Annotated in this window: 115 protein-coding genes and 1 tRNA gene (2 of these 116 cut by a window edge); 50 read left to right on the top strand and 66 right to left on the bottom strand. The window is 68.6% G+C overall.

The genetic code is table 11. The features are described from left to right. Nucleotides 1-7, top strand: a tRNA-Arg gene (locus tag ACGGCP_RS22650); it begins 69 nt to the left of the window's first position. 57 nt (nucleotides 8-64) lie between these two features. On the opposite strand, the gene ACGGCP_RS22645 is transcribed toward ACGGCP_RS22650, so the two are convergent. Then, entirely contained in the window at nucleotides 65-352 is a 288-nt protein-coding gene (locus ACGGCP_RS22645; RefSeq protein WP_392969463.1) for a hypothetical protein, read from the bottom strand. Between the two features lie 148 nt (nucleotides 353-500). Between ACGGCP_RS22645 and ACGGCP_RS22640 the strand changes: the two genes are divergently transcribed. Next, nucleotides 501-2,600: an AIPR family protein gene (locus tag ACGGCP_RS22640; RefSeq protein WP_392969460.1), complete on the top strand. Its 2,100-nt coding sequence runs from the start codon at nucleotides 501-503 to the stop codon at nucleotides 2,598-2,600. 8 nt (nucleotides 2,601-2,608) lie between these two features. Here the strand turns inward: ACGGCP_RS22640 and ACGGCP_RS22635 are convergent, their stop codons facing one another. The 5 genes from ACGGCP_RS22635 to ACGGCP_RS22615 form a co-directional block, all read right to left on the bottom strand. Beyond that, entirely contained in the window at nucleotides 2,609-2,926 is a 318-nt protein-coding gene (locus ACGGCP_RS22635) for a hypothetical protein (RefSeq protein ID WP_392969457.1), read from the bottom strand. A 44-nt stretch (nucleotides 2,927-2,970) separates the two neighbouring features. Beyond that, nucleotides 2,971-3,624, bottom strand: a complete 654-nt coding sequence (locus tag ACGGCP_RS22630) for a hypothetical protein (protein WP_392969454.1) — start codon at nucleotides 3,622-3,624, stop codon at nucleotides 2,971-2,973. A 251-nt stretch (nucleotides 3,625-3,875) separates the two neighbouring features. Next, on the bottom strand, nucleotides 3,876-4,133 hold the full coding sequence (locus tag ACGGCP_RS22625) for a DUF397 domain-containing protein (protein WP_392969451.1): 258 nt from the start codon (nucleotides 4,131-4,133) through the stop codon (nucleotides 3,876-3,878). A gap of 138 nt (nucleotides 4,134-4,271) precedes the next feature. Then, nucleotides 4,272-4,463 carry a DUF397 domain-containing protein gene (locus ACGGCP_RS22620; protein ID WP_392969448.1) on the bottom strand — a complete coding sequence of 64 codons (192 nt, stop codon included), beginning with the start codon at nucleotides 4,461-4,463 and terminating at the stop codon, nucleotides 4,272-4,274. Next, nucleotides 4,460-5,266: a Scr1 family TA system antitoxin-like transcriptional regulator gene (locus ACGGCP_RS22615; RefSeq protein WP_392969445.1), complete on the bottom strand. Its 807-nt coding sequence runs from the start codon at nucleotides 5,264-5,266 to the stop codon at nucleotides 4,460-4,462. The genes ACGGCP_RS22620 and ACGGCP_RS22615 overlap by 4 nt, the downstream gene beginning before the upstream one ends. Nucleotides 5,267-5,513: 247 nt before the next feature. Here ACGGCP_RS22615 and ACGGCP_RS22610 point away from each other — a divergent pair, with 247 nt between their 5' ends. The 4 genes from ACGGCP_RS22610 (at nucleotide 5,514) to ACGGCP_RS22595 (ending at nucleotide 13,132) form a co-directional block, all read left to right on the top strand. Next, nucleotides 5,514-7,037, top strand: a complete 1,524-nt coding sequence (locus tag ACGGCP_RS22610; protein WP_392969442.1) for an N-6 DNA methylase — start codon at nucleotides 5,514-5,516, stop codon at nucleotides 7,035-7,037. Then, nucleotides 7,034-8,257: a restriction endonuclease subunit S gene (locus tag ACGGCP_RS22605; protein ID WP_392969439.1), complete on the top strand. Its 1,224-nt coding sequence runs from the start codon at nucleotides 7,034-7,036 to the stop codon at nucleotides 8,255-8,257. The genes ACGGCP_RS22610 and ACGGCP_RS22605 overlap by 4 nt, the downstream gene beginning before the upstream one ends. A gap of 26 nt (nucleotides 8,258-8,283) precedes the next feature. Beyond that, complete coding sequence (locus tag ACGGCP_RS22600; protein ID WP_392969437.1) at nucleotides 8,284-11,727, top strand: DEAD/DEAH box helicase family protein; 3,444 nt, start codon at nucleotides 8,284-8,286, stop codon at nucleotides 11,725-11,727. A 232-nt stretch (nucleotides 11,728-11,959) separates the two neighbouring features. After that, nucleotides 11,960-13,132, top strand: a complete 1,173-nt coding sequence (locus ACGGCP_RS22595; RefSeq protein ID WP_392969435.1) for a hypothetical protein — start codon at nucleotides 11,960-11,962, stop codon at nucleotides 13,130-13,132. Nucleotides 13,133-13,346: 214 nt separating this feature from the next. Here the strand turns inward: ACGGCP_RS22595 and ACGGCP_RS22590 are convergent, their stop codons facing one another. Continuing rightward, complete coding sequence (locus ACGGCP_RS22590) at nucleotides 13,347-13,799, bottom strand: hypothetical protein (RefSeq protein ID WP_392969432.1); 453 nt, start codon at nucleotides 13,797-13,799, stop codon at nucleotides 13,347-13,349. A gap of 276 nt (nucleotides 13,800-14,075) precedes the next feature. Between ACGGCP_RS22590 and ACGGCP_RS22585 the strand changes: the two genes are divergently transcribed. After that, entirely contained in the window at nucleotides 14,076-15,014 is a 939-nt protein-coding gene (locus ACGGCP_RS22585; RefSeq protein WP_392969429.1) for a DUF6528 family protein, read from the top strand. Between the two features lie 49 nt (nucleotides 15,015-15,063). Here ACGGCP_RS22585 and ACGGCP_RS22580 read toward each other — a convergent pair whose 3' ends face one another. From ACGGCP_RS22580 to ACGGCP_RS22530, 11 genes are all read right to left on the bottom strand, one after another. Further along, nucleotides 15,064-15,885, bottom strand: a complete 822-nt coding sequence (locus ACGGCP_RS22580; protein WP_392969426.1) for an MOSC domain-containing protein — start codon at nucleotides 15,883-15,885, stop codon at nucleotides 15,064-15,066. 24 nt (nucleotides 15,886-15,909) lie between these two features. After that, the gene (locus ACGGCP_RS22575) at nucleotides 15,910-16,932 is read right to left on the bottom strand and encodes a hypothetical protein (RefSeq protein WP_392969424.1); all 1,023 of its coding nucleotides are present in this window, start codon (nucleotides 16,930-16,932) and stop codon (nucleotides 15,910-15,912) included. A 28-nt stretch (nucleotides 16,933-16,960) separates the two neighbouring features. Beyond that, nucleotides 16,961-17,776: a hypothetical protein gene (locus tag ACGGCP_RS22570; RefSeq protein WP_392969421.1), complete on the bottom strand. Its 816-nt coding sequence runs from the start codon at nucleotides 17,774-17,776 to the stop codon at nucleotides 16,961-16,963. An 18-nt stretch (nucleotides 17,777-17,794) separates the two neighbouring features. Further along, entirely contained in the window at nucleotides 17,795-18,748 is a 954-nt protein-coding gene (locus ACGGCP_RS22565; protein ID WP_392969418.1) for a hypothetical protein, read from the bottom strand. A gap of 71 nt (nucleotides 18,749-18,819) precedes the next feature. Then, nucleotides 18,820-20,034 (bottom strand): SLC13 family permease, encoded by a 1,215-nt coding sequence (locus ACGGCP_RS22560; RefSeq protein WP_392969415.1) that lies wholly within the window; start codon nucleotides 20,032-20,034, stop codon nucleotides 18,820-18,822. 524 nt (nucleotides 20,035-20,558) lie between these two features. Beyond that, nucleotides 20,559-23,162: an ATP-dependent chaperone ClpB gene (gene clpB, locus ACGGCP_RS22555; RefSeq protein ID WP_392969412.1), complete on the bottom strand. Its 2,604-nt coding sequence runs from the start codon at nucleotides 23,160-23,162 to the stop codon at nucleotides 20,559-20,561. A 182-nt stretch (nucleotides 23,163-23,344) separates the two neighbouring features. Further along, nucleotides 23,345-23,905, bottom strand: a complete 561-nt coding sequence (locus ACGGCP_RS22550) for a hypothetical protein (RefSeq protein ID WP_392969409.1) — start codon at nucleotides 23,903-23,905, stop codon at nucleotides 23,345-23,347. An 86-nt stretch (nucleotides 23,906-23,991) separates the two neighbouring features. Next, the gene (locus ACGGCP_RS22545) at nucleotides 23,992-24,681 is read right to left on the bottom strand and encodes a hypothetical protein (protein ID WP_392969406.1); all 690 of its coding nucleotides are present in this window, start codon (nucleotides 24,679-24,681) and stop codon (nucleotides 23,992-23,994) included. A 116-nt stretch (nucleotides 24,682-24,797) separates the two neighbouring features. Then, nucleotides 24,798-29,696 carry a DNA repair ATPase gene (locus ACGGCP_RS22540; protein ID WP_392969403.1) on the bottom strand — a complete coding sequence of 1,633 codons (4,899 nt, stop codon included), beginning with the start codon at nucleotides 29,694-29,696 and terminating at the stop codon, nucleotides 24,798-24,800. A 189-nt stretch (nucleotides 29,697-29,885) separates the two neighbouring features. Continuing rightward, nucleotides 29,886-31,982 carry a flotillin family protein gene (locus tag ACGGCP_RS22535; RefSeq protein ID WP_392969401.1) on the bottom strand — a complete coding sequence of 699 codons (2,097 nt, stop codon included), beginning with the start codon at nucleotides 31,980-31,982 and terminating at the stop codon, nucleotides 29,886-29,888. Between the two features lie 209 nt (nucleotides 31,983-32,191). Then, a complete protein-coding gene (locus ACGGCP_RS22530; protein WP_392969398.1) occupies nucleotides 32,192-32,845 on the bottom strand; it encodes a hypothetical protein in 654 nt (217 codons plus the stop codon). A gap of 511 nt (nucleotides 32,846-33,356) precedes the next feature. Between ACGGCP_RS22530 and ACGGCP_RS22525 the strand changes: the two genes are divergently transcribed. From ACGGCP_RS22525 to ACGGCP_RS22510, 4 genes are all read left to right on the top strand, one after another. After that, nucleotides 33,357-35,774 (top strand): FtsK/SpoIIIE domain-containing protein, encoded by a 2,418-nt coding sequence (locus ACGGCP_RS22525; RefSeq protein ID WP_392969395.1) that lies wholly within the window; start codon nucleotides 33,357-33,359, stop codon nucleotides 35,772-35,774. Then, nucleotides 35,771-36,397: a hypothetical protein gene (locus ACGGCP_RS22520; protein ID WP_392969392.1), complete on the top strand. Its 627-nt coding sequence runs from the start codon at nucleotides 35,771-35,773 to the stop codon at nucleotides 36,395-36,397. The genes ACGGCP_RS22525 and ACGGCP_RS22520 overlap by 4 nt, the downstream gene beginning before the upstream one ends. A 78-nt stretch (nucleotides 36,398-36,475) precedes the next feature. Next, nucleotides 36,476-37,723, top strand: coding sequence for a hypothetical protein (locus ACGGCP_RS22515; RefSeq protein WP_392969389.1), 1,248 nt, complete (start codon nucleotides 36,476-36,478; stop codon nucleotides 37,721-37,723). A 15-nt stretch (nucleotides 37,724-37,738) separates the two neighbouring features. Continuing rightward, nucleotides 37,739-38,353, top strand: a complete 615-nt coding sequence (locus ACGGCP_RS22510; RefSeq protein ID WP_392969386.1) for a hypothetical protein — start codon at nucleotides 37,739-37,741, stop codon at nucleotides 38,351-38,353. Nucleotide 38,354: 1 nt separating this feature from the next. On the opposite strand, the gene ACGGCP_RS22505 is transcribed toward ACGGCP_RS22510, so the two are convergent. Beyond that, nucleotides 38,355-39,365, bottom strand: coding sequence for an NADP-dependent oxidoreductase (locus tag ACGGCP_RS22505; RefSeq protein ID WP_392969383.1), 1,011 nt, complete (start codon nucleotides 39,363-39,365; stop codon nucleotides 38,355-38,357). 81 nt (nucleotides 39,366-39,446) lie between these two features. On the opposite strand from ACGGCP_RS22505, the gene ACGGCP_RS22500 reads away from it, so the two are divergent. Next, nucleotides 39,447-40,025, top strand: a complete 579-nt coding sequence (locus tag ACGGCP_RS22500) for a TetR/AcrR family transcriptional regulator (RefSeq protein ID WP_392969380.1) — start codon at nucleotides 39,447-39,449, stop codon at nucleotides 40,023-40,025. A 22-nt stretch (nucleotides 40,026-40,047) separates the two neighbouring features. Here the strand turns inward: ACGGCP_RS22500 and ACGGCP_RS22495 are convergent, their stop codons facing one another. Together ACGGCP_RS22495 and ACGGCP_RS22490 are read right to left on the bottom strand one after the other, a co-directional pair. Continuing rightward, the gene (locus ACGGCP_RS22495; protein ID WP_392969377.1) at nucleotides 40,048-40,479 is read right to left on the bottom strand and encodes a hypothetical protein; all 432 of its coding nucleotides are present in this window, start codon (nucleotides 40,477-40,479) and stop codon (nucleotides 40,048-40,050) included. Beyond that, complete coding sequence (locus ACGGCP_RS22490; protein WP_392969374.1) at nucleotides 40,472-40,837, bottom strand: hypothetical protein; 366 nt, start codon at nucleotides 40,835-40,837, stop codon at nucleotides 40,472-40,474. Before ACGGCP_RS22490 ends, ACGGCP_RS22495 begins: the two co-directional genes overlap by 8 nt. Nucleotides 40,838-40,980: 143 nt before the next feature. Here ACGGCP_RS22490 and ACGGCP_RS22485 point away from each other — a divergent pair, with 143 nt between their 5' ends. The 5 genes from ACGGCP_RS22485 to ACGGCP_RS22465 are packed head-to-tail and all read left to right on the top strand — an operon-like array spanning nucleotide 40,981 to nucleotide 44,023. Next, nucleotides 40,981-41,376 (top strand): hypothetical protein, encoded by a 396-nt coding sequence (locus ACGGCP_RS22485; RefSeq protein ID WP_392969371.1) that lies wholly within the window; start codon nucleotides 40,981-40,983, stop codon nucleotides 41,374-41,376. A 46-nt stretch (nucleotides 41,377-41,422) separates the two neighbouring features. Beyond that, a complete protein-coding gene (moaC, locus tag ACGGCP_RS22480) occupies nucleotides 41,423-41,890 on the top strand; it encodes a cyclic pyranopterin monophosphate synthase MoaC (protein ID WP_392969368.1) in 468 nt (155 codons plus the stop codon). Continuing rightward, a complete protein-coding gene (locus ACGGCP_RS22475) occupies nucleotides 41,878-42,444 on the top strand; it encodes a molybdenum cofactor biosynthesis protein B (protein ID WP_392969365.1) in 567 nt (188 codons plus the stop codon). The genes moaC and ACGGCP_RS22475 overlap by 13 nt, the downstream gene beginning before the upstream one ends. After that, on the top strand, nucleotides 42,444-43,607 hold the full coding sequence (locus tag ACGGCP_RS22470) for a molybdopterin molybdotransferase MoeA (protein WP_392969363.1): 1,164 nt from the start codon (nucleotides 42,444-42,446) through the stop codon (nucleotides 43,605-43,607). Before ACGGCP_RS22475 ends, ACGGCP_RS22470 begins: the two co-directional genes overlap by 1 nt. 2 nt (nucleotides 43,608-43,609) lie before the next feature. Continuing rightward, nucleotides 43,610-44,023 (top strand): molybdenum cofactor biosynthesis protein MoaE, encoded by a 414-nt coding sequence (locus tag ACGGCP_RS22465; RefSeq protein ID WP_392969360.1) that lies wholly within the window; start codon nucleotides 43,610-43,612, stop codon nucleotides 44,021-44,023. Here ACGGCP_RS22465 and ACGGCP_RS22460 read toward each other — a convergent pair. Then, nucleotides 44,020-44,649, bottom strand: a complete 630-nt coding sequence (locus ACGGCP_RS22460; protein ID WP_392969357.1) for a copper resistance CopC family protein — start codon at nucleotides 44,647-44,649, stop codon at nucleotides 44,020-44,022. The two genes, ACGGCP_RS22465 and ACGGCP_RS22460, sit on opposite strands and share 4 nt — an antisense overlap. Nucleotides 44,650-44,829: 180 nt before the next feature. Between ACGGCP_RS22460 and ACGGCP_RS22455 the strand changes: the two genes are divergently transcribed. Then, nucleotides 44,830-45,822 carry a Gfo/Idh/MocA family protein gene (locus ACGGCP_RS22455; protein ID WP_392969354.1) on the top strand — a complete coding sequence of 331 codons (993 nt, stop codon included), beginning with the start codon at nucleotides 44,830-44,832 and terminating at the stop codon, nucleotides 45,820-45,822. 26 nt (nucleotides 45,823-45,848) lie between these two features. On the opposite strand, the gene ACGGCP_RS22450 is transcribed toward ACGGCP_RS22455, so the two are convergent. Beyond that, nucleotides 45,849-46,763, bottom strand: coding sequence for a hypothetical protein (locus ACGGCP_RS22450; protein ID WP_392969351.1), 915 nt, complete (start codon nucleotides 46,761-46,763; stop codon nucleotides 45,849-45,851). A gap of 91 nt (nucleotides 46,764-46,854) precedes the next feature. Between ACGGCP_RS22450 and ACGGCP_RS22445 the strand changes: the two genes are divergently transcribed. Further along, nucleotides 46,855-48,057 carry a hypothetical protein gene (locus ACGGCP_RS22445; protein ID WP_392969349.1) on the top strand — a complete coding sequence of 401 codons (1,203 nt, stop codon included), beginning with the start codon at nucleotides 46,855-46,857 and terminating at the stop codon, nucleotides 48,055-48,057. Here ACGGCP_RS22445 and ACGGCP_RS22440 read toward each other — a convergent pair. From ACGGCP_RS22440 to ACGGCP_RS22420, 5 genes are read right to left on the bottom strand one after another with little or no spacing between them, the layout of a single operon-like run. Further along, nucleotides 48,054-48,890 (bottom strand): hypothetical protein, encoded by an 837-nt coding sequence (locus ACGGCP_RS22440; protein WP_392969346.1) that lies wholly within the window; start codon nucleotides 48,888-48,890, stop codon nucleotides 48,054-48,056. The genes ACGGCP_RS22445 and ACGGCP_RS22440 overlap by 4 nt on opposite strands. Next, the gene (locus ACGGCP_RS22435) at nucleotides 48,887-49,720 is read right to left on the bottom strand and encodes a hypothetical protein (RefSeq protein WP_392969343.1); all 834 of its coding nucleotides are present in this window, start codon (nucleotides 49,718-49,720) and stop codon (nucleotides 48,887-48,889) included. The genes ACGGCP_RS22440 and ACGGCP_RS22435 overlap by 4 nt, the downstream gene beginning before the upstream one ends. A gap of 5 nt (nucleotides 49,721-49,725) precedes the next feature. After that, a complete protein-coding gene (locus tag ACGGCP_RS22430; RefSeq protein ID WP_392969341.1) occupies nucleotides 49,726-50,379 on the bottom strand; it encodes a hypothetical protein in 654 nt (217 codons plus the stop codon). Nucleotides 50,380-50,408: 29 nt separating this feature from the next. Then, entirely contained in the window at nucleotides 50,409-50,804 is a 396-nt protein-coding gene (locus ACGGCP_RS22425) for a YbaB/EbfC family nucleoid-associated protein (RefSeq protein ID WP_392969339.1), read from the bottom strand. Between the two features lie 2 nt (nucleotides 50,805-50,806). Further along, nucleotides 50,807-51,139 (bottom strand): YbaB/EbfC family nucleoid-associated protein, encoded by a 333-nt coding sequence (locus ACGGCP_RS22420; RefSeq protein ID WP_392969337.1) that lies wholly within the window; start codon nucleotides 51,137-51,139, stop codon nucleotides 50,807-50,809. 196 nt (nucleotides 51,140-51,335) lie between these two features. On the opposite strand from ACGGCP_RS22420, the gene ACGGCP_RS22415 reads away from it, so the two are divergent. From ACGGCP_RS22415 to ACGGCP_RS22400, 4 genes are all read left to right on the top strand, one after another. Further along, nucleotides 51,336-52,568 carry a hypothetical protein gene (locus ACGGCP_RS22415; RefSeq protein WP_392969335.1) on the top strand — a complete coding sequence of 411 codons (1,233 nt, stop codon included), beginning with the start codon at nucleotides 51,336-51,338 and terminating at the stop codon, nucleotides 52,566-52,568. Next, nucleotides 52,569-53,819, top strand: coding sequence for a hypothetical protein (locus tag ACGGCP_RS22410; protein ID WP_392969333.1), 1,251 nt, complete (start codon nucleotides 52,569-52,571; stop codon nucleotides 53,817-53,819). It abuts the gene before it with no gap. A gap of 405 nt (nucleotides 53,820-54,224) precedes the next feature. Further along, on the top strand, nucleotides 54,225-55,223 hold the full coding sequence (locus ACGGCP_RS22405) for a hypothetical protein (protein WP_392969331.1): 999 nt from the start codon (nucleotides 54,225-54,227) through the stop codon (nucleotides 55,221-55,223). 14 nt (nucleotides 55,224-55,237) lie between these two features. Then, on the top strand, nucleotides 55,238-55,903 hold the full coding sequence (locus tag ACGGCP_RS22400; protein WP_392969330.1) for a hypothetical protein: 666 nt from the start codon (nucleotides 55,238-55,240) through the stop codon (nucleotides 55,901-55,903). Nucleotides 55,904-55,982: 79 nt separating this feature from the next. Here the strand turns inward: ACGGCP_RS22400 and ACGGCP_RS22395 are convergent, their stop codons facing one another. The 10 genes from ACGGCP_RS22395 to ACGGCP_RS22350 form a co-directional block, all read right to left on the bottom strand. Then, entirely contained in the window at nucleotides 55,983-57,605 is a 1,623-nt protein-coding gene (locus ACGGCP_RS22395) for a hypothetical protein (RefSeq protein ID WP_392969328.1), read from the bottom strand. Between the two features lie 19 nt (nucleotides 57,606-57,624). After that, on the bottom strand, nucleotides 57,625-58,395 hold the full coding sequence (locus ACGGCP_RS22390) for a hypothetical protein (protein ID WP_392969327.1): 771 nt from the start codon (nucleotides 58,393-58,395) through the stop codon (nucleotides 57,625-57,627). A gap of 44 nt (nucleotides 58,396-58,439) precedes the next feature. Continuing rightward, nucleotides 58,440-58,808, bottom strand: coding sequence for a hypothetical protein (locus tag ACGGCP_RS22385; protein ID WP_392969325.1), 369 nt, complete (start codon nucleotides 58,806-58,808; stop codon nucleotides 58,440-58,442). Nucleotides 58,809-58,938: 130 nt separating this feature from the next. After that, on the bottom strand, nucleotides 58,939-59,244 hold the full coding sequence (locus ACGGCP_RS22380) for a hypothetical protein (RefSeq protein ID WP_392969323.1): 306 nt from the start codon (nucleotides 59,242-59,244) through the stop codon (nucleotides 58,939-58,941). Beyond that, nucleotides 59,241-59,765 (bottom strand): hypothetical protein, encoded by a 525-nt coding sequence (locus tag ACGGCP_RS22375; protein WP_392969322.1) that lies wholly within the window; start codon nucleotides 59,763-59,765, stop codon nucleotides 59,241-59,243. The genes ACGGCP_RS22380 and ACGGCP_RS22375 overlap by 4 nt, the downstream gene beginning before the upstream one ends. A 2-nt stretch (nucleotides 59,766-59,767) precedes the next feature. Next, nucleotides 59,768-60,310, bottom strand: coding sequence for an SUKH-3 domain-containing protein (locus ACGGCP_RS22370; protein WP_392969320.1), 543 nt, complete (start codon nucleotides 60,308-60,310; stop codon nucleotides 59,768-59,770). Continuing rightward, nucleotides 60,300-61,307, bottom strand: a complete 1,008-nt coding sequence (locus ACGGCP_RS22365) for a hypothetical protein (protein WP_392969318.1) — start codon at nucleotides 61,305-61,307, stop codon at nucleotides 60,300-60,302. Before ACGGCP_RS22365 ends, ACGGCP_RS22370 begins: the two co-directional genes overlap by 11 nt. Before the next feature lie 7 nt (nucleotides 61,308-61,314). Further along, nucleotides 61,315-61,629, bottom strand: coding sequence for a type VII secretion target (locus ACGGCP_RS22360; protein ID WP_392969315.1), 315 nt, complete (start codon nucleotides 61,627-61,629; stop codon nucleotides 61,315-61,317). A 231-nt stretch (nucleotides 61,630-61,860) separates the two neighbouring features. Further along, a complete protein-coding gene (locus ACGGCP_RS22355; protein WP_392969312.1) occupies nucleotides 61,861-62,430 on the bottom strand; it encodes a hypothetical protein in 570 nt (189 codons plus the stop codon). 1 nt (nucleotide 62,431) lies between these two features. Further along, nucleotides 62,432-63,655, bottom strand: coding sequence for a hypothetical protein (locus tag ACGGCP_RS22350; RefSeq protein WP_392969310.1), 1,224 nt, complete (start codon nucleotides 63,653-63,655; stop codon nucleotides 62,432-62,434). 315 nt (nucleotides 63,656-63,970) lie between these two features. On the opposite strand from ACGGCP_RS22350, the gene ACGGCP_RS22345 reads away from it, so the two are divergent. Together ACGGCP_RS22345 and ACGGCP_RS22340 are read left to right on the top strand one after the other, a co-directional pair. Beyond that, complete coding sequence (locus tag ACGGCP_RS22345) at nucleotides 63,971-65,299, top strand: hypothetical protein (protein ID WP_392969308.1); 1,329 nt, start codon at nucleotides 63,971-63,973, stop codon at nucleotides 65,297-65,299. Next, nucleotides 65,296-65,559 (top strand): hypothetical protein, encoded by a 264-nt coding sequence (locus tag ACGGCP_RS22340; protein ID WP_392969305.1) that lies wholly within the window; start codon nucleotides 65,296-65,298, stop codon nucleotides 65,557-65,559. Before ACGGCP_RS22345 ends, ACGGCP_RS22340 begins: the two co-directional genes overlap by 4 nt. Nucleotides 65,560-65,640: 81 nt before the next feature. Here ACGGCP_RS22340 and ACGGCP_RS22335 read toward each other — a convergent pair whose 3' ends face one another. The 12 genes from ACGGCP_RS22335 to ACGGCP_RS22280 form a co-directional block, all read right to left on the bottom strand. Further along, nucleotides 65,641-66,399 carry a hypothetical protein gene (locus ACGGCP_RS22335; protein ID WP_392969302.1) on the bottom strand — a complete coding sequence of 253 codons (759 nt, stop codon included), beginning with the start codon at nucleotides 66,397-66,399 and terminating at the stop codon, nucleotides 65,641-65,643. A 34-nt stretch (nucleotides 66,400-66,433) separates the two neighbouring features. Further along, the gene (locus tag ACGGCP_RS22330; protein ID WP_392969299.1) at nucleotides 66,434-67,693 is read right to left on the bottom strand and encodes a hypothetical protein; all 1,260 of its coding nucleotides are present in this window, start codon (nucleotides 67,691-67,693) and stop codon (nucleotides 66,434-66,436) included. Between the two features lie 90 nt (nucleotides 67,694-67,783). Beyond that, nucleotides 67,784-68,335: a hypothetical protein gene (locus ACGGCP_RS22325; protein ID WP_392969296.1), complete on the bottom strand. Its 552-nt coding sequence runs from the start codon at nucleotides 68,333-68,335 to the stop codon at nucleotides 67,784-67,786. A gap of 3 nt (nucleotides 68,336-68,338) precedes the next feature. After that, the gene (locus ACGGCP_RS22320) at nucleotides 68,339-68,677 is read right to left on the bottom strand and encodes a hypothetical protein (RefSeq protein WP_392969293.1); all 339 of its coding nucleotides are present in this window, start codon (nucleotides 68,675-68,677) and stop codon (nucleotides 68,339-68,341) included. 15 nt (nucleotides 68,678-68,692) lie between these two features. After that, nucleotides 68,693-70,246, bottom strand: a complete 1,554-nt coding sequence (locus tag ACGGCP_RS22315) for a WXG100 family type VII secretion target (RefSeq protein WP_392969290.1) — start codon at nucleotides 70,244-70,246, stop codon at nucleotides 68,693-68,695. Nucleotides 70,247-70,328: 82 nt separating this feature from the next. Then, on the bottom strand, nucleotides 70,329-71,681 hold the full coding sequence (locus ACGGCP_RS22310) for a hypothetical protein (protein WP_392969287.1): 1,353 nt from the start codon (nucleotides 71,679-71,681) through the stop codon (nucleotides 70,329-70,331). Continuing rightward, nucleotides 71,678-72,649: a hypothetical protein gene (locus ACGGCP_RS22305; protein WP_392969284.1), complete on the bottom strand. Its 972-nt coding sequence runs from the start codon at nucleotides 72,647-72,649 to the stop codon at nucleotides 71,678-71,680. Before ACGGCP_RS22305 ends, ACGGCP_RS22310 begins: the two co-directional genes overlap by 4 nt. 14 nt (nucleotides 72,650-72,663) lie before the next feature. Next, complete coding sequence (locus ACGGCP_RS22300) at nucleotides 72,664-72,969, bottom strand: hypothetical protein (RefSeq protein ID WP_392969283.1); 306 nt, start codon at nucleotides 72,967-72,969, stop codon at nucleotides 72,664-72,666. After that, entirely contained in the window at nucleotides 72,966-73,718 is a 753-nt protein-coding gene (locus ACGGCP_RS22295) for a hypothetical protein (RefSeq protein WP_392969280.1), read from the bottom strand. The genes ACGGCP_RS22300 and ACGGCP_RS22295 overlap by 4 nt, the downstream gene beginning before the upstream one ends. Before the next feature lie 117 nt (nucleotides 73,719-73,835). Then, nucleotides 73,836-74,531 (bottom strand): hypothetical protein, encoded by a 696-nt coding sequence (locus ACGGCP_RS22290; RefSeq protein ID WP_392969278.1) that lies wholly within the window; start codon nucleotides 74,529-74,531, stop codon nucleotides 73,836-73,838. A gap of 11 nt (nucleotides 74,532-74,542) precedes the next feature. Further along, on the bottom strand, nucleotides 74,543-75,073 hold the full coding sequence (locus ACGGCP_RS22285; protein WP_392969275.1) for a hypothetical protein: 531 nt from the start codon (nucleotides 75,071-75,073) through the stop codon (nucleotides 74,543-74,545). 4 nt (nucleotides 75,074-75,077) lie between these two features. Beyond that, a complete protein-coding gene (locus ACGGCP_RS22280; RefSeq protein WP_392969272.1) occupies nucleotides 75,078-75,425 on the bottom strand; it encodes a type VII secretion target in 348 nt (115 codons plus the stop codon). Nucleotides 75,426-75,569: 144 nt separating this feature from the next. Here ACGGCP_RS22280 and ACGGCP_RS22275 point away from each other — a divergent pair, with 144 nt between their 5' ends. From ACGGCP_RS22275 to ACGGCP_RS22260, 4 genes are all read left to right on the top strand, one after another. Beyond that, the gene (locus tag ACGGCP_RS22275; protein ID WP_392969270.1) at nucleotides 75,570-76,160 is read left to right on the top strand and encodes a nucleic acid/nucleotide deaminase domain-containing protein; all 591 of its coding nucleotides are present in this window, start codon (nucleotides 75,570-75,572) and stop codon (nucleotides 76,158-76,160) included. Nucleotides 76,161-76,195: 35 nt separating this feature from the next. Next, complete coding sequence (locus ACGGCP_RS22270) at nucleotides 76,196-76,579, top strand: hypothetical protein (protein ID WP_392969267.1); 384 nt, start codon at nucleotides 76,196-76,198, stop codon at nucleotides 76,577-76,579. A 77-nt stretch (nucleotides 76,580-76,656) separates the two neighbouring features. After that, nucleotides 76,657-77,172: a TNT domain-containing protein gene (locus ACGGCP_RS22265; RefSeq protein ID WP_392969265.1), complete on the top strand. Its 516-nt coding sequence runs from the start codon at nucleotides 76,657-76,659 to the stop codon at nucleotides 77,170-77,172. Between the two features lie 10 nt (nucleotides 77,173-77,182). After that, nucleotides 77,183-77,416, top strand: a complete 234-nt coding sequence (locus ACGGCP_RS22260; RefSeq protein ID WP_392969262.1) for a hypothetical protein — start codon at nucleotides 77,183-77,185, stop codon at nucleotides 77,414-77,416. Nucleotides 77,417-77,420: 4 nt separating this feature from the next. Here the strand turns inward: ACGGCP_RS22260 and ACGGCP_RS22255 are convergent, their stop codons facing one another. Next, a complete protein-coding gene (locus ACGGCP_RS22255) occupies nucleotides 77,421-78,239 on the bottom strand; it encodes a hypothetical protein (protein ID WP_392969259.1) in 819 nt (272 codons plus the stop codon). Nucleotides 78,240-78,638: 399 nt separating this feature from the next. On the opposite strand from ACGGCP_RS22255, the gene ACGGCP_RS22250 reads away from it, so the two are divergent. The 10 genes from ACGGCP_RS22250 (at nucleotide 78,639) to ACGGCP_RS22205 (ending at nucleotide 89,119) form a co-directional block, all read left to right on the top strand. Beyond that, entirely contained in the window at nucleotides 78,639-78,914 is a 276-nt protein-coding gene (locus ACGGCP_RS22250) for a hypothetical protein (RefSeq protein ID WP_270116960.1), read from the top strand. A gap of 46 nt (nucleotides 78,915-78,960) precedes the next feature. Further along, nucleotides 78,961-79,350 (top strand): hypothetical protein, encoded by a 390-nt coding sequence (locus tag ACGGCP_RS22245; RefSeq protein WP_392969256.1) that lies wholly within the window; start codon nucleotides 78,961-78,963, stop codon nucleotides 79,348-79,350. A gap of 221 nt (nucleotides 79,351-79,571) precedes the next feature. Continuing rightward, nucleotides 79,572-82,463 (top strand): ATP-binding protein, encoded by a 2,892-nt coding sequence (locus tag ACGGCP_RS22240; RefSeq protein WP_392969567.1) that lies wholly within the window; start codon nucleotides 79,572-79,574, stop codon nucleotides 82,461-82,463. A 143-nt stretch (nucleotides 82,464-82,606) separates the two neighbouring features. Then, nucleotides 82,607-84,388, top strand: coding sequence for an MFS transporter (locus tag ACGGCP_RS22235; RefSeq protein WP_392969253.1), 1,782 nt, complete (start codon nucleotides 82,607-82,609; stop codon nucleotides 84,386-84,388). Nucleotides 84,389-84,391: 3 nt separating this feature from the next. Beyond that, nucleotides 84,392-84,931 (top strand): hypothetical protein, encoded by a 540-nt coding sequence (locus ACGGCP_RS22230; protein ID WP_392969250.1) that lies wholly within the window; start codon nucleotides 84,392-84,394, stop codon nucleotides 84,929-84,931. Then, a complete protein-coding gene (locus ACGGCP_RS22225) occupies nucleotides 84,928-86,094 on the top strand; it encodes a M23 family metallopeptidase (protein ID WP_392969247.1) in 1,167 nt (388 codons plus the stop codon). Before ACGGCP_RS22230 ends, ACGGCP_RS22225 begins: the two co-directional genes overlap by 4 nt. A 324-nt stretch (nucleotides 86,095-86,418) precedes the next feature. Then, on the top strand, nucleotides 86,419-87,069 hold the full coding sequence (locus ACGGCP_RS22220) for a hypothetical protein (protein WP_392969244.1): 651 nt from the start codon (nucleotides 86,419-86,421) through the stop codon (nucleotides 87,067-87,069). A gap of 10 nt (nucleotides 87,070-87,079) precedes the next feature. After that, nucleotides 87,080-87,841 carry a hypothetical protein gene (locus ACGGCP_RS22215; protein ID WP_392969241.1) on the top strand — a complete coding sequence of 254 codons (762 nt, stop codon included), beginning with the start codon at nucleotides 87,080-87,082 and terminating at the stop codon, nucleotides 87,839-87,841. A gap of 142 nt (nucleotides 87,842-87,983) precedes the next feature. After that, nucleotides 87,984-88,517, top strand: a complete 534-nt coding sequence (locus tag ACGGCP_RS22210; RefSeq protein ID WP_392969238.1) for an RNA polymerase sigma factor — start codon at nucleotides 87,984-87,986, stop codon at nucleotides 88,515-88,517. Beyond that, the gene (locus ACGGCP_RS22205; RefSeq protein WP_392969236.1) at nucleotides 88,514-89,119 is read left to right on the top strand and encodes a hypothetical protein; all 606 of its coding nucleotides are present in this window, start codon (nucleotides 88,514-88,516) and stop codon (nucleotides 89,117-89,119) included. Before ACGGCP_RS22210 ends, ACGGCP_RS22205 begins: the two co-directional genes overlap by 4 nt. Before the next feature lie 118 nt (nucleotides 89,120-89,237). On the opposite strand, the gene ACGGCP_RS22200 is transcribed toward ACGGCP_RS22205, so the two are convergent. The 6 genes from ACGGCP_RS22200 to ACGGCP_RS22175 form a co-directional block, all read right to left on the bottom strand. Continuing rightward, nucleotides 89,238-89,564, bottom strand: coding sequence for a hypothetical protein (locus ACGGCP_RS22200; RefSeq protein WP_392969233.1), 327 nt, complete (start codon nucleotides 89,562-89,564; stop codon nucleotides 89,238-89,240). Further along, entirely contained in the window at nucleotides 89,561-90,367 is an 807-nt protein-coding gene (locus ACGGCP_RS22195; RefSeq protein WP_392969230.1) for a hypothetical protein, read from the bottom strand. Before ACGGCP_RS22195 ends, ACGGCP_RS22200 begins: the two co-directional genes overlap by 4 nt. 322 nt (nucleotides 90,368-90,689) lie before the next feature. Then, entirely contained in the window at nucleotides 90,690-91,682 is a 993-nt protein-coding gene (locus ACGGCP_RS22190; protein ID WP_392969228.1) for a hypothetical protein, read from the bottom strand. Between the two features lie 32 nt (nucleotides 91,683-91,714). Then, nucleotides 91,715-92,500, bottom strand: a complete 786-nt coding sequence (locus ACGGCP_RS22185; protein WP_392969226.1) for a hypothetical protein — start codon at nucleotides 92,498-92,500, stop codon at nucleotides 91,715-91,717. 10 nt (nucleotides 92,501-92,510) lie between these two features. Further along, a complete protein-coding gene (locus tag ACGGCP_RS22180; protein WP_392969223.1) occupies nucleotides 92,511-93,167 on the bottom strand; it encodes a hypothetical protein in 657 nt (218 codons plus the stop codon). A 148-nt stretch (nucleotides 93,168-93,315) separates the two neighbouring features. Next, nucleotides 93,316-93,774, bottom strand: coding sequence for a hypothetical protein (locus ACGGCP_RS22175; RefSeq protein WP_392969220.1), 459 nt, complete (start codon nucleotides 93,772-93,774; stop codon nucleotides 93,316-93,318). Between the two features lie 168 nt (nucleotides 93,775-93,942). Here ACGGCP_RS22175 and ACGGCP_RS22170 point away from each other — a divergent pair, with 168 nt between their 5' ends. Beyond that, nucleotides 93,943-96,258, top strand: coding sequence for a hypothetical protein (locus ACGGCP_RS22170; protein WP_392969217.1), 2,316 nt, complete (start codon nucleotides 93,943-93,945; stop codon nucleotides 96,256-96,258). Nucleotide 96,259: 1 nt separating this feature from the next. Here ACGGCP_RS22170 and ACGGCP_RS22165 read toward each other — a convergent pair whose 3' ends face one another. From ACGGCP_RS22165 to ACGGCP_RS22140, 6 genes are read right to left on the bottom strand one after another with little or no spacing between them, the layout of a single operon-like run. Further along, entirely contained in the window at nucleotides 96,260-96,574 is a 315-nt protein-coding gene (locus ACGGCP_RS22165) for a hypothetical protein (RefSeq protein ID WP_392969214.1), read from the bottom strand. After that, nucleotides 96,571-96,750 carry a hypothetical protein gene (locus ACGGCP_RS22160; RefSeq protein ID WP_392969211.1) on the bottom strand — a complete coding sequence of 60 codons (180 nt, stop codon included), beginning with the start codon at nucleotides 96,748-96,750 and terminating at the stop codon, nucleotides 96,571-96,573. Before ACGGCP_RS22160 ends, ACGGCP_RS22165 begins: the two co-directional genes overlap by 4 nt. A gap of 14 nt (nucleotides 96,751-96,764) precedes the next feature. After that, entirely contained in the window at nucleotides 96,765-97,088 is a 324-nt protein-coding gene (locus ACGGCP_RS22155; protein WP_392969209.1) for a YbaB/EbfC family nucleoid-associated protein, read from the bottom strand. Continuing rightward, nucleotides 97,085-97,372 carry a YbaB/EbfC family nucleoid-associated protein gene (locus tag ACGGCP_RS22150; RefSeq protein ID WP_392969206.1) on the bottom strand — a complete coding sequence of 96 codons (288 nt, stop codon included), beginning with the start codon at nucleotides 97,370-97,372 and terminating at the stop codon, nucleotides 97,085-97,087. The genes ACGGCP_RS22155 and ACGGCP_RS22150 overlap by 4 nt, the downstream gene beginning before the upstream one ends. A 2-nt stretch (nucleotides 97,373-97,374) precedes the next feature. Continuing rightward, nucleotides 97,375-98,307: a hypothetical protein gene (locus ACGGCP_RS22145; RefSeq protein ID WP_392969203.1), complete on the bottom strand. Its 933-nt coding sequence runs from the start codon at nucleotides 98,305-98,307 to the stop codon at nucleotides 97,375-97,377. After that, entirely contained in the window at nucleotides 98,300-98,632 is a 333-nt protein-coding gene (locus tag ACGGCP_RS22140) for a hypothetical protein (RefSeq protein WP_392969200.1), read from the bottom strand. The genes ACGGCP_RS22145 and ACGGCP_RS22140 overlap by 8 nt, the downstream gene beginning before the upstream one ends. A 229-nt stretch (nucleotides 98,633-98,861) precedes the next feature. Between ACGGCP_RS22140 and ACGGCP_RS22135 the strand changes: the two genes are divergently transcribed. Beyond that, nucleotides 98,862-99,557 (top strand): GNAT family N-acetyltransferase, encoded by a 696-nt coding sequence (locus tag ACGGCP_RS22135; RefSeq protein ID WP_392969197.1) that lies wholly within the window; start codon nucleotides 98,862-98,864, stop codon nucleotides 99,555-99,557. A 205-nt stretch (nucleotides 99,558-99,762) separates the two neighbouring features. Beyond that, nucleotides 99,763-100,323, top strand: coding sequence for a hypothetical protein (locus ACGGCP_RS22130; protein WP_392969194.1), 561 nt, complete (start codon nucleotides 99,763-99,765; stop codon nucleotides 100,321-100,323). Nucleotides 100,324-100,332: 9 nt separating this feature from the next. Here ACGGCP_RS22130 and ACGGCP_RS22125 read toward each other — a convergent pair whose 3' ends face one another. Continuing rightward, on the bottom strand, nucleotides 100,333-101,070 hold the full coding sequence (locus ACGGCP_RS22125; protein WP_392969191.1) for a hypothetical protein: 738 nt from the start codon (nucleotides 101,068-101,070) through the stop codon (nucleotides 100,333-100,335). A 235-nt stretch (nucleotides 101,071-101,305) separates the two neighbouring features. Here ACGGCP_RS22125 and ACGGCP_RS22120 point away from each other — a divergent pair, with 235 nt between their 5' ends. The 4 genes from ACGGCP_RS22120 to ACGGCP_RS22105 all read left to right on the top strand — a co-directional run bounded on the left by ACGGCP_RS22120 (nucleotide 101,306) and on the right by ACGGCP_RS22105 (nucleotide 104,079). Beyond that, nucleotides 101,306-101,818: a hypothetical protein gene (locus ACGGCP_RS22120; RefSeq protein WP_392969188.1), complete on the top strand. Its 513-nt coding sequence runs from the start codon at nucleotides 101,306-101,308 to the stop codon at nucleotides 101,816-101,818. 36 nt (nucleotides 101,819-101,854) lie between these two features. Next, nucleotides 101,855-102,367, top strand: coding sequence for a hypothetical protein (locus ACGGCP_RS22115; protein ID WP_392969186.1), 513 nt, complete (start codon nucleotides 101,855-101,857; stop codon nucleotides 102,365-102,367). A 111-nt stretch (nucleotides 102,368-102,478) separates the two neighbouring features. Continuing rightward, nucleotides 102,479-103,213 (top strand): hypothetical protein, encoded by a 735-nt coding sequence (locus ACGGCP_RS22110; RefSeq protein WP_392969183.1) that lies wholly within the window; start codon nucleotides 102,479-102,481, stop codon nucleotides 103,211-103,213. A gap of 455 nt (nucleotides 103,214-103,668) precedes the next feature. Continuing rightward, the gene (locus ACGGCP_RS22105; RefSeq protein WP_392969180.1) at nucleotides 103,669-104,079 is read left to right on the top strand and encodes a hypothetical protein; all 411 of its coding nucleotides are present in this window, start codon (nucleotides 103,669-103,671) and stop codon (nucleotides 104,077-104,079) included. A 113-nt stretch (nucleotides 104,080-104,192) separates the two neighbouring features. Here ACGGCP_RS22105 and ACGGCP_RS22100 read toward each other — a convergent pair whose 3' ends face one another. After that, nucleotides 104,193-104,648: a hypothetical protein gene (locus ACGGCP_RS22100; protein WP_392969177.1), complete on the bottom strand. Its 456-nt coding sequence runs from the start codon at nucleotides 104,646-104,648 to the stop codon at nucleotides 104,193-104,195. A gap of 169 nt (nucleotides 104,649-104,817) precedes the next feature. Between ACGGCP_RS22100 and ACGGCP_RS22095 the strand changes: the two genes are divergently transcribed. Then, on the top strand, nucleotides 104,818-105,525 hold the full coding sequence (locus tag ACGGCP_RS22095) for a sensor domain-containing protein (RefSeq protein WP_392969174.1): 708 nt from the start codon (nucleotides 104,818-104,820) through the stop codon (nucleotides 105,523-105,525). 93 nt (nucleotides 105,526-105,618) lie between these two features. Then, complete coding sequence (locus ACGGCP_RS22090; protein ID WP_392969171.1) at nucleotides 105,619-106,491, top strand: class I SAM-dependent methyltransferase; 873 nt, start codon at nucleotides 105,619-105,621, stop codon at nucleotides 106,489-106,491. 22 nt (nucleotides 106,492-106,513) lie between these two features. Here ACGGCP_RS22090 and ACGGCP_RS22085 read toward each other — a convergent pair whose 3' ends face one another. Continuing rightward, the gene (locus ACGGCP_RS22085) at nucleotides 106,514-107,821 is read right to left on the bottom strand and encodes a HEAT repeat domain-containing protein (protein ID WP_392969169.1); all 1,308 of its coding nucleotides are present in this window, start codon (nucleotides 107,819-107,821) and stop codon (nucleotides 106,514-106,516) included. A 372-nt stretch (nucleotides 107,822-108,193) separates the two neighbouring features. Between ACGGCP_RS22085 and ACGGCP_RS22080 the strand changes: the two genes are divergently transcribed. After that, nucleotides 108,194-109,054: a hypothetical protein gene (locus ACGGCP_RS22080; RefSeq protein WP_392969166.1), complete on the top strand. Its 861-nt coding sequence runs from the start codon at nucleotides 108,194-108,196 to the stop codon at nucleotides 109,052-109,054. 210 nt (nucleotides 109,055-109,264) lie between these two features. Next, nucleotides 109,265-109,404: the beginning of a hypothetical protein gene (locus ACGGCP_RS22075; protein ID WP_392969163.1), read on the top strand. 727 nt of this gene lie beyond the right edge of the window; the window shows 140 of its 867 coding nt (coding positions 1-140); its start codon is at nucleotides 109,265-109,267; its stop codon lies off the right edge, out of view.

Raw genomic sequence — 109,404 nt, 5'->3', positions numbered from 1 at the left:
CGCACCACTGGAAAGCCAGGTCTTCGGACCTGGCTTTTTGTCGAGCTTTCGTGAACCGCGTCTCTCACTGTCCGAGCGCTGCATGCCCTGCTTCCCATGCTTCACGACTCTCGCTGAGCACCTCAGCCAAGGTCGGCCAGTCCTCAGCTTCCAGCGGACGGCGAATGCGGTCGATCTCCGCAGCGTACGCATCGGCCAGATCTTCCCAGGCTTCGTCGAGGTCATCCTCGCCGATGGGCTCCACTGAACGCATTCCCGCGAGGGCGCTGTCCATTTCAGCGAGGCCTCCACGGAGGTCGTCGATCACCGCAGCGGAAGGGACCCACCCTGAGGGGATCTTGAAAGTAGACATGACTTGAAACTCCTCTGATCGAACGAGGTCACGGCAGGTAACCGACGCTGGCGCATCGCAAGACACACCATCTGGGCACCCGGTGAACCCCGTAAACGGCTTGGACGTTTGGGTTGCCAGAAAGTAAGAGTTTCGATACATTCAGTGAATGTCGCAGCCTCTCCGTGTCCGGCAGCTCTCTCATGCCTTGCAGCAGAAGGTAGTTGGACTACTTGATCTTTCCGATCCCCACGTCTTCGGAGCAAAGCCGGACGAGCCGCGAGTGCTCACTCGGGCGCTCGCGGCGGTGACGGTCTGGGACCAGGTCGGATGCTCACTCGAAGAGGCCGCGGCATCAGTCGTCGACGGCGGCAAGGACGGCGGCATCGACGCCATTTACGTGCAGCAGCAGCCGCCCCGCCTGTACCTGGTGCAGTCGAAGTGGCGCAACCCCGGCAACGCCACGCTCAACGCGGACGCGGTCAACAGTCTCGCCAACGGCTACGACGATCTCAACCACGATCGGTTCGACGATTTCAACGACCGTGTCAAGGCGTTTCGAGAGTCGGTCAACCTGGTCCAGAGCGACCCGAACTGCAAGATCATCGTCGTCATGGCATTGCTCGGAGACGACGCCGTCCATCCTGACCAGCGGCGGGCGCTGGAGCGTCTGGGGGCGAGGCATGCCGAGGACGCGTTCGAGTTCCGGTTCCTGCATCTGCGGGACTTCCACCCGATGATCAAGTCCGGCCTGTCCCTCCCCACCATCGAGTTGCGGGTGACCCTTCAAGAGTCGTTCCGCCGCAAGCAGATCGGGAAGCAGCCCGAGTCCTACACGGGGACGGTCCGCGCACGGGACGTCTTCGACTGGGTCGAGCGCTACGGGTCGCGCCTTTTCGACCAGAATGTTCGCGGCTCACTCGGGAACACCACCGTCAACGAGAAGATTCGCGGCACGCTCCAGAGCACACCTGAACTGTTCTTCACTCTGAACAAGGGCCTCACGCTGATCGCGAACCGGGTCGACAAGGCAGTGGCCGACTCCGGCGCCTACTCAGACCCCGCTCACCTCACTCTGCGGGGCGCGAGCGTGGTCGACGGGGCCCAGACCGTGACTCAGGTGCACCAGGTCTTGGCGGGGCTCAGAGGCTCGGGTGCTTCCGGCGAAGCACTCATCCCGGTGCGCGTCATCTCGCTCGACGGCGCGCCGCACGACCTCGCCAAGCGGATCACGATGGCGGCGAACACCCAGAACGCCATCCTCGCCCGTGACTTCGCCGGCAACGACGACGTCCAGGAAGAGCTCCAGCTCGAGCTCGACGCCTTGGGCAAGCGGTACGTCTACCGCCGCAGCGTCGACGCCCCGAAGCCCGACGAGCAGACCTGCACGATCTTCGAGGTCGCCCGCGCGCTGGTCTGCATGCAGAAGGACGCGGCGCTCGTGGCCCGCATCAAGCACAATCCCGATGCGCTGTGGGACCGGGAACAGGGCGGCATCTACGAGCAACTGTTCCTGAGAAGCGCGCCCGACGCAAGAGAGGCATGGAACGGCGCCGTGTTCGTCCGGGCGGTCCTCGACGCGATGGACCGCGCCGCCGCGCGCCGCCGGGGCCGTGCTGAAGCCATAGCCCAGCAGGCCAATCTGCTCATCGCGCATCTGCTGCTGCGGCTCGTGGACGTGACTTCGATCCGGGAGGCCGACGATACCGACTGGGCGCGCATCGTGGCCGAATCTGCGGCGCGCTGCGATCAGGTGCTCGACTCGGTCATCGTCCACACGACGAATCGGTACAACGACGATCCGGCGACCAAGACCTTCACTGACGGGACTCGGGTCAAATTGATCGCCAGCCAGGTGCTCGCCGATATTCGCCAGGGAGCCATGGCCGCACCGCTGGCTCCCGCCGACCAGCGCCCGAAGCGGGCCCCCAACACGGTCGCCTACATCGTGGATCACAACCTCATCCCGGAAGGAACGGCCCTGACCTTCAAGTCCCACACAGTAACCCGCCGCAAACAGGTAGACGCGTGGACCGAAGCGCATCCGGACGAGTGCCGGGCGTACTGGGTCGCCAACCGCAGGACGCCGCTGCGCTGGGGCGGCGACGGGAAGCGGTACGCGCCCTCCCCGCTCGCGGTCGACATCCTGGAGCACATCACCGGAGCCCGGCTGCGGGCGGTGCGGGGACCGGACTGCTGGACCACCCCTGACGGCCGCACCCTGAACGAGATCATGCAGGAGCACCTGCGCAGCAAAGCTGATCAATAGGGTCGGCTTCACTGCGGCCACTGCCGCGCCGCCGACGGCCGCGCGGCGCGGTACAGAACCGCGGCGCGCACCACCCGCTCCTCCCGCTGCTCGTACGCGAGCCAGTCGAGATGCCCGGGCTGGGCGATGAAGCGAGGACCGGACGGGCGCATGACGATCGTGCCGATGCGCTTCGGCTCGATGTCCGCGAAATCGACCAGGACCGAATCGGTGAGCGTCAGCAACACCAGTTCGATCCTCCTGTCGTCGAGTACGAAGGACCCGAGCGGGACCGCGGCGAGCCGCGGCACCGGCTCGAATTCGGGCCGACCGCCACGCGGCGTCAACGGCGCAGCGGTCGGCCCCGCCGGAAGGCGGCCTGGTCGAGCATTCAGACGACGGCCCTCCCGGCGTTCGGGCGGCAATCGGGACACCAGGCGCGTTCGTGGAGGTGAAGCCCTGGCGTGTACTGCCACCCGGCCGCCTCTGCCCGGCGCGCCATCTCCCCGTACCCGAAGGCGGTGAGACGGATCGCGGCCGGGCAGAGGCAGCAGGACACCGTGACGCGGCGCAGCGGCCCCACCAAGCCCTGGCGGTCTGCGGTGTCGGAGTGCGGTTCGTGGAAGACGACAGCGCGGTAGCCGCCGCTTCGAGTGGCGTCCGGCGCGGAGCGGACGGGCTCCGGCAGGCGTATCGCGAAGACGCTGCGGGACAGGAGATCGGCGAAGTCGTTCACGGCATCCCCACCGAGTTCCGCGGGGACGCGAGGCCTGTGTCTACCGCCTTGAACGCGAGCTGTTTGAGTTCCTGCTTCCAGGCCGCCGGGTTCGAGGACCAGAGGCCGCCCCTGCCACCTGATGAACCGCTCGGTGGGCGAGGTCGGATTACAGACCACGGCGATCTGCGCGCCCTCATCGTGATGCAGGCGGATCTCCATGCGCAGGCCGCTTCGGCTGGCGCGGAGCACGAACACCGTTCCGTTGGCGTTGACGAACTCGCCGTAGACCACCCCTGGATCGAGCGGCGGTCGCTCTCGTCGGGCCATGCCGTGTCCTTCCCCGCAGTCGCTTGTGAGTCGCGTTAGGACTCCGCACCGAATCACCGGAGCGTTGACACGAGCCTAAGAGCAGGGGAAACACTGGCACAAGATCGAGTAGTGGCCGGAGAGTCTGCCGGGAGCGGCGAGCAGACTCCGAGTTAAGCCAGTCTCGTGGGACAAAACCAGCTACAGATTTGTCCTGTTCCATTGGCCGTTTGCGGCCGGACGGGACAGGGAGAGCGCTACTCGGCGGCGTCTCACGCGTCCTGGACGAGGACGGCGAAATCGAGTTCGCCGTCCCGGACGCCGCCGACGAACGCCTCCCACTCCTCCGGGGTGTAGATGAGGATCGTGCCCTCGGGGTCGTCGAAGCGGCGCAAGGCAACCAGGCCGTTGTCGGCGAAGCCGATCTCGAGCTCACCAGGGGTTCCATCGTCGGCGTCGGGCCGCACCCAGCGGGCGGCGGCGGTGTCGAACTCGCCTTTGAAAGGGTGTGCGCGCTTGTGCTCGCCCATGCGGCTCCTCGGATGTGCTTGCGGCGCTTCAGAAGTGAACGAGCGGCGGGCCGGAGCCTGCCGCTGCGTTCGCAATATTCGGGCTGTTCCGGTCGCGACCCTCAAGCCTCCACGCGAAGCCGCCGCCGGTCCACGGTGCTACCCGTTCTCCTTCACCCACGACAGGAATCCGTTGTAGGACTCGGTCGTGACGGTGAGGATGGGGCGGTCGTCGGCGAGCTTCGAGTCCGAGACCTGGGGGGTGTCGCCGTTGAGGCGCACTTCGACGCAGTTGTTGTCCTGGTTGCCGCCGCTGCGGCTGGACTTGCGCCAGGGTCCTGTGTTGCTCACTGTAGGAAGTCCTCCAATGGGATCGACATGCCCGATGCCAGTTTGGCGGCACCGGTGAAGAACCTACCTCGCGGCGAGTCGACCGGGACGAACCCGGATCCCCGGGGCGACTCGACGTTGACCACAGTCTCTTCGCCGTCATCGTATTCGAGCAGGTTGAGCGTCCAGGTTTGGAGCTCATAGCGGCCCGCGCTGAACGGGATGACCCAGATGTCGGCGAAGGGAAGCGCCGCGATCTCGCGCAGGTCGGAGAGGATCGCGTCCTTCTCAGGGCCGAGTTCGATGGCCAGCGCCATCTCCCCGATGAGGAGCTGAGCAGGGCGCTCGGACTCGATCCAGCGTTCACGCCGCGCCATGCGGAACTCCTGGCCCTCCTCCCAGTCGAATTCGCCTTCGATCGCGATCCTGGTGGTGTCTCGGAGCATCCGGTAGTAGGCGGGCCCTTGGATGAGCGAAGGCAGCACAGAATTCGAGTGGAACATCATGTAGCTAGCGCTGTCCTCGCATTGCTGGTAGAACCAGCCACGGTCTTCGACGACGCTGGCGTAGTGACTGCACCAGTCGCGTGCTTTCGAGGCTTCGGCGAGCCTCGCGATGTGGTCGAACCGCTCGAACGGCGTCTGGTAGAACCTGAGCAGCTTGAGCACCGTTCCAAGGTTGACGCCGCGGTAGCGCCCGGACTCCAAGCGGCCCAGGGTCTTCGTCGAGCAGATGTCCCGGGGGATCTCCGTCTTCTGATAGCCCTGCGGCAGATACTGGCGCGGACGGGTCCGCTCGGAGACGAGCTGTCGCGCAAGTTCCATGAGTGGGGGCGGCCCTGGAGGCAGATCTTCTTCGAGGTCCGTCATGATCACGGATTGTAAATAGTCCGCGTACTTCGATACAAGATCAACTCACCTGTGCTAGGCGTGGGCTTTTGAGTCAGATATCCGACTCTCCTCAGATGCCTTGTGTCGCTTCAGCATCGACTTGCAGCCTTCAGACATTGGCACATGAGGAGCCGCGAAGCCGTGAACGACGCTCGTCCCACCGCGAGCGTAGACTGCCCTCGTGATTCAGGGAGAACTGCGCAGCAAGATTGACCGTGTTTGGGATGCTTTCTGGTCGGGAGGCATCTCCAACCCGCTGGAGGTCATCGAGCAGATCACCTATCTGATCTTCCTCCGGCGGCTCGACCAAGAGCAGGAGCTGAAGGAAGCGAAGGCGAACCGAACGAAGGCGCCTATCGAACGCCCGATCTTCACGGAGGACCAGAAGGACCTTCGCTGGGAGCAATTCACGCGCTTGTCGTCTGACAAGATGTTCACCACCGTCCGGGACAAGGTCTTCCCGTGGCTCCGCCAGCTCGGCGGCGAAGGCTCGACCTACTCCCACCACATGAAGGACGCCCGTTTCACCATCCCGACCGAGGCGCTGCTCGTCCGCGTGGTCAAGATGCTGAACGACCCTGAACTGCGCCTTGATGACAAGGACACCAAGGGCGATCTCTACGAGTACATGCTCTCAAAGATCGCGACTGCGGGCCAGAATGGCCAGTTCCGCACGCCTCGCCACATCATCGAGCTGATGGTCGAGATGATGCAGCCGGGGCCGGACGACGAGATCTGCGACCCGGCTTGCGGCACCGCTGGCTTCCTGGTCGCCAGCGCCGCATACCTGGAGCGCGAGCACCGCGAGGCACTGCTTAGAGCGGAACAGCGCGAGCACTTCAATAAGAGCATGTTCCACGGCTTCGACTTCGACAGCACGATGCTCCGCATCGGCTCGATGAATATGATGCTCCACGACGTAGAAGAACCCGACATCCGTTACCGGGACTCACTCTCGCAGGCGGTTGAGGACGAGGAAGAGCGCTACTCGCTGATTCTGGCGAACCCGCCCTTCGCGGGTAGCCTTGACTACGAGGCTTCATCGAAGAAGCTCCAGACGATGGTCAAAACGAAAAAGACCGAACTGCTGTTCATGGCCCTATTTCTGAGACTCCTCAAACGGGGTGGCCGTGCTGCGGTGATCGTGCCGGAGGGAGTGCTCTTCGGCTCAACGAAGGCGCACAAGACGATTCGGAAGATGTTGGTGGAAGATCACCAGCTTCAGGCCGTGGTGAAATTGCCTTCGGGAGTCTTCAAACCCTACGCAGGGGTCTCAACCGCGATCCTGTTCTTCCAGCGGACCGACTCAGGCGGAACCAAAGACGTCTGGTTCTACGACATCCAGGCCGACGGCCTGAGCCTCGACGACAAGCGCGCCCCACTCCTTCCGGAATCAAAACTCGGAGCGGTCCCGGTGGACACCCTCACAGAGGACGAGCACGGGAAGAACAACCTCCCGGATGTCCTAGCCAGGTGGTCCGAACGCGCCAGCTCGGAGCAAGACCGAGCGAGGACCGATCAGAGCTTCTGTGTCCCGAAGGAAGAGCTCGCAACAAACGACTATGACCTGAGCCTGAACAGGTACAAGGAAGTGGTCTACGAAGAAGCCGAACACCGTCTCCCGATGGAAATCATCCAAGAGCTGGAGAAGCTAGAGTCAAATATCCTGCAAGCTACGAGCGACCTGAAAGGGATGCTCAATTGAATCGATGGAAAAGTCAGAAACTTGCTGACCTCGCAGTGTTCTACCCTGGAACAGCTTTCCCTATCAAGTATCAAGGGAGATCGAAAGGCGCGATTCCTTTCGCTAAAGTCGGAGATATTTCAAAGGCCGCTCGATCTCGAAAAAGGTACCTTACAAGCACAGATCATTACATTGATCAGACCGATCTTGCAGAACTTCGCGCAAGACTAATTCCTCCTGGTACAGTCGTGTTCGCGAAGATCGGTGAAGCGATCAGACACAACTATCGAGTTGTCACCTCGAATTCATGCTTGATCGACAACAACGCCATGGGCGTCAAGCCTAATAACGAGGCACTCGACTCCGGCTACTTCTATCATTTCACTCGCACACTTGATTTCTACCAATTGGCCGCATCTACTACCGTTCCATCTGTTCGAAAGTCAGACCTCGCTGAAATTGAAGTGCCACTTCCTTCTTTGGACGAGCAGCAGCGGATCGCAGCCGTGTTGGACAAGGTGGATGTCCTGCGTGAGCAGCGTCGCAGGGCGATCGCCCTCCTCGATGAGCTGACTCAATCCATCTTCATCGAGATGTTCGGGAATCCGCCTGATCGTTGGGCGGCTACGACCGTTGAGAATGTGGCCAAGGACCAGAAAGGCAGCATCCGCACCGGTCCCTTTGGAAGCCAACTTCTACACGAGGAGTTCGTCGAGGAAGGCGTTGCGGTACTTGGCATCGACAATGCGGTGAGTAACGAGTTTCGTTGGAGTGGGCGAAGGTTCATCACACTCGAGAAATATCGGAAGCTCTCGCGGTATAAGGTCCACCCGGGCGATGTATTGATCACCATCATGGGCACCTGCGGTCGGAGTGCAGTGGTGCCTGTCGATATTCCCGAAGCAATCAACACAAAGCATCTTTGCTGCATCACGCTCGACCAAGATCAATGCTTGCCGGACTTTCTGCACGACTATTTCCTCATGCACCCGATAGCGAAATCCTACCTTGCCAAGACGACCAAGGGCGCAATCATGTCGGGGCTCAACATGGGAATCATCAAGATGCTGCCGCTCAAACTGCCCCCGCTCGACCTTCAACTGGATTATGTATCGAAAATCGCAGCCATCCGCACACAGAAGCAAGCTGCGCAGGCGCACCTGGCCGAGCTGGATGCGCTCTTTGCCTCGGTGCAGTGGCGTGCGTTTCGTGGGGAGTTGTGGGAGACTTCGTCTGATTGACGTCCTTGTGGAGGAGGAGCCACCCCTTGGCCAGCAACTTCGACTTCTTGGAGGCCGTGCGGCCTGACTGGTTCGAGCAGGCCCGCAAAGCCGAACGGTATGCACTTGGTGATCCCCGCGCCTCGTGTTTCTACGCGCGGCACACGCTCGAACTCTTCGTCACCTGGATGTTCGAAGCAGAACCGGCCCTGACCCTCCCCTACCGGCTTGAGCTCGGAGCCAAGATCACCGATCCCGGATTCAAAAGCGTCATCGCCCCTGGCATCTGGAGCAAGATGGATGTCATCCGTCGCGTCGGTAACCAGGCCGTGCACCGCTCTGCCTCCATCCCTGAGAGCGACTCGACCCGACTGCTCAAGGAACTGTGGCACATCATGTTCTGGGCGGCTCGTATCTACGGCCGCAACGGCACCGAACTGGCCGCCAATCCCCCGACCTTCAGCCTCGACCTCCTTGAGCGCCCGCTCCCTGAAGGCGAGCGCCAGCTCAAGCGCGCCGAGGTCCAAGCCCTCGCCGACCAGATCGCCCGCCAGCAGGAAGAGCTCGAAGCCGCGCGGGCCGCAAGCGAAGACGCGCGCGCCGCCTACGAGACCCAGATCGCCGCGCTGCAGGCCGAAGTCCGGGAACTGCGCGCCCGCAACGAGGCCATCCCCGACACGCACGACTACAACGAGGCCGACACCCGCCGCTACCTCATCGACGTGCTCCTCGCCGAAGTCGGATGGATCCACGGCGACCGGCTCGCCAGCGAGGTCCCCGTCCACGACCTGCCGACCAAGACCGGAAAGGGCAAGGTCGACTATGTGCTCTACGGGAAGGACGGCAAGCCCCTCGGGCTCGTCGAAGCCAAGAAGACCACCAAGGACCCCCGCGTCGGCCAGGAGCAGGCCCGGCAGTACGCGAACGCCCTTGAGAAGATCCATGGCCAGCGCCCTGTCATCTTCTACACCAACGGCTATAAGACCTGGATCTGGGATGACGCCTTCTACCCGCCCCGCGAGGTCTCCGGTTTCTACACCGCCGAGCAGCTTCGCACGCTCGTTCAGCGCCGGGCCGGGCGCAAGGTCCTGAAGCAGGAGCCGACCAGCCGCCAGATCGCCGGTCGCGACTACCAGAGGCGGGTCATCACCTCGGTGGCCGAGGCGTTCGACAAGTGCCAGCGGCACGCCCTGCTCGTCATGGCGACCGGCACCGGCAAGACCCGTGTGTCGATCGCAATGGTGGACAAGATGATGCGTGCGGGCTGGGTGCAGAACGTGCTGTTCCTGGCCGACCGCAGGGCCCTGGTGAGGCAGGCGACGAACGCGTTCAAGCGGCATCTGCCGGGTGCGGCGCCGGTGAACCTGGTCGAGGACAAGCTCGCTGAGGGCCGCGTTTTCGTCTCGACCTATCAGACCATGATGAGTCTGATCGAGCAGCGCAGCGACGGCACTCAGCGCCGGTTCGGGCCCGGATATTTCGACCTGGTGATCGTCGACGAGGCGCACCGGTCGATCTATCAGAAGTACGGGGCGCTGTTCGACTACTTCGACGCGCTCCTGCTCGGCCTGACCGCCACGCCGCGCGACGAGATCGACCGGAACACCTACAGCCGCTTCGAACTCGACGACGGCGACCCGACCGACGTGTTCGATCTCGACGAGGCTGTGCACCTCGGGTACCTGGTGCCGCCGCGGGGTGTCGACGTGCCGCTGGTGTTCCCACGCCTGGGAAAGCGGTATGCCGAGCTGACCGAGGAGGAGCGCGAGCAGTGGGACGCGCTCGAATGGGACTCGGAGGGGAACATCCCCGACGTGGTCAACGCCGAGGAGGTCAACCGGTACCTGTTCAACCGGCAGACCGTGGACGAGGCGCTGAAGGCGCTTATGGTCAACGGGATCAAGGTCGACGGCGGCGACCGGCTCGGCAAGACGATCGTCTTCGCGCGCAACGAGAAGCATGCGAACTTCATCGTGGAGCGGTTCAATGCGAACTATCCGGAGTACCGGGGCGAGTTCGCGCGGGTCATCACGAGCAAGTCGGTGTACGCGGACCAGCTCATCGACGACTTCGCCGAGGCCGACAAGGCCCCGCACATCGCCGTGTCGGTGGACATGCTCGACACGGGGATCGACGTGCCCGAGGTCGTGAACCTGCTGCTGTTCAAGCCGGTCCGGTCGAAGACGAAGTACTGGCAGATGATCGGGCGCGGGACCCGGCTGCGCCCGAACCTATTCGGGCCCGACGACGACAAGAAGGAGTTCCTGGTCTTCGACGTGTGCGGGAACCTGGACTACTTCGGGCTGAACCTGCCGAGTCGCGAGGGACGCGTCATGCCGCCCGTCGGCGAGCGGGTGTTTCTGCACCGGGCCGAGCTCGTCCACATTCTCGACGAGCAGTATCCCGATGCGGCGGGCGCGCCTGGAGACGACCCTGAGACGAGTGTCGAGGGACTGCGGTCGGCGACCGCGCACCGCCTCCACGAGGAGGTCCAGGGCATGAACCGGGACAACTTCGTGGTGCGCACCCGACTGGAAGCGGTCGAACGGTTCGCTGACTTCCAGGCATGGGAGCAGCGCATGACCAGGGAGACGCTCGACACGGCGTCGGAACTGGCGGGGCTGCCCACCGGGTATCGGCCGCCGGAAACCGAGGACAGGAGCCAGGAAGCTCGCCGGTTCGACCTGCTCGCGTTGCAGTTGCAGCTCGCGGTCCTGCAGCACGACGGGCAGGAGTTCGACCGACTTCGCAAGCGCGCCGCCGAGACGGCGTCGCTGCTGCTGGATCAGCTCTCTATCCCGGCAGTCGCCGAGCAGGTCGGGCTGCTCGAAGCCGTCGCGGGCGACGAGTGGTGGACCGACGTGACCGTCCCGATGCTCGAGCAGATGCGCCGGCGCCTGCGCGGTCTGGTGCGCCTCATCGACCGAAAACGCCGCAACCCCGTCTACAGCGATTTCACCGACAAGGCCGGGGAGCTGCGCGAGACCGAGCTGCTCGGTGCCGCCGGCGGGGTGGACCACAAGAAGTTCAAGGAACGCATCCGCGCCTACATGCACGGCCACGAAGACGATCCGGCCGTCGACAAGCTGCGGCACAACCTTCCGATCACCGCCGCCGAACTCGACCACCTCACCGAGGTGTTCGTACAGATCGGCATCGCCACACCCGAAGACCTCGATCACGCCACAGAGCAGGCAGGCGGACTCGGTCTGTTCCTGCGGACGCTCGTCGGCATGGACCCCGACAGCGTGCGGCGCTCGTTCAGGGACTTCACCGACGGCCGCGAGTTCACCAGGCAGCAGTGGGATTTCCTCGACCTGCTCATCGACTACATGGCGCACAACGGCACGGCGAAGGTCGGGCTGCTCTACGAGCCTCCGTTCTCCCACATCAGCCGCCAAGGGCCAGACGGGCTGTTCGGAGGCGAGCAGACCGACGCACTCGTGGCGACGATCGAAGGCATCAACGCGAACGCCGAGCCGGTCGGCTGATGGCACGATTGCTGACCCTGAATCCCTTCCGCTGCAAGTGAAGTCGAGGCTGCGGGAAACTTGCACTTGCTGGTTAAATGAACTTATGACTCCTCTATCGGTCATCCCCTGCGGTCCAGAAGAACTCGAGTGGCTCGGGCAACGGCGCGAAGGCCACATCGAACCCGACGACAGAGGATGGCCCGAGTTCACGTTCCCCTCGGAGCGGTCCGGGCTTCGCAAGAAATGGCAAGTGGCGTTCCTGCGAGTCGCTGATGAGCTTCACGCGGTCGTGATCGCGCGCCGGGGCGACAATGTGGGCAGGGTGGGATCAAGGTTCGAAGTACAGGCTTGGCGGCGCTTCGAGAAGGGGATCCCTGTAGCCGAATTCGGAGACGCAGGCGCCGCCATCGACGCACTCACCCGGGACGTACCGTTGCCTGCGGTCGAGGAAGGGCTCCTGATAGCAGTCTTGGGCGCTCGGGAGCCGTGGCTTCCCGAAACGATCGAGGAATGGCGGCGACTGGTCGATCCTCCAACGATCCCGGAGGACGTGATCGGACAGCTCTCGTTCGAGCGCGACTGCGTGCGCATGGCGTTGGAGCTCGCGTCGCAGCCGCTCGAGCATGTGGAGTCCTATGCCTTCGAGCAAGGGCAGCGCGGATTCCTGCCCGCGATGCGGGGAGGAATCCGCCCCAGCGAGGACTCGATGATTCGCCACGACTGGGCGAATGTGATCGGGTGGGACGCGCCCAAGGACACCTTCTTCGATGCCCGCACCTTCACGAGCCCCGGCGGGCGCAACCAGTTGACCGTGCTCTATGCCAATCGCGAGGACCTCGAACACACCACCGGCGCAGATCTGGTCTACATCGATGAGACACACAACGCGCTGGTGCTCCTCCAGTACAAGCGGCTGAAGCACACCGCGCCAGGCGGGGGGCCAGGCTATCGCCCGGACAAGCAACTTGAGAAGGAGCTCAAACGGATGCGCTCGGTTCGCGAGCGCTTCCAGCATCAGCCGCGCGGGCTGGGGTCCGAAGCGTTCCGGCTCCACGCCGATCCCTGCTACATCAAGCTCTGCGATCCCGTCGTCGATCTGGACCTCGGCACCGCACCAGTGCCTGGCATGGTGATCCCCCTAGGGCTGTTCGACACCTTGCACGAGGAACTGCGAGGGAGCGGGCCAAAGGGCGGCACCTGCTTCAGCAGGAAGAACGTTCGCCGCTCGATCGGCAGCACCACACTCATCGAGATGGTCAAGGCCGGGTGGCTCGGCACCAACGCCGATGGCGATGTGATCGAGGCGCTGAGCGACTACTGCGACATCGCACTGGCCGAAGGAAAGTCGGTCACTTTGGCCCGCGGAACGCGGCAGATGCCAAAAACGAAGCGGCCAGGACGGATGCAAACGACGCTCTTCTAGCCTTGTATCGCATTTCCGCATTCAAGGCCGAGATTCGAGCCAACGTCCACGACACCGAGCGCTATCGAGCCAGCCTTAGGCTGGGTCGAAAAGGCGTCGAAAGCTGGTGCGGCTGCCCGTGGGGCGAGGACGGTGGCTTCGGCGAGAATGGGCCCGATAGCAACAGGAAACCGGCGCGGGCTGGTCGGGGTATCGACCAGCCCACTCTCGGCGCTCAGGGATTGCGCTTCAGTTCGTCGCGCAAATCGAACAGTGTCTTGTCGCTCTTGTCGTGCTTCCAGCACTCCCAGCCGCTCTGCGACCCACCGACATAGGCCTCGGCTGCCGGCGACGGGCTCGAGAAGCGGCGACCGTCCTCCAGTTCGATCCAGCCTCGATCGGCAACCAAGGCGGAGAACACCTGTCCTAGCCGCGGGCGTTCGAAGGTAAGGCTGTCGCCGACCGCGATGAGCCCGGCGTTGACGAGCCCGGCAAGCGACCCATCCTTTGCGACTGGTCCCGCTGGCACCTTGACCGCCGCCGGCACCTTGACCGTGGTATCTACGGAGAGCCCGAGCACGCGTTGGAGCACTTCGTCTCGGCTGAGACCGAACCTGTCTCCAAGCGTGCCGAGCGCCGCGTCCACGTCAGCGGGAAGTTGAAGGTTCACCGAATTGGACACATACATCACCCCTTCTTCAAGTTCGTGATCCTGTTATCTGGATAATATCCTACGGAGATACCAGGAGCGCATACCGGGTCTCGCCGAGACCCGGCCCTCTTACCCATGAGACAACTCGGGACCTCCGATTTCGAGCCTGGAAAGGCGACTGTCGGGCCCTCAAAGCAACTTTCGGGTCGAGGCAGAGCGTAGGTCTTTGGACTGGTTCGGGTGTCGCACACTGTCAGGTGGTTCGCGGCCCGGATCGGGTGCGGACGCTTCCTACCCCCACGAGGAGCAAGTATGAAGAGGCGGAACATCCTTCGCGCGGTGGCCATCGGTGCGCCGCTGGCGGCGGCCGGGGCCATCGGGGCCGGGGTCGCCGCGGCGGACACGGCGAACTTCAAGGTGATGGTGACCGAGCAGGTCTCCAACAAGGTGTACGTGTTCGACAAGAACAGCGCTTTCAGCAACGCCAACGCCTACAAGACGTGGAGCCCCGGCACGGGCGGCTGGTCGAACCTCTCCGACTGCCGCATCCGGGACACGTCGACCTTCGGGGCGATCGGCCTGGCTGCGGCGTCCGGCGGGCGCGTCGGGATCTGGAACATCACCGACGAGAAGGACCAGGAGCTCAACGACGTGCTGTGGAGCGCGTCGCCGGGCGGGAACCCGCATGCGCTGGAGCGCATCCCGGACATCGGGGCGTTCGTCGCGGCGTCGTCGGACGGGTTCCTCACGGTGTACGGGCCGACGGCGGTGTCGAAGCCCTCGACACTCGCGCAGGTGCAGAGGGTGAACCTCGCGGGCGCGCACGGGGTCGTGTGGGACCCGAACAACAAGCTGCTGTGGGCGTGCGGCAACAAGGTCGTGCAGGCGTACACGGTGTCGGGCACGTACCGGAACGTGCGGATCAAGGCCTCCAGCAAGAAGGTGGCGCTCTCGGGCCTCGGGCACGACCTGCAGCCGGACTACTCGAACTCGGACCGGCTGATCGTGTCCGACTCGTACGGCGTGTACTCGTTCTCGAAGTCGACGCTGGCGAAGACGACGCTGCACACCACGACGCGCATCAAGGCGTACGTGAAGATGAAGACCGGCGAGTACTTCTACGTGCGCGGCGACAACGCCGGGTCGCGCGACTGGGGCAGCCCGACCGTGGTGTTCTCGCAGTCGGCGGACCGGACGCGGTCCGGCGCGGAGTTCTACAAGGCGCGGTCCTACCAGATGTCGTACAACTAGCCGATCGCCGTGGACGGCCCGTTCGGCGCTGTGTCGAACGGGCCGTTCGCTATCCGGAGACGGTGACGGTGTCGCCGACGGCGACCGCACCGACCGCGCGGACCTCGGCGTAGAAGCCGAAGCAGGTGGCGCGGCCGAACGCGGGGACGTCGACGCGGCGGTGGGCGGCGAGGGTCTTGAGGAGCGCGCGGTCGGCGGGGGCGTCGCCGTGGGCGAGGGACGGGATGACGCAGCGCGGGGTCGGGATCGCGACTTCGAGGACGGTGTCGGCGCCGATGGCGATGCGCTGGCCCGGTTCGGGGTCGGCGGGTAGGTCGAGGATGAGGTTGGGGCGGAAGCGGGCCGGGTCGACCTGGCTGCCGTGCCGGGCGCTGAGGCGTTCGAGGGCGCCGGTGGTGACGAGGTGGATCGCGCCGTAGTCGAAGAAGCGGCCGCCTTCGGCGTCGTGGCGGGCGGCGACCACGTCGTCGCCGCCGGGTTCCTTGTCACGGGCCCAGTCGGGGATCATGCCGGGCTCGTCGGGCCACCAGTGGTGGCGTTTGAGTTCGGTCGGTGGCTTGCGGGTGAGGGTGACGGGGCGGCCGAGCCAGGCCGAGACGGCGTCGTCGGCTTCGGGACTGCCAGCGGCGGCGGGTTCCCTGCCGGGGACGGTGATGTGGACGTCGCCTGTGTCGGTAGCGAACTCGGCTCGGACGGCGAGGAGTGTCTGCCACAGGCGGGGCTGCTTGGCGCTGCCGATGGTGCCGTCGGCGTCGAGGCAGGTCCAGGTGCGGTCGCCGTCGAGGCCGTGCTTGCCGACGAAGGCTGCGGCGACGTGTTCGGCGGCGGCCGATTTGAGCGGGTGGCGGCGGACGCCGAGGACACGGTTCACGCCCCCGATCCTATGCCGCCCGGCTCAGGACCCGCCGGGGAAGAAGTACAGGACCGGTGATTCGGCGATCGTGTCGGGAAGCGTTGTGGTCCAAGCGGTCTCGCCTTCGTAGTCGAGAAATGAGACGTCGGCGTCGGCGCGGGCGACGAAGCCGTCCTCGTGCAGGGTGGTGCAGCCCGCGTCGGCGGGCCCGACGGCGTCGCCGGTCGCGAGGTCGACGACGCGGGTGCCGGCCTCGGCGCGGATGGTGAAGCCGCCCTTGACGGCGCCGTCGGGGCCGTAGCCGTCGACGACGCACGCGTAGCGGCCGGTCGGGTCGACGTTGACGAGGCCGATCGCGAGCGGTTCGACGCCGCTCAGGCTCGGCACCGGGATCGTCTCCAGCACTTGGCCTGCCGTGTCGACGCGGTAGAACTGGGTGAGGCCGAGGTCGTGGTAGATCGCCTGCGCGGAGCCGTCTTCGGCGGTGTACCAGCGCAGTCGGCAGCCCTGCCGGTCGAGTTCCACAGTGGTCGGCAGCTGTCCTGCGCCGGGCGCGTACCACTCGGTGTCGCCCCAGGTCTCGACCGGCAGCGGGATGTCGTCGGTGCCTTGGTCGTCACCCCACACGGGGGCGCGGTGGGCGAGGACGGCGGAGCCGTCGGGGAGCCAGGCGGGGTCGATGCAGGCGTGGTCGACGGGGTATTCGACGGCGGTGGTCGTCTCGCCGGTGCCGAGGTCGCCGAACATGAGCGCCGCGTCGGGCGAGCCCCCGGCGATCCACGCGGCGTGGCGTTCGGTCGGGTCGAGGGTGAGGGACGCGCGGAGCACGGTGCCGACGTCGCCTTCGCCTTCCCATGCGCCGCTGAGGTCGAGCACGGGTTCGGTGTCGTCGGCGGCCGTGTCCCAGCGGTAGAGGCGGTGGTCGTCGCCGAGGGCGTAGAACACCCCGGAGGCGGTGCCGTTGCCGGAGACGGCGTTGACGTCGCAGGCGGTCGTCGCGCCCGCGAGGGCGAGGACGGCGGCGATGGCGAAGTGCTTGCAGCCGTTGCGGTGCGGGTCGTCCAAGGCGTGCTCCTCTGGTGCGTGCTCGCGGTCAGTCGCCTGCGGCGGCGGCCTCGGTCTGGAGGGCGGCGTCGGCGGGGAACGCGCCCGCGGCCTGGTCGGCGACGCCGTGGCGGCCGATGAGGGTGAGCCAGACGCGGAAGGCGTCGCCCGAGGCGGTCGGATCGACGCCGCCGGTGCCGAAGCGCTCGCGCAGCAGCTCGAAGCCGCGTTTGGTCTTGGGGCCGAAGTCGCCGTCGATGGGCATGTCCTTCACTCCGGCGAGATCCCTTGCAGCCCATTGGATGATGGTCGTGTCGGTCTGGTAGTCCCAGTTCGCGGCGACGGCCTGGCGGCCCCGGTCGACGTGGATGTGGTTCCAGTGGGAGCCGTCGGGGTCGTTGTTGCAGTGCAGGACGATGCCGAAGTGCTTGCGGCAGGTCGCGATCACGGCGAGGTAGCGGCGGCGCAGGTACAGGCGCTTGTCCTTGCCGTGGACGGCGGTGTCGACGTAGTTCCCTGCGCCCCAGTCGAAGCGGGTGAAGTCGATGGCCGCGCCGTAGCGGTGGTAGCCGGGCTTGCAGACCTTCGCGCCCGCGAGGCCGGTCCACTGGTAGGACCACGGGCCCTCGCTGCGGGCGTAGTTCGCGCCGAGGTGGTGGAGGTCGCGGATCACCAGGCCCGCCTTGGCGTGCGCCTCCTCGTGCATCGTGAACGAGGTCGTGTTCGGGTGGACGCCGTTGCCGTCGCCGTCGAACGCGGTGCGGTAGCGGGTCTTGAGGGCGTCCTGGTGGAGCCAGTCGCGCGTGATGTCGGGAAGCTCGCACGTCGAGCGCGCGAACGCGGTGCTGCTGCTGGGGAATGCCATCGGTCCTCCTTCGCCGCCTCAGGCGATGCCTCTGATGTGGATGGTCTGACCGTCGATCTCCAGCCACGTGCCGGGCCTGCCCGGGACGGCGAGGATCTCGCCCCGGCAGGCGCACGCGGGCGCGGCCTCGAGCGGCGCGCCGGAAGCGGTGAAGCGGGTCTCGGCGACGGTGCCGCCTTGGTCGGAGAAGACGCTGACGTGATCGTCGTAGGCGACGGCGGCCATGGGACGGCCCGCGTCGGGGATCGCGGCGGCCCGGGTGACGCGGGCGGCGGTGCGTGCGATGTGGACGGTCTGCGTGCCTTGGCCGTCGGCGGTGGCGGCGAACAGGCCGCGCCCGGCGGGGGCGAGGACGGTGCCGTAGCCCTCGCCGAGCCCGGTGGCGAGCGGCCGGTCGGCCCACGTGCGTCCGCCGTCGCCGCTGAGGGCCAGGTGGGCGCTGGAGATGACGGCCAGGTGCGGGTCGGGGCCGCCCTCGACGGCGACGGCGAGGCCGCGCGTCCCGAGCGGGGCGACGGCCGTCGCGATGCCCGACCGGATCGTCTTCGGCACGGGCAGTTCGGCATAGGCGGCCTTGGAGTCACGGACGCGGACGAGCGCGGGCCGGGCCCGGTCGCGCGCGAGCTCGGCCGCGCCGGTGATCCACAGGGCGTCGCCGAGCGCGGCCATCGAATGCGGGTGGAACCCGGCTGGCAGGGGCAGCGGCAGCGGAGGGCCGAGTTCGGCCCCGGCGTCAGGGTTCTCGGTGGGCGTGAGGAGCCTGAGCGCGTAGTCGGCCTCGGTCGCCGGGTCGGCGGTGAGGACGAGGAGCTCGCCGCCGCGCCCGGTCCAGCCCGCGGCGGCGGCGCGGATCTGCGGCAGTCCGGCGGCGTGGGCTGGCCGCGCAGTGGTGAGGACTGCGGCGGTGATGAGGGCGGTCGCACCGGTGAGGACGGTGCGACGAGTCAGGCCCAGTGGTTCGGGAACGGCCATGTGTGCACTATGACCAACCGTGCCGGGTTATTCCGGCGAACCCGAAACTTTCACTCCATAGTGCACTTGCGTCAGAGCCAAAGGAGTGCTGCGAGTCCCGCCGTCGTGCCGAGGGCGGCGAGGAGCGCGCCGAGCGCGGTGAAGCGGCCTATCGGGACGCGCAGCGGTTCGGGCCCGCTCGATCGGACCAGGTCGAACCAGAGGAGGGTGGCCATCGAGGCCCACGGGAGGATCAGCGGCCCGACGTTCGTGCCGATGAGCAGGCCGAGCAGCGTCGTCGCGTCGCCGGGCGGCACGACCGCTTCGACGGCGGTGTAGGCGGGGAGGTTGTTGACGAGGTTCGCGAGCCCTGCGCCGGTGAGCCCGGCCCGGACCACCGCTCCGTCGCCGGACCCGGAGCCGATGAGCGCCGCGACGGCGTCGGCGCCGCCGTGGCGCATGACCGCCGGGATGACGAGGAACAGTCCGGCGGTGAGCACGAGGAGCCGCCACGGGATGAGCCTCCAGGTCAGGAGGTCGCGGCGGCGGCGCAGGCAGTGGACGACGAGGAGCCCGGCCGCGCACGTCGAGACGATCTGGATCGGCACGTCCGCGACGACGGCGACGACGAAACCGGCCGTGACGAATGCGGCCGTCCGCAACAGGGGCTTGTCGGCGACTGCCGGGAGGCGCTCGGGCACGACGTAGCGGTCGAGCTCGCGGCGGCCGCGCCGCCAGAACCCGAACCACAGGCACAGGGCGGTGGCGGCGAGCACCGCGAGCTGCGGCGCCCACATGCGGGACGCGAACGCGAGCGGGTCGAGGCCGATCCGGTCGGCCGCGAGGAGGTTCGTCAGGTTCGAGACCGGCAGGAGCAGGCTCGCGGTGTTGGCGAGCCAGACCGTGGTCATGGCGAGGGCGAGCGCGGGCGCGCGGGTGGCCGCCGCGAGGGCGAGCATGACGGGGGTGAGCAGGACGATCGTCGTGTCGAGGTTGAGGAACACGGTGGTCGCGGTGGCGAGCCCGAAGCAGCACGCGAACAGCGCGGCGTGGCTGCCCCGGCCCAGGCGCGCGAGCGCGGCGGCGGCGAGGTCGAACAGCTGGGAGGCCTGGACGATCGCGACCATGACCATCACGGACCCGAGGAAGAGCACGAGCGGCGCGACCCTGGTGAGGTTCGCGAGCGCTTCGGAGTCGGGGAGTACGCCGGTGGCCCAGCAGAGCAGCCCGGCGGCGAGGATGCCGAGGCTGACGAGGTCGAGTGGTTCGAGGCGGAGTGCTCTCGCGCGGGCCGGGGCGTTCGTCACCTGCTCAATGGTAGGAACGGGCAGGGCCTGCGGCCACGGTGAGTGACGGAATCGCGCGGCGGCTGGCAGCGTGCGGTGAAGTCGGCTGTGACGGGTGCTTGCGATAGGTGGCGCGGAGCGGCGCGCGCGGGCAGCGAGGCGCGCGCAGGTAGCGCGGCGAGGCGCGGCGCGCGCAGGCAGTGCGGCGAGGCGCGCGTGACATGCGCTGGCGGCGGGTGGCGAGGCGCGCGTGACATGTGCTGGCGGCGGGTGGCGAGGCGCGCATGACATGCGCTGGCAGCGGGCGGCGAAGCCCGTCGCGACACGCGCGGACGGGGAGTCGGGCGGGTCGCGGCGGGTCTCCGCAAATCGGGCGCCGCGAGCCGCCCCCGAATCAATGATCGCGCGAGGGTACGACAGCCCTCGGCTCGCGAATGTCGTACCCGTGGTGCAGGGTTGATACCGGGGGCCCGTCGCGAACGTGAACGGCGGTTCCGGGCGGAACCGGTAGAAAGGGGCGGCCCGACGGCCGCCCCTTTTGGCTTTCAGCGTCTGGTGACGGTGAGTTTGTCTCCTTGGTCGCTCACGCCGACTTCGACGGTGTCGCCGTCGATGATCTTGCCTTCGAGGAGTTCGCGGGAGAGCGGGTCGCCGATCGCGGACTGGATGAGGCGGCGGAGGGGGCGCGCCCCGTAGACGGGGTCGAAGCCGCGGTCGGCGAGCCAGGACTTGGCGGGGTCGGTGACCGAGAGCTTGAGGCGGCGGGTCTCCATGCGGTGCTCCAGGAACCGGAGCTGGACTTCGACGATCGACTTCAGCTGGTCGTGCTCGAGGGCGTGGAAGATGACGATGTCGTCCAGGCGGTTGAGGAACTCCGGCTTGAAGTGGGAGCGGATCGCGGCCATGACCTGGTCGCGTTTCGCCGTCTCCTCCAGGAGCGGGTCGACCAGGGCCGAGGAGCCGAGGTTCGAGGTCATGATGAGGATGACGTTCCGGAAGTCGACCGTGCGGCCCTGGCCGTCGGTGAGGCGGCCGTCGTCCAGGACCTGCAAGAGGGTGTCGAAGACTCTCGGGTGGGCTTTCTCGACCTCGTCGAGGAGGACCACCGAATACGGGCGGCGACGCACGGGTTCAGTGAGCTGACCGCCCTCCTCGTAGCCGACGTAGCCGGGCGGGGCGCCGATGAGGCGGGCGACCGAGTGCTGCTCGGTGTACTCGCCCATGTCGATGCGGATCATCGCGCGGTCGTCGTCGAACATGAACTGCGCCAAGGCCTTCGCCAGCTCGGTCTTGCCGACGCCGGTGGGCCCGGCGAAGATGAACGAACCCGTCGGGCGGTTGGGGTCGGCCAGGCCCGCGCGGGCGCGGCGCAGCGCGTCCGAGACGACGGTGACCGCCTCGAGCTGGCCGACGACGCGTTCGCCGAGGACCTCTTCGGCGTGCAGGAGCTTGTGGGTCTCGGACTCCTGGAGCCGCCCGGCGGGGATGCCCGTCCAGGCGGAGACGACGTCGGCGATCTCGTCGGCGTCGATCTCCTCCTTGAGCATCGGCTGGTGGGCCGGGTCGGTGTCGGCGCTGGCGAGTTCGGCCTCGGCGTCGGCGAGCTGCTGCTCGAGTTCGGGGATACGGCCGTAGCGCAGCTGCGCGGCCTTCTCGAGGTCGTATTCGCGTTCGGCGCGTTCGGCCTGCGTGCGGAGGTCGTCGAGTTCCTCTTTGAGTTCGGAGACCTTGCCGATGCGGCCCTTCTCGGACTCCCACTGGCGGGAGAGGGCGGCGAGCCTCTCGCGTTCGTCGGCGAGTTCGCGCTGGAGGGACGCGAGGCGCTCGGCGGAGGCCGGGTCGTCCTTCTCGTTCTGGAGGGCGGTCTCCTCGATCTCGAGGCGGCGCACGGAGCGCTCGATGGTGTCGATCTCCTCTGGGCGCGAGTCGATCTCGATGCGCAGGCGGCTGGCGGCCTCGTCGACGAGGTCGATGGCCTTGTCGGGGAGGCGGCGGTCCTGCAGGTACCGGTCGGAGAGCTGCGCGGCGGCGACGAGCGCGGAGTCGGTGATGCGGACGCCGTGGTGGACCTCGTAGCGCTCCTTGAGGCCGCGGAGGATCGCAACGGTGTCCTCGACGGACGGCTCGCCGACGAACACCTGCTGGAAACGGCGTTCGAGCGCGGCGTCCTTCTCGATGTGCTCGCGGTACTCGTTGAGGGTGGTCGCGCCGATCATGTGGAGCTCGCCGCGCGCGAGGGCGGGCTTGAGCATGTTCCCGGCGTCGAGGGAGCCTTCGGACTTCCCGGCGCCGACCATGGTGTGGAGCTCGTCGATGAACGGGATGATCTCGCCGTCGGAGGATTTGATCTCCTCCATGACGGACTTGAACCGCTCTTCGAACTGGCCGCGGTACTGGGCTCCGGCGATCATGCTGGCGAGGTCGAGGAGGATGACGCGGCGGTCGCGCAGCGACTCGGGGACGTCCCCGGCGACGATGCGCTGGGCGAGGCCCTCGACGATCGCGGTCTTGCCGACGCCGGGCTCGCCGATGAGGACCGGGTTGTTCTTGGTGCGGCGCGACAGGACCTGGATGACGCGGCGGATCTCGGTGTCGCGGCCGATGACGGGGTCCACTTTGCCCGACCGGGCGGTCTCGGTGAGGTCGACGCCGTACTTCTCCAGGGCCTTGTACCCCTGCTCGGGGTCGGCGCTGGAGATCTTGCGGTCGCCGCCGCGGAGGGTCGGGAAGGCGCTGATGAGCTTCTTGTCGGTCGCGCCCTCGGCGGCCAGGAACGTGCCGACCTCCCCGCCGGCCTGGGCGAGGCCGGTGACGAGGTGCTCGGTGGAGACGTACTCGTCGCCGTAGTCGGTGGCGATCTTGTCGGCGGCGTTGATGGCGCGCAAGGACTCCCGGGCCATGGACGGCTCGGAGACCGAGGGCCCGGAGGCGGACGGGAGCTCGTCGATGCGCCGCTCGGTCTCGGCCGAGACGGTGCCGGGGGTGACGCCGACGAGCTGGAGCAGGCCCGGGGCGGTGGAGCCGTCGACGGTGAGGAGCGCGTCGAGGAGGTGCCAGGGTTCGACTGCCGGGTTCCCTCCGGCGGCTGCCGTGCGCGCGGCCTGGGAGATCACTTCTCGACTCTTGGTGGTCAAACGGTTGACGTCCACGGTTCCCCTGTTCGTTTTCGCTGTCTCCAGGAAGGCCGCTGCGGTCGGCTGCCGAAGCGACCCGAAGTTGAGTGTAACCGGCTCAACTTCTGAGAACGGCTCGATCCGTTTCGCCTGTAGCGTAAAGCCCTGGACGCGCGGGCTCGGGGCGTACGGCGGACGTGGCGCCGCGAAATCGCCCGTCACCGGTCCGCGGCGAGCGCTTCCGCCGGGACGCCCCTGGCGAGCGCCTGGTCCCTCCACCGCTTGATGCGCAGCGGGAACGCGGCCTCGGCGGCGGCGAAGTCCCACCGGTAGTCGCTGCGGCTGGTGCGCTTGCCGTTTCGCAGGTAGAAGACCAGCCAGCGTCCGTCTTCTTTGACGAGGCACCAGGCGCTGTCCCGGATTTCGCCGATCGAGTAATGGGCCGTGCCGACGCCGAAGGCCCGGATCCGCTCCTCGACCGGGACGCGGTCGCGCGCGAAGTACTCCTGGAGGACTCGGTTCGCCTTGGCACCGTCCGGACCGGCGCGGTACTCCTCGTCGTTGATGAGGCGGAAGACGTACTGGCACGCCTCGCGTTCGTCGTCGAAGCGGCCGACGGCCGTCATGTGGCCCTCGAATTTGGGGCATACGACCCACGCATCGCCGACCTGCTGGATACAGACGGCGTTCCTGCGGGGGACGCCGATCGAGTAGTGGGCGCTGCCGTAACCGCGCGCGGCGAGGCGCGCGGGCAGTTCGGCGACGGTGCAGCGGTACACGGCTGCCTTCCCCTCACTCGTTGCAGCCGCCGCGGGTAGGCGGCAGGGCCCCGAGCCGGAAGGCTCGGGGCCCTGTGGTTCGAGCGCTACTTCTTGGCGGTGCTCATGCCGAAGATCGACTTGATCTTGTCGAGGAAGGACGGCTTGGCCGACTTCTCCTCGGACTTCGCGTCGCTCTCGATGGCGGGGGCCTCCGCCTGGGACGGGACGGTCTTCTCGGGGTCGGCCGCTTCCGCTTCGGGCTCGTCGATCGCCTCGGCGACGGGCTCGACGACCTCGTCGGCCTTGGCCTCGGCGGCCGGCTCGGGGTCGGCGGCGGCCTCGGGCTCGTCCACGAGCGGGGGCTCGGGCTCGGCGACCGGTTCGGGCTCCTCGACCGGCTCGGGCTCGGCCACCACGGGCGCGGCGGGCTCGTCGACGATCTCCGGCTCGGGTTCGGGCTCCGGCTCGGTGTCCACCACGGCGACAGGGGTCTCGGCGGGGGCCTCTTCAAGCTCGGCCTCGATGACCTCGTCGGCCTCGTCCTCGGCGCCGGCGACGAGCAGGGCGCGGAACTCGGCGACGGTGAGGACCGGGACGCCGGCCTCCTCGGCCTTCTTGACGCGCGCCTCGGTCGACTTCACGGTGTCGTCGACGACCAGGTGGGTCACGGTCTTCGTGAACTGTTTGGCGAGCGCGACATCGGCGTCGGACTCGGCGATCGCGCGGGCGGTTTCGGCGTCGGGGCCGGTGCCCAAGACGATGATCCGGACCTTATCTCCCGTCTTCGTCGGCACGGGGGACCTCCCTTATTCGGTGGTTTTTCGGCTGCAGGGGCACTACGGGCTACGCGCCAAGCTTCTGCACAAGAGCGTACCGGGTGGCAAGGGAGGTCCGGGCCAGCGGAGAGGACTTATTCCAGTTCGGCGCCGCTCCTTTGTTGCAGGGCGGTTTCGATGCCCTTCACGCGGTCGGAGAGCAAGGTGATGGCGCCGACCGCCCTCGACATTGGATCGTCGCTCGCGCCGCCGAGGGTCTGCTCGCGCCGGTAGGCCTCCTTCACGGCCTCCCAACGCGCGGCCCGCTCGGGGGTGAGGCGGCCGCGGAGGTCGGCGAGTTTGAGGAGGTTGGCCTCCGCGCCGGAGGCGAGCGTCTGCGCCTCGCCCGCGTAGTGGTCGTCGATGACCGCTTCGAGCTCGTCGTCGTTCATCACCGGGACCACCCGTTCGGTGAGCCGGTTCATGTTCCGGTACGAGCCCTGGAGCAGGAACGGCGGCTCGGTGCGGGCGCTGTCGTCCATCGCGGCAGAGGCGATGTACGCGAGGTTGTTGGCGAGCACGGTCTTCTGGATCCGCACGAGTTTGCGCAGGACCGAGAGGACCTGGTCCAGCTCGCCCGCGCTGTAGGGGTGGCGCAGCGCCGCGGCGTCGGCGGTCGGGTCGCCGCTGGCGAGGCGGATGAGGACGGAGGTGTCGGCGCGCTCGCGTCCGGCGAGCGGCGCGGTGACCTTGTTCGAGGTGAGCGCGTTCTCGATGTAGGACTGGGCGAAGACCTGGTCGCGCCCGGAGAGGACGTCGCCGAGGTTCCACACGTCGGCGCGGTTGGCGAGCATGTCGGGGATGCGGAACTTCTGGCCCGCCTCGGTGTACGGGTTGCCTGCCATGCACACCGCGAACCGCTTGCCGCGCAGGTCGTACGTGCGGGTGCGGCCGTTCCAGACGCCCTCCATCTTGCGCTGCGCGTCGCACAGCGAGATGAACTTCTGCAGCAGCTCGGGGTTGGTGTGCTGGATGTCGTCGAGGTACAGCAGCACGTTGTTGCCGCATTCGAGCGCGAAGTTGATCTTCTCGACCTCGGCGCGGGCGGTCGCGTTCGGCGCGTCGTTCGGGTCGACGGAGACCGTCTCGTGCCCGAGCGCGGGGCCGTTCACCTTGACCAGGAGCATCCCGAGCCGGTCGGCGACGTACTCCATGAGGGTCGTCTTGCCGTAGCCGGGCGGGGAGATGAGCATGAGCATGCCCGACTGGTCGGTGCGGCGGCCCTCGCCCGAGCCCGCGCCGATCTGCTTGGCGAGGTTGGAGCCGATGAGCGGCAGGTACACGTCGTCGATGAGCTGGTTGCGCACGAACCCGGCCATCGTCTTGGGCTTGAACTCCTCGACGCGGAGGCTGCGGCGGTGCGTCTCGATGAGTTCGCCGCGGCGGCGCTGGTAGGCGCGGTAGCCGGGGAGGACGACGCGGCGGAAGCGGCCGGTGCGGGCGAGGAACTCGTCGAGGCGCAGCGGCAGGACGCGGCCTTCGACGCGGGCGTGCGTGCCGAGCAGTCCCGTGACGCTGCTGGAGAGCTCGGCGGTGACGTCGTACGTGTCGGTCTCCGCGAGGAGGACGGCGAGCGCCTCGGGGAGGTCCGCTTCGTCGAAGCCGTCGGGTTCGGCCTGGCGCAAGAACGACTCGAGCCAGACGGCGGCGAGCTCCCATTTGGAGGTCATGTCGTCTTCGAGGGCGCGCAGGTCGGATTCGAAGTCCGCCTTGGCGCCCGGGCCGATCTGGCGTTCGAACGCGGCCAGGAGCGAACGGGCCCTCTGTGAGACGGCGAAGCCGCCGCTGGGGTCGGCGAGCTCCTCGGCCAGGTACTCCCCCGCGAGGTCGGCGTCGACTTCGAGGGGCAGCAGGGTGTTGTTGAGGTAGTGGTTGACGGCTTCGCCGAGGTCGGCGGCGAGGTCGGCGAGGGCGTCGGCGCGGCCGAAGACGGCGCGGGCGCGCGCGAGCGACCGGGCCTGGGTGCGGATCGCGATCCGCTCCTCCTTCGGGACGCCGTGGCCCCAGTACAGCTGGGCGGCGGCGCGCTCGGCGGAGCGGTAGCGCAGGAGCCCGGAGGCGGCGTAGAGCCGCAGGGCCTCGGCGAGGATCGCGGCGGCGTCGGCGTCGTGGACGCCGCGCTCGTAGCCCTCGTCGTAGCGTTCGGCCGCGGCGGCGGCGCAGAACGCGGGCAGGTCCTCGGCGAGGAGCTTCGCGGGGCCGTGCTCGGCGAGGAGCGCGGCGGCCAGGTGCTCGGCGCGGTAGACGCTCTCGTTCTCGGAGGGCAGGAACTGGTGCCAGTACGGCTTCGTGTCCGCGAAGCCCGGGTCGTCGACGACGTGGCGGTAGTCGGTGCCGGTGAGCGAGAACGCGAGCGCGTCCCCGGAGGGCACGAGCGTGAGGTCGAGCGGCTGCGTATTGACGGGGATGCGGTGCTCGCCGAACTTGACGGCGTCGCCGTCGAAGAGGTCGAGCCGGTCGGAGAGGGCCCGCCCGGCCTCGGCGCGGGCGGCGCTGATGCGGCCCTCGATCTCCTCGGCGCGCACGGTGTCGTCGAGTCCGCGCAGCTCGGCGATGACCTTGCGCAGGCGCTCGACCATCGGGTCGGTCGCGAAGTACGTGTTCACTTCGTCCAGTGAGGACAGTGTGGCGGTGCGGCGGGCCACGGCCTCCAGGATGCGGTCGGCCGACTGCGCGAGCTGCTCGGCGCGGCGCGCGGCCTCGTCGAGGAGGTGCTGCTTGCGGGAGGAGAACGCCTCGTAGACGTCGGTCCGCTTGTCCGCCAGGCGCGTCAGGAACTCGTCGAAGTCCGCGAAGCGGGTCTCCAGGTTCTCCACGGTGAGGAGGAGGCGGCCCAGCTGCTCGTCGCACGCCGCGGGCGTGTCGGCCGCGGCGATGGCGGCGGTGACGGACTGGCCGAGGAGCGCGAACTCGGCCGCGAACTCCGCTTTCCCTTCGCCCACAGCCAGTTCGCGGCGGCGGGCGGCGAGGGTGGCGCGGGCGCGGTTGACGGCGGCGAGCACCTCGGAGACGCGCCCGAGGATCGCGGTGCGGACGACGGCGTCGCCGATCTCCAGGGTCGCGACCACTTCGGTGAGCGTTTCGAGGCCGCGCTGGCGCTCGTCGAGGTCGGCCAGGAGCGGGTCCGACTCGGCGACGGACGCAATGGCCTCGGCTTTGCGTTCGAGGTCGGCGACCTGCTCGAAGTAGGCGGTGAACGCGTCGTCCCGTTCGAGGAACGCGACGGCGCGGCGGCCGGTCGAGTCGAGGGTCTCGGTGACCTCGGCGGCGAGCGCGTCGAGCCCCGCGAGGTCGATGTAGCGGGTCTCGCGGAGGGTGACGAGGTGGCCGCCCGCGCCGCGCAGCTCGGCGAGGAGCGCGACCCAGTCCGCGGCGGACTTGGGGGCCTCGCCGCGGGCGCGGCGCAGGAGCTTGACGGTGCCGGTCTGCGCTTCTTCAAGGGCCTTCTGGGCTTCGGCAGTGAGCTCGGCGACCGTGGCGTACTCGTCGAGGACGGCTTCGGCGGTGTCGCGGACCTTGGCGAGGCTCTCGTCGAGGCCGTGCAGGCCCTCGTCGCCGAGCCACGGGTAGTCGTCGAGGCAGCGGGTGGCGGCACTGATGAGCGCTTCGAAGACCGCTTGGGCCGGTTCCATCTCACGGACCATGCGGGCCACGGAGAGCGCGTCGGAGACGGCGCGGACGGCCTCGGCGTTGCCGATGCGGTGCACAGGGGTGTCGCCCGTTTCCGTTGCGGCGGCGTGGGCTTCGGAGACGAACGGCGTCGACCAGATCTGCATCGGGTGGACGCGGGTGGCCTCTTCGCCGGCGAAGCGGAAGGCCGCGAGGGTGCCGTCGTCGAAGACCGCGTAGCCGTGGACGCTCATCGGCGCGGCCACTTCCTTGCGGATGACGTTGTAGGGCAACAGGAGTGAGCGTCCCTCGGTGGGGCTGTAGAAGATGTAGAGGACGTCTTCGCCGTTGGGCGAGCGGATCACGCGCTTGAAGCGGAGGTCGGCGACGTCGTGGTCGAAGGTCTTGAGCTTGCCCTCGTTGAGGTAGTAGCCGCCGGGGAAGATGAGGCCGTGGTCCTCGGGGAGGCGGCGGCAGGCCTGGCCGATGGCGTCGGCGCGGACGATGGTTCCCGTGCGGGAGTTGAAGACCAGGTACCGGGTGACGGTCTCCTTGTACGGGAGGATCTTCAGGAGGATGAGCGGGCCGACGCGGGCGTAGGCGATGTCGGCGTCGGCGAGGGACTGCAAGGGCTCGGCGACAGGCTCCTTGTAGATGCCCTCGCCGGAGTCGGTGTTGTCCTCGATCTTGACGGTGAGGTCGCCGTTGATGCACTCGACGAAGATCTCGTCTTCGATGGAGACGTGCGGGTGGCGGCCGGTGACGTGGTGCTCGCGGCCGGTCGGGGTCCACTCGAAGTCGTACGGCTCGGGCCAGACGGCGTCGGCGTCGCCGCGTGCGTCCATGTAGGACGGTTCCTGCCCGGCGGCGAGCTGCCAGCGCAGGACGCGCTGGTCGGCGAGGTTCTCGCCGATCTTGAAGACGGCGAGGAGGCGGCCGTCGACCTCGCGGACCTGGAGGAGCTCGGTGGACCGGTAGTACCGGTACATCTCGGTGAAGTCGGCGGTGAACTTGGGCTGGTCGAGGAGGTGCCCGGGTTCGGTGACTTCGGTGAAGGCGAACTCGGCGCCGTCGCGCTTGAAGTCGTGGAGGGTGAAGACGTCGCCGACGTTCATCTGCGATTTGAGTCCCATATGGACGTTGTAGCCGAAGAGGAGGCGGTCGCCGACGCGGGCGATGTCGCGGGGCACGCAGTTGTTGGCGGTGCGGATGCGCGTGGTGCCCAGGAGGGTGAGGCCGGCGGAGCCGAAGGCGTCGGTGCGGGCGGTGTTGAGCGCCTCGGCGCGCCCGGCCAGCTCTGCGGCGAAGTCGGCGAGGCGGGACGAGAGGACCTCGTACGTGCCGGCGTCGAGGCGGGAGGCGGGGGCGGTGTTCTCTTCGGCCATGGGTTCCCCTGGGAGCGTTGGGTTGCGGGCTCGGGCGGGAGGGGCGGGCGGGCATAGGGCGTGCCCCTTCCCACCCGCATCCACCTCCGACCAACCGAAGAAATGCCATGACGATCCCATACGGGTCCGACATTCCAGCGTTCCGGCTGGTCGCGGGCGCGGGCCTGGCGGCCCGCGCCCGTTCGAGAGTTACTTGGCGATTTCCAGCGCGGGCTTCTCTGCGACGCCGAGCTCCTTGGCCTTGCCGAGGAGGCCCGAGAGCACGTCGTGGTCGCCGCCGCCCTGCATGAGCTTGACGAGCGCGGCGGAGACCGTCAGGTTCTTGACGTCCTCGCTGCCGACCCCCGACAGGACCCCCTTGAGGTCCTCGGCGAAGGACGTGGAGCCGTTGCTCCACGTGGCCGCGACGCTCTGCGCCACATCGGAGTGCGCGACGAAGCCGTCGACGGCCTTGCCGTAGCCGATCGCGCCGACGACCCGGTCGAAGAACTGGGTGTCGCCGCCGACCAGGGAGATGTCGGCGTTCGAGAGCCCGGCCGAGATGACCCCGGCCTGCTGCTCGGCGATCGAGCGGCGGGCGTCGATCTCCATGCCGCGCAGCTCCTTCTCCATCTCCAGGCGCAGGCGGTACTCCTCGTGCCCGCGGCTGGCGTCCGAGAGGGCGTCCATCGCGGCGGCCTTCTCGGTGAGGCCCGCGGACTCGGCGAGGAGCTTCTCGCGCAGGGCGTTCGCCTCAGCGGAGCCCTTCGCGGCCTGGGCCTCGGCCTCGGCCTGGCCCTTCGCGGCGGTCGCGGCGGCCTCGGCCTTGCCGATGGCGGCGTACGCCTCGGCCTCGGCCAGGCCCTTGGCCTCGGCGGCCTTCGCCTCGGCGAGCCCGCCCTTCTCGATCGCGTCCGCCTCGGCCTCGCGGACCTGGACGGCGGCCAGGCCCGGGGCGGCCGCGACGGCCTGGTCCCCTTCGGCCTGGCGGATCTTGGCGCGCGCCTCCAGCTCGGCGGCCTGCTGCGCGGCCTCGGCCTCGGTCAGGCGCTGACGCGCGAGGTGCTTCGCGGCGACCTCGGCGGCCTCGGCGGCCTTGATGTCCTTGACCAGGTTCTCCTGGGCCTCGGCCTCGGCGAGGATGATGACCTTCTGGCGCTCGCGCTCGGCCTCTTCGGTCGCGCGCAGGCGCTTGATGCCCTCTTCCTGCTCGGCGACGGTCTTCTCGACGGCGATGCGCTCGCGGATGACGTCGGCGATGTCGCGCTTCTGCGCCTCGAGCTCCTTGTTGGCGGCGATGCGGGCGAGCTCTTCCTCGCGTTCGCGGGCGACGACCTCGAGGATGCGGTCCTTCTCGATGCGCTCGGTCTCGACGGCGATGACGCGCTCGCGGTTCTTCTCGGCGACGGCGATCTCGCGGAGGCGGTTCTCGTGCTGGATGCCCGTGGCCTCTTCGGTCTTGATGCGCGCGGTCTCGCTCTTGAGGCGCTCCTCGGCCTGGACCTTCTGGACCTCGGCGGACTCGCGGGCGCGGAGGGTCTCGATCTCGCGCTGCTGGCGGATCTCGGCCTCGGTCTGGCGGCGCTCGAGTTCGAGCACGGCCTCGCGGGCCTCGACGTCCTGGCGCTTGATCTCCTTCTCCTCGGTGCGGCGGTGCTCGTTCGTGGTGACCGCTTCGACCGCGGTGAGCTGGGTGATCTTGCGGATGCCCTGCGCGTCGAGGATGTTCTTGGGGTCGAGCTGGTCCATCGGGGTCTGCTCGAGGTAGTCGATGGCCGCGTCCTCGAGGGAGTAGCCGTTGAGGTCGGTGCCGATCACGTGGATGATGCGGTCGCGGAACTCGTCGCGGTTGGTGTACAGGTCGGTGAAGTCGAGCTGCTTGCCGACGGTCTTGAGCGCCTCGGCGAACTTGGCGTTGAACAGCTCCTGCAGGGTGTCCTGGTCGGAGGCGCGCTTGGTGCCGATGGCCCCGGCGACGTTGAGGACGTCCTCGACGGTGGCGTTGACGCGCACGAAGAACGTGATGGAGATGTCGGCCCGGATGTTGTCCTGGCAGATGAGGCCGTCCTTGCCCGCGCGGTTGATCTCGATGGTCTTGACCGAGATGTCCATGTACTCGGCGCGGTGGATGATCGGCAGGACCAGCGCAGAGGTGAAGGACACCTTGCGGGTGCGCAGCTTCGTCACGACGAGGGCCTGGCCCGGCGCGACCTTCCGGTACAGCCGGATGATCATGAGCAGCAGGCCGATGAAGACGACCGCGACGACCACGAACGTGATCAGCGTCGCCGAATTGGTGGCGTCCATGCGATGGTTCCTAACGAGACTTCGGGGGAACGGGGACTAGCGAGCGGCGCGTGTTGTCAGCGTCGCGGGCGGGCGTGATCACACGATAGCCAAACCGCGCCAGGCTGTGGGTACGCGAGGTGGAGGCGGCACGAATCGGGGAGAGCGCAAACCGGTCACCGCGTGGCAATACAGCGCGGTCCACTGTGATGGAGCCGGAGCGCGCGGGCTCAGGCCTCGAAGACGACTTCGGGCGGGAGCGCGACCGGGACGACGAGGAACACCTTCTCGACCTCGTCGTAGTCGAAGACGACGACCTTCGAGTGGCGCGCGAACAGGTCCGCGTCGAGGCCCTCGGGCTCGTGCGGGGAGCGGCGGACGTTGATGAGGAGGACGTTGCCCTCGTCGTCGGTGATCTCGGCCTGGCCGGTCTCCAGGGTGACGGTGCCGGTGCGCACCACGCACACCTTGCCGACGAGGTCGGCGTGCGCCGTGGCGGGCGCGTCCTCGAAGAGCCGCCCGAGCGGGCGCGTGAGCAGCTTCGCGCCGAGCATCCCGACGCCCATCCCGGCAACGAGCACGGCGGTGCCCGTGAGCGCCGGGGGGATGAACATGTCGGCGCTGCGCACCCACGTCGTGCCGAGCACGGTCACGATCCAGCCCAACGTGATCCACAGCGAGAGGACCACGGTGAAGGGGACGGCGCCGAACCCGAAGGCCGACCAGAACCCGCCTCCGGCGTCGAGCTCGGCGTCGCCGACGTCCACGATGTCGACGTCGAGCGCGCCGACGATCACGGTGAGCCAGTACAGGACCACGACGACGAGGCCGAAGGAGAAGACGACCGGAGGGAAGGATAGGGCGATATCCAGGAACTCACTCATGGGGCACGGGTCCTTCTTGGCGAAACCGAAGGCCCGCGGGCGCTGTGCGGGCGGCTTCGGTGCTGGAGGCGTTCGGGCGGTCTCTCCGGGTCAGCGAGACCGGGCCTGCTTCTAGGGTAATGCACGCGTCCCCTCCGGGGAAGGTTGCGCAAAGCGGACGGACGGGGTGAGGCGGAGGCATCGCGGACCGGCGGCCGCACGGGGCACGGGCTGCGGACCGGAGGCCGCGCCGGACGGCGTCGTGGACCGGCGTTCCGCACCGGGAACCGGCATCGCGGATCAACGGCCGCACGGGGCGCTGGCGTCGCGGACCGGCTGCCGCACCTCCGAACCCACGCCGGACCCGGCTCGGCCCGGCACGGGGAGCCCGGCCCGGCACAGGGCAGGCCCGCGGCGGCTTCCCGCGATATGGTGTGACCGGTCGAACAACCCCGGTTCGCGGCCGGGGCGCGCCGACCGCGCATCCGAACGGCTGCGCACCGACGACGCGCAACTCGCGCAAGGAGGTCCGGTGCCCGGTTTCCAGACCGCGCTGGCGAACGCGGCCGCGGGCTGCGACGCCGCCGCCGCCCGCCTCGCCCAGGTCGCGCAGCGCCTCGGCGACGCCGCCTTCCAGACCCCGGTGGACCCCGAACTGCTGGCCGCCGAACGCCAGATCGCCGACGCGGCCGCCGCCTCCGCGCAGCAGCTGCGCACCGACCCCGGGCTCCTGCACGCCGGACGCGTCCTGCTCCACGAGGGACGCAGCGTCCCGCTCCTCGTCCCGTTCGGCGAACGCGGGCACCTCGCGACCTCCGTGGACGCCCGCGTCGAAGGCGTCGCGAACCTGGTGCGGACCGCGATCCTCCACGCCGTCGCCACCCGCGAACCGGGCGGGCTGCGCGTGGTCGGCATCGACACCGCGACGCTCGGCGCGTCGTTCGCGCCGCTGCGCCCGCTCGCCGACGCGGGCGTCATCGAAGCGGTCGCCACTGACGCGCGCGCCGCCGCCGACGCCGTCGCGCTCGCCGAAACCCAAGTGGCCGAGCACATCGCGGGCCGCCGCGCCGACCGGATGCTGCTGGTCGTCGCCTCGCTCGGCGAAGCGCCCCGCACCCTGGTCGAACGCATCGACGCGCTCGCTCGCTCGGGCCTGGCGCACGGCGTCACCGTCCTCGGCTGCGGCCTGCCCGACCTGCCGCAGGCCGCCGTCATGCACGCGTTCGAAGGCCGCGTCGAGATCACGAACCCGCCCGCCGCGCCGTTCGGCCGCGGCGAGCGCCTGGCAGCCCCCGTCGACTGGCCCGAGACGCCCGACCCGGTGTTCGTCTCCGGCGAGGCGCAGCGCCTCGCCGAACGGGCCAAGGCCGCCGCAACACTCACCTTCAGCGACCTCATTCCGGCGCAACCGGAGTCGGGCGACCCCGCGAAGGGCCTGGAAGTCCTCATCGGACGCGACGCCGCCGGGGAGGTGCGGCTGCGGTTCGACGACGCGACCCCGCACTGGCTCGTCGGCGGGCGCACCGGCGGCGGCAAGACCGTGTTCCTCCTCGACGTCCTGTACGGGCTCGCGTCCCGTTACGCCCCTTCGGATCTGGCGCTGTTCCTCCTCGACTTCAAGGAAGGCGTCTCGTTCACCGAGTTCATCCCGACCGAGCGCGACCGGAGCTTCATCCCGCACGCCCGGGCGGTCGGCGTCGAATCCGACCGCGAATACGGGCTCGCGGTGCTCAAGACGCTGAACGAGGAGATGACGCGCCGGTCGACGGTGATGAAGCGCTACGGCGTGGCGTCGTTCGCGGGCCTGCGCGGTCACGAGGCGTACCCGCGGATCGTGTGCGTCGCCGACGAGTTCCAGGTACTCCTCGCCGGGAACGACCGAGTCGCCTCCGAAGCCGTTGCGCTGCTTGAGAACCTGGCGCGCAAGGGCCGCTCGTACGGCGTGCACCTCGTGCTCGCGTCGCAGACGGTCTCGGGCATCGAGGCGCTGTGGGCGAAGAAGGACTCGATCTTCGGGCAGTTCCCGATGCGCATCGCGCTGCCGGGCGCGCGCACGGTGCTGGAGCCCAACAACGATGCGGCGTCACGGATCTCGCTCGGGCAGGTCGTGGTCAACACCGAGGGCGGCACCGCCGGGGCCGACCGGGTCGCGCGCTTCCCCGACACCGATGCGCACGTGATGCACCGGCTGCGCGAGCAGCTCGGCGAGGCCCACGCGAGCGTCGGCGCGCCGCGCGTGTTCTACGGCTACCGGCCCGTCCACCTCGCCGAGACCCTGCCGGGCGAACGCAAGCCGGGACGGGCCCTGCTCGGCCGCGAGGTCTCGATGCGCCTCGACGCGGCCGGGGTCGACCTCGACCGCCGCCCCGGGCGGCACCTGGCCGTGCTCGGCTCCGATCCCGTAGGCGGCGAAGCGCTCGAAGCGGCCGCCGAAAGCCTGGCGGGCAACGGGTCCCAGGTGTGGGGCGTCGACTTCACCGGCGCCGCCGCGCTGGACCGCGTCTCCAGCAGGATCTCGCCCGAGGCGTTCGTCGCGTCCCTCGCCGAGATCCCCGACGGCACGGTGGTCGCGGCGTGGGGCCTCGACGCGGCCGCGCTCGACATGAAGGCGCAGCAGGCGCTGCGCGCGCTCCTGCGCACCGGGCCCGCGCGGGGCGTGCACCTGCTCGGATGGTGGCGGAACTTCCGGCGGTTCACCGACGACATCGGCGGCAGCGCCGGACGCGAGGACGTCGCGTGCGCGCTCGTCCTCAACCTCCCCGGCGGCGAGATCATGGGCCACTTCGGGCAGCAGTTCCAGCACTGGAGCCCGCGCGCGGGCCGCGCGCTGCTCATCGACCGGCACGCCGACGCGAGCGCCGGGCGGCTCCTGGTCCCGTTCTCGCGCAACGAGGAACACGGACCCGGCCAGCAGCGCAGCGCCCCGATGGAGGAGAGGACCCGCCAGTGAGCGCCTTCGACGACTACATCGCGCAGCTGCGCCGCCTCGACGAGGCCCGGCGCAGCGCCGACGAGGCCGCCGCCCGGACCGCCACTGCGGCGGAGTCCCTCGGCCAGCGCACGGCCCGCCTCGCCGAGCGGGCGGCGGCGCAGCGCGCCGCCGTCGACGACCTGGCCCGCGCCGCACGCACGCCCCCGCCGCAGCGCGGCGCAGCGCCGCCGCTGAGCGGCGACCCGCACGCGGATCTCGCTGCGGCCGAAGCGGACCTGGAGGCGTCGGCTTCGGAGCTGGAGGAGGCGCGATTCCTCGCGCACCGGCCGCCGTGGCTGCCGCGGTGGCGCTCGGACGAGCGGAACGGGCTGATCTACGGGCTGTTCGCGCTGGTGTGCGTCGTGGTGCAGCTGTTCGTGCTGCGCAACGTGCGCGCGGACGACACGCTGAGCGCGATCCTGCTCGCGGCGGTCCTCATCGGCTGCCCGCTCGGCGCGTTCGGCCTGGGCTGGCTGACGATCGGCGTGGCCGCCCGCCCCAAGATCGGCGACGAGGACCAGCGCCTCGAACGCAACTACCGCCTCGGCCTGGTCCTGTGCGGCTCGACCCTGATCGTGGCCTGCCTGGGCTTCTTCAGCTGACTGGCAGGGATCACTTATCGTGTCCGCCACGGCACCGCTGCCCCTTCGCCGCGGTGGGAACACTGGAGCAGACACCTCATGACCGACACCACCAACGCCGACCAGTACGGGTCGGACATCACGCAGTACGCCCCGGTCGACAGCCCCGGCACCGGCGAGCGGATCATGAACGGCTCGACGTTCGGCAAAGGCGCTTACGGCCTGGCGGAGGACATCACCTCGGTCGTGCAGGGCGACAAGTCGATCGGAGATGCCGCAGGCGGCATCTCGGTAGACCTCACGATGCTCGCGGCCGGCGCGGCGGGCATCATCAAAGACCCGATCTTCGAGCTGGTCAACGCTGGGCTCTCCGTGCTGCTCGAACTCGTGACCCCGTTGAACGACATCCTCGAATGGGTCAGCGGCGATCCAGGCCAGATGGACGAGCAGCAGCAGGTCTGGGGTCAGGTCGAGGAAGCGCTCGGGGCGTTGAGCGAGGAGGTCGGCACCGCTGTCAGCACGACCATGCCGACATGGGCGGGCACGGCGGCGGACGCCGCGTACAACGAGCTGTACGGCCTGTCGGCCGCGATCGGTGCGATGGCGCACGAGTGCGGCGCCATCAAGCAGCTCCTGGCCTGGGCCGAGGTCGTGGCGCAGACGATCTATGCGGTGATCAAAGCGCTCATCGCGGAGTTCGTCTCCTGGGCGATCACGCGCGGCCTCGTAGCGCTGGCGGCGAGTCCCGCCTCGTTCGGCTCGTCGTGGGCGGCGTTCCTGGTGAGTGCGATCGCGAAGTACATCTCGGCGATGACCCGGACCTTCAAGAAGATGGCGATGGCGAACAGGGTCTTCGCGAAGATCGCGCCGCTGCTCGCCAAGTACTTCGTGCCTGCGGGCAAGTCACTGTGGAAGACGGTCCTCATGCGGGCGGTCATGACCGCCGGGATAACCGGCGGCCTGGGTGCGGCCACGACCGGCTACGCGCAGGCGTCGAGCCAGACAGCCGAGACCGGCGTCTTCTCCGCGGCCAGCCCGGCCGGCCTCACCGTCGATCTCGACGAACTCGATGCGCTCGCGTCGGAGCTCGACTCGCTCTCGAGCAATGGGGAGTCCATCCACTCCGTTGCGACGGGCGCCGCTTCCGAGGACATGACCTGGGGAATCACTGGCCTGTTCTTCGCGAGTTCGTACAATGGCTCATGCGGTGAGGCAGTGGAGATGACCAAGCAGCTCGGACCTGCCTGCACCGGCCACGCGCAGCGTCTGCGGGACTGCAAGGAGGCGTATGCCGGGTCCGACGAGGCGGCGGTCGCGGACTTCGAGCAGCAGTACAACCAGATCTAGTTCCGGGACGAGGCCATGGAGACCATCGCGCTGTTCTTCGCTGACGTGCTCTTCGGCGAGGCCACCAAAGCGGCTCGGCGGCGGCGGGCTGCGGCCTTCGCCGCGTCGTACGGGCTGCGCTTTCACTCCGAGGGCCGTTCGTCCGATCCGGACGCATCGGGGTGGTTCGACGAGCTGGAGATGCTGGGTGTGCCGTTCGTGCAGCCGGTCGTGGACACGTTTGCGGGCCCGTATCAGGGCAGACACGTGATCGGGTTCGAGAACATGCTGTGGAGCAAGGACAAGCGCCGCAACGTCCCGTATCGGTTCACGGCGGTGCGGCTGGTGCGGGCGGTGCCGGACATGCTTGTCGCTGAAGCGGCTCTGCCCTGGTTTGGTCCCGGCGCACTGGGCCTGCCCATGCCGGTGCCGCGGAGTGCGGGCCGGAAGGTCACGGCGGTCGATCCGGCCGCCGCCGACGCGGTGCTCGCGGCATTGAGCAGTGAAGGGCCGCTTGAGCGTTCGTGGATGGCGCGGGCGAACTGGGTCGTGACCTGGCACCGCGGCAGACTGCGGATGCGAGGCGGAGACGACGCGGCGTCGGCGCTGCGGTTCCTTTCCGCCGCGGCCGACGCTTGCGAGCGCGGGTGAGTCAGACGCGGACGACCATTTTGCCGGTGTTCTTGCCGCGCATCATGTCGAGGAACGCGTCGACGGCGTGCTCCACACCATCCACAATGGTCTCGTCGTAGGCGATCGCGCCCCGCCCGAACCACTCGGTCATCCGCGCGCCGAACTCCTCGCGCAGGTGCAGGTACCCGCCGAGCGTGAAGCCCTTGATGGTGAGGCTCTGCTGGATGATCTTGGCGAGGTTGTCCGGGCCGGGCGTCTTCTCGGTGTTGTTGTACAGCGAGATCGCGCCGCACACGGCGATGCGGCCGTCGCGGTTCATGACGTCGAGCGCGGCTTCGAGGTGGTCGCCGCCGACGTTGTCGAAGAAGACGTCGACGCCCTCGGGAGCGAGGCCCGCGAGCTGCTCCCGCACCGGCGCGTCCTTGTAGTTGAACGCGGCGTCGTAGCCGTACTTCTCGGTGAGGAGCCGCACCTTCTCAGGGCTCCCGGCCGAGCCGATGACGCGGCCCGCGCCGAGGAGCTTCGCGATCTGGCCGACTGCAGTGCCGACCGCGCCCGCCGCGCCGGAGACGAACACGGTGTCGCCCTCCTTGAGGCCGGCGATCGCGGTGAGGCCGACGTAGGCGGTCATCCCGGTCATGCCGAGGACGCCCAGGTGCAGCGAGAGCGGCACGCCCGGGATCTCGGGGACGGCGGTGAACCCGGCGGCGTCCTCCTGGACGAGGTCGCGCCAGCCGTACTGGTGGAGGACCACGGTGCCGACCGGGAGGCCTTCGGCGGCGGAGGCGACGACGCGGCCGACCGCGCCGCCGGTCATGGTCTCGCCGAGGCCGAAGGGCGGGATGTAGCTCTTGGCGTCGTTCATGCGCCCGCGCATGTACGGGTCGACCGACAGGTATTCGTTGGCGACCCTGACCTGGCCCGGCGCGAGCTCGCCGTACACGACTTCCTCCGTGCGGAAGTCCTCGTGGGTCGGCCAGCCCTGCGGGCGGCGGACGAGCTGGATCTGGGTGCTGACGGCCTCGGTCATGGTGATGCGCTCCTGCAAGTTTTGTAATGGTCGTTCCACAAACATATACTGGAACGGTCATTACGCAAAGAGAGGTTCGTCATGGGGCGCACGCAGACGTTCGACACCGCCGAGGCCGTGCGGTCCGCCCGCGCCGTCTTCTGGCGGCACGGCTACGAGGCCGCCTCCGTCCCCGCGCTCGAAGCCGCGACCGGCCTGCGCCGGTCGAGCATCTACCACGCGTTCGGCAGCAAACGGGGGCTCTTCGACGCCGCCGTCGAGTCGTACCTCGACGAGATCGTGCGCCCGCGCCTCGCGCCGCTCACCGGCACGCCCAACCCTGACGCGGTCCTCGACTACCTCACCGGCCTGCGCGAAGCGCTCGAACGCGCCGGGTCCGTCATCGCCGCCAACGGCTGCCTGCTCATCAACGCCGCCGGGGCCGACATCGCCGACGACGCGGCCGTGCGCGAGACCATCACCGCCTACCGGGCCGAACTCGGCGCGGCGATCGGCAACGGCATCCGCGCGCACCTCGCCGACCTCCCCGAAGCCGACGCGAAGCGGCTCACCGAGACCGTCACCGCCCTCGTCGTCGCCGCCTACGCCCTCGCGCGGGTCGACACCGTCAGCGCCGTGCACAGCCTCGACGCGGCGCTCGACCTCATCGGCCGGGCCTGAACGGCGGCCCGCAAAGCCCCGTCTACGCGGTCGCCTTGCGGCGCTTGAAGAGGTAGGCCAGGCCGATCGCCGGGAGCACCAGCGGCACGTACCCGTAGCCCGACCCGAAGTGCGACCACACCGAAGGCTCCGGGAACCAGCCGGGCACCGCGAAGCTCAGCGCGCCCACCGCGAGCACCCCGGCCATCTCCACGCCCACCGCCAAGAGCGCGAGCCCCCCGGCGCCGCGGATGATCGCGACCGCCGCCACGAGGTAGATGAGCGCGGCGATCGCGCTCAGCGTGAAGCTCACCGGCGCCTCGTCGAACTTCGTCACGACCTGGAACACCGCCCGCACCCCGGCCGAGACCGCGAACACGACGTAGACGAGCACGATCAGGCGCCCGAACCCGGCCGCGAGCTCCCGCGGCGCCTCGGTCACAGGGGCGTCAGCGGGCCCAGAGGTCTCAGACATGGATCTGCAGCTCCCAGATCTGGTGGATCCGCAGCATGAGCGCCGCGACGATGAGGCCCGAGGCCGCCACCGTCCCGATCCCCCACCGGCTCCGGTCGATCGAGCCCCAGAAGCTCGCCGCGACCGGCACGAGGACCGCCGTCACCATGTACGAGAAGAACAGCGCCTTCCCGCCGCCCGCCTCGCCCGGCACGATCGCGATGGCCACCGCGAGCTGCACGAGCAGCACGACCTCGAGCACCGCGACCCCGATGAGGTGGCGGCGGCCGACCAGCTGGGAGCGGGCCGTGTCGACGAAGAACCAGGCGCTCATCGCCAGCGCGGCGCCCTGGACGGCGAGGTAGAGCCATTCGATCACGCCTCGACGCTAATACAGGCCCCCGGAGCCGAATCCGAGGCCGCACCGCGAAGTGGCCGACGCGTAAAATCGGCGTGCCCCGGCCGCCACTCCCGCCCCTCGAAACCCTCCCCCGCCCCTCTCTCCCTGGAACGGATCCGCCCATGCGCGCCTTCAAGTTCAGCGCCGCCGCGCTCGCCCTCGCGGCCTGGTTCGGCCTCGCCGCCGCCGTCGTCGTCTGGTGCGTCGCGTACCTGTTCTGGGGCGAATACGAGACCGTGAACGTTCTCGACGACGGGAAGGACCAGAGCTGCGTCGGCACCTGGTGCACCGACGGGACCTGGATGCGCTCGCCCGCGACCCTCGAGGACGGCGACCCGATCACGGTCCTCGGCGACTACGAGCCCGGCATGGAGGTCGACATGCTCGTCGGCCCGCTGCCCGGCCTCGGCCTGCCCTCCCGGTTCGAGGCGATCTTCCCCCTGATCTTCGCCCTGCCCGGGACGATCACGGCGACGCTCGCGAACATCGCCTTCTGGACCGACCGTCTCGAACGCTGAGCTCGGCGGCTCGGCGGGACCCCGTCCCGCGACTAGACTTCGCGGCATGGCAGACCTCACGCATGTCGACTCGTCCGGGGCCGCCCGCATGGTCGACGTCTCCGAGAAGGACGTCTCGCACCGTTCGGCGCTGGCGACCGGGCGGCTCCTGACCACTCCCGAGGTGGTCGCGGCGCTGCGCGAGAACTCGCTGGCGAAGGGCGACGCGCTCGCGACGGCGCGGATCGCGGGCATCATGGCCGCGAAGCGCACGCCGGACCTGGTGCCGCTGTGCCACCCGATCGCGATCAGCGGCGTGAAGGTCGACCTCACCGTCACCGACGAGGGCGTCGAGATCAGCGCCCGCGTGAAGACCGCCGACCGCACCGGGGTCGAGATGGAGGCCCTGACGGCGGTGTCCGTCGCGGCGCTGACCCTGGTGGACATGGTGAAGGCTGTCGACCCGGCCGCCGTCATCACCGACGTCAAGGTCGAGGAGAAGCTCGGGGGGAAGACCGGCGCATGGCAGCGGTGAAAGCGGTCGTGGTCGTCGCCTCGAACCGGGCGGCCGACGGGGTTTACGAGGACACCTCCGGGCCGATCCTCGTCGAAGGGTTCACCCGGTACGGCTTCGACGTGTCCGGTCCGGTCGTCGTCCATGACGGCCAGGAGGTCGCCGTGGCGCTCCGCGAGGCCGTCGCAGGAGGCGCGGACCTCGTGGTCACCTCCGGCGGGACCGGCCTGACCTCGAAGGACCTCACGCCGGAGATGACCGGCAGCGTCGTCGACTTCCACGTCCCCGGCATTGCCGAGGCGATCCGCGCGGCCGGGCTCGCGAAGACCCCGCACGCGGCGCTCTCGCGCGGCATCGCCGGGGTCGCGGGCCGCACGCTCATCGTGAACCTGGCCGGGTCGCGGGGCGCGGCGAAGGACGGCCTGGCCGTGCTCACCGCCGAGTTCGTCGAGCACGCGGTCTCGCAGCTCCACGACGGCGACCACGAACGCGAGGACGGGCCGGACGAGCCGGGCTCCGCGCCGACCGAAGCGACCGCGTCCGCCGACGGCGGCGCGCACAGGAGAGGGCATTGATGACGACCGCGAACCCGCTCCCCTGGGCCGAGGCCCGCGAGACCGCTTGGGCCGCAGGCTTCGCGGCGAAACCGGCCGCGACCGAGCTGCCGTTCGGCGAGGCGGTCGGCTCCGCGCTGGCCGCGCCGCTCGTGGCCGTCTCCGACCTGCCCGCGTTCCCGACCTCCGCGGTCGACGGCTGGGCCGTCGCCGGTGAAGGCCCGTGGCACACCAACGGCGCGGTCCTGGCGGGCCAGGTGCCCGAGCCGCTCAAGCCCGGCCAGGCCGTCAAGATCGCCACGGGCGCGCAGGTCCCCGAGGGCACCGAGGGCATCATCCGCTTGGAGCACAGCGAGGTCCAGTACGGCTCGGTGACCGGGCCGGCCGCGCGCGAATGGCGCGAGGCGGGCGAGGAGGCCGGGCACGGCGAGGAGCTGCTGCCCGCCGGGACACCGGTGAGCCCGCCCGTGGTCGGCCTCGCGGCCGCCGCCGGGCACTCGACGCTGCCCGCACACGCCAGGCCCGTCACCCGCATGGTCGTCTTCGGCGACGAGCTCTTGACCACCGGGGTCTCCCGGGACGGCCGCGTCCGCGATTCCTTGGGGCCCATGGTCCCCCACATGCTGCAGGCCGCCGGGGCCCAGGCCGGGCCGAGCATCGGGCCGGTCGAGGACACCCTCGAGGCGCACGTCGCGGCGCTGCGCGAGGCACTCGACGACGCCGACCTGGTGTGCACCACCGGCGGCACCATGGTCGGTCCCGTCGACCACCTCCACGCCGCGCTCGCCGAGATCGGCGCGGAGTACGTGATCAACACCGTCGCGGTGCGGCCCGGGTTCCCGATGCTGCTGGCGCGCACCGGGAACGGGAAGTTCATCGCCGGGCTGCCGGGCAACCCGCAGTCCGCGGTGATCGCCGTCGTCTCGCTCGTCGCGCCGCTCCTGGCGGGCCTGCGCGGCCTGCCGCTGCCCGCGCTGCAGCGCATCACGCTGGCCGAGGAGATCCCCGGCCGCGGCGGGTTCACCCACCTCGCCCTCGTCGACCGGGCCGGTCACCGGCTCGGCCACCACGGCTCCGCGATGCTGCGGGGCCTGGCCAATGCCGCGGGCTTCGCGGTGATCGGCCCCGAAGCCGTTGGGGCCGAAGGCTCCAGCGTCGAACTCGCCACCGTCCCCGGAGTGTGACCATGATCCGCGCACGTGTCCTGGACGCCCCGCTCGACGTCGCCGAGCACGAGGCCGCCGTCGCCGCGGCCGAAGCCGGCGCCGTCGTGTCGTTCTCGGGCGTCGTCCGCAACCACGACCACGGCCGGGACGTGCTCCGGCTGTCCTACGAGGGGCACCCGTCCGCCGGGGAGCTCCTGCGCACTATCGCCGAGGAGATCGCGGCGCGGCCCGGCGTGCGGGGCGTCGTCGTCTCGCACCGGGTCGGCGACCTGGAGATCGGCGACCCGGCCCTCGTCGCGGCCGTCGCCGCCGAGCACCGCAAGGAGGCCTTCGACGCCTGCGCCGACCTCGTCGACGAGGTGAAGGCCCGCCTGCCGATCTGGAAGCACCAGTTCTTCGGGGACGGCACGGACGAGTGGGTCAACTGCCCCTAGGACTCGTCCTCTTTGCCCTTGCGGCCCACCACTTTCACGAGGACCACGCCGCCGACGACGACCACGAGCACGCCGAGCAGGATCGCGGCCAGCGCCGCGCCCGTGTTCGAGTCCTCGGCGGCCTGCTCGGCCTCCGGGCTGGACGCCTCCTGCGTCGCGGGCCCGGTCGCCTCGGCAGTGGCTTCGGCATCGGTCGTGGCGTCGGTCGCCGGTTCCGAGCCGGGCGCGTACAGGCCCTCGGGGATCGACTCGACGGTGAACGAGATCGCGTCGTCCACGCGGTGGCCGTCCTCGGAGATCACCCGGAACGCCAGCGTGTACTCGCCGGGCGTGGTGTAGAGCATCGGCTGGATGAACGTGTCGCCGTCGTAGCCGGGGTCGGCGACGTCCACGACCGCGCCGCTCGGGTCGGTCACCGCGATCTCCGTGGAGGCCTCGTCGAGGATCTCGGAGAAGGACGCCGTGACCTCCGCGGGGGCCTCCGCCACGGTCGCGCCGTCCTCGGGGTCGGTGCCGGTGAGGGCCGCGTGCGCGGAGGCCGGGGCGGCGAGGCCGAGCGTCAGGAGGCCGCCGCCGAGACCGGCGAGCGCGAGCGCAGCGGCGCGTTTGATGGGAGTTCGATCCATTTCGCCATAGTGCCACGGAGCGTTCGGTTCCCCATTGCGGGAAAGGTCACATCAATCACCAGGTCACAGGAGGGACGTGACTGACAGTGATCCCCGTTGGCGAATATGGCCCGGTTGGCGGAGATAGTACCGCTGACCCTCGTGTTGACGATCGCGAGAAGTTGTGGTGTGCTTACGTCCATGGTTGAACCGATCCGATGGGGAATCCTGGCGACCGGTGGAATCGCATCGACCTTTGTGGAAGATCTTGCCCTCCTCGACGATTGCCGCGTCACCGCTGTGGCCTCTCGATCGGCGGAGCGCGCCGCCGCGTTCGCCAAGAAGCACGACATCCCCCAGGCCTGGGAGTCCGTCCAGGCCCTAGCGGCGGACGACGAAGTCGACATCGTCTACGTCGCGACCCCGCACTCGCACCACTACCTGCCCACGCTCCAGCTCCTCGAGGCCGGGAAGCACGTCCTGTGCGAGAAGGCGTTCGCGTACAACGCCTCCCAGGCCCGCACGATGTTCGACGTCGCCCGCGAACACCAGCGGTTCCTCATGGAAGCAATGTGGACCCGCTGCAACCCGGCCATCCGCGAGATGCGCCGCGCCATCAAGGAAGGCATGATCGGCGAGGTCGTGTCGGTGCACGGCAACTTCTCGTTCGCCTCCGACATCCCGCCGAGCCACCGGCTCCGCAACCTCGAGCTCGCCGGGGGCGCCCTGCTCGACCTCGGCGTCTACCCGATCACGCTCGCGCACCTGGTCCTCGGCAAGCCCGACTCGATCGAGGCCCACAGCGTCATGGACACCACGGGGGTGGACGCGCAGACCGCGCTGACCCTCAAGTACCCCAACGCGATCGCGCAGCTGTCCTGCTCCTACCGGGGCGGGCCCGCCAACGAGGTCACCATCGCCGGCACCGAGGGCCGCATCGAACTGCGCGAGTACGCGTACCGGCCGAGCGGCTACACGCTCGTGCGGTACGACGAGGCGCCGCGCGAGTTCGAGGCGCCGTTCGTCGGCCACGGCTACGTCCACGAGGCGCTCGAAGTGCACCGGGCGCTGCGCCAGGGACGGCTCGAGTCGACGCTCGTGCCGCCCCAGAGCACCATCGAGGTCATGGAGATCATGGACGAGGCGCGCGCCCAGATCGGGCTGCGCTACCCCGGCGAGACCCACCCGAAGTAGACGTCTCCTGAAGGCCCGCAGGCGGATCAGTACTCGATCTGCTTGCGGGCCTCTTCGCGCTTGGCCGCGATCGCGGCGTGCTTCTCGCGCAGCCACGCCACGCGCGCCTCGGCGTTCTCGATCGCGGTCTGCTCGGCCTGCTCGACGAGCACGCCGCGCCGGGCGGCCTCGTCGCGGAAGACCTGGTCGAGGTTGGGCAGCAGGGCCATCACGGGACCGGTGAAGAACCCGGTCTCGGCCTCCTTCGTGCGGATCCAGCCCTTGTACTCGATCTCGCAGACGACCTGGCGGCGGCCGGCCTCGGGGTCGCGGATGGCGAGGTCGGCGACCATCGCCCAGATCGTGAAGATCGCGGACGTGGCCTTCTCGGAGACCCAGCCGCGGCCGGGGACGGGCGGCAGCAGGTTCTCGATGCTCTCGGTGAAGGAGTCGGTGGAGAGCTTCTGGATGATGCCGTCCAGGGAACGCGTGCGGATCGCCTTCACCTTGTGCCACTTGGCGGTCGCGCCGTCGAAGCCGACCTCCTCGGGGCCGATGTCGATCGTCCCGAAGTTGTCGAGCAGGCCCAGGAGCATCCCGGTTCCCAAGGGGGGCTTGTTGCCCGAGGTGATGAGCTTGCCGAGGCTCCACTGCCACTCCTGCTGCACCGGGGAGGCGGGCAGCGGCAGGCGCTTGAGCAGGTCTTCGAGGTCGCCTTCCTTGAACGCGGTCTTCGCGTCGGAGGCGAAGTTGACGGCACCGTCGCGCTTCTCGACGGCGTAGTTGACCGCCCCGTCGCGCTTCTCCACGGCATACCCGGTGGCGGCGTCCACTTTGCTCTTGGCGAGTCCCACTGCGGCGTCGCGCTTCTCACGGGCGGCGTCGACGCCCACGTCGACGACCATCTTGCCCGCTTCCTGCGCGCGCTGCTTCATCTGCTCGAGGCGGTCTTTCATTCCCATGCGAGCAAGATACAGGTCTGGGGCCACCGCCCGGTCACCCAGAGGAGCCGGGGTCGCCTATCTTGTCCCTACCCCCGTCGAAAGGACCCATATGACCCCCGAGCGCGACGACCTGCCCCGCCGCCGCCCCGGCCTCGCCGCCTACCGGACCCGCGAGGACGCCTACGCCCGGCCGCGACCGCTCCGCCTGGGCGACAGCGAGATGCGCGTCCTGAACGACCGGATCACGGCCCTGGCCCGCCCCTCGGCCTCCCGCAGCGACCCGCGCACGGGCCTGCCGAACCGCGCGCCCGTCCGGGCCCTGAGCGAACCGGGGCTCCAGCCCGGCCCTGGCGAAGGGGTCCTCTCGGTCCTCGCCGACGGCGGCGGCGCCGCCCCGGTGGTCAGCGTCGACGGCGTCCCGGTCTCGGTCGGCGACGGCCAGCTCGACCTGGTGCTGCTCGCCGGAACCCACCGCGTCGAAGTCCAATCAACCTACACAGTGGACCCTGTGGACATCGCGATCACGGACGGCGGCACGTACACCCTCCAGTTCTTCGAAGACCCCGCCACCGGCCGCGCCGTCTTCGGCGAGCTCCCCGAGACGCGGGACTTCATCCCCACGAGCGCCGGGTGCTGGTCCTGGCTGGCGCTGACCTCCCTGATCTGCTGCCTTCCCATGAGCGGGGCCATGATCGGACTCCCCAGCGAGGACTGGCACCTGCCCTCGGGCGTCGCCCTCGGCGTCCTCGCCGTGGTCCTCATCGTCACCGGCCTGCCCCTGTACCGCCGCGCCAAGGCCAAGTACCACCGCGACCTCGCAACGCAACGCCAGGCCGCGCCCCGCGAGCCCGTCCCGCACGGCACCGACGCGATCCACCTGGGCGCCAAGCCCACCGCGCTCCCACCGCTCCCCGAAGGCACGGCCGCCATCGACCTCCGCCTCACCTGCGGCAGGCACCTGTGGGCGGGCCACCGCAAGGCCGCGCACGGCTCGTTCCTCGCCCGCGCCTGGACCCGCCCGCCCCGCGTCTACATCAACGGCACCGAGCGGCCCGCCTCCTGGGGCCACTGGCGCTACCTCGTCCCCACCGGCGCCTACCAGGTCACCGTCGCGATCGACGGCCGCCCGCTCAACCTCGACATCCCGGCCCGCCACACCGGCAACCCGGAGAAGCAGCGCGACCTCCGCATCGAAGCCCATGCGGGCCGAGCGACTGCGGTGCACGCCGAAGCCCACGTCTACGCGGTCTGGCGCCCCGCCACCGGCGACATCGAATCCTACGAACCCCGCCTCTGGCTCGAACCCGCCTAGCCGTTCAGCAGAGCGGCGTACTCACGCTGCAGCTCGACGAGCTTGGGCGCGAACAGGTACTGGTGCTGCTGGCTCTTCGCGTCGGCGCCCCGATCGAGGTCCGGCGTCGCGTAAATGAACCATCCGCCTCGCGACAGCCACACCACTCTGCGCCGGTCCCGCTCCTTCCGGGCGGCCTCTGCCACCCGCTGCGCGACCCCGGCATCCCTGGCCCACACGGTGACCTGCACTGAGGTGTCGAGGAACTCGTTGACCTTTCCCGCGATCGCGCGGCCGATGAGATTCTTCGTGAACCGGCCCTCCTTGATCACAGGCCTGTCGGCTCTGAACCCGGCGGCCCTCGCGAACTCGCCGGGCGCCTCGCACCAGGCCGCCTCGTCGGGCACTTCTCCACGGCTGGAACGGTAGTCGCAAATCAGCTCCGGCAGCGGCGCCGCGAGCGGCAGCACCCACACCCGGTACGGCAGGACCTTCCCGTCCTCATCCGCATCGCACACGCACAGGTTCTCGAACCGCACCCCGCCGCGCTCACCGCGCACCAGGCTTCGCACCCGCTGCACCGGCAACCCGAACGCACGCAAGCGCTCCAGCACAGGCGCCCACTGCGGCAGCGCGAACGCCTCGGCGTCGCTTTTCACGTCGACGAACTCGTACCCGTTGGCGCGAGCGTTCGTCTTCCAGATCCGCGCGTCGGCATTGACCTCGTCGAGCTTCGTCGTCGCAGGATCGAGAGTCGCATCGCCCAACACCAGATCGGTCAAGAACACCGCATTGTCGAGCCGGTGCCACTTGCGCTCCTGGTCGTCCGGGCCTCCGGCCCAGGTCCCGCTCACCGCGCCGACTCCCAGAGCCGGTGTACCGCTGTGAGCGCGTTCAGCAGCGAGGCGACTGCGCTCTCGGGCTCGGCCGGGACGTGCCGCGCCTCCGCCCGGAAGACCATCAGCCAACGCCCGCGCACGGCCCAGCTGACATAGAACGGGTCCCGCTCGAACGGCACCGCGGCGAGGGCGTTCGCCTTGTCGAGCGACGTCGTGTGCAGCTTCGGCATCGTCAACCGGTCGGCCGCGCCTTCGACGGCCTTGGCGAACCCGCGCCCGAGAGCGTGCTTCTTCAGCGCTCCAGGCACTTTCAGTACGCTGTCGGGCTCGTTCCAGGGACCGGTGAACAGCTTGTACTCGCCCAGTCGCGGGTACCACTCGACGTGGTACGGCCGCCGTTTGCGCAGCGCCTGGTCGTGGACGACCTCCAGTCGCTCGTCCCGCACTGGCGTGCAGACGAACCGGTAGGGCCAGTGCGTGCCCGCCGCGCCGAAGTTGAGCGTGTCGAAGGTCGTGAACGGCACGCCGTCCCACGAGCCCTCGCACAAGCCCGTGACCTCGTTGAGGGGCAGCCGCAGCGCCCGCATGTCGTCGAGGAACGCCGCCAGCCGCTCTCCCGGGTCGAATCCGGGCGCGGACACCCCGCCCCGGTACGCGAAGTTCTCGCCGCCCGAGAAGTCACGCCAGTGCTCGACCCAGGTCCGCCCGATCTCACGGGGCGTGGGCTCGCGCCGCAGGTCGTCATCGGGGTCGGGGAACGGGTCGTCGAGGATCTTCGCGGCGATGTCTAGCGTCTTCTCGATCCTGCCGGGCTCCTTCGGCCCGTACGGGTAATCAGCGTGCATCAGGGCTACTTCCTGTAGCGGCGCAGGTCGATGCCCGAGCCGTCCGTGAACGAGATCCGGCGGTACACCCCTGCGGGCTTGTACCGCCGCAGGATGCGGGTCCGGCGGAGCCGATCGACTTCGCCTTCGTACTCGTACTGCGCGTCGCGCACCTCGATGAGCGTCCGGATCGGCACCGGCTCGGTGTACTCGTTCGGCTCGCCGCTGCCGCTCAGGAACTTCCCGCAGGTGCGGGCCCGCACTTCGATGAACGCGATCCGCCGGTTCGTGAACACCCACAGCCCACGGCAGCGCAGCGCGGGCGTCGCCATCCGGCCCATCATCGATTCGCGGCCCCGTCCGCGCAGGACCACGTCGGGGCCTTTCGTCTTCTTGCCGTCGGGGCCGCCTGAACTCGCACCGCTGAGCCCTTCACCGATGACTGCGAGCACGATCAGCAGCACCACCGAGCCGACGATCCACAAGAGCGTCAGCAGCGCGACCCGGGCCGTGCGGCGCAGGACCTGTTCACCTGTCCACGGCGGCTTCGGCACACCGTCGAATACGGGCAGCCTCCATTGCGGGATCCAGTCGATGACGCGTTCGTCGGGCTCGAGCCACTGCCGGTCGAGCAGGCCCGGCGAGTCGAGGCGCAGGTCGAATTTCGGGGTTCGGGGCATCGGGGGGCCTTCACAGCCGGGGGCGTCGGCTACCGCCCGTGCTCGCGGTCGAAACTCGCGCGCATGTGCTCGGGAAGCGTGTCGCGGACCATGCCCATGACGTCCATCCGGTCGCCCAGCAGCGACTGCGCCATCTCGGTCATCTTGACCCCGTACTCGGCCTTGGCCTGTTCGATGAGCATGATGATCGCGGGCCCCAGGCTCTGGCGCATCCGCATCGCGTACTCGTCGATCCCGATCTCGGCGACCTTGCCTTCAGCGTCGAGCTTCACGCGAAGCAGGCCGTCGTCGGAGACGACCTCGATCCGGTCGGCGCCCATCTCGTCCGCGAGCCGGTTGTACCGCTCCATCATCTGCTCGGCGTCGGCCTGCATCTGCTCGAGACGCCGCATCATCTCCTGGGGGTCGCGGTTCATGTCGCTCATCGTCAGGCCTCCGTCTCGGGTTCGATTCGCGTGAGGCCGCCGCCGAACACGTCCTCGCCGACGGAGACGCCCATGATCCGGCTCATCTCCGCGGACAGGTCGGCCTGGACCTTCCGCTCCGCGGCCTTGATGGTCTCGACGATCACTTCGCCGAGCTCGACGCCGCTCAGCTCGAACGCACTGAGCCGCAGGTCGAGCACCTTGATGTTCCCTGCGGCGCCTGCGACGACGCGCACCTTGCCGTCCTCGCTCACCGCCTCGCCCTCGGCCTCGGCGGCGAGACGTTGGATCTCACCCGCTTTGCGCTGCATGTCCGCTGTCGGATCCGCGTCCACGGCGCCTCCCTTCGATCTCGCCGCGCTCGCATTTCGCCCGCGGTTCACCTGCATGCTAACCGGGGCCTGCACCTCTCACCGAGGGGTGCCTAGCGCGCACGGAAAGAAGCGACAACACCGCCACTGGCCCCAGCAGTTAACAGTGACCTATATTGGCTCGAACCCGTACCAGTCCCCGCAACCGAGGTGATCCCCCATGGGCGAGCCGGTCGGCATCACGCCATCGCAACTCGAACAGGCCGAACAGCAGTTGAAAGACCAGCTCCCGGCCGCGCAACAGCTCCAGGGCAAGGCCGACGACGAGGGCCTCGACATGATGGCCTGGGGCGTGCCCGGCCTGTTCTTCTCCCCCGGCTACTACCAGATGCTCGGCGAGCTCCGCGAGATGTTCGAGATGACCGTCGAGGGCCTCGAAGGTCACGCGACGCGCCTCAAGGAGTGCCGCGAGGCATGGCAGAACATCGACTTCGAGAACGCCAAGGAGTTCTCGAAGTACGACCCCGAGGGCATCGGCGACAGCATCCAATGGGGCGGCTCGACGTTCACCCAGAGCGACGGCAGCTTCGACATGTTCGAGATCGGCGAATCGAAGAAGCAGTCCTACGCCAAGCCGGTCTTCGGCGTCATGGACATCGGCGAGAAGGTGCAGAAGGTCGGCAAGGCCGAGAACGCGGGCGAGCTCGTCGGCGCCGTCGCCGAAGTCTCCAACTCCGTGCTCGGCACGCTGAACGACTTCGCGCAGGCCGCCACCGACCCGCTCATGTTCCTCATCTCGGCCGGACTCGACTTCGCGGTCTCGTTCATCCAGCCGGTCGACGACCTCGTCGGCATGGTCACCGGCAACGGCGAGCGGATGAACGCCGAGATCCAGCGCTGGGACCCCATCAAGGAGGGCCTGCCGCCGATCGGCGAGGCGATCGCCAAGGTGCCTGAGGAAATGCTCACCGAGTGGGCCGGGAAGGACGGCGACGCCGCCCGCGAGAAGATCGCCCAGTTCGCCGAAGCCGTCATCGACGTGGGCGACAAGATCCAGGTCATGCAGGGACTGCTCCAGCTGACGGAGATGATCGCGACCCTGATCCGCAAGACGCTCCTCGACATCATCTCCAAATGGGCCAGCAACGCCATCATGACCTGGGCGGCCGCGGGCCCGCTCTCCGCGGTGACCTTCGGCGGCGCCGCCGTCGCCGCCATGCTCAACATGATCCGGACCGCGATCCAGTCGATCGTCCTGGCGCTCAAGCGGTACAAGACCGCCGTCGATGCGTTCCTGCAGGCGCACACCATCCTCGGCCGCGTCGTCGAGGCCCTCGCCAAGGCCGCCCACCCGCTGTCGGAGGCCGGTATCAAGTCGATCGGCATGGTCGGCAACCTCGCCGGAGCAGGGGGTCCCTCGGACTCCTCGATCATCGACGGGCTCAACGGCTAGATGCAGTCCGGACACGGGTTCACCGGGCCCGACGACATCGACTCGACCCCGCAGGCGGCCTACCGTGACGCCGCCGGACGGCGCCACGAAGCACCGGGCGCACCCGCGATGCGCTTCGATTCGATCCCCGATTACCGCGAGGGCCGCTCCGCCACACTCGCGCCCAGCGCCGGGAGCGGCCTCGTCGACGTCCTCGTCTGCACAGCCGCGTCCTTGGACGCCTGCGGGATCCTGCTGCTCGACGGCCGCCCGATCGCCGCAGGGGACGGGCGCTACCAGTTCGAGATCGCTCCCGGACGGCACCGCCTTGAAGTGCAGGGCTACGACGCCGCCTCCACCGAGTTCACCGTCGCGGCAGGCGAAACAGCGCATTTCACGACCGGCCAGAGCGTCGCCGTCCGCAACCAGGTCGACTACCGGACGCAGCTGTACCGGGTCAAAGACGCCACCGACCTCATCCCGGTCCTCTCCCAGCGAGCCGCCAACCAGTCGGGCATCGGCTGCCTCACCGCGGTCGTCGGCATCCTGCTCATTGTCGCCTCCGCCGTCACCTCGCAGTTCGCCGAGAGCACGGCCCTTGAGATCTCCTTCGCTGCCGCCGTGTTCATCGGGCTCACCGCACTCATCACCGGCACCGCCCTCGCCTTCCGCACGACCGGACGACTCCACAAGCGCGCCAAGGCGAACCGTCTCACCGTCGCCCGGGTCGCTCCCGCCGCGGCACCGCTGACCGGCCCCGCCGTGGCGTTCCCGTCCCCGTACGACGCCAAGGAATGGTCCTCCGGCCGCACCGTTCGAGGACCGCTCATGGTCTTCGACCTCTACCTCTACCGGCTCGCCCGCCGCGCCAACGGCACCGCCGCCTACACCGGGACCGGCGAAGACCTGGCGCTGGCGCACGCCGCGGGCGTGCGCGCCTGGATCGACGGCACCGAAGTGCCGAGCGACTGGGCCGCCTGGTACTACCCGCTCGCCGCGGGCGAGCACCGCTGCCGCGTCGTCTACGGCGACGACGAGGCCGAACTCGACTTCGCCTTCAAGGTCGCGTCCGTCGCCGACATGACGGTGATCCACGTGCCGGTCCGGGTCTTCCGCGTCCTGGACGAACTCGCCGGCACGTTCACCGACCTCCGCCCCGAGATAGCACAGTGGACCGCCAAAGCTCCGCAGAGCGATGTCGGCGCGTTCGTCAACGCCGACAACAAGAAAGCAGCCGATTGGGTCCCCGCCCGCCGCTGGCTCGCCGAATGACCGTGTGCTGCCCGGTTTGCGAAACGGCTGTAATCTGAGATTCCTCCTTGTGACTCCGCGATACATCAGATGTTCGAAGCGTTGAACTGAACCCGGGGCCGCATCGTTGACACACGCAGAGGAATACGACGTTGTCTGACAGCTCTCTCTGACCAGTACGGCTCCGACATCGACAGCTACCCGGAACCCGAGACTCCCGGCGCCGCAGAGAGCATCGCCGAGCGCACGCCGGTCGTCAAGAGCCTGTACAAGACCACCAACGACATCATCGACGCGAACAGCAACGACCAGGGCTTCGGCTCTGACGCGGCCACGATCTCAGGCGACATCGCCGTCCTGGGCCTCGAAGCCGCCTTCGCGATCAAAGATCCCCTCTACACGCTCGCCCAAGCCGGCCTCTCCATCGTGCTCGCCCTGGTCGAACCGCTCGACGACATGATTCAGATGGTCTCCGGCGACCCGGACGAGATGGCGCGGTCCGAGGAGCGCTGGGGACAGATCGCCACCGCATACAGCGCATTCGGTGAAGAGATCGGGGCGAGCGTCGAGAGCGACATCCCGACCTGGGCAGGCCAGGACGCCGATGCGGCGCGCGACCAGATCGCGGCCCTCGGCGCGATCGTCCAGGGAGTGTCGACGGACGCACAGAAGGTACAGTCACTCCTGGCCTGGGCCAGGACGCTGGCCGAGACGATCTACGCCGTCATCAAGTCGATCCTGGCAGAACTCGTCTCGTGGCTGCTCACCAACGGCCTCGTCGCGCTCGCCCTCAGCCCCGCCACATTCGGCTCCTCGGTGGCGGGATTCGTCGTCCGGGCCTCTATCAAGGGCTCGATGATGTTCACGAAGGCGTTGAGCAAGCTGCAGAAGGCGTTCAACATCTTCGGCAAGATTGGCAAGGCCCTCTTCAAGATCCTCTCGAAGACCTCGTACCGCGGCAACCCGGCGAAGAAGCTCTGGAAAGAGGTCATGATGAAGGCGCTCATCGGTGGCGGCCTGGGCGCGATCAGTCCGGCTCTCAACGCGCACTCGACCTACACCTCCATCCGCGGCGAGTCCGGCTGGATCGACGGTGGCAGCAGCGCCCCCGGCCAGATCTCGGTGGACCCCGCCGAACTCGACCAGCTCAAGTCCAGCCTCGAAACACATGCGGGTCGAAGCGAGTCCCTCCACCAGGCGGCGCAGGACGCGGCGGTGGCAGAGATGACCTGGGGCCTGCCCGGCGTGATGGGAATGGAGAGCGCGTACCAGGACAGCTGCGACGCGATCGACGAGATCGGTGGCGACATCACCAACGCGCTCAACGGCAACGCAACCAAGGTGAGCCAGTGTGCGGAGGACTATCGTGCCGCTGACGAGGAGATGGCGAGCGCATTCGACTCCATCGGCAGCGACCTCAACTGAGACGGCGGTAGTGCATGGCAAAGCAGCGGAAGCGCCCCGAACCAGCGCCTTACCGTCGATTCAACCCGCTGGTCGATGGCGCAGCTTGGTTTGCATCGCAGGCCCGCAATCCCGGTGAAGGCCTTGCAGCCTACGCCGAAGGCGGCATCCAGCGGTTCAACGTGAAAGGCAGGCTTTCGGACGGCTCGCGGTCCTGGCTCGCAGTCGTGGCGCTTCCGCTGGCGGCCTTGATCGTCTTCGGCAGCGGGGGCAACATCAGCCTCACCGGCGACTCGCGTAATCCGGTTCCACCGCGGGTGATCGCGTTCGGCCCACGGCCCTCATGCCGAGCGATCATCGACCCGAAGGACCCCGAACTCACCGCGGCCCCGGGACTGTGGGTGTTTACGGATCACCGGATCGCCTACGCCCGCTTCGCTCCTGGTATTGCTGACGCGGACGAGCGAAAGCGCATGACCCGCCGGCTCGGAGCGGAAGCCTTGCCGCTCGAACCAATCACCCCATCGATCGAGTTCCAGGTCGGGCTGCGAGAAGTTCAGTTCGCAAGAGTTCAACACCGGTTCGGCCGCAAGTTCACTCCCCGTGAGGCTGTGTACGACCGGGTCCTGCTCAGCGACGGTTCAGGGTTCGACTTCATCGCTGGGACGCTGCCCACGGCGATGATGCCGCAGCACAGCTGAGCGGCCAGATCGGCCTTTCACTCTTCACACAGAGAGCAGGAGCGGCATCGACAAACCGATGCCGCTCCTGACTAGTTCCTTACGCGTAGGGGTCTTCTTCTTCGTTGCCGATGCCCCAGACGTCTTCGTCCTCGGTCAGCCAGGTGCCGGCTTCCTGTTCGCCCTCACCCTGGCCCATCGGCCCGCGGCCGCCACCGGCGCCGCCCATCATGCCGCCGGCCATACCGCGGCCACCACCAGCGCCCATGCCCTTGCCCATGCCCTTGGGGCCGCCGGCACCCCGGCCGCCTGCGCCGCGACCACCGCCCGCGCCGGCACCGCGGCCGCCACCGGCGCCGCCCATCATGCCGCCCATACCGGCACCCATGGCGCCGCCGAGGCCGCCGCCGCCCAGACCGCCACCGGCACCGCCGCCGACACCGCCGCCAGGGCCACCGCCGAGGCCGCCGCCACCGAGACCGCCGAGACCGCCACCGCCGGAGGCCAGACCACCGGAGATGTCGTCGGGGTCGGGGACGTTGGACTCCCACGGGTTGTCGTCGTTGAGGCCGCCCGTGTCGATGCCCGGGTTGTACTTACCGGGGTCGGTACCGACGTTCGGGGGCGTGTCAGGCGTCCCGAGGTCGCCGGAGAAGTCGCCCGGCGACTGAGCCGAAGGCATGTCGCTCATGCCGCCGGGGATGCTCGGCGATCCGGGAGGACTCGGGTTGGTCAGGTTCGGCGGCTGCTCCAGCTCCTCGCCTTCGGTGATCGCCGGGGGCTTACCAGGTGTGGCGTCGTACTCGGTCTCGTTGACGCCGCCTTCCTGGTTGGTCTTGCGCACGGAGATGTCGTCGGCGGTTCGCTCCGACGCGGACTTGAGGGCTTCCGCCACGTCCTCTCGCTCGTAGAAGATCCAGTCGTCGAGTTCGCCATCCGCGATGGATTGCGCTTCGGCCTGGTCCATGCCGTTCTGCACGAGGTAGTTGACGCGTCCTTGCCGCCACTCGTCGGCCGAGACGAACATTTCCTCGCCCCAGTTGGTGTTCCCGTCACCGGTGCCGCCGTCAGCGGCGCCGCCGCCGAACCAGAAGGCCGCCTTCTCGTCGTCCATGATCTCGCAGTCACCGGAATGCCACGGGGGACGGAAGTGGATCTTGGCTTCGCCGCAGCCGCCGTTCTTGACGTAGTACTGCGGCTCGGGGAAGGGGATATGTCCCGTGTCGCCGCCTTGCTGCGTGAAGATCTCCTGGCCTGCTTGGTCCAACGAGGTTGCCACGCTGTCGATCTTGTCGACGGTGTCGAAGACCAGGGTCTTCAACTCGTCATTGGTCTCGATGAAGGAGTCGAAGTCGTCACCGGTCCAGAACTTCGAGAGCTGCTCGATGTTGTACTTGTGCCGCTCTTCGAAGTCGCTCAGGTCTTTGCTGACTTCCCGCCAACCCGTGACCATTGGTTCGATGGCGTGGTTTTCGCTCGGCCTGATGGCCGCGAGAACGGCCTGAAATGTAGCGTCGCTGGGGGCGGCGTAGCGGTGTCCGGAATTCTCCAAAGCAAAGCTCTGGCCACCCCTGTAGACGCCGGCCATCAATGATTCCCAGTCAGTGTCCGCCTGGGCGCGTCCCAGCGAGCATCCGTCCGAGTGACACCTTGTGGTCTGCTCGTAGTGCTTTGCTTCGTGCTCTTTCGGACCCTCGTGGGTCTCGACCTCTTCTTCCGCCATAGTGGGGTGCTCCTCTTGATCAGGACTCGATCTGGCTACTGACTGCCTCGAACATCGTGGTGATGTACTCGTCCGCAACCCAATTCACCAGTTCGGTCCGATCGAACGCAAGAGCTGTGCGCGCGTCGATCTCTTCCTGGCTCAGTCCGTACCGGGCCGCAGCGGTCTTTTCCGCATCCGTCGGGATTGTCAAGTAAGCCTCGACAATGTAGTTTTCCGTACGGGCATCGACGATCATCGAACCCGCAGCGCCCGAGCGCTCGCCGACCGTCCCAAGAATCGCGTACGCATGCGCCTGGTCCCACGCACCATCGAGATCCTTGTCGACCACGAGGTCATCGGCGGTGAGATCTTCGACGTTCGTCTCAACGTTGTCTCGATACCAGCCGTCCTGGCGCATCGACCACATGTCGTCGACGTGTTCGGCCGAGTTCCCGGGGAAGACACTGAGGTGGACCTGCATCCAGTGGGTCGTGCCGTCCGTGTCGGGAATCTCGATCTCGCCTCGGCAACCGACCGCTTCAGCGTTAAAGGCAGTACCCATAGGGACATGATTCGGTCCCTCCGCATACGTCGTGGCGGCGGCCTTGTCTCGGATCGGGTCGAGAGGAAGTACCTCGCACATGTCCCAGCTCGAGACCTGTTCGGTGACGTCGGTGAACCCGCCTTCAGAGGAGTCTCCTCCGTTGTCCGAGTCGCCTCCGCCGGTCAGTGCCGAACAACCGGACAGCAGTACCAGAGCGGTTCCCGCTAGGCCCGCCGAGAACACCTTCATACGCTGCTTGAACATGCCTGGACTGGTTCCTCTCTAGTATCTGCGCCGGAGCGGCCGGATCACAGTTCGTCGTAGTAGTTGGTCGTGGGTGCTTCGGCCGGGACGGACTCCCCGACACTGAGATACTGCTCGATCTCGGTGACGTTGGAGTCCTCGGTCTCCGCGTTCTGCTTGACGATCTCGTCCAGCGCTTCCAGCATCTTCTTGATGGTCACCTTGATGTTCTGCACATCGGTCCAGGTCGACGCGAAGCTGGTCTGGTACTCGGTCTTCTTCCCGTCGACCCCTTCGAGCCCGAACGCCGGCATGTAGCTGAGGTCGCCGTCGCGCATCCGGGGAATGATCTGCTCCTCGATGAAGTCGAGGTCAGCCTTGAGGATCCGCTGGAAATCGGCGACGGCTTCCGGATCGAACTCGCGCTGAGACATCGGGACTCCTTGGGGGAGGTAGGGGCTCCAGTAGGCGGGACTGGCTTGGATTTCAGGTTATCAGGGGCTCGCAACCCGTACAGTCCAGGCAAAACCGCGGCAGAAATACAGCTCAGACGGGCTGACGGGCTCAGCCCGTCCCGTCTGTCGATAGCACGCGCTCGACGATCCTGCTCGACTCGGCTGCGGCCTCGGCTCGGGCGGCTTTGATCGTTACCAGGATCTCCTGCGACACGGCCGAGGGCTCCTCGATGCCGAATACGTCAGTGCGGTAGAAGACCACGTCGAGAAGGTTGCCGTCGAGGCCGACGAAGACCCGGCAGAGTCCGGTCTCGGAGACCCTCTCGAAGACGCGGCCGCTCTCGGCCGCGAGCTCGGCCTGGATTCGTTCCGTCCTGTCCAGGGATTCGCGCAGCATCCGGTTCGGATCGATCATGCCTGCCCCTCTTCCTTGATCCGGGTGATCGCCCGGTTGACGTCGAGCGCGGCCTCGTCTCGGAACGCCACCGCGGTGTTCCAAGCTTCGACCATCGCCGCCGAGAGCGCCTGCGGGCTGCGGGCCGCTACGGCGATCTGCGTGAATTCCAATTCCTGCGGCTCACCGTCGAAACCGACCACGAAACGGGTCGAGCCCGCCTCGTCCCAGCCCTCGAACCGCTGCTCGGTGATGTCACCGACGGCCTCCTGCAGCGCGCTCGTCTGGGCTGTGAGCGCCGCGAGTTCGTCTGCAGAAGGAAGTGTCTCGACCTGGGCCATGGCGGCGTCCCGCATGTGCGGCGGCAGCGAGTCCGCCGCCTCGCGCATGAAGGCCAGCTGCTCCTCATGGCTGCCTCCAGCCGGGAACTGCCAGCGCGCGGCGATGGCGGCGGCGTCCTCTGGCGAACCGCCGGGCAGGTACCGGTCCTCGTACGGGTCGTCGTAGTACTCATCGTCGTCGTCTTCGTGGCGATCAACCATGGCTACTCCTTGCGCTGGATCGGTTTCGGTTTGGCGAGGCCTTTGGTTATCCACCATGGCGGAAGCGAACCGCCCAGGAAGTCCGGGTAGTCGTAGCGAGTGATCATTCGGATGAGGGCTTCCGTGAAGGTGGCACCGTCTCTGTGCAGCTGGCCTTGTCTGGAGTCGTAGATCTGGCCGTCGTCACCGACGAGGATGAGGCCGAGTCCGTCATCGGCATCGGCTATCGGGAAAATCGACGCGCCGATCGACTCCCCCACGTTGTTCACGAGTTCGAGCAGGTCGATCGGGTCGCCGTAGGGCAGGAACGCGATTCTTGAGCGGCCGTACTTGGCGCCTGGAACCTTGGGCTCCTCGCGGTCGATCTTGATGCCGTGGAACCTTTGCAGGATCTCGACGGCGTAAGGGTTGCAGGTGAACCCCTCAGCCACCAGACGGTCGATGGTCGCACTGGGGTCGACTCGGCGGTCCGGGTCCCACCCCGACATCTGCAGCGCGGCCCGTACGTACTCGTTCGCCCAGAGAGGCCCAAAATCAATCAGCATAGGTAACTCCGAACTGGTTCAGTACGTGCGCGCAGGTGCCGCATGGCGGGTGGGCGGAGCGGTAATCGTTCGAGTTCGCTCCACGGTTCTTCATCGTGGCGATGACGCTGCCGCGAACGTCGTTGCGACTGGGTTGCGCCGCGTTGAGGGCGCCGATCTCGGCACAGTACCCGTGCGATCTCGACTGCTCGTCCAATGGAACCCTGTCCAGCGCTTCTTGGACGGCCGGGTCATTGATCCGCTCATGACGCACGCTCGGGCCGTAGGTGATGTTCCCGTTGGGGTCGACCATGGCCGCGGTGGTGCGCGGGTCGAATTCCGAGCGTGGGAGGTCTTGCTGCTGGCAGTAGGAGTCGACGGCGGTCCGGGCGAGGTCGCTCGGGTTCGACGGCAGCGGGCCGGCCTGGTAGGCGCCGATCGAGGTGTCCAACGGGAGGACGTCGGTGGTGCCCAGCGACATCGCGAACCCCTGCAGTTGGGCGCTCGCCCCGGCGTCCTGGCCGTTCAGGGCCACCAGGCCTGAGATGAGGGCCGAGGTGTACACCCCGGCGATGCTCCAGTAGGCCGCGATGACCGCCGGAGCGCCATAGCCCGCGTTGGCGGCCTGCTGGTAGTGGCGCGGTCCGGGGACGACGAACGGAACGTCCAGGACTTTGAAGCCCGCTTTCTCCGCCATGTCCTTGCCTTGGTCGAGGCCTTCTGCGGTCGCCTTCATGGTCGTGCCGAGGACCTTGAGGGCATTGCCCGCCGCCTCGGTCATGACCCGGTTGGTGTTGGCGGTAAGTGCGAGTCGGTCGACTTGACGCGCTAGGGCCTCTGCGTCGTCGCCCTTCCACATTCTGCCGCTGGAGCTGTCCGCCGTGCCGCGGAAGTTGTCGATCTGCTTGGTGTACGCGCGACGGGCCGCTTTGACGTCGTCGGCGGCTGCCGTGAGGTCGCCGCCGAAGTCTTCGAGCTTTCCGGGCTTGGAGGCGGTGGCCTGCTGGAATGTCGGCATGTTGCTCCTACCTGTCGAATTCCGTGGCGAGGTCGTTGAGGTCCTTGGCGGCGGCTTCGTCGGCGTCCGCCCAAGTGTCGGCGGCGCGCTTGATCAGGTCGGTCTGCGTCTCGATGCTGTCCTTGAGCGAGGTCATGGCCTCTTCGAAGCGGTCCGAGAAGTGCTTCGCGGCTTCACCGGTGAAATAGCCGCTGTTGCTCTGGTTGGCAGTGTTGGCGCCACGGCCGACTTTCGGAGTCATCGCGGTCATTTTCGGGGCGGTGGCCCGAGTCTTCTGGGCACCGGTGCGGAGTCCGTCCGGGTCGACCAGGATCTCACTCAACGACAGGCTCTTTCAGGGGCGAAGGGGATCGCAAGGGGTGGGGGGACAACCGGACCTCCACGTCAGTCAGGTGTTGTGAGCGATCAACATGTTACCGAAGTGGCACCCGCTGTGGGGTTCCCTATCTGTATGCCTTTGGGGCACAGGCGCGATCAGCGAACGCCCGGTCGAAGTCGGTGTCTCCGGTCGCGAGCCGCAGGCTGCGTGGATCCACAGCGAGCGCCACGGCGGTCAGCGGGTGTGGATCTCGACTCCGGAGCCGTCGTGGAAGCGGATACGGAGGTAGACGGCGTCACCGCGGGTGACCCGGTCCTCGTAGGTGAACTGGGCCGCGGGGACCTCGACGACCGTGTCCATGAAGACGCTGAGGTCGAGGGAGCGCTGCAGACCGCCTGGGCGCTTCTTCGCCGACTCGATTCGGTCGGATGCGAACGCGAAGCGCTGGTGCGTGAGGATCCAGACGCCGCTCCTGTGCGGGCCGGTGCCGAGCAGCTGAGCGGCTCGGCACCCCCGGCCGTCGCCGAAAGCGATGAGGCCGGGCGGGTAGCCCTCGAAGCGGCGGAGTTCCTTCCAGTAGGGCACTCCCCCGGTGACGATTCCGATCGGGCTCGCCAGTTTTGCTGCGGCCCAGCCGATTCCGGTCGCGGTACGCCAAAGCGGAGACGGGAAGCCGCGGATCTCCGAGCGGTAGTTCCCTCGGCCGGTCGGGGCGTAGGCCCGCAGGGTCTCGCCCTCCTTGAGCCATTGGCCGACCACCAGACTGCGGGCGTCCTCACGCAGGTCGTACTCGCGACCGGTCATGTCAGGCTCCGAGTTCGCTCATGAGCTTGTTCAGCGCGTCGGCCTGTTCTTCGTCGCAGGCGGCATAGTCGCTGCGGCAGTCGCCGATGCGCATCGCGTGTCCGTCGAACGCGGCACCGATCTCGCCGATCGCCTCCTGCAGGCCCTCGGCTGTGGACGAGTAGTGGCCGTCGAGCCCGACCCAGCCCGGCACGCCCCAGGTCATCTCTTCGGCAAGCACTTCCCCTGCCTGGGAGCTGATCCCTTCGGCCTGGCCTTTCAGCCCTTGAAGCGCGGACTGCAGGCCGTCGAGCTCATCCAGGTCGACCGCCACTGCCCCGGTCGAGCCTCCGCCTCCACCTCCGCCTGTGGGTGCTGCAGGAGAGTCGAAGAAGTCGCCGATCGCCTGCGACGCATTGCCCATCAGGCTCACGCCGCCACCGATTCCGGCTTTGATGAGTACGCCCTTCCAAAGCGAGTAGTTCAGGCTGTCGCGGATGCCGAACGGCTGTCCGGCGGTGACGTGGAACGGACCCTTGCGGTTGAGGGCCTGGTCGAAGAAGACGCGCAGGATCTTGCCGAAGATCCCTGTTGCGTGCTTGACCTTGTTCATGGCGCGCAGGAACATCGAGGTCGCCTTGTAGAACGCCGACAGCACGAACGTGGCGACGCTGGCTCCGAACGACCACGGCCCGGTCGCCAGTGCGATGAGGCCGCGGGTGATGAGCCAGGAGACGAGCTCGGCGAGGATCGACTCGATCACGGCTTTGATGGCCTCGGCGAGCATCCGGCACCAGCTGACGATCTGTGCCACGTTCGATGCTTCGTTGGAAGCGGCGGCGATCGCCGCCGACAGCGCGTCCAACTGCTCTTGGGCGGCGGTCGCGGCCTGGCCCTGCCATTGGGTGAGGTTCTCGCCGACAGCGGAGCTCGTGTCGGAGGAGAGGGTGGTAAGCGAGGTTGCGACCTTTCCCCATGCCTCCTCGACCTTCTTCATGTCGTCGGGGGAGCCAGAGACGTACTCGATCGCGTCGTTGAAGGGTTCGACGAGTTCGAGAACGATGCTGAGCCCGGCCGAGGCGAGCGCGTAGACGGGGTCTTTCATGGCCATGAGGCCTTCGGTCGCGAGTCCGAGAACTTCACCCGGGATTGCCGCGGCGGAGGAGAGGCGGTCGTCGCCGGCGATGGTGCCCCAGATGTTCTGCGCGAGGCTGGTGCCGGTGGTCACGACTGGAATGCTCGACATGTTCCTGCCTTGTAGGTGGGGGGCTTTCGTTTTCCGCCAGCCTACTGCTGTTCATCTAGCCCAGGGTTAGTACGCGTCTAGACACTTTCGTACATGACGGCGTGTCGCACTTGACCGCTTCTGCGTCGTGTGTCAACCTCGGGACACGTGCGAAGCGCACGTTGATGAACCAACTGAATACGGTCCGGTGGGCCGCCTTCTCCAACGCCAATCGAATCGGCGGCCCACCTTCACAACCAGGAAGGCGAGCCTCCCATGGCACAGACCACCCTACGCGAAAACAGGCGTAGCGCAACTCATCAAAACGCGACGATCGTGAACCAGGCACGCATGCGCGTCCTGGTCCAGGAACCGTTCTACCAGCACGATCGTCTCGGCCCTGGCGCTCCGCTGACCGCGATCACCGGTCAGGGCGAAGGCAACGGCTACTACGACTGGGCGGGCCGCCGCCTGTTCCTCGCCGACGGCGAGCCCGACCCGATGTGCCCCGGCGCGTACCGGTACCAGCACAACCCCGACGCTTGCGACCTCGAAGCACCCGACTCCGACCCCCGCAGCCCTCGCTACGAACCGATGCACCTGCGCCACAGGCCCGGCGACACCTGGATCATCGACTCGAACCGCCCCCACGACCCGTTCGACCCCGGCCCGTACGGCTCCCCGGGCTGGTACAAGGACGAACGCACCGGCCGCCACCGCCGCGACGAAACCCCCGACCCACTCCCTGCCGAGAACTGGACGAACCCCGGCAACGCCTGGTATCCCGGGACATCCGACTGGCCCGAACCCGAACCGCCACAACAGGAACCGCCACGCAGGAACGGCCGTTGCAGCGGTGGCGGTTCGGACCGTCCCCCGCCCACGACCGGCACCGGCTGGCGGCCGGTTCCCTCCGATCCCGAGGACGACGACGGCGGCCGCTCCGCACGGCGTTTCTGGGACCGTGGCGGATCGGGCGACTCTGATCCGCGCGATGCGGGCTGGATCAGCGGATCGTGCGAAGTCGACCGGCAAAGCGGAACGGACACCGGTGGCGAGTTCCGGTTCTCCAAGCCCCGCGAGGACGCGTTCGATCGGTTCATCGTCAAGTCCGCCGAACTGCGCGCCGCGCACTTCGCACCTGAGAAGCCGTACTTCCGCGAACGCCTCGTGTGGGCGCTGCGGTGGGTCGCGTGGGTGGTCGGACTCGGACTGGTCGCGATGCCCGAGCCGTTGGCGACGAGCGGGTGCAGGCCCGGACCGGGTACCGCTCGATCGGTTGCGCCGCAATCGTTCCCAGCGCCCGAGGAAATCGCGGTGATGCGGCTGGAACACGCGCCCCGACTGGTCACAGTGCGGGAAAGCGCTGGAGCGGCAAATCCGGAGCACGCGCCCCGGCCCGGGGCCGCGATCGCCGCCGCGATCGGGGGTGCCCGCGCCGCCCGCAAGGTCATCGCCGAACGCCAGACCCGCACGAGCGACGATCTGGCTGCGGCCGTGCGCGACAGCGCTGCGCACTGGCGTGTGCGACCGAGCCAGAAACGCCCCAGGCTCTCGCCCAGGCCCGCCCCCAGGTCCGACTACGTCACCGCCTGGGAACTTGCCTTTGACCACGCCTTCGACACCGGCCGCATCCTCATCCTCGGCATCGGAGGCACCGCGTGACAGAGCACCCCAGGGACTCCGAAACCATCATGATCAGCGAGCGGGCGCTGACCTTCGCCGTCATCCCGGTCCAGGCACGCGTCCGCATCACCGACCACCACGACGCGGCCATCGGCTCTGTCATCCGCCTCGACTCCGACCACCCGGCCCTGTGCATCTCGGCCCCGATCGAAGCCGACTGGGCCGGGGTTCACTGCACACTCCTCATCGCCGAGGCCGCCCGCATCTGGAACGCGACCGTCCGGAACTGCGACAACTAAACCAACCACGACAAGAGGTGCGCCGCCGGGCAGTCGCCCGGCGGCGCACCAGCCGAGTTAGCACCCGGAAGTCGCGGAAGGCTATCGATCGCGAAGACCCCAAGCCGCACTAGGCAGGTACTGCACGAAGGCGGTGACGAGTGCGATGCGGTCGGGCACGGTGGCGAGGCGCAAAGGTTCATGGCGCGCGGCGTAGCACCACTTGCCGTCGAGCACCAGCACCGTCCTGGCGGGGATGCCGGTGTTCAGGAGCGAAGAGCGCACCCCTGCGTCGAGAACGAGTGCCATGTACGCGGGATCGGCTCCCAGCACGGCGAACTCCCGGTCGAAGTCTGAATCTCCGGTCGCGAGCCGCAGGCGGCGGTGGATCCACAGCGAGGCGCGCATCCTGTGGCGGCGTGTGATGAGCAGGGGCCCTGCGGTGCCGGGCAGGCTGATCGCGACCGCGTCGGCCCAGTGGTAGTCCAGCGCCATGCCCAGGGCCGTGCGGGGCCGCGCCCGGCGCGGGTTCCCGTTCCGGATGCCGTGCTGCACGACCCAGTGGCCCGTAGTCGGCCGGTAAAGCAGCAGCTTGACGTTGTCCTCGAACGGCGTCGCCGCGATCCCCGCGAACAGCTTGGCGTCGGTACCCTCAAGTCCTTGTCGTCTCCCGGTGGCGCGTACCGCGTCAGCGTCGTCCACCAGCGTGAATCCGTGCTCGCCCGCCCATCGCGGAACCTCGCGTGTCTGCGCGGCGATGATGCGGGCCCGTCGCCCGTAGGTCACGGCGACGGCGACCACGAGTGCCACCAGCAACGCCACCACGACCGCGTTGAACACCGCCGTCCCGTCGATCTCCATACTCACACCATTCCATCCGAAGTCTCGCGCAAGGTCATTCGGGGATCAGCCCGTCGAAGGCCTCCTTGATCTCCTGGTCAACCGCTTCCCAGTCCTCAGCGCTCGCTTTCAGCTTGTCGGCCGAGCCGCTCAGAGCGGTCTCGCAGAGCTCGATCTGCCCGGTGAGGTCGTTCGCGGTCTGCTTGTACCGGTCCTCGAACAACAGCGCACAGATACCCCAGGTCAGCTCTCCGTCGGTGGTCTCGCGGGCGACGTCGGCGATGTGGGTGGCATCGGTCGCGAGTGGCCGCAGCTTGGTCTCTGCGTCGGTGATCGCCTGGATGTCGGCGACGATGATCCCCGCCTCGACGACGGAGGTGGAAGACGGCATGGCCGTGTCGGAGTGCCCGAGGGTGGAGAAGAGCGGTTGCGCCGCGTTGCCCGCAGCAGTGGCGACCGCGCCGCCTGCGGTGAGCAGCACGCCCTTCGTCATAGAGAGTGTCTGGGATCCTGAGATCGCGATGCAGATGTCGGCGAACTTGTTGGCGATCTTCATGGCGTTCTTGGTGAAGCCGAGCGCTTTGAACATCGCCGAGATGGCGTCGCCGACCATCTTGCAGATGGCCGCGGCGACCGAGCTCCCGAAAGTGACGACGGCACCGGCTGCGCCCGCGATCGCGGACTCGATGAGCTTGGTGATCAGCCAGCTGATCACCCACTTGATGGCTTCCTTGATGAGTTCCGCCATCGTCTGGGCCAGACCCAGCAGCTGCTCAATACCGCCTGTGTTCTTCCCGAGCGCGTCAAGTGTCGCCGCGAGATCGTCGAGCTTCGTCTTCGCGACCTGCCCGTCGACGGTCGACCAGCCGTCGATCTCGGGAATGACTTCAGCAGTGTCGCCGGAGAGCTGTTGGAGCGCTTCCCCGATGCGACCCCAGAGGTCGATCTTGTCGCGCATGCCGCCTGGGTCGCCGCTGACCATGTGCAGCAGGTCTTCCAGTGGCTGGACCAGCGCCAGGACGATGTCGAAGCCCATCGAGACGACGGTTTGGAGTGCCGCGGACGGCGAGCCGAACGATCCGATCTTGGCGGCGAAGTCCAGGAGCGTGCCGGTAATGCCCACACACGAACCAGCGATGCTCGCCGCGTCGCCTTCGCCCATGGCCCAGATGTTGCTGCGGATGCTCTCGAGGTGGCTGAGGCCGGGCGCGGACATGATCGCACCGACAGGCCGGATGTCACCGGTCGCATTGTCGGCCGTTTCTTTCCAGTCGTTCGTATTGGTATCGATCTTGATGGGCTCGTGCTCGGTCATTACGACTCCACGGGGGTAGTGGAAACAAGACCAACACAAACTACCAAGAATCGGCCCGCGGGCTATGCACTCGATTTTCGCTCGGCCAGGTCAGTGGGCAGGAGAGAAGCGGTGCTGTTCCGGCTTTCGCAAGTAGCCGAGGTAGAAGCTGTCGGTCTTGCCGCTGAGGAGTCCGAGCAGGAGCTCCGTGGCCGTGCCGGGGAGGAACTCCCATTCGCCGCCTCGGGCGATGTCCACGGCGATCCGCCAGGTCGCAGGGTCCTGGCCGGGGACCGCGATCCAATGGAGGTAGTACCCGAGACCTGAAGAGGCCCAGAGGATCGGCTCGACGCCGTGCTCGTCGAGTACTGCGGGTTTGCTGCGCTCTTCCGGCGGGTCTTCGGCTTCGAACTCCCAGATCTCGTCGAGGCCCGCGCGGCGCTCCCGGTGCATGGCGATCTGGTCGTAGCTGGGGTGGGAAGCGCCCGGCGCGAGGAGGAGGGTGTCGTTGCCGATCAGGCCCGGACCGAGGGTGTCGAGCAAAGCCCGGAAGTCGGCGGGGATGGTCGCGCCGAGCGCGTCGCTGGCGGCGTCCCAGTCGAAGGCCGGTCCTGTGTAGCGGGGCGCGCCGAGGAGGGCGCGGAGTTCGTCGAGGTCGGTCATGGGTCAGGCGTAGAGGTCGTCGCCCTCGGTGAGGCGGGCTATGTCGGTGGCGACTTGTTGGTCGACGGTGCCGCCAGTATCGATGGCGGTTTGGAGGCCTGCGATGAGGCCGTGGAGGGTGCCGCGGAGGTATTGGAGGTTGCGCCAGGTGGTGGCGTGGAAGTCGGCGTATTCGACGGCGGCGTTCTCAGCCGCGCCGGGGGCGGTGCCGAAGGCGGGGGCCTTCTTCAGGTCGCCTTCGGAGAGGGACGGGATGATCTCGTTCTCGAGCTCTTCGAGGAGTTCGGCGAGGAACTGCCGGTAGCGCTCGAGGGCGGCCGGGTCGAATGCGCGCGTGGACATGTCAGGGTTCCTTCTCTACGCGTAGGGGTCGTCGTCTTCGTTGACGTAGCCCCACATGTTCTCGTCCTCGACCAGGTCGACGTCGGGTTCGCGGTCCTTGTCCTCGGCGCCCATGCCGCGCCCGCCTGCCATGCCGCCGCCTCCACCCATCATGGCGGTCGAGGAACGGGGACCGGCCTGCGCGGCCGCGGCGGCGCCCGCCGCCGTTGCGCCGAGGGCCGCGCCTCCCATCGAGCTGCCGAAGGATGCGCCGGAACCCGTTGCGGCGGTCGACGGTACGGATCCGCCGCCGAAGCCGCCGCCCCCGCCGACACCGGAACCGCCGGAGGCGAGGCCGCCGCTCGGGTCCTCTTCGTCCGGGTCGGGTTCGGGAGCGGGCTGGTCGGGTTCGGGGGTCTCGCCCGCGGGCGGGTCGAGGGAGGGGTCTTCGCTGGCCATGGGCTGCGCGGTGGCGGCGGGCTGCTCCATCGGCGGGGGTTCGAGGTTCATGTACGCGGGGTCGGCGGTCGCCGGGTACTCCTTGTCGCTGCGCACGGTGCGCACGGAGCGGTCCTCCGCGTCGGTGTCCGTGCTGCGCTGCTGAATGTCCTCATTGGACGCCGATTGGCGGGAGTCGTACGCGCCCCAGCTCGATTCGACGAGGGTCCCGTAGTGCTCCATCGCGTCGGCTACGGCGAGCTCCTTGGCCTCCACGACGGTGAGGCCCTTCGAAGGGTCGAGGCCGTCGCGCTCGATGTTCACCGGGCTCGCGTAGTAGTCGATGTAGTGGAGGATGCGCTCGTCGATGTAGTCGATGATCTCGGTCGCCAGCTCGGGTTCGGCCCCGCCGAGCGCGAGCACGTGCTCGGCGTCCTGGCAGGTGTACTCGATGCAGTCGCCGTGCCACCAGGCGGGCCTGACGTGCACGGACACCCAGCTGTGCCAGTCGCCGTCGATCCAGAACTGCGGTGCGGGGTAAGGGATCTCGCCCGAGTCGCCGCCTTGTATCGAGTACAGCGACTCCTCGGTCGACTGCAGGTTCGCGACCGTCGCGTCGATGTCGTCGATGAGGTCGTCGACGAGCTCGCGGGTCTGCGTGCAGGCCGATTCGAAGGCCTCGAAGTCGGTGCCGGACCAGCCCTCGGCCAGGTCGTTCAGGTTGGACTTGAGCCGCTCGGACCAGTCGGCGAGCTTGCCGGTCACGTTGTCGTTCCAGGCGTTGCGCAGGTGCTCGAGCGAGTGCGCGTCGGCGTACTCGGGGCGGACGGCCGCGACGGCGGCGCGGAAGTCGGCCTCGGTCGGGAACGCCATCCCGGCTTCTTTGGGGCGCAGGCGGTACAGCTGCCGCTCGACCGGCACGGCCGACATGAGCTGCTGCCAGTCCTTCTCGGCCGGGTGCTCGGTCGGGTTGCCGCAGTTCGCGTTCGAGCACGCCGGGCGGATCGGCACCGGGACGATGCCGGTGTTGTCCGGCGGGGGCGGGGGCGGCGGCGCGGCCCCGCCGACCGCGACGTCGCCGAAGGCGGGGGCGCTCAAGGAGGGGGCGGCGGCGTCGAGTCCGTCGTAGGACTCGATCGAGTTGTCGCTCATCGACACGCACCTCGCGGCTTCAAGGGGGACCGGTTGCGTTCACGGTAGCAACAGGACGCCAGGAAAGTGAACCGCCGAGAGGTCACTCCTTGGGCGGGACGTCGTCCTTCGTCTCCCAGTACCGGCCGGTGACCGCTCGCCGGAGCCCGCCCCGGACGTCGGCACGGGGCGCGGCCGGAGGTTCGGGTTCGCGTGCGGGGCCGAGCCGGTCGATCTTGCAGTGCCACAGGTGCAGGACGGGGCGTTCGGGGTCCGGCACCGCCGTCACTGTGACGGCCAGGTCGATCCGGGCCACTTCGCCCTCGCCGAGGTTCACTGTCGCCGCCGCCGAATGCGGTTCGTGCGCCTCGCCTTCGACCGGGAGCGGCGACGCCGGAGTGCGCACGTCGAGCCGGTGCGTCCCCGGCGGGACCTCCAGCCACATGCGAGTCCACAAGGCCCCCACCGGAACCCCGTCCAGGAGGACTTCAGGCGGCGGCACGGCGTACCGGTGCCGGATCGGGACGATCTCGCCGATCGCGTTGAGCGCCTTGGCCTGCTTCCCGTCGATGCGGACCCGGCCCTCGGGTAGTTGTTTTGCCAGTTCGTCGGAGGCCAAGTCCGCCTTCAGGAACCGGGCGTCGAGGAGTACCGCCGCGGCTCCGCCCGCCAGCGCGGGCAGGTCGCCGTCGGCGTCGAGGACGAGCGGCGCGGCCGAGCCCGGCGGGGCGAACGCGCGCGAGTCGAGCGGCGGCTCCGGTTCGAGCCGGTTGTAGCGGGCCCGGGTCCACAGCACCCGGAACCCCCAGAACGCCAGCGCGCCCGCCCAGATCACGGCCCCGGCGGGGATCGCGATGCCGACCGGGACGCCGGAGTAGCCGAGCGCGGCCGAGAGCGCGGCGCCGACGAAGAGGGCGAGCATGAAGACCAGGAAGCTCTTGCGCTCCTTGGCGTTCGCAGGGAGGTACTGGTAGTAGTTCAACCTCCCGCGCGGCCCGATCGTGTGGCCGTGGAGGCCGCGGAGGTTCCACCGCAGTTGGTCCTCGCCGTAGGCCCGGTGGGATTCGCCGGTCATGCCGATGTAGTCGAGTTTCGTGGTCTTCCCGGCTTCGATGGCGAAGGCCCGCCAGGTCCGGGAGTGCTGGCTCTGCACTTGGATCAGGTGCCGCCCGGCGGGCAGGGGCAGTCTGATGCGGCCCCAGCCCGTCGCTCTCGGCTCGCCGTCGATGAGCACTACCGGGACGAGGCTCGACCGCAGGTCGCTCCAGACGGCGATCGGGTCGCCCGCCTTCCGGCGCTCGGAGACGTTCACCGCGGCTTGGGCCGGGGTCTTGTCGGTCGCGCCGCCGCAGTAGCCGACCCGCAGGTCCAGCTCGCCGTCGCCGGTCGCGGGCGCGCCGACGGCGGTGATCTCCCAGCCCGGCCGCGGGGGCTTGAAGGTGGGGCTGGCCGTCATGACCAGTCCAGGTCTTCGGGGTTCTTCATCGACTCGGGTGCGTTGTCCTCCCACAGCCAGTTCAGCAGTGAGTCGGGGGCCCCCAGGAGCGGCCCGCCGCCGTCGTATCCGGCCTCCCAGCCTTCGTCCTCGCCCTTGTAGGTCGGGAACGCCGTCGAGGCCGCTTGGGTGAGGTGGCTCGCGAGCGCCCAGCCGCTCTGCAAGGCGCCCGTGGCGTGCCGTCCGCCCGAGGTCATCGTGGCCGCGTTGAGGCCGTAGACGAGGAGCCCTTCGATCATGTTCGTCAGGCCCGCACCGGCGATGTCCAAGGGCGACACCTGGTTGCCCTTGGCCTTCTGGAACGCGAACGTGAAGATCGACATCGCGCCGGTGATCGCCGCGCACCCGGTCGAGATCGAGATGAGCGTGGCCTCGAAGCTCTTCGCGGTGGCGAGGAGCGCGGCGGCGGTGACGTTGGCGCTGGCCATGATCGCGGGGGCGCCGACTGAGGAGACGACCCCGGCGAGGGCCGCCGCGTAGGCCCCGAAGTACACGACCATGATCGCGGTGGCGGCGGTGAGGAAGAGCCAGAAGACGGTGAGCATGACGGCGAACGCGAGGAGCTGCGCCCCCACGAGGTAGGCGTTCACGGCGAGCTGGGTGAGCTGGGCCTTGACGTCGGCGGAGGCGGCCTTGAACGCTTCGGCGTCGTCGCCGGACCAGTTCCCGTCGTTGACCTTGTCGACCTCGGCCTGGAGCGCTTCGACCGCTTCGAGGTTCTTCTCCGCCAGGGCGATCCAGGCCCCGGCGCCCTTCATGATGTCGCCGGGGTTGCATTGGTTGAGGTAGACGACGGTGGCCAGTGCCTGCGTGGAGAGCCCGAAGGCGATCGCGGGGGCGGCGATGCCGATGGCGCAGCTCTTGATGACGGCGTTGTACTCGCCGGCCATCGCCTCCCCGGCTTCCATGATGCTCTGCCCCGTGGACATGTCCCCCTCCGCTCCTATCCGTTCGCGCCGAACGCGGTGGCGCAGGCTTCGTCGGTGTCGTCCATATCCTGCGCGCACGCGTCAAGTGCGGCGTTGACCTCGCGGAAGCATGCGGCGGCTCCGGCCATGGACTCGGCGACGGTGGACGTGGCGATGGAGTACGCGGCGGCCATGGGGAGGGTGACGGTGGTGTAGAGGCCGCGGTCGATCTCGCTCATGACCTGCAGGTACTGGTCGGTGCTCTCCAGGATCGGGACGACGTTGGCCTCGATGTCGGCTCCGAGCTGACGGACGAATTCGCTGTCGAAGACGCGGGTCATCGTTCTGCCTTTCGCTGGATGCTCTCGCTGAGCGCCTTGATGTGCTGGGCCATGTCGCCGGTGGTGCGGGCGGCGCGGTCGGCGGCGGCCGGGGCCGCTTCGGTCTTGCGGGCGAGGTCGGCGGGGAGGGCGGCGCGGGCGCGCTGTTCGGCGGCGGCGCGCAGGTCGTCGCGGGCGCGGGCGATGAGGTCGGTGAGGGCTTGGCCGAGGCCGTCGGTGCCGCGCTGGCGGGCGGCGGGTTCGATCCAGACGCGGGCGACGGCGCGGTCGGCGCCGGTGGTGACGGAGAGGTCGCCTTCGTCGCTGTGGACGGTGATCTCGAGCTGTTCGGGGTCGGGTCGGGCACGGGCGGTCTGGGCGGCGCGCATGGTCTTGAGGACGCCGTCGAGGTGTCCGGCGAGGGCGCGGTCGTGCTCGGGATCGCGACTGAGGGTGCCGGTGGGGCCGATGGGGCTGGTGTGTCCGTCGATGCCGAGGCGGCCGCGCATCATGGCGGCGAAGGCCTCGTAGCCGCCGGTGGCGGCGGCCTGCTGGAGTTCGCCGATGGCCTTGATGCCGTTGGCGACGGCGGCGTCCGCTTCGGCGCCGGGGCGCGGGAGCCGGGCGGCGAGTTCGGTGACGAGACGCGCGATGGTGCTGGGGGGTTGGCGGAAACCGGCGGCCGTCACCGCGACGATGATCTTGTCGTCGTCGAGGCGCAGCGTCACATATTCATCGATGTCGGTGAAAATCTGGCCGGGTTCGGTCACAGCGGCGGCTCACTTCGGTGGACGTCACCACGACAATACCGAACAAACCCGGGTCGGGCGCACCGCTGCGTGCGGGGCCGGTTCGGCCGTTCGGGCAGCTCACCGGCGCGGCCGGGGTTATCCCAACCGGGCGTAGTGGACGGCGGCGATCTCGCCCGCGAGGGCCGCGGCGGCGGCCTGGGCCCGTTTCAAGGCAGCGGCGAGCTGTTCGGCGAGGGAGTGCCGGTCGGTGAGGTTGAGGACGTTGTTCTGCAGGAAGACGACGTCGGTGAGGCGTCCGCGCAGGTTGACGGCGAGTTTGCCGAGCCCGTCTTCGGTGGCGGCCTCGAAGCGCTCGTGCTCGCGGGCGGAGAGGGCGAACTCGATGTCGGCGAGGACCTGGTCGGCGGGGGTGGAGCCGCCGCCGAGCGCGCCGGAGCGGGACGCGTAGGCGCTCTGGCTCTCGGCGCGGGCGTCCTCGGCGTCGGCCCAGGCGAGGCCGATCGCGTTGGCGAGGCCGTGGTTGCCGAGCCGGACGGCGTCGACGCCGAACGTGAGCCCGTGCAGCTGCCCGGCGGCGTCGATGACGACCTCGGTGGTCTGGTCGGGGTCGCGGCCGGTGTGGCGGATCTGCTGGAACTCGGCGAGCGCGGCCATGGCCTGCTCGGCTTCGCGCTGGGCGGCCTCGACGTCCTCGCGGCTGGGCGGGTTCGCGAGGAAGCGCTGGGCGTTCTCCCAGTTCTCGTTGCGGGGCACGACGTCGAGTGCGGCGCGGGCGGCCTCGATGCGCCGCTCGTAGTCGTCGGGGACCTGGAACTCGAAAGGCTGGTTCATGGTCGCGCCTCCTAGGACGGGCTGAGGGCGAGGGCGGTGCGGATGACCGCGTATCCGGCGGTGTCCTGGGCGATCACGGCGGTGTACATGGAGACGAGCGCGGTGGTGAACGCGACCGCTCCGGCCTGGTAGGCGGCGAGGACCGCCGGGGCGCCGGGCCCGGCCGAGGAGACCTGGGACCACTGGCTGGGGCCGAGGATGACGAACGGGGTGGGGAGGACGCGGTAGCCGACGCCTTCGGCGGCCTGCTTGGTGGCCTTCATGGCGGTGCAGGTGGCCATGAGGGCGGCGCCGGTGCCTTCGAGGGCGCCCGCGCAGGTGAGCATGGCGGCGTCGCTGCGGCCGATGAAGGTGGCGACCTCGACCGACCATTTGACGAGTTCCTGGTAGTCCTTGCCCTGCCAGGAGGCGGCGAGCCCGGCGACGGTCTGGCCGTAGGAGGCGCCGAGCTGGGTGAGCTGGGCGGCGGCGGAGCCGATGGAGACGCCGAGGGACATGAGCTCGGTCGGGTTGGCGTCGATGCACTGCTGGAAGGTCGGCATCCGGTCACGCCCCGCCGGGGATGGTGGGGACCTTGAAGCCGTTGAGGTCGGACTCGATCGGCTTGAAGTCGGAGGCGGCGTCCTCGTCGGCGCGGTCCCAGTGCTCGGCGATGTCCTCGAGGACCTCGGCGGTGTCCTCCCAGTGGTCGTGGAGGTCCTGCATGTCCTCTTCGAGGTCGTCGGCGAAGTCCTTCGCGCCGTCGGCGCACATGAAACCGCGGTTGGCGCTCTCGGCCCGCTGCGCGGCCTGCACGGCGCTCTGCGGGAGGCTCTTCGCTTGGGACGCATACTGCTTCATCTGCGTCGAAGCGCTGCGTATCGACTGGCTCTCCACCTGGATCAAGCCGAACACGGGAAGCCTCCCCGGGGGTGCTGGACGACGGGCTGCCTCAAGCATGCACCATGCCCGCCTCCCCGGGATCCGCGCGTCCGGACCGTCAGGCGGCCCCTGTTAGTTTTGCCGTGCACACCCGGCGTCGACGGCAGCGGAGACGAGATGACCACCCCGAAGCAGAGCTCCCTTCCCAGCAGCTCGGCCCGGAAACCCGGCCAGGGCGTCCCCCAGGCCGCCAACCCGATCAGCAACCCCCTCGCGCCGAACTACCGGCGCACCTACGGGAACCGTGTCCCGTACGGGCAGGGCACGCTCGGTCAGCACGTCGCGAACATGCGCACGCCGCGGTCGATCGGCAAGCCGCCCAACACGAAGACCGACCTCGACCCGAGCCTGAAGCGCAACCTGGCGGCGGCCCGGCTCAGCGACGGGACGGTCGTCGACGGCGTGAGCGGCAAGTCCGGCTGCTCCGAGAACGTCATCAAGGAGAAGCTCGACAAGCTCAACGAGGGCCGGGCCGCCGACGACCAGCTGAAGATCGAGGAGATGTACTCCGAGCGGCAGCCGTGCTGCCGCTGCGAGGGCCTGGTGCGCGGCAACAACCCGAAGGCGAAGGTGGAGTGGACCGTCGAGTACTTCGACTCCACCAACAGGCCCAACTGGACGCCGGAAGACAAGGCCGCCGTCGCGGCGCTCAACGCGGCCGAGAACGCCGAGCTCAAGCGCGTCGCCGAGATCTACCATGGCATCTGACCCGGGTGCGCCGGACCGACTGGAAGGAACCGTCAATGAGTCTTGAGCAGGCCTCGCCGCAGGAGCTCGCACGCATCGCCGACCTCGTGTCCGACGCGCTCACGGCCGCCGCCGTCCCGTGGTCCTACGCGGGCAAGCCGGGGGAGCGGGAGTCGGCGCAGCTCACCGTCGACGACGCCGACGACGGGCGCGGCGTCTACATCACCTGGGAGCTGTCCGAGCGGGAGCACACCGCGCTCATGGCGCTCATCGAGGCCGGCGAGTTCGGCGATCCCGCCGTCCTCGCTTCCGGCCGGAAGCGGCAGGAGGGCCTGGACCGGGTCGCCGCGGTCCTGCGGCAGGCCGGGATCGAGACGGTCGACCCCGAGGACGACTTCAACCCCTACACCCTCGAGGTCGTCAGCGCGCCCGACGCCTGATCCGCGGGCCTTCCGCTCCTCGCACGCAACCGCTACATTGCAGGGAGAGCTTCCGAAACCCCCGCGGAAGGACCCCTGTGACGACCAGCAAGCACGGCTCGAGCCTGCCCAAGAGCAGCGCCAGGAAGCCGACCGGCTCCGGACCGCCCTCCAAGAAGGACCTGTACGACCAGTGGATGGGCGACCCCGCCCCGGTCGGCACGAATCCCGGCCCGGGCCACGGCGACCGCGACAACCCTCCCGATCCGAGCTGCCCTCGCGGCGACCTGAACTGGCCGCCGAACGCGGGCGCGCTCGGCCCGTCCCGGAAGGTCACGCTGCCCAAGGGCACGATCATCGACCGGTACGGCAGCGACTGGGGCGACTACACCTCGCCTGACGGGATCCCGTTCGAGCAGCGGGCGATGCCGCCCTCCGGCAAGTCCTCCCCGTACAGCCGGTTCCGGCTGAACGAGGACATGGAGGTGGACGAGGGCACGATCGCGCCGTGGTTCGGCGAGCCCGGCATGGGCGTGCAGTACAAGCTGCCCGCGCCGGTCAAGGACCTGCTGGTGCCCGACGCGTCGGGCTATTCGAAGATCACTCGGCTGTAAGGTGCTCAGCATGAAGAAGGACGAGCTCGCCCGGCTGCTCGAAGCCGAAGGCGTCCGCGAGGACATGTACTGGCTCGAAGGCGGCCTGCCGAACGAGAACCACACGCTGGAGCAGCGCGAGGACGGCTGGGCCGTCTACTACTCGCAGCGCGGCGAGCGCTCCTCGGAAGTGGTCTTCGCGACCGAGGACGAGGCGTGCGCGGAGCTGTACAGCCGCATCATGGACGACCCGACGACCCGCTGAGGCCTCAGCGCTCGGCTTCGGCCTCGGCGCGGCCGTTCTCGCCGTTCTCCAAGGGCCACACGGTGGCCTCGACGGAGCCGACGAGTTCGAGCGGGCCGACGAGCGAGGCCGTGCGGGCGACGGTGAAGTCGTCGAGGGCCAGGAGGCTGATGCCGCCGCGGCTCTGGGCGACGGCGGCGTAGTACGCGCCGGTGCCGCGGTCCTGGAAGACCCAGCCGGGCCGGGTGTCGGTGGGGATGGTCGGCACCTTGGAGCGCGCGCCGGGGAGGCTGCCGGTCGCGGTCGTGTCGGGCGCGTACGGCGATTGCGGCGCTTCGTATCCCGGGTGGCGCGGTTCGGGCGCGGTGTGCGGGTAGTCCTGCGGCTCGGGTTCCATGGGGGTCTCCGTGTAGTCCGGCATCTGGTAGCGGGTCGGGTCGCCCGACACCGGGATCGGCGGCGGGTTCACCGGCTGGTCGGGAACGTTGATGAGCGTTCGCATCTCGACGTTCCCCGCAACGTAGCTCACCAACCACAGCCCGATCGCGAGGGCCGCGAGGTCGACGCCGACGGCGAGGAGCACCCGCAGGTTCGCGTTGAGCCCGGTGCCGAACTGCGCCAAGGAGAACAGTGCGGCGGCGAGGGCGAAGACGACCAGGCCGAACAGCGCGCCGGTCATGACGACGGGGCGGCCGAAGCGCGGGACGGGCGCGGAGGGCCACTTCTCTGAGGCCCGGACCCCGCCGAGGGCGGCGGCCGAGAGGGCGGCGACGGCGAGACCGGCGACGGCGAAGGCGATCGCGGCGGCGGTCAGCCGCCCGGCGATGTCGTCGATGTAGTCCAAGATGGTCTCCGCGAGGTCGGTGCTCGGCCTGGTGGCCGGCGGTCTGGGCTGGATTCGGTTGTGCTGGACGGTGCCGCGTCGTCGGGCTCTATTGTGCGGTGCCGGGGCGTCTCCGAGCGTAGGACACCGGCCTCCCCGAGTTTAGTGTCGGATTGCCGACACGGAGTGATCGCGTCCATCGGATTGCCTTTCCCCCGCGAATCGCTTTCAATGAGGAACTGCACTGTCTTCTGGCAGCGCTTGCACCGCCGCGGAGCGGCGGGAAGGTGCGTTCTGTCAGCGCAGCGGCATATGATGAGGGCAGACCCCGCAATGGGTTGGGAGACAAGAAACATGAGTGAAAATTGCGTTACGTGAGACTGTAGTGACTCCTGTGACGGAAGGATGGGACTGACGATGATGAGCGAGACACTCTGGACGGTAGCCGCGCACGCCCAGGCCGGCGCCGAGATCAACACGCAGGGGATCATCGGCTTCTTCCTGTCGAAGATCGCCCCGATCCTCCTGGCGATCCTCGGACTCATCTTCATCGCGCGCTCCAACAAGGGCGAGGTCAGCCGCGTGCTCACCTCCTCCACGATCGCGATCATCGGCATCGCCTTCATCGCCGGAGCCGTGGTCCTGGTGGCCGTCGGCAGCGGCCTGGTCGACGTCCTCTTCAGCTCCGAGGATTGAGCAGCCCCCACATTGCCCCTGAAGTAAGGCCGGACGGAGGACGCCCATGCGCTTGCGCACCGACGACGACATCTACCGTGCCCGCCTGCTGTACCTCGGCCCTCCCGGCTACACCCTCCCCGTCCACCTCCCCTACGGGCAGTACGGCGCCTTCGCCGCCCTGCTCGCCCTGTTCATGCTGCTCCGGTGGGCCTTCACCGGCGACGTGGACCTCTTCCCCGCCATCGAGATCTCCCTCGCCCTCGTCGCCACCTCGCTGATCTTCCGATACGTCGACGCCGACCGCCCCGCGACCACGGTCGTCCGCACGCTGCTCACCGACTGGAAGCACACGCGCGAGTCCGCGGACGAGAAGCGGATACCGGCGTTCACGACCCGTTCGATCCGCCTGCGGCCCACACTCGTGGAGCCCGTCCGAACTGAGGAGCGCCTATGAGCGGCGAGGATCGCCGACAGCCCGTCGCCAAGTTCTCCGCCCCCCGACCGCCCGCACCCGTGCGGGACCGGGAGCGGTCCGGCGACCTCGGCGACGACGCCACGGCCCTGGCCGACGCTGTATTCAAAGCGGAACCGGTCAAGGCGCACCGCTCGGCGAGCCCGCCCGCCCCGGCCCCTACACAGCCGAGCCCGGCCGCCACGCCGTCCCCAGTGGACCCGATGCGACACGCCTCGCCACCTGCGTCGATGACGCCGCCCGCGAGCGTTCGTCCACAGGGTTATCCCCAGGGTTATCCACAGAATCCGGCGAGTTATCCACAGGGCTATCAACAGCGTTACCCACAGGCTCCCACCAGCGGAAATCCACAGGGTTATCCACAGCACAACGGAAGTTATCCACAGCAGGGGCAGAGTTATCCACAGGCTGTTGACCAGCGGCGCGGGAATGTTTCCACAGGTCGTACAGCAGCTGAACAAAAGGGTGCACAACGGGTGCCCGGCCAGGACCTCGTCCCGGTCAAGCAGGCCCGCGCCGAGGCCGCGGTGCTCGACACCGCCGACCACAAGCCGACCCGCGTCAAGCCGCTGCCCAGGGACAAGGAGAAGCAGCCGCTCCGCGAGCTGAGCCTCACCGAGATCGCCGGGCACGCCACGTTCACGCCCGCCTCGGTCACCGCCTGGTACAAGCTGCCCGGCGTCCGCTGGTCCTTCCGGCCCGACCTCGAGCGCGAGGCGCTCATCGTCGCCATCGCCGAGCAGTTCGCCGGCCTCGCTGGCATGCGCGTCCACCTGCGCCGCACCACCCGGCCGTTCCCGGCCGACCAGTGGGCCCGCACTGTGGACAAGTACACGGCCCGCCCGCTGCGCACCGTCCCCGGCGGCACCAGCTGGGCCGACCACCTCGTGGCCGCCCAGCGCCACCTGCAGCAGCTCTCGCACGCCGAGGGCGAGACGTTCCTCGGCATCACCTTCAGCCGCCGCGGCGCCCTCGACCAGCTGGGAGAGAAGGTCGGCCGCATGTTCGGCCGCGGCACCAAGCTCTCCGAGCGCGAGAAGATCGAGAAGCGCAGCCTCCAGTTCGACGAGGTCCTCGGCTCCTTCGGCGTCCGCGCCCGCCGCGCGACCACCGCCGAGCTCGAATGGCTCGTCTACCGCTCGGTCGCCCTCGGCATGTCCCCGCCGCGCCTGCTCTCGGGCTCGAACGGTGAGTGGGAGTCCGGCGACGTCCTGGCCCTCACCGAGTCGATCGAGCGCTACCGCAGCCCGTACGGCTCCACGGTGAAGCTCGTCAACCGCCTCACCGGCGAGGAGAAGCACACCGCGGTCCTCACCGTCGGCCGCATGGAGGAGCTTGAGATCCCCCAGCGCCATGAGCCGTGGCTGCACTTCCACGAGCGCTGCCCGTGGCCCGTCGAGATCTCCAGCCGCATCGACATCCTCGGCCCCGGCGAGGCCTTCCGCGACCTCGACCACCGCCTGCGCCTCATCCGTTCGCAGCAGCGCGACTACGACGAGCACGCGATGGACGCCCCGCCGGAGCTCCAGCGCCTCGCCGAACGCGCCCTCGGCGTCGGCGACGAGATGACCACCGGCCTGCCGATCGACGCCGCGCGCGCCCACGGCTGGCACCGCATCGCCGTCACCGCCGACACGAAAGAGGAGTGCCTGGAGCGCGCCCGCACCTTGATGCAGATGTACCAGCGGGACATGCGCATCAGCCTCCAGCACCCGAAGAACCAGGACTGGCTCGCCCGCGAGTTCATCCCCGGCGAACCGGTCGCGCAGACCGGGTACGTGCGGCGTATGCCGGTGAAGCTCTTCGCCGCGGCCCTGCCGCAGGCAGCATCCACAGTGGGCGACCAACGCGGCGACCTCATCGGCCGCACGGCTGGCACGTGCCGCCGCCCGGTCTTCCTCGACATGCACTTCGCCACCGAGGTCCGCGAGAAGTCCGGCCTTTCGGTCTTCGTCGCCGAACCCGGCGGCGGCAAGTCGACGCTCATGGGCGCGATCGGCTACCTCGCGGCCCGCCGCGGCGTGCAGGTCACGCTCCTGGACCCATCCGGCCCGCTCGCGCGGCTGTGCGAGATGCCCGAGCTCAAGCCGTACTCGCGGGTCCTCAACCTCACGGGTTCGGAGTACGGGACGCTCGCGCCGTACGCGCTCATCCCGTCGCCCAGGCGCGAGCACTTCGACGACTCGCCCGACGGCCAGCGCGACTACGACATCGCCGTCTCCAACGCCCGCAGCGAAAGGCGCATGCTCGTGCAGGACATCTGCGCGATGCTCCTGCCGCCGCAGATCCAGCGCGAGGCCAGCACGGCCCGCCTCCTGCGCCACGCCGCCCGGCACGTCCCGGCCGAAGAGGACTCGACGATCGAGGACATCGTCGAGACCCTCCAGGACGCCGAGGACCACGTCACCGGCGACGGCGCCGAACTCGCCGCGCTCCTGCTCGACACCGCGGAGATGCCGCTCGCGAAGCTGTTCTTCGGCAACCCCGACAAGGGCGTCCTGGAGGACGACACCGCGCTCACGGTCATCACCATGTCCGGCCTGCGCCTGCCCGACCTCGGGATCGAGCGCGAGTACTGGAGCGCCGAAGAGGCCCTGGCCCTGCCGATGCTCCACACCGCGCACCGCCTCGCCGTGCGCCGCGCGTACGGCGGGGACATGCACCGCCGCAAGCTCGTCGGCCTCGACGAGGCGCACTTCATGGAGGGCTGGAAGTCCGGCCGCTCGTTCCTGGTCCGCCTCGCCCGCGACTCCCGTAAGTGGAACCTCGCAGCGCTTGTGGCGAGCCAGAACCCGAAGGACATCCTCGGACTCGACGTGCAGAACCTCGTCTCCACGGTCTTCGTCGGCCGCATCGCCGAGGACCGCGAGGTCGCCGAGGAGGCGCTGAAGCTGCTCCGCGTGCCCACGGGGGTCGGCTACGAGAGCGTCCTCGCCTCGCTGTCCGAAGTGGACGCGTCTGAGACGCAGAAGCTCTCCTACCGCGAGTTCGTCATGAGGGACGTCGACGGACGCGTCCAGCGCATCCGCGCCGACTTCAGCTGGGTCCGCAACCTACTCGAGTACCTGAACACCACGCCCGGGGAGGCGAAGTGACCGACCCCTCCGCCGATCACGACCTTGCTCCTCCGAAACACCAGCACCGACGACCCGGCCTCGCCAAACGCGCGGCCGGACGGATCGGGAGGGTCCTGCTCGCCCTGACGGCGGCGGCCGGTGCCCTGGTACTGACGCCAGGAATGGCTGGGGCGCAAGGTGATGCGGAGGGGTGCACGGACTACGAGTGGCACACCTACTGGTCCCAGTGCGTCGACGAACTGCCTGCGGGCCAGGAACTCCAGTGCGAGGCCGCACCCCAACCGGCGTCGCCGGACTCCGGCATGGCGGGCTGGTTCGCCGACCCAAGCACCCTCGATAAGAGCGAGGGCATCGGCACCTACAGCCGCTACGGCTACGCCGGTTACCAGCTCCCGATGTACGGCTCCCAAGAGATGTCGATCGGCGGCGGCTGCGTCGACTCCGTGTCGATCCCCAACGGCGCCGACACCGCGAATGCCTTGGCGAACATGGAGTTCAACCTTTCGGTCGCCACTGTCGGGGCCGCGAATTCGATGCGGCAGGCCGCCTGGGAGCCCGACAACATGTGGGGCTGGTCCAACGAGTTCATGGAGCAGGGCACCGAGATCCTGTACCGCCAGATCTTCACGGTCTTCGGCGCGGTCACCGTGGGTCTCATCGGCCTTTACCTGCTTTGGCGCTCAAAGCAAGCCGACATGAACAACGCGGTCACGACCGTGGCCTGGGCCGTGCTCATCCTTGTTCTCGTGACTGCCGTGGTGCGCTGGCCGGTCAAGGCCGCCGAATACACCGACCAGGCCTTGACCATCGGAATGAACCTCAGCACCGTGCTCATCAACGATGATCAAGTCGAAGGTTGCTGGCGCGAAGACGGCATGGACCAAGCGCGCTACGACGAGCTCAAGGAGAACAACGGCGAGGACTTCTGCATCGACACCCGAACTGCTGCGGTCGTCGCTTCCGACACCGTCGCTGGCCAGGTGCTCTACCAGAACTGGCTGCGGACCATGCTCGGCCAGAGCGAAGAAGTCAAGTTCCAGGAACGCGACGGCGAGGTCGTCGAAGACGCCGAGGGCAACCCGGTCGTCACCGAATCCAACGCTGCCTACAAGTACGGTCCGGCGCTCTTCGCAGCACAGGCCTTCTCGTGGGAGGAGCAGGCTGAAGCGGAGGACTCGGCCACCTACCGCAACGACCTCATCGAGGAGAAGCAGGAACTCTGGCGGAACCTGGTCGCTCAGATCCAGACCGAAGACCCCGAGGCCTACGCGAACATCAGCGGCCAGCGCGCCTGGGAGCGCACCGGCACCGGCTTCCTCGCCCTGCTGACCGCAATCTTCTTCTCACTGTTCGACCTCACGGCCTCGATCCTGATCATCCTGGGCTTCATGATCGTGCGCTTCGCGATCGTCGCCCTGCCGATCATCGGCACGATCGCGCTGCTCCGCCCGGCCGGTGGCCCATTCAAACGCCTGGTCAACACGGTCCTCGGCGCGATCATCAACGTCGCGATCTTCTCGCTGGCAGCGGTGATCTACATCTGGGCGTCGAGTCGGATCCTGGGCACCAATATGCCCGTCTGGCTACAGGTAGTCCTCATTGGACTCTTGGGCGTCGCCGCGTGGCTGCTCCTGCGACCGGGTCGACGCATCGCCGGACTCGTATCGGGCGGAGGTGTGGCCGACGCCTTCCTCGGCAGGCGCACCACCGAGACCGAGCGCGAGGCCGAACGCGAGCGCGAGCGCGAACGGACTTCGCGCCGCCGCGACGACGCGCGACCCGAAGAGGTCGCCGACACCGTGCGCACCCCGCGCAGCGGCTCTGACACCCTGCCCGAGCAGAAGACGGGAGCCGACCAACCGGCCGGCACCAGCAGTCCCACGTCAAGTGGCGGCGGCGGCTCGGGCGGTGGAGAGGTCTACCGGCCTTCGAGAAAAGAGTGACCGATGAACCGAGCCCTCCGGATCATCTTCTCCCGCTACGGGATCGTCGTCATCATCCTGGTCCTGGTGCTAGGGGTGATCGCGCTGGCGACGCAGCGCGAGCAGACGCCGCTTGACGGCAACGATTCGAGCAGCGGGGGCTCGACCTCGGAAGCGAGCTCCGAGGCCTTCACTGAAGACGACGGCCTCGCGACCGAGGCATGCGAAGGCGACGACTGCTACCCCGAAGAGGAACTCCCGCAGGAAGCGGTAGACCGCTCGGTCGAGTTCGCGCAAGCTTGGCTCAACCCGAACGGCTACAGCGCTGGCAGCTGGTACGACTCGATCGCGCCGTTCCTCACCGACAACCAGGCCGATCTGATGCAGGGCGTCGACCCGCTCTCGGTCCCCGCCACGGAGATCACCGGAGAACCGGTCCCGGACGGCGCGGAAGTCGGCATCCAGATGGACACGGGGACGCTGATCCTCACCATGACTGAAGGCTCCAACGACTGGACCGACCTCGACTGGTTGGTCTCGGCTATCGACTGGGAGCAGTCATGAGCAGCATCGAGTACGACGACGCGACCGCCAAAGAGCGATCGGCGGACCCCCAGCCCCCCAAGATGCCCAAGAAGCTGCGGCCGTTGATGTGGACCCTCACGGTCCTCAGCGTGTGCTGCCTCGGCGCGGTCATCTCGATCGTGCAGCTGCTGTCCGACCAGTCGAACGGCGAAGACGGCACGGTGTCCCTCGCGGGCTGCGGCACGAACTCCACGGTCGACCCGAACGCCGAGTTCCCTGCCATCGACCCGTACACCTCCGAGGAGATCAAGAACGCGGCGATCATCATCTCGGTCGGGCAGGACCTCGAGATCCCCGCACGCGGCTGGATCATCGCCGTCGCCACATCGATGCAGGAGTCGAGCCTCACCAACCACGGTCACCTGGGTGCCGCGAACGACCACGACTCCCTTGGACTGTTCCAGCAGCGTCCCTCATCTGGTTGGGGCACACCGGAACAGATCCAAGACCCCGTCTACGCCTCGACCAAGTTCTACGAGAAGCTCCTGACCATCGACAACTGGGAGACACTGCCGCTCACCGTCGCGGCCCAGCGAGTCCAGATCTCCGCCTTCCCCGACGCGTACGCCAAGCACGAGCCGAAGGCGACCGAGATCGTCAACACGCTGACCGGCGGCGGAGGCCGAGTCGCCGCAGTCTCGACGCAGCTCGGCACCTGCACGCAGCCCGGCCAGCTGTCCGCCTCCGGCTGGATGATTCCCGTTGAGGGGCCGCTGAACTCCGGGTTCCGGACCGCCGAGCGTCCCACCCACAACGGCGTCGACATCGGCGCTCCTCGCGGTGCGACCGTGGTGGCCGCCGCTGCGGGCACCGTGATCACCTCCGAGTGCAACGCCAGCCTCTACGGGGCTCCCTACTCCTGCAACCAGGACGGCTCTCCTGAGGTGGCCGGGTGCGGCTGGTACGTCAACATCGTGCACGCTGGTGACTACCTGACCCGCTACTGCCACTTCGGATCCGCTCCGCTCGTGAAAGAAGGCGACGTGGTCCAGGCCGGTCAGATCCTCGGTTATGTCGGCTCTTCTGGCCGATCGAGCGGCCCGCACCTCCACTTCGAGACGCACCTCAACGCCGACCGAAGCCCAGCTGGTGCGGTCGACCCCGTCGACTTCATGAACCAGATGGGCGCTCCCCTCGAATAGTCAAGGGGTCGTGGACAGCGATCGCAGGTTGGCATCGTTTGGCAACGGATCGTGATTGACAGCGCGTTCAGGCGCTGTTAACGTTGCGACAATCCATTTCGCTCAATAGCCTGAGTCCCCCTCATGCCGGAATGCGTTCCGGCGCAGTGCAATCACTCCCCTACACCCCCTACCCCACAAGCAAGAAACTTCTGACCACCTGCCGTTTGCTTCGCGCCCGGCAGGCGGTGTTCATCGTGCCTGCCCTCGATTCCCATCTCCAATACCCCATCGGGTCGCACGCAGACGTGGCCCGACTCCTCGAAGAGACAGGAGAACTCGTTGTTGACAGCATTCGCAGACAAGACGGCCGCAAGAATCGTCGGATTCTGCGCTGTGGTGCTCGTGGTCCTGGCGGCTACCGCCGGGCTCGCTTGGGCCGCTTACACAGACAACATGTACCCGACTCAGTACGCCAACTCCGGGTGCTTCTCGGAAGAACCCAACGCCCGGCAGTCCACCTGCCGTACCGACAACGCCACCCTCACTTACTACATGGACAGCGGCGGGGACTTCGAACTCGAGACGCCGGACAAGGACGACGTCCGCGAGACGATGTCCTCTGACTACAACCCGACCGATCTCTCGGTCTCATACGACTCCACGCCTTCGTTCTCCGGAAGCGCCGAGACCGACATCATCTACCAGGAGGGCTCTGAAGCCATCCCTTCCGGGCTTGACGGTATGACCTGGTGCAACAACGCCGTGACCCTCGACGAATGCGACCAGCAGTTCGTGCGGATCCGCGGCGCCGGCTCGTACACACGCGGCCTGGCCTGCCATGAGACCGGCCACGCCGTCGGTCTCGTCCACGGAAGCGTCTCGTCGCCGATCAGATCCAACACCGACAGCCAGTTGGGCTGCATGCAGACGCCGGTCGGCTCCAACACAGCGCTTGGAGCCAACAACAAAGAGAACATCAACAACGAGTACTAGGGAGACGACAATGAAGCGAATTCCCCTTATCGTCTCCGCTGGAACGGTAATGGTCACAGTAGGAGCCGTCGGACTCGCGATCGCCGGGCTCGCCGCCCCGGGACCTCCCGAAACGGTCCTACCCGAACCCGGCGTCGTGATGGTCGAAGGCGCCGACCACCTGCCGAGCGAGACCGCGGCCGACTGGGTCACCTACGCCGACCATGTGGTCGTGGTGAACGCGGTCGCCGAAACCGCAGTCCCTCCGACACAGATCGAACTCGATCGCGGCGAAGGCCTCATCGGCCGCACCGTGACGCTCGAAATCGCCGAGGTGCTCTGGTCGCGCGAGGGCTCCCTCATGGAAGCACCGACTACCTGGGAGTACACCGCGATCGGCGCACAGTTCGTCGAGGGTGACACCTCCGCACCGCTGGAAATGGCGCTGCACGAGCGGCCGCGAGTCGAGGTCGGCCACACCTATGTCATGGCCATCCGCTGGGAGGTTGAGCGCTGTGAAGACGGCGAAACCGAACCCGCCCAGTGGCGCGGCCTCGGCGAAGGATCTGAGATCCCCTTCGACGACGCCACACTCGGCAACGGTGAACTGGAGGGCGAAATCCAGAGCGCAGAGCAGTTCGCGGCTGCTGCAGCTGAGGAGACCGCACTCGGACTAGAAGAACAGGTCGCCGGTCAGACAGCCGATGCCTTGGTCAGCGAGCTTGAGGCCGCCACGCCTGTGGCGCCTGAAGCTCAGGTCGGCACGCTCGCTGCGACCTCCGGCTGTGGCTGACCTTCAGGTGAAGTAGCCGCGTTGGGGCAGCCGGTCTCCAAATCCAGGACCGGCTGCCTCGAACGCGGAAAAGTTGACCCGAGCCCCGAACGTTTCGGCCGACTTCCCCGTCATAGGTATCGACAGTGAGGAGGAGACCGCCATGGCGAGACCGCGCAACGCGAAGAAGGCCGATCGCGGCACCTCGCTTCTCACCGACCACCAGGATGTTTCGCGCGTTCGCGCCGTGCTCGCCCTCGGCGGCGTACCTTGGGACGATCTCGATGACGCGCTCCAGGAAGTGCGCCTGAAACTCCTGCAAGCCAGTTCAGCACAAGCAGCCGAGTCGATCAGAAACCACGGTGCCTGGAGTTCGGTCGTCGCCTCTCGAGTAGCAGCCGACTGGCATCGCTCCCGAAATCGAGACAACGGACTGCGAGATCGGCTGGCCGCGCGATGGGCCGAGCGACCACCGGCCCACCCGCAGGAGGAGCGCGATCTCGCTCTAGCGGTTGCTGCTCGGTTGGACCTCTTGACGGAACTCCAACGGCAGGTGGTGGCCTTGCGCTTCTATGTCGACCTGCCGGTCCGGGACATCGCGACGCTGCTTGAGATCCCTGAAGGTACGGTGAAAAGCCGATTGCACTCGGCCGTCACCGCGCTTCGAAACGGCTTCAACACGGAGGAGATCCGATGACGGAGAAGGAATCGGAACCGACTGAGTCGGATCTGCGTCGAGCGGTCAACCTGATCGGGAACGAAGCTGGTGCAGGCACTCGAAAGCGCCCATCCGGCGGATTGATCGCCGGGCTGGCATTGGCGGCCGTATTTGTGGCCTTCGGCGGGTTCATCCTGTTCACGGTCGACTTCGACGACGACAGCGAGCAGCCGTTCGTCCATAGCCTCAACGAAGCTGAGAACATCGCCTGCTCGCAATTCATGGCGGTCGGCGAGGTCGTCTCGGTCGAACCGGCCGACGCCGATGGCCGCGTCATCGTGACTTTTGAGGTGGAACAGCCGCTCAAACCGACTGATGCCCAGGGCCTCGTGGAGCTGGAGATGACCGATCCCGCCGCGACCGACCCCGCGAGCGCCCTCAAAGCCGATGACCGAGTGCTCCTCGAAGTCCCACGGCGAGACGACCTCTCTCCGGCCGTCTACCGGGGCACTTACCTTGACTCGCGCGTCACGGAGATTCAGCAGTACCTCGATGCCGCCGCCACGACCGAATGCCCGCCCCAGTTCCAGGAGGGCGGCAGCACCGCCGAGGTGGAAGAGAATCCCAACGACGCTGGATGACGTACCTCTAGAGTCTTTGGGCGGCAAGGACCGGTGCAACTCGGACTTTGAAGACTTGGATAATGAAAAGGTCGGCGCACTGCCCCACCGCGGTGCGCCGACCTGCTTCCAATACCGCTCAAGCTTCGCAGTCTCGTGCGATGGATCTCCAGACCGACACGGCTTCGGCGATGATTTTCTCCGCGTGCCGGCTCGCCCACTCGACTTCCATTGGGGCGCAGACACGAAGGCCTGGCTCATCGGTGTCGAGCCGGATCACCGAGCCGAGGGGTTCGGTCTTCAACTCCCAGGCTCGGGCCATCGTGATGCGAAAGCGCGCTTGGGAAGGGAACGCGGCGAAGTAGAGCCGCCGCCCGCCGATCACAGCCGCGAAGTGCAGGCCGTCAAGGTCGTCCTCGGCTGCGTTCGCGCACTTGGGGTTTGGTTCCACGAACTCAAAGCTCACAGCGCCACCGCCTCTCGGAACGCCTGCCGCTCATCGAAATGGCGCTCCCAGTTGCCGAGGTACGGGCTGATGGGGTTGGTGCGACGCGCCCCTTGGAAGGGCGTTCCCGCAAGCAGGGAGCGCGTTGAGGCCTTGGCGGGTGAGGTCACTGTCCGGAGCTGCAGTGTCGGGCCCTCCACCGTGGGTGGCTCTTCGACCGCTTCCTCGATCCCGAGGGCTCGGAAGAGGAAGGCGCGCAACGTGGCCCAGAACTTGAACCATCGGTCGCCGAAGGTGGTCGTGGCGATCAGGTGGGCGCGGTGCAGTTCTTGCGACCCGGCAAGGAAGCGGGTCCAGGCTTCCTCGCGGAGCTTGCCGAAGTCGTAGCGGTCTTCGTGGTCGTCCTCCCAGAACCGGCGGCGGGGGCGCTCAGGCGGTTCAGGCGGCTCGTTGCCGATGCGACCGGGAGACACGTGATGCCCTTCGGCCCCTTCGGAGGTGGGGCCGGGTGACGGTCGATTAGCCCGCTCGGATCGGGGTCGGACGGGCTCGGTCTCTCGGGGCTCGTCGGGCAGTTCGCCCCTGCGGTGGCGGCCGGTTCGGGTGTCGGGTCGCCACTCCGGCGAGCCGAACGGGCCGGGGTCGAGCGGATCGTGCGGTCGTTCGCGGTCGATGATCCACGTGTCGCCGGGCCGGTGCCGCAGATGCGGAGGCTCGTAGCGCGGGGATCGCGGGTCCGATTCAGGACGGGTCGGGTCGGAGGTCTCGGGGTCGTAGCGGTACGCGCCGGGTGAATCGGGGTCGGCGGAAACGGCGTAAACCACCTGCTCAAGGTAGGTGGGAACGCCCGGTCGACGGTTCTGATTCGCCCCGGAATGGCTGTTTGCGGGCAGCCCGAAATCGAGTATGGTCGTAGTTGCCAAGGGAGCTTGCTCCTCTGGTGTATGGGCGCCGCCCGGTGGCATTCTCGCCAAAGAAACCACCACCGGGCGGCAGCAACTTTCACTGCCATGTTCAGTTAGAAGCTAGCCCTCGCACAAACGGTTCAACCGAACGTGCGGATGAGGCGCGCTGACCAAATGGTGAGCGAACATCCCTCGATTGTCAACCGCCACTTACGGCGTGTCGCGAAGTCTCAAATGGACCCTAGTTCCCAGCGGGTTCCATCAGTTCCTCTCCCCCGTCGATCGAGGAGACGCAATCTCCTTGCACCCCAACAGTAAAGACGAAGGACTCAACATTCAAATCCCCGGCAAGCGTGATCTGGATATCAAAGGCTGTGACGGACGACTCTGAGGTTTCCGCAGACTTAGTCGAGTCGATGGCGCCATCGGTCTCGCCGTTGGTCGAAGCCCACTCTGTGATCGCTGCATCAAGCTCTTCTGGGGTAATGCCCGAGTATGACGCAGGGGCGCACTGGAACTCGGCAGCCGCGGCGGGATCTTGATGAAGCACCACCGCCTGCATGAGCCCGCGTGCGATTTCCTTCGGATCGACAGGCTCGCCGGTAGCCTCGGGCTCGGTCGGCCCTGCTTCCTCAGCCTGCGTGGCATTCGAAACACAGTAGGTGCCATTGGTTTCTTGCACGGTGACAAGGAAGTCCTCTTGTCGCCGATTACCCTGAGCGATGTACGAGACTGTTCCCGCGATGCTGATGCCTTCTGTAGACGGAACAGGGTCGCCAGCATTGACATCGATGTCCGTGATACCGCCAAACTCCTCGGCATAGGCCTGGCGGATCGCGTCAAGGTCCTCGGGAGCGACCTCAGGGGAGGCGTCCTCGCACAGAGCCGATTCAGCCCGATCGAGATCCTCATTCGAGCCGTATCGGAGGTACCGAAGGGCGGCACCGTCAGCGTCAGTGGCGGCCTCGTCGCGCGGGTCTTGGTTCTCGGGGTTGCCGCTGGCAGCGAAGCCGGGCGCAACCCAAGCACCCAACGCCAGGGCGATGGCCCAGGCCCCAGCCATCACACCAACCCTCCCCCACTTCCTTGGGGGGTCTGCAAATTCGGTGTCCTTGGCTTCGTCGACCGCTACGACGCGGTACTGCTTGCCCCCCGCGCTGCGGACGGTCGTCGCGCCGGTACCACGACGCGGACGACGAGCGGTGCGAACGACACGCCGGAACAACCTACCCATGCCCTCACCCTATTGGACCGAACCCACCGACCTCAACCAGAAGCCTGCGCCGGGCCGCTGTTTTCAGAATCCGGAATGAATGAAACGGTTGCCTCCGTGAACGGAGCATCCGGGTCCGCCGTCCACTCGACCGGGGGCCACCAGCGCGGGTGCTCCCAGCTCTGAGTGACCGTGGCGACGGGCTCGCCGTCGATCCTCGCGATCCATCGGCGTTTGCCGCCGGATATGGCCGGGATGAGTTGCAACAACAAGACCGAGTCGATGACCTCCTCAGCGCTGGCGGTCCTTCGGGCGGCGACGGACACGGTGACCGTGTCCGAGGCGTCCCGTTCGCTTGAGGAGATGAGCCGGGCGTCCACCAGGTCCGCTCCTGGGAGCACCGGAGGCGGTAGTGCTTCAGGGCCGAGCTGCCGGGATTTCAACACCCAAAAGAGCCACGCACCTGGGATCACCACCGCCCAAGTGATCAGGGAAGCAAACATGCCGTGCGTGAATCCCCAGTCGTGTGCCGGCCCGACGCCCTGCATGACCGGTAGGAACGAGAACAAGCCTTGCGCCCAGAGGACCATTTCGCGGTCCTCGCGGATCGCCAGCCGCCCCAGACGCTGGGATCGAATGATGAAGCGGGTGAAGGGGCCGAGGAAGTTGTAGATCGCGATGGTTGCGATTACCACCAGACCGGTCGCCCAGAGCCGCAGGAGATACGTCCCGTCTGAGGCCAGCCAGAGGAGCAGGGCGGTGAGGGGCAGTGAGACCACCGTGAACCAGGCGAGCTGCCAGAACAGGACCGGTCCGTTCGTGCTGATGAAGCGTCGCATCTCGGGTCCCTCAACAGTTCTCGCTGGCGGCGATGGTGATCTGGGCGTTGATGATGCTCGGGTTCGGGTTCACGGCTGTCAGCATGAGGAAGGCGGGGCAGACACGATCGGTGCGTACGACCAGGTCGTCTGCTTCGATTTCGAGGTACTCGTCGACCCAGGCGGCTCCGGCAACCTGGTCGGCACCCGTCACTGCGGCGCCCTCCCAGCAGGTTCGGAGGAACTCTTCGGCTGAGTCGGTTCGCGGGCCGATCGCGTAGCAGGTGAACCATGCGACCGCGTCGTCCTCGAATCCGATCACCGCTGTCAGGTCGGTGCCCTGTACCTCGGCTGTTCCGGCGAGGTAGCTGTCGAACTCGTCGTCGAAGGTGAGGAGGGTGCCTGGCCGTTCGGTCTGCAGGACTTCGCTTTCAGGCCATTGGAGAGCGAATCCGATGAAGGCGGACTTCCAGGCGTCGATATCGGTGGCAGTCGGTAGTGGACCTTGGAGATCGGGGCGGACGATGTCACCGTAAGTGACTGTGCCCGGTGGTTCGGTGCGGTCGCGGAGGCGAAGTCCCACACCGCAAGTGGCGAAGACAACGAATACGACGGCGAAGGCGATACCCCGGCTAAGGCGTGGTTCGGGGGGCCAATTGCCGGAGCGATCGGTTGAGAGCTTGCGCATTGGGGGCTGAGGGGCTTTCCAGTTGTATGTGCGAGGGGATGCCGAAAGTATATTTCGCCTGGAGCTGCGACGGGTGCCCCGAACTTGCGAGGTCCCGAGCTGGCCAGTGCCCCTGGTCTCCCGTCGCGCGGCTCGGGTGAGCTTCCTCTTATTCAGGCTTCGGCTTGGGCCGTCGTGTTGTCTCGACAATGATCGACAGGGTGACGGCCGCTGCGGCGGGGACCACCCACGCGCCCAGCAGAGTGCTGAGCGAGATGAGCCCGACAGCCGGAGCCACGGCGGGGATGTACCGAACGGCCCAGTGGCGGCGATGGGCGCAGATCGCCAGCGGGATGCCGACGACGAGCGAGTAGATGACCCCGGACAGGATCCAGCCAAGCGGCCAGAAGAGGGGGCCGCCGGGGTCGTTGTAGAGGATCGCGGCTACGAGGAAGGTGCCGATGACGACCGTGGCGAATACTGCGGGCCAGACGAGCAGGCACATCGCGATGAGGCGCCAGGTGACAAGGCTCGGGCCTCGACGCCGGACCGCCTGCGGCTGCGGCTGGTAGGGGGCGGGGTTGAGGCCCATGGGAGGCTCGCTGGGGTAGTTCGGCGCTGCGGTCATGGTGCCGTCGACTCCTCATCGCTTCAGGGTGCACATGAACTGAACATGTTCAATTCATTGCACCGAGCCTAGCAGGTTCTTGAACAAGTTCAAATACTGGGCTCAGGGGCCTCCCGTGGCAGTCGCGCGCACCCCAGGGCAGGCATCGCCGCCTTAGGCTGTGACGGTATGAGCACACCCTCGGAGGCGGAGGCCGCTTCGGCGGCGGTTCCCTTGGCGCGCACTGGGTCGGATGACGATGTGTTCGAGGGGCCGCTGGGGGCCCGGGACGAGGGTGTCCACCTGCGGATCGAGGCGCGGTTGCGGGCGTGCGGGGTTGATACCAGGGCGTTGCGGGACTGCTTCGTGTGGAACGGGCTGCAGTCGGAGATCGGGGCCGAGGGCGGGCCGGAGTTCGAGGAGACGTTCCTGGCGCTGGCGGGGGCGGAGTTCGCGGCGCAGGCGGCCAGGACGAAGAGCGGTCTGGACCGGGCGCTGCTGTGCCTGTGGGTGCACCACGGTTCGGTGCGGGCGTGGAACCACACCTACCGGGTGGATCTGCTGACCAAGTGCATGATCCGGTTCTCGGCCACCGTGCGGGAGTTGTGGGGTCTGGAGGACGCGCCGGACGAGTCGGTGGGGCTGGCGCTGCGGCTGTGCGACCTGGTGCGGGCCGAGATCCTGCTGGAGGACCGGTTGAAGACTGGTTCGCGGCTGCGGTACGAGCGGGCGCTGGACGAGGTCATCGCCGGTTTCGCGGCGGTGCTGGACGAGACGGAGGGGCTGACCGACCCGGTCGCGGGGTACGTGCGGGAGGAGGTGGGGGTCCGGCACGAGTACCACCTGGTGCTGCGGCGGGCCTACCGGGCGCTCGTCACTGTCTCCAATGGAGGTAAGGCGCGGTACGAGATGCGCAAGGAGCTACAGCGCCTGGCGAACTCGTGGCCGTTCTCCTCGGTCGAGCTGAGCAAGCTCAACGCGCACCGGCAGGCGCTGGAGCAGCTTCAGGGCGCGGGCTCGCGGTGGATGCGGGTGGATGAGGGCCGGATCGTGTACCTGTTCCCGTTCGGGGTGACGGGGTTGGACTACGAGGCGGTCACGTCCCGCCTGCGTAGCTCGTTCGAGGCGGGCGTGTCGCCGGACCTGGTGCGGCCCAGGGCGATCCTCGACCATTTCACGTACCACGCCGACATCTGGGAGCCGCGCCTGGAGACGGACAAGCGGTTCGACGGGATGGAGATGGCGCTGCCGAAGGTGCGGCTGCGGGTGGACGAGGCGACGGTGGAGGAGCTGTCGGCGTCGGTCCGGTTCTCCCCCATGGGCGTGCACTGCCTGCGGCTGGAGCGGACGCTCACCGACGTGTACCCCGGCGAGCTGCACGCCGCGATGTTCCGGGCCGCGCGCGAGCACGGCCAGATCGAGGTGACGTGCGGGGATTCGGGCCGCACCTGGGACCGATTGTCGCGCTTCGCGAGGGACCTGCTGCTCAAGCAGCTGCCCGTGCTGCTCGAGGGCGACCAGGAGGCCGAAGGGCGGCGCCGCACATTCGCGCCACCCGTGGAAATCCATAGAGGACGATCACATGTGCTCATCAGGGTGCTGCGGGCGAGCGTGCGCAAGCACGAGTACGGACCGCACGTGGGCGGCAACGGCAGCGAGATGGTGAAGGACGGCCGCGAGCTCTTGGCGCTCACGGGATCGTCGGTGCTCCTGCACGCCGCGCCGGATGCGAAGGAGTCGCTGTGGGACTGGGTGCGGCTCGCCGACGACCACTCGCGGCAGATCTGGAACCAGCGCAACCAGGGCGACCTCTTGATCTCGACCGAGAACACGACGGTGATCGCGGCGCTGGACGCCCCGAACTTCATCTCCGGGGACCTGGAGGCGGTCGCGGAGTTCACCGCGTGCCTGGGCGGGACGCTCGCGGCGTGGAACCACCAGCTCGACAGCTACCGCGCGAGCGTCACCGAGTACATCGCCGCGTACAACACGCCGGGCTCGGACCGGTCGGCGCAACTGGAGGCGATCAAGGCGTCGCGGACCCGCATGCTGGGCTTCGAGAGCGAGACGCGGCAGGTGATCTCGCTGCTGCACTCGCCCGCGCTGCTCAGGTCGCCGTCGAACGCGGCGGCGCTGCGCAGGCTCCTGGACGTGAGCGGCGTGGACGAGCAGCTGGAGACGTTCGAGGCCGGGCTGGGCGAGGTCATGGCCGACCAGTCGGAGGCGACCCTGCAGCGGTGGGAGGGCGACCGGCAGCAGCGCATCCGCGACTCCCTGACGGCGGCCGTGTCGGCGTTGAGCGTGTGCGCGGCGATCAGCATCTGGCAGGCCGCGGGCCTGTGGACGCCGATCGGGTGGAGCGTCGTCACCGCGGTGGTGGCGTTCTGGGCGGTCGTCTACGTGATGCGCCGGTGGGTCTCGTACTACGGCGTCTGGTCGACGCTGCTGCGCATCGCGAAGGCCCCGGCGGCGCTGTTCCGCCGGGCGCGGGGCAGGCGCGGCTGAGCTACTCGGGGGCGCAGACCCTGCGGCCGTCCTCGATCTCGCATCCGATGGGGCCGATGAGGAACGGCCCGGCGACCACGATGAGGACCAGGGCGGCCAGCGCCGACCAGATGAGGAACCGCTGCAGGCCGGAGAGGTGCGGCCACATGACGGTCTTGAGCATCCACAGCGACATGCGCCGGTGGCTTCCCGGATCGGGGTGCGCCTGCCGTGTGGCGATGAGGTTCGGCAGCGGGTCGAGTCTGAGTCCGTTGTGGATCGGATGGCGCGGGTCGCGCAGCCAGGCCTCCTGCTGCGGGGTCAGCGGCCTGCTCATGCGGATCCGAACGCGCGGAACAGGACGAGCCCGGCGAGGTTCATGAGGACGAGCGCCCACAGGCCCGCGGCGAGGATCCAGCCGTGGCGGCGGTAGTGCCGTCCGGCCTCCTCGGGGGTGACGACGCGGCCGTAGAGCTCGGCGAGCCGTTCGGGCGGGATCTGCGACGGGTGCATGCGGGTCCTTTTCGCTAGCGCGGCTGGTAGGGGCGCATCTGCTCGGTGAGCTGCTCGCGGGCCGCCGCGAGCGCGGCGAGGATCGCGGGGCCGAGTCGACGGTAGCCCTGGCGGCCGACGGAGGCGTTGATCTCCAGGGATTTCAGGTACCCGTTGTGGCCGACGGTGACCGTGACCGTGCCGTCGGGGTCGCTCGCGGTGGCCTCGACGGTCATGACGGCGGCGCGGGCCTGCTCCAGTTGCGCGAGTCGCTGCTCGGTGTCGGCGCGCATGGCGTCGAGGCGCTGCAGGAGTTCGCGGGGGTCGGCGATGCCGCCGAGGGCGCTCGCGTCGGTCATGCCTGTCCGCCTTTGGCTCTGGTGATGAACGCGGTGATCTGCTCCTGGACGCGCCGGTTGAACTCGGCGTCGGCGAGGCGCTGGGCCTCGTTGAGGACGTGCATGATCTCGCGGGCGGCGGCTTCGGCGCCGCCGTCGGCGAGTTCGGCTTCGACCTTGATCTCGTCGATGCGGCCGCTGGGGCCGGCGGTCGCCTTGACGAGGCCGTCGGCGTCCTGCGCGGTGACCTGGACGTCCTGCGCCATCGCGGCGAGGGCGTCGACGTCGATCTCGGGTGCTGCCATGCCTATACCTCCACCGGGGGGCTCGAGCCGGGGTTCGCGAGCTGCTCCAGGACCGACATGGCCTTCTCGAAGCACTCCTTGATGGCCGTCATGAGGGTGACGCCTTCGATGATGAGCCACGCGACCTGGGTGGCGAGCTGGATGAGGCGCATGACGTAGCTGGCGATGAGGATCGCGACGTCCGCGGCGATGAACGGGATCGCGAACGGGCCCTTGGTCCCGGCTTCGACGAGGGCGGCGATGACGACCGCGACGACGTCGGAGACGATCTGCAGGACAAGGTCGTTCACGCCCTGCGCGAGGTCCTTGTAGCACAGGAGGAAGTCGTGGAGGCCCATCGAGCTGGTGGCGGCGAACTGCGTGGTCTGCATGAGGTCGGAGCCGCGCACGGTCGCGCCCGCTCCGGCCTTGCTGCACCAGTCGTTGCAGGCGGCTTCGAGGTCGGGGCCGATCTCGTCGGCGAGGGCCGTCAGGTTCTCGGAGACGGCCTTCCACATGTTCGCGGACTCGTCGAGGCGCGCGGGGTTGCCGTAGAGGATGCCGACGAGGTCCTGGATCGGCTGGATGGTGGAGATGAGGAAGCTGAGGACGCTCTTGGCGAGGGCCCCGGCGAGGACGCCGATGATGTCGCCGGGGTTGGCCGACATGACGCCTCGGACGACGCCGACGACTTCGAGGATCTGCTCGCCCATCTTCGCGACCTGCTGGAGGGAGTTGAGCAGGATCTCCCACCACTCGCCGTCGAAGTACTCCTGCGGCGGGTCGACCAGGTCGACCGCGGCCTTGCCGAACTTGTAGACGTTGCCGCCGACGGGGATGTTCTCGAGCTGCTTCTTGGCGTTGCCGCCGGGGTCCTGGAAGACGCCGCCGTCGGGGGCCTCGCCCCAGCCGGATTTGGTCGGCGCGTCGGAGAAGTCGACGACGGGGTCAGACATTCTGGATCTCCCCTTCGATGCCGTCGAGGTCGTCCTTGCATTGGCCGTCGGCGTCCTCGTAGTCGTTCGCGCAGTCGACGAAGCGCTGCCCGAGGCCGTCGGCGGCGGGGGCGAACTCCTTGAGGATCTCCTGGATGCGGTCGGCGCTGGCGAAGTAGAGCTGTGCGAGGGCGATGCCGTAGGTGCCCCAGACGTACCACTCGGGGTCGGCTTCGGAGGCGTAGTCGGCGACGGTGCCGTATTGCGGGGCGAGTGCCTTCAGCCGTTCGCCCTCGGCTCTGATGGCCGTCGGGTCGCAGTCGGTGGCGGTCGGTACAGAGGTCATGCGTCTCCTTGCGGGGTAACGCCGTCCGCCGCGATCCGGTTGGGGCCGCGGGGCCGGGTGGCGGGAGGCGGATACGGGCTGTTTGCGTCGTTGGTCACACCGTAGGTGAACAATGCAAGACCGTCCCAATATTTGGGATGACCGAGTACGCGCAACCGGCCACCAGGGGGCTTCCGCGTTGCGATACTCGACCCGCCGGGCCGCGCCCGGCGTCGGGGGGAGGCTCGGGATGAAGTACCGGATCATGGAGCAGACGCGGCCGGGCGGGCTGCTCGACCAGGTGTACCGCGAGGTCCTGGTGCCCGCGTTCCCGCCCGAGGAGCTCGAGGGCGAGTCGGACGTCGCCGAGACGCTGGAGGCCGGGCTCGGGAGCCTCCTCGTGGCCGTCGACGACGCCGGGAAGCCCGCCGGGGCGGCGTTCGGGCGCTGGTCGGAGGCCTCGCGCGTGCAGATCCTCACCTATCTCGCCGTCACGCCCGCCACGCGCGGGCACGGCCTCGGCGGGCGGCTCCTGCGCGACGCCCTGGACGCCTGGCGCGACCGGTACGACCCGTGCGTCGTCGTCGCCGAGATCGAGAACCCCGACGCGAAGGTCGTGCACGAGGCCTACGGCGACCCGCGCCGCCGCCTCGCCTTCTACGAGCAGCACGGGGCGCGGGCGCTCGACCTGCCGTACTTCCAGCCGGGCATCGGGTCCCCCTCGCGGCGCGTGCACGGGATGCTCCTGCTCGTCCTCCACGCCGACCCGTCGTTCACGCCCGACCGCGCGGACCGCCTGGCAGGCAAGCCGCTGCGCACGTTCATGGAGGCGTACCTCGAGTCCTCCGAAGGCGTGCGCCCGGGCGACTGGGACGCCAAGGCCCTGTTCAAGGCCATCGACCGCGACGGCGGCATCCCCATGGGGCGCAAAAGCGCCGAGGCCTGACCGCCGCCGCGGTAGCGGCAGCTGGAACACCGGGTGTACCGCTCGGGGTATTCCGGGCCCGCCCCCGGTGCACTACAGTCGCTCCCAGTGCGCCAAACCACACCCCGAGCGAACCCGAAACTGGAATGATCGAGCACTCCGCCACCTGCGCCCCCGCCTCCTCCGACGCCGCGGCGCGCGCCGCGGCCCCGCGAGGGGCGCGCCCGTGATCGCCGCGTGCCTCACGGCCGCGCTGACCGCGCTCGTGTCGGCGTTCTTCCCCGTCACCCCGGTCGAGCCCTACCTGGTGGCGCTGGCCGCCACGACCGACTACAGCCCGGTCGCGCTCGGCGTCGCGGCGGCGGTCGGCCAGACCGTGGGCAAGACGACCCTGTTCCTGGGCGTGCGCGGGGCACTCCACTCGGCCCGGCTGCGCTCGTGGGTCGACGCGGTCGAGGAACGGCGCGAACGCCGACGGGCCTGCGCCGCAAGCGATCCCGAGCCCGCCCGCTCCGGTCCCGGCACTGCGGTGCGCGAACGGCTCCGCGCACCACTGGCTCCACTGTGGGCGATCGGCCGCAAGCTCCTGCGGCTCCTCGACCGCCCGGCGCTGGCCGCGCCGATCCTGCTGCTCAGCGCCACAACGGGTCTGCCGCCACTCATGGCGACGAGCGTCTGCGCGGCCGGGACGCGGATCAGCCTGCCGCTGTTCGTCGCCGCGTGCCTCGTCGGCCGCTCGGTCCGGTTCGTCGCGATCGCGTACGCGCCGCAGCTCGTCCTGGGCTAGCGGTGGCGGCTAGCGGTGGCGGTCTTCCAAGTACCGCATGAGGTTCGACGCGGACTGCTCGAGCTTCGCGTCGCCCGCGATGACGTCGCGGAGGTCGTCGGGCGCGCAGGGGAGGCGGTCGGCGAGGCGGGCGATGTCGAGGAAGTGCGGGCGGATCCCGGTGCGGCGGTAGGCGGCCAGCTTGTGGTGGCCGTCGATGAGGAACGAGGCGCAGTCCTGCTCGTCCCCGGGCGGCTCGGAGCGGAGGATGACCGCGAGCGGGCGGTCGCCCTCCTCGATGGCGTCGACGTAGCCGGTGACGGTGTCGTCGTCGCGCGGCGGCCACGCGTCGGTGGGGATGACGGCGGTGCCCTCGGTCCCGATGGGCTCGTACGGGTACCACCAGGCGGTGCCGTTGTCGCCGAACGGTTCGATGTGGACGTTCGCGTCGCGCCAGATCCGGACCCCGTAGTGGCCCGGCTGCATGAGCCCGAGGATCGGGCGGGCGAGCTCGACCGGGTCGGTGTCGCCCTCGGGGTGGCGCAGGCGCCCGCGCAGGTCCCGCAGCGAGCCGCGGAACTCGGCGTCGCGGGTGCGGATCGCGAAACGGTCGATCGAGCCCGAACCTGTATAGCCCTCGACGATGAGCGGTCTCCAGCCGACGCGCAGCGCGCTCGCACCGTCGTGGCCGCCGATGGAGAGGGTCCCGTCGCCGTCCTGCACGTCGAGCACCCGGTATCCGAGGGACTCGGCCAATCGCGTGATCATCTGCTCCTCCGTCCAACCGTCGGCCGCCGTCCGCTACCGCGACGAACCCGTCATTTCGGGCGTCGCAGCGCGTCCGTCCAGCCTAGTACCCCGTCGCGACTCGCATGAACACCGCCGCGGTGAGCTGCGTCTTCACGCTGGCGTGCATAGCGGCCGCAGTTTCGGGGTACCCCGGTTCGCGCCGTTGCAACTACAATGAGCGACACGACCCCTCATTGCCCATGGAGCGCACCCCATGACGGTCCCGCCGCCCCAGCACCCCGCCTATCCGCACCCGCAGCCCGGCCAGCCCTACGGCCCGCCGCAGCCGCCGCGCATGCCCGGGCTCACGACGACCGCTGTCGTGCTCCTGTGGGTGACGGTCGCGATCAGCACGTTCGGGGCGCTCATGACGATCCCGGTGCTCCTGACCGAGCCGGAGACGCTCGGCATGCTCGGGCCCGACGCGACACTGCTGGTGTCGGTCGGCGCGGTGCAGGGCGTCGTGTGGGCAGGCCTGCGCGCCTACCTCGCGGTCAAGATCGCCCGGCGCAGCCGCGCGGCCCGGACCGCGGCGTTCGTCGTCGAGTCGGCCGGGATGGCCTGCCAGCTCGTGCTCGCCCTGCTGATCTTCGACAGCATCACGCCCCTCGCGCCCCGTGACGGCATGAGCGTCAACTACACCTTCGACTGCACGGGGCTCGTACTGCCGATCCTCGTCATGTGCTTCCTGGCCACCGCCCGGTCCAGCTGGTGGTGCGACCGCTGAAACCCCTGTTGTCCGCCCTACGTTAGGAGTACGCCCATGAGCTATCCCCCTCCCCCGGCCGCGCCCCCGCCCGGCCCGCCGCTGGGCGCGACGCCCGAGCGGATGCCCGGCACCACGAAGGGCGCCGTCGTCCTCCTGTGGATCATGTTCGGCCTCGGCATCTGCGGCGGCGGCGCGTCCCTCGTCGGCTACTTCACGCTCACCGCGCTCGAAGACACGGGCGACGTGATCCTGCCCGACTCGTACATGCTGTTCCTGATCGCCTCGATCGTGCAGGTCCTGATCTGGACGGTGCTGCGCGGCGTGTTCGCGGTGCAGATCTCCAAGCGCAAGTCCAGCGCCCGCATGGGCGCGATCATCCTGGAGGCCGTGGGCGTGGCCCTCAGCCTCCTGTCGTACCTCTTCACCCCGGAGATCGAGGTGACCGGTCAGAGCGCCGGGAGCAGCGCCGCGGGCGCCATCGCGGGCGCGGCCATCGGCCTCGCCATCGCGGGCATCATGATCGGCCTGCTGTCCACTGCGGACTCCAAGCGCTGGTGCAACCAGTAGCGAATGCTGTTGCGGCCGCCGGATTTCCGCCCCGGCGGCCGCTTCGTGTTTAACGCGTTGCCGGGGTGGCGCGCGGGTCCTATGGTGTAGTCCGAAAGTGAGGGTTGCCCCGTGACCAAGTTGAACCAGATCATCGCGATCGAGAAGAGCGTCAAGGCGAAGGCCGTGCGCGCGCTCGGCGACGCCGGACGCGAGCTCGCCAAGGCGCCGCTGCTGTCGGGTATCTCCCGGACCTACCAGCCCAAGGACGAGGAGGGCGAGCAGCTGCCGCCCGAGTCGACGAAGGTGCAGCGGCGGGTCGAGGAGCAGCTGCGCGAGGTCTCGGCGGCGATGACGCGGCTGTTCGACGTCACGGCCACGAAGGACCGCACCAACGCCCTCGCCACCGCTGACATCACAGTGGACGGCGAGGTGCTGGTGGCCGACGTCCCCGTCACCTATCTGCTCTTCCTGGAGAAGCAGCTCGCCGAGCTGCAGGCGTTCGTGAAGGGCCTGCCGGTGCTCGACGCGGGCGAGTCGTGGTCGTTCAACGACGCGTCGGACGCGTTCGCGACCGACCCGGTGAAGACGGTGCGCACCAAGAAGATCCCGCGCAACCACGTCAAGGCCGAGGCCACCGAGGAGCACCCCGCGCAGGTCGAGGTGTACTACGAGGACATCCCGGTCGGGTACTGGACAACGGTGAAGTTCTCAGGCGCGGCCCCCGCCAAGCGGGTCGCGCAGCTCTCCGAGCGCCTCGAGAAGCTCCAGATGGCGGTCAAGTTCGCGCGGGAGGAGGCCAACGGGACCGAGGTCGTCGACGAGCAGGTCGGCGCGAAGGTCTTCGGCTACCTGCTGGGCGAATAGCCCCTACAGACCCCCCTGTTTTGAGCGACAGGGGTGGCGCGCACAGCGCCGAAACACGCTGAAATTGAAGTTCAGTAGCAGCACAACGCGGTAGAGATGGGGGTTCGATTCCCTCCCCCGGCACTTCGAGCCGGGGTGGCCCAAGTGGCAGAGGCAAGCCGCGGAGACTGAGACTCTCGCTCCAGCTTCAGCATTCGCCACGCCGCGCGTATCCGTGAGCGGTCCCCTGGGACATCGAAGTTGAAGGTTCGAATCCTTCCCGCCCCACCACACGGGGCGGTAGCTCAATGGCAGAGCGCGATGCTAGCAGCAGACTCAACGGTTGCCACGGATCGCAGCGGCCACTATGTGGCACATGGCGGCCCGGTGTCGAGGTCAACGACCCGGGCCGCACCTATTCTTCTTGTCGCACCCTCGGGGCATACTGGTCGGCATGGACGACAACAGAAAGGGCCATGCCGCGTAGGCAGCCCGCGCGAGTACGCGCTGAACAGCCCAGGTACCGACGCTGGCGGTACCGGAAGTACCCGATCCCCCGCGTCAACGGCGCCTCAGGCGCGTTGCAGGCCGCCGTCGTGCGGTTGGAGAACGCCGACACCCGCTTTGAGATCGGCGGCATCGCGCGAGCACTGCGCGGCTGGCGCGGCCGCGTCCGGTGCACTCTCCGGCCGCAGTGCCGGGACTACTACTGCCCCTGCTGCAGCGACCCGGACCGGGAGACGCTCGAAGATGCGATGCGGCGACTCCCGAAACGCCAAGCGCAGGAACTGCGACGGCTGGTCGAGCCGCTCGACGAGGAGTTCATCCGCCGCACGATCCCGGTCCCGCAGTGGAAGGCGGGCCCGTGGTGGTGGTTCCGGGAATGAACCCGAACGCCCGCAAGCGCATCCGTCCGCCCCCTGGCGATTGAAGAGCGGCGCCGACATTGGGAATGGCGCTGCCGGCGCCGCTCTCATCCGGGGAGGATGGGAGCAAAGCCTTAGGCGTCAGTGCTTTCGGTGGTCTCCTCGGTGGCTTCCTGCTGGCCGGGCGGGGTGCCGCCGGGCATGCCGCCGCCCTGCGGGAGCTGGTCGGCGCAGGCCTCGGTGGCCGCCGTCCAGTCCGCCTCGTCGACGCCGTCGGGCGCAGCCATCGCGCCGGGCCCGGCTGGCGCACCGGACGGCATGTCGGTGGGCATCTCCCCGGTCGGCATCTCGCCGTCGGCGGGCATCTCACCCGTCGGCATCTCACCGGGCGCGCCGCCGCCCTGGCCGAACGGCGTCCAGTCCTCGGGCAGCTCGATCCCCTGCTCGGTGAGGCAGGCGGTGTAGGCCGCGAGCGGGTCCTCGGCGGCGGCCGCCGTGTCCTCGCTTGACGCCGTGTCCTCGCCGCAGGCGGCCAACGCCAGTGCGGCGAGGGCCGCGACGCAGCCGGCCCGGGCCGATTGGGAAAGCATCGATCTCATAGCGAGCGAGCGTCCCCCGCGAACCTCGGAGACACCTCGGAACGGGCTCGGCGCCCGCTCGGTCCGGGCAGGCCCGAGGACGCTGGTAGGGCTGTCCCTACCGGTGAAATGCCTGCTCGCAGGGTCGTTGCGGGGCGCTGCGCGGACGAGAATTGTCTCCATGAACAAGATCTTCAAGCAGCTCGGCGCCGACTCCGCGTACCTGCTCTCCTCGTTTCCGATCGCGCTTCCCGCGTTCGTCATCACCGTCACCGGTTTCGCCGCCGGGATCGGGACCGCCGTCGTGTGGGTGGGCGTGCCGCTCCTGGCCGCGACCCTGTTCGCCATGCGCGGCCTCGCCGCCGCCGGGCGCAGCCAGCTCGGGGCCGTCCTGCGCCAGCCGATCAACGCGCCGCACTACAAGCGGGCGCCCGAGGGCGCGTCGGCGCTGCGCCGCTACCTGACGCCGCTGACCGACGGCCAGTCGTGGCTGAACCTGCTGTGGGGCCTGGTGAACTTCCCGCTGGCCGTCGCCGGGTTCTGCGTGGCCCTGAGCTGGTGGGCCGCGACCGTGGCGACGCTGTTCTACCCGCTGTACGCGTGGATCATCGAGCGCTCGGTGGACGGCAGCGACGGCCTGGAGTACGCGACGCGCTGGCTCGGCTGGGGCGACTCGTACCTCGCCGGTTCGGCGCTGGCGGTCCTCGGCGGCCTGGTCATGGCCCTGCTGCTGCCGCTGGTGCTGCGCGGTTTCGCGCTGACCCAGGCGGCGCTCGGCCGGGGCCTGCTCGCCTCGCTGTCGGCGTCGGACGCGCCGCACGACGGCCCGGTCCGGACCGCTTCGCTCGACGCGGAGGTCACCCGCGTCCAGGAGCGGCTGGCCGCATAGACCTGCATACAGGGAACCAGAACCGGGCGGCCGCGAGGCCGCCCGGTCGCCTTCGTTTCGGTAATGGTTTTCAACAGTGCTAGGTTGGGGCGCATGGCATCGCATCACGGACACCACCACGGCGACCACGCCGCCACGTTCGACTTCGCCGAAGCCGCGCCCCGGTTCAAGGAGCGCGCGGCCGCGGAATCCGCGAAGTACCGGCGGCTCGCCGGGCATCTCGCCGCCCCTGGCGACCGGACCGTCGCCGACATCGGCTGCGGGGCCGCGTCGATGGCGTTCGCACTCGCCGAGACCCTCCCGGACGCGCAGGTCGTCGCGGTGGACGCGGAGCCGGCGATGCTCGACCTGGTGCGCGAACGCGCGGCCGAGACCGGCGCGGCGGTGCGGGCGGCGCAGGCGTCGGTGGACGACGCGGACGCGCTCGCGGCGGCCGTCGGGGGGCCCGCAGACCTGCTGTGGGCCGGGCACGTCATCCACCACGCGTCCGATCCGCAAGCGGCCCTTGGCAACCTGGCGGGGCTCCTCGCCCCGGGCGGGCGGCTGGCGATCGGCGAGGGCGGCACGGCCCCGCAGTACCTGCCCTGGCATGTGGGCGTGGGCAGGCCGGGCCTGGAGCTGCGGCTCATCGAAGCCGGTTCGCGCCGCCTCGAAGGCGAAGGCGTCGAGCACGGGTCGACGCTCCTGGAGTACGGCTGGAACCTGGCGCTGGAGCGCGCGGGCCTGACCGAGGTGCGCGAGGTCAACGAGCTCAACGCGACTCCGGCCCCGCTCGAAGGCGCGGACCTCACGCACGCCCTGGAGTCGCTGCGCACCAGGACGGGCTGGTTCGAGCACTTCCTCAGCGACGAGGACAACGCCGCCTGGGCGCGGCTGCTCGACGAGGACGGTCCGGACTGGCTCGGCCGCCGCCGCGACCTCCACCACCTCGCGATCGACACGTACTTCGTCGCTGTCAAACCCTAGGGGCCTTGCGGCCCTTCGGGTCTCACTCGTTCCCGGAGTCGACTTCCAGCTGGAAGAGCCTCTCCAGCGCGGCCCGCGCGTACACCTCTTCCACGTGGTCGGCGCGGGCGAAGTCGCTGAGCAGGTCGTAGCCGTCGCGCAGGCCGATCCGGCCGAGCCGGTACGCGGCCTCGATGCGCCCGAACCAGTGGAAGCACTCGTCTGAGGCGAGCACCGAGTACGCCTCGACGCCGACGTCGGGGCTGATGCCGTACATCGCTTCGGCCGCATCGACACCGAGGTGGAAGTCCATGACGGACTCGACGCCTTTGACGATCCGCCACAGCGCGTTCTCAGCGTCGATGACGCTGTCCTCGGCGAGCTGCTCGGCGCAGATGATCCGCAGCCGCACGGAGACCAGCGGCGCGTTCGCCAAGTGCCGCAGGGCCATCGAGGCCGCGGAGGCGTGGACGTCGCGCAGGGCGTGGGCGGCGCTGTGGCGCACGTACTCGTTGACGGAGTCGTCGGTGACGAGCTGCATGAGCGCGATCCCGGCGGGTCCGGCGGCGCAGTCGACGAGGGCGCTGGCGGCGTCGAGTCGGTACTTGGCGTCCACTGTGTGATCGGCGGCGATGGATTCGAGGGCGCGGGCGGCGTCCTCGACGCTGAAGCGCCCCATGTGCTCGGCGACTTCGAGCCGCACTTCGACATCCACATTGGACGATCTGGCTACGGGTGAGAGGCGCATGGCCATGTCTCTGCCGCCCAGGTCGACGAGGTCCTGGATGAGCTGTATGCGCAGCTCGGCGTCGATCGACTCGTTCTTGATGGAGCCGACGAGGTTGCTCATGGCGCGGTCGCGGCGCTGGTGAGGCACCGAGACGACCGCCATGCCAATTGACGGCTCGCGAACGTCGCCGAAGGTGCCAATCGACGGCTCGCGGGCGTCACCGAAGGGGCCAATTGACGGCTCGCGGGCGTCGCCGAAGGGGCCGATCGACGGCTCGCAGCCCGTGCCGAGCGGGACGCCGGAGGGCTCCTCAGCACCGGCGGGCGAGCGGTAGGCGTCCGAGACGGAGGGCTCGAAGGGGTCCTCGTCAGGTCCGGTCGCGGCGTCGCCGCCCCAGAAGCGGGTGCGGGTCGTACTCGGCCCGGGATCGGGCTCGTCGCGCATGCGGGCGAGCTGGCGGCGGCGCTGCCAGCGGCCGGTCGCCCATGTCGCGGCGAGCGCGGGGTAGAGGAGGCCGTAGCCCCAGAGGCGGCTCACGTCGAGGAGCTCGACCACCGGCACGGGAGCGAGCGCGGCGGAGAAGCGGATGGTCCAAAGCTGCACTGCATTGGCGTTCGCCATACGTCGAACCTCGGGTAGAAGCGGCGGGACTTCTCGGTACGGCTCCGCGGGGCGGCGGGCCGCCCCGGGCGCCGCGTGCGGCCTCGACGTGGGATCGTCGGCGCCTTGCTACCGGGCCGCATGCGTGGTGCCGGGGCATAAATCCTAGTCCCACAGGGGGATCCGGCGTCGCACAGGGTGTGCGACGGTTCGCTCGCGCGGGGCGGTGCGAACGGTTCGTCCCAGTACGGCCGCTTCGCCATCGGCACCCGATGCGACCTGGGGATTTCCGGGGGCCACGAGGTCGGCGCGGGGCTGTACGATCGAGTTCACCCCGGTGAAGCCCAATCACCGCGACCGATTGCCCCCGAGCAGACGAGGCGTGTAGAAGCGATGACGTATCCGCCCCCCGGCGGTGGGAACCCGCAGTACCAGCTGCAGCCCGAGCCGCAGGAACCCAGCGACCCGTACGCCCAGCCTTACGGCAGCACGCCTCCGCCCGCTGGGAACTACTACCAGCAGCCTCCGCCGCAGCAGTACACGCAGCCTTCGATGCCGCCCTCGATGCCCCCTTCGCAGCCGATGATCGGCGTGCAGCAGGGGTACCCGTCGGCGCCGGGCTCGGTGCTGCCGCCGCCGATCCCGCCCGCGAAGCAGGGCGGGAACCTGCCGGTGATCCTCGGCGTGGTCGTGGCGCTGGTGGTGGTGCTCGGCATCGCGGCCGTGCTCATCATCCCGGGGATGGTGAAGGACGACGACCCGGAGGCGGGCGGCGGCGACTCGGAGACGAGCGCCGAGCCGACCGAGGAGGAGGCGTCGAGCGACGCGGCCGAGGAGCCGACCGAGGAAGAGGAGCCCACGGACGACGCCAGCGCCGACGAGGACTTCGCGACCTGGGGCACCCCGGTCAACTCCGAGGAGTTCACGGAGGGCACGCCCGAGGCCGCCGCGCTCAACTACCGGATCGGGTCGGACACCGACGACGACGCGCTCATGCAGGCGCAGGTGTGCTCGTCGCCGAGCTCGGCGATGGAGACCGACCTCGAGTGGGAGCTGGAGAACACCGGGTACGACTCGGGCATCCTGCTCTGGGCCATGTCGCGCGAGGTCGACGGCGGCGTCGAGGTCTGGGTCGGCTGGACCTGGGACGACAGCGAGCCGAGCAGCACCGCCGAGATGGAGGAGGGCTCCGGCTACACCTTCACGGCGGTCGAGGAAGAAGGCGCCTGGAAGCTTTGCGACGTCGCTTGGTAGCGACGCCTGCAGCCCTTCGCCATTGCAGGAACGTTCGCGGCGGGGCCGCCTCCCCAAGGGAGGCGGCCCCGCCGCTTCGCTTGTGGGCCAACACACCACGAAAGTTATCCACAGGCTGCCGACCAGCGGTTCTCTTCAAGTTCCGATGAGTTATCCACAGGCGGAAAAGAAGTTGTTGACGCTCCGGAGCGGGTCGACGACAGTTGGTACATGACGCAACTACCGATGTACCGCACCACGACAGCCACGATGAACCGCCCGACCGGAGCGGCGCTCGACGACCGGCTCCACTACGGCGGCGAGGGGCCTGGAGACCTCCTCATGCGCTTCGAGTCCGCCTTCGAATCCGA

The organism is Glycomyces sp. NPDC048151 (assembly GCF_043202775.1).
Classification (GTDB): domain Bacteria; phylum Actinomycetota; class Actinomycetes; order Mycobacteriales; family Micromonosporaceae; genus Glycomyces.
This window is presented reverse-complemented; position numbering and strand designations above follow the sequence as displayed.

What these genes read in the sequence shown, in the direction of transcription:
- ACGGCP_RS22645 (WP_392969463.1), bottom strand. Translation starts at nt 352, where the DNA reads ATGTCTACTTTCAAGATCCCCTCAGGGTGGGTCCCTTCCGCTGCGGTG.
- ACGGCP_RS22640 (WP_392969460.1), top strand. Translation starts at nt 501, where the DNA reads ATGTCGCAGCCTCTCCGTGTCCGGCAGCTCTCTCATGCCTTGCAGCAG.
- ACGGCP_RS22630 (WP_392969454.1), bottom strand. Translation starts at nt 3,624, where the DNA reads ATGGCCCGACGAGAGCGACCGCCGCTCGATCCAGGGGTGGTCTACGGC.
- ACGGCP_RS22625 (WP_392969451.1), bottom strand. Translation starts at nt 4,133, where the DNA reads ATGGGCGAGCACAAGCGCGCACACCCTTTCAAAGGCGAGTTCGACACC.
- ACGGCP_RS22615 (WP_392969445.1), bottom strand. Translation starts at nt 5,266, where the DNA reads ATGGAACTTGCGCGACAGCTCGTCTCCGAGCGGACCCGTCCGCGCCAG.
- ACGGCP_RS22590 (WP_392969432.1), bottom strand. Translation starts at nt 13,799, where the DNA reads ATGTATGTGTCCAATTCGGTGAACCTTCAACTTCCCGCTGACGTGGAC.
- ACGGCP_RS22585 (WP_392969429.1), top strand. Translation starts at nt 14,076, where the DNA reads ATGAAGAGGCGGAACATCCTTCGCGCGGTGGCCATCGGTGCGCCGCTG.
- ACGGCP_RS22570 (WP_392969421.1), bottom strand. Translation starts at nt 17,776, where the DNA reads ATGGCATTCCCCAGCAGCAGCACCGCGTTCGCGCGCTCGACGTGCGAG.
- ACGGCP_RS22565 (WP_392969418.1), bottom strand. Translation starts at nt 18,748, where the DNA reads ATGGCCGTTCCCGAACCACTGGGCCTGACTCGTCGCACCGTCCTCACC.
- ACGGCP_RS22540 (WP_392969403.1), bottom strand. Translation starts at nt 29,696, where the DNA reads ATGGCCGAAGAGAACACCGCCCCCGCCTCCCGCCTCGACGCCGGCACG.
- ACGGCP_RS22535 (WP_392969401.1), bottom strand. Translation starts at nt 31,982, where the DNA reads ATGGACGCCACCAATTCGGCGACGCTGATCACGTTCGTGGTCGTCGCG.
- ACGGCP_RS22530 (WP_392969398.1), bottom strand. Translation starts at nt 32,845, where the DNA reads ATGAGTGAGTTCCTGGATATCGCCCTATCCTTCCCTCCGGTCGTCTTC.
- ACGGCP_RS22515 (WP_392969389.1), top strand. Translation starts at nt 36,476, where the DNA reads ATGACCGACACCACCAACGCCGACCAGTACGGGTCGGACATCACGCAG.
- ACGGCP_RS22510 (WP_392969386.1), top strand. Translation starts at nt 37,739, where the DNA reads ATGGAGACCATCGCGCTGTTCTTCGCTGACGTGCTCTTCGGCGAGGCC.
- ACGGCP_RS22505 (WP_392969383.1), bottom strand. Translation starts at nt 39,365, where the DNA reads ATGACCGAGGCCGTCAGCACCCAGATCCAGCTCGTCCGCCGCCCGCAG.
- ACGGCP_RS22500 (WP_392969380.1), top strand. Translation starts at nt 39,447, where the DNA reads ATGGGGCGCACGCAGACGTTCGACACCGCCGAGGCCGTGCGGTCCGCC.
- ACGGCP_RS22495 (WP_392969377.1), bottom strand. Translation starts at nt 40,479, where the DNA reads ATGTCTGAGACCTCTGGGCCCGCTGACGCCCCTGTGACCGAGGCGCCG.
- ACGGCP_RS22485 (WP_392969371.1), top strand. Translation starts at nt 40,981, where the DNA reads ATGCGCGCCTTCAAGTTCAGCGCCGCCGCGCTCGCCCTCGCGGCCTGG.
- moaC (WP_392969368.1), top strand. Translation starts at nt 41,423, where the DNA reads ATGGCAGACCTCACGCATGTCGACTCGTCCGGGGCCGCCCGCATGGTC.
- ACGGCP_RS22475 (WP_392969365.1), top strand. Translation starts at nt 41,878, where the DNA reads ATGGCAGCGGTGAAAGCGGTCGTGGTCGTCGCCTCGAACCGGGCGGCC.
- ACGGCP_RS22470 (WP_392969363.1), top strand. Translation starts at nt 42,444, where the DNA reads ATGACGACCGCGAACCCGCTCCCCTGGGCCGAGGCCCGCGAGACCGCT.
- ACGGCP_RS22465 (WP_392969360.1), top strand. Translation starts at nt 43,610, where the DNA reads ATGATCCGCGCACGTGTCCTGGACGCCCCGCTCGACGTCGCCGAGCAC.
- ACGGCP_RS22460 (WP_392969357.1), bottom strand. Translation starts at nt 44,649, where the DNA reads ATGGATCGAACTCCCATCAAACGCGCCGCTGCGCTCGCGCTCGCCGGT.
- ACGGCP_RS22455 (WP_392969354.1), top strand. Translation starts at nt 44,830, where the DNA reads ATGGTTGAACCGATCCGATGGGGAATCCTGGCGACCGGTGGAATCGCA.
- ACGGCP_RS22450 (WP_392969351.1), bottom strand. Translation starts at nt 46,763, where the DNA reads ATGGGAATGAAAGACCGCCTCGAGCAGATGAAGCAGCGCGCGCAGGAA.
- ACGGCP_RS22445 (WP_392969349.1), top strand. Translation starts at nt 46,855, where the DNA reads ATGACCCCCGAGCGCGACGACCTGCCCCGCCGCCGCCCCGGCCTCGCC.
- ACGGCP_RS22435 (WP_392969343.1), bottom strand. Translation starts at nt 49,720, where the DNA reads ATGCACGCTGATTACCCGTACGGGCCGAAGGAGCCCGGCAGGATCGAG.
- ACGGCP_RS22430 (WP_392969341.1), bottom strand. Translation starts at nt 50,379, where the DNA reads ATGCCCCGAACCCCGAAATTCGACCTGCGCCTCGACTCGCCGGGCCTG.
- ACGGCP_RS22425 (WP_392969339.1), bottom strand. Translation starts at nt 50,804, where the DNA reads ATGAGCGACATGAACCGCGACCCCCAGGAGATGATGCGGCGTCTCGAG.
- ACGGCP_RS22415 (WP_392969335.1), top strand. Translation starts at nt 51,336, where the DNA reads ATGGGCGAGCCGGTCGGCATCACGCCATCGCAACTCGAACAGGCCGAA.
- ACGGCP_RS22410 (WP_392969333.1), top strand. Translation starts at nt 52,569, where the DNA reads ATGCAGTCCGGACACGGGTTCACCGGGCCCGACGACATCGACTCGACC.
- ACGGCP_RS22400 (WP_392969330.1), top strand. Translation starts at nt 55,238, where the DNA reads ATGGCAAAGCAGCGGAAGCGCCCCGAACCAGCGCCTTACCGTCGATTC.
- ACGGCP_RS22395 (WP_392969328.1), bottom strand. Translation starts at nt 57,605, where the DNA reads ATGGCGGAAGAAGAGGTCGAGACCCACGAGGGTCCGAAAGAGCACGAA.
- ACGGCP_RS22390 (WP_392969327.1), bottom strand. Translation starts at nt 58,395, where the DNA reads ATGTTCAAGCAGCGTATGAAGGTGTTCTCGGCGGGCCTAGCGGGAACC.
- ACGGCP_RS22385 (WP_392969325.1), bottom strand. Translation starts at nt 58,808, where the DNA reads ATGTCTCAGCGCGAGTTCGATCCGGAAGCCGTCGCCGATTTCCAGCGG.
- ACGGCP_RS22380 (WP_392969323.1), bottom strand. Translation starts at nt 59,244, where the DNA reads ATGATCGATCCGAACCGGATGCTGCGCGAATCCCTGGACAGGACGGAA.
- ACGGCP_RS22375 (WP_392969322.1), bottom strand. Translation starts at nt 59,765, where the DNA reads ATGGTTGATCGCCACGAAGACGACGACGATGAGTACTACGACGACCCG.
- ACGGCP_RS22370 (WP_392969320.1), bottom strand. Translation starts at nt 60,310, where the DNA reads ATGCTGATTGATTTTGGGCCTCTCTGGGCGAACGAGTACGTACGGGCC.
- ACGGCP_RS22365 (WP_392969318.1), bottom strand. Translation starts at nt 61,307, where the DNA reads ATGCCGACATTCCAGCAGGCCACCGCCTCCAAGCCCGGAAAGCTCGAA.
- ACGGCP_RS22355 (WP_392969312.1), bottom strand. Translation starts at nt 62,430, where the DNA reads ATGACCGGTCGCGAGTACGACCTGCGTGAGGACGCCCGCAGTCTGGTG.
- ACGGCP_RS22350 (WP_392969310.1), bottom strand. Translation starts at nt 63,655, where the DNA reads ATGTCGAGCATTCCAGTCGTGACCACCGGCACCAGCCTCGCGCAGAAC.
- ACGGCP_RS22335 (WP_392969302.1), bottom strand. Translation starts at nt 66,399, where the DNA reads ATGGAGATCGACGGGACGGCGGTGTTCAACGCGGTCGTGGTGGCGTTG.
- ACGGCP_RS22330 (WP_392969299.1), bottom strand. Translation starts at nt 67,693, where the DNA reads ATGACCGAGCACGAGCCCATCAAGATCGATACCAATACGAACGACTGG.
- ACGGCP_RS22325 (WP_392969296.1), bottom strand. Translation starts at nt 68,335, where the DNA reads ATGACCGACCTCGACGAACTCCGCGCCCTCCTCGGCGCGCCCCGCTAC.
- ACGGCP_RS22320 (WP_392969293.1), bottom strand. Translation starts at nt 68,677, where the DNA reads ATGTCCACGCGCGCATTCGACCCGGCCGCCCTCGAGCGCTACCGGCAG.
- ACGGCP_RS22315 (WP_392969290.1), bottom strand. Translation starts at nt 70,246, where the DNA reads ATGAGCGACAACTCGATCGAGTCCTACGACGGACTCGACGCCGCCGCC.
- ACGGCP_RS22310 (WP_392969287.1), bottom strand. Translation starts at nt 71,681, where the DNA reads ATGACGGCCAGCCCCACCTTCAAGCCCCCGCGGCCGGGCTGGGAGATC.
- ACGGCP_RS22305 (WP_392969284.1), bottom strand. Translation starts at nt 72,649, where the DNA reads ATGTCCACGGGGCAGAGCATCATGGAAGCCGGGGAGGCGATGGCCGGC.
- ACGGCP_RS22300 (WP_392969283.1), bottom strand. Translation starts at nt 72,969, where the DNA reads ATGACCCGCGTCTTCGACAGCGAATTCGTCCGTCAGCTCGGAGCCGAC.
- ACGGCP_RS22290 (WP_392969278.1), bottom strand. Translation starts at nt 74,531, where the DNA reads ATGAACCAGCCTTTCGAGTTCCAGGTCCCCGACGACTACGAGCGGCGC.
- ACGGCP_RS22285 (WP_392969275.1), bottom strand. Translation starts at nt 75,073, where the DNA reads ATGCCGACCTTCCAGCAGTGCATCGACGCCAACCCGACCGAGCTCATG.
- ACGGCP_RS22275 (WP_392969270.1), top strand. Translation starts at nt 75,570, where the DNA reads ATGACCACCCCGAAGCAGAGCTCCCTTCCCAGCAGCTCGGCCCGGAAA.
- ACGGCP_RS22270 (WP_392969267.1), top strand. Translation starts at nt 76,196, where the DNA reads ATGAGTCTTGAGCAGGCCTCGCCGCAGGAGCTCGCACGCATCGCCGAC.
- ACGGCP_RS22260 (WP_392969262.1), top strand. Translation starts at nt 77,183, where the DNA reads ATGAAGAAGGACGAGCTCGCCCGGCTGCTCGAAGCCGAAGGCGTCCGC.
- ACGGCP_RS22250 (WP_270116960.1), top strand. Translation starts at nt 78,639, where the DNA reads ATGAGCGAGACACTCTGGACGGTAGCCGCGCACGCCCAGGCCGGCGCC.
- ACGGCP_RS22245 (WP_392969256.1), top strand. Translation starts at nt 78,961, where the DNA reads ATGCGCTTGCGCACCGACGACGACATCTACCGTGCCCGCCTGCTGTAC.
- ACGGCP_RS22240 (WP_392969567.1), top strand. Translation starts at nt 79,572, where the DNA reads ATGCGACACGCCTCGCCACCTGCGTCGATGACGCCGCCCGCGAGCGTT.
- ACGGCP_RS22235 (WP_392969253.1), top strand. Translation starts at nt 82,607, where the DNA reads ATGGCTGGGGCGCAAGGTGATGCGGAGGGGTGCACGGACTACGAGTGG.
- ACGGCP_RS22230 (WP_392969250.1), top strand. Translation starts at nt 84,392, where the DNA reads ATGAACCGAGCCCTCCGGATCATCTTCTCCCGCTACGGGATCGTCGTC.
- ACGGCP_RS22225 (WP_392969247.1), top strand. Translation starts at nt 84,928, where the DNA reads ATGAGCAGCATCGAGTACGACGACGCGACCGCCAAAGAGCGATCGGCG.
- ACGGCP_RS22215 (WP_392969241.1), top strand. Translation starts at nt 87,080, where the DNA reads ATGAAGCGAATTCCCCTTATCGTCTCCGCTGGAACGGTAATGGTCACA.
- ACGGCP_RS22210 (WP_392969238.1), top strand. Translation starts at nt 87,984, where the DNA reads ATGGCGAGACCGCGCAACGCGAAGAAGGCCGATCGCGGCACCTCGCTT.
- ACGGCP_RS22205 (WP_392969236.1), top strand. Translation starts at nt 88,514, where the DNA reads ATGACGGAGAAGGAATCGGAACCGACTGAGTCGGATCTGCGTCGAGCG.
- ACGGCP_RS22190 (WP_392969228.1), bottom strand. Translation starts at nt 91,682, where the DNA reads ATGGGTAGGTTGTTCCGGCGTGTCGTTCGCACCGCTCGTCGTCCGCGT.
- ACGGCP_RS22185 (WP_392969226.1), bottom strand. Translation starts at nt 92,500, where the DNA reads ATGCGACGCTTCATCAGCACGAACGGACCGGTCCTGTTCTGGCAGCTC.
- ACGGCP_RS22180 (WP_392969223.1), bottom strand. Translation starts at nt 93,167, where the DNA reads ATGCGCAAGCTCTCAACCGATCGCTCCGGCAATTGGCCCCCCGAACCA.
- ACGGCP_RS22175 (WP_392969220.1), bottom strand. Translation starts at nt 93,774, where the DNA reads ATGACCGCAGCGCCGAACTACCCCAGCGAGCCTCCCATGGGCCTCAAC.
- ACGGCP_RS22170 (WP_392969217.1), top strand. Translation starts at nt 93,943, where the DNA reads ATGAGCACACCCTCGGAGGCGGAGGCCGCTTCGGCGGCGGTTCCCTTG.
- ACGGCP_RS22165 (WP_392969214.1), bottom strand. Translation starts at nt 96,574, where the DNA reads ATGAGCAGGCCGCTGACCCCGCAGCAGGAGGCCTGGCTGCGCGACCCG.
- ACGGCP_RS22160 (WP_392969211.1), bottom strand. Translation starts at nt 96,750, where the DNA reads ATGCACCCGTCGCAGATCCCGCCCGAACGGCTCGCCGAGCTCTACGGC.
- ACGGCP_RS22155 (WP_392969209.1), bottom strand. Translation starts at nt 97,088, where the DNA reads ATGACCGACGCGAGCGCCCTCGGCGGCATCGCCGACCCCCGCGAACTC.
- ACGGCP_RS22150 (WP_392969206.1), bottom strand. Translation starts at nt 97,372, where the DNA reads ATGGCAGCACCCGAGATCGACGTCGACGCCCTCGCCGCGATGGCGCAG.
- ACGGCP_RS22145 (WP_392969203.1), bottom strand. Translation starts at nt 98,307, where the DNA reads ATGTCTGACCCCGTCGTCGACTTCTCCGACGCGCCGACCAAATCCGGC.
- ACGGCP_RS22140 (WP_392969200.1), bottom strand. Translation starts at nt 98,632, where the DNA reads ATGACCTCTGTACCGACCGCCACCGACTGCGACCCGACGGCCATCAGA.
- ACGGCP_RS22135 (WP_392969197.1), top strand. Translation starts at nt 98,862, where the DNA reads ATGAAGTACCGGATCATGGAGCAGACGCGGCCGGGCGGGCTGCTCGAC.
- ACGGCP_RS22125 (WP_392969191.1), bottom strand. Translation starts at nt 101,070, where the DNA reads ATGATCACGCGATTGGCCGAGTCCCTCGGATACCGGGTGCTCGACGTG.
- ACGGCP_RS22120 (WP_392969188.1), top strand. Translation starts at nt 101,306, where the DNA reads ATGACGGTCCCGCCGCCCCAGCACCCCGCCTATCCGCACCCGCAGCCC.
- ACGGCP_RS22115 (WP_392969186.1), top strand. Translation starts at nt 101,855, where the DNA reads ATGAGCTATCCCCCTCCCCCGGCCGCGCCCCCGCCCGGCCCGCCGCTG.
- ACGGCP_RS22105 (WP_392969180.1), top strand. Translation starts at nt 103,669, where the DNA reads ATGCCGCGTAGGCAGCCCGCGCGAGTACGCGCTGAACAGCCCAGGTAC.
- ACGGCP_RS22100 (WP_392969177.1), bottom strand. Translation starts at nt 104,648, where the DNA reads ATGCTTTCCCAATCGGCCCGGGCCGGCTGCGTCGCGGCCCTCGCCGCA.
- ACGGCP_RS22095 (WP_392969174.1), top strand. Translation starts at nt 104,818, where the DNA reads ATGAACAAGATCTTCAAGCAGCTCGGCGCCGACTCCGCGTACCTGCTC.
- ACGGCP_RS22090 (WP_392969171.1), top strand. Translation starts at nt 105,619, where the DNA reads ATGGCATCGCATCACGGACACCACCACGGCGACCACGCCGCCACGTTC.
- ACGGCP_RS22085 (WP_392969169.1), bottom strand. Translation starts at nt 107,821, where the DNA reads ATGGCGAACGCCAATGCAGTGCAGCTTTGGACCATCCGCTTCTCCGCC.
- ACGGCP_RS22080 (WP_392969166.1), top strand. Translation starts at nt 108,194, where the DNA reads ATGACGTATCCGCCCCCCGGCGGTGGGAACCCGCAGTACCAGCTGCAG.